Below are 115,343 nucleotides of genomic sequence, written 5' to 3'. Positions count from 1 at the left end.
TGGGGCCACCGGGAACGTTTATGACACAGGATGTCAATATTATCCAGAGTCAGATTGAACGTCTGCCCTGGATTAAGCAGGTGAGTGTCAGAAAACAGTGGCCAGATGAATTAAAGATTCATCTGGTTGAATATGTGCCTCTTGCGCGCTGGAATGATCAGCATATGGTAGACAAAGAGGGCAACGCTTTTACCATACCGGCCGAGCGTAACAATAAGACGGACTTACCGAAGCTCTATGGGCCAGAGGGAAGTGAAAACGAAGTATTACAAGGGTATCGTGACATGGGACAGGTGCTGACAAAAGAGAAACTGACGTTAAAAGTCGCAGCAATGACCGCTCGTCGCTCCTGGCAGTTGACGCTGAATAACGATATTAAGCTTAACCTCGGTCGGGGTGATACCATAAAACGGCTGCAGCGTTTTATTGAACTCTATCCGGTTTTTCAGCAGCAGGCACAAACAGATGGTAAACAGATAAGCTATGTTGATCTACGTTATGACTCTGGTGCGGCAGTAGGCTGGCTATCAGGTCCTGTAGAGGCGGTGGCTCAACAACCGAATCAGGTACAGGCAGAGCAATAATGATGAAGGCAACGGACAGAAAACTGGTAGTTGGGCTGGAGATTGGCACCGCAAAAGTTGCTGCATTAGTCGGAGAGGTTCTGCCCGATGGGATGATCAATATCATCGGCGTGGGAAGTTGTCCATCGCGGGGTATGGATAAAGGCGGCGTGAATGATCTTGAATCTGTGGTGAAATGCGTCCAGCGTGCTATTGACCAGGCTGAGCTGATGGCAGATTGCCAGATATCATCCGTTTATCTGGCGCTTTCGGGAAAACATATTAGTTGCCAGAATGAAATTGGTATGGTGTCGATTTCAGAAGAAGAGGTAACCCAGGAAGACGTCGAGAATGTCGTCCATACGGCCAAGTCAGTGCGGTTGCGTGATGAACATCGTATTTTACATGTTATTCCGCAAGAGTACGCGATTGACTACCAGGAGGGAATAAAAAACCCCGTGGGGTTATCTGGCGTACGTATGCATGCGAAAGTGCATCTGATTACCTGCCATAATGATATGGCGAAGAATATCGTTAAAGCAGTAGAACGTTGCGGTTTGAAAGTCGACCAGCTCATTTTTTCTGGTTTAGCGTCCAGCTATGCAGTATTAACGGAAGATGAGCGTGAGCTGGGGGTCTGCGTTGTCGATATTGGTGGTGGTACAATGGATATTGCCGTCTATACCGGCGGCGCTTTGCGTCATACGAAAGTTATTCCTTACGCAGGCAATGTCGTCACCAGTGATATCGCCTATGCTTTTGGTACACCACCGAGCGATGCAGAAGCGATTAAAGTACGTCATGGTTGCGCGCTGGGTTCTTTAGTCGGTAAAGATGAAAGTGTTGAAGTGCCGAGTGTGGGGGGACGTCCACCGCGTAGCCTGCAACGGCAAACCCTGGCGGAAGTGATTGAGCCGCGTTATATCGAACTGCTCAATCTGGTGAATGAAGAGATTTTGCAGGTGCAGGAACAACTTCGCCAACAGGGTGTCAAACATCACCTGGCAGCGGGCATTGTATTAACTGGTGGCGCGGCACAAATAGAAGGCCTGGCTGCGTGTGCGCAACGGGTATTTCATACCCAGGTACGTATTGGTGCGCCACTGAATATTACAGGATTAACGGATTATGCCCAGGAGCCCTATTACTCGACAGCTGTCGGATTGCTCCACTATGGCAAAGAGTCGCATCTTAATAGTGATGCAGAAATCGAAAAACATGTAACAATATCAGTTGGCTCGTGGATTAAGAGAATTAATAGCTGGCTGCGAAAAGAGTTTTAATTTTTTAAGAGAACGCGGAAAATTAGCATTCTCAGGCGACAGGCACAAAATGGAGAGAAATTATGTTTGAACCTATGGAACTGACCAATGACGCGGTGATTAAAGTCATCGGCGTCGGTGGTGGTGGTGGTAATGCTGTTGAACATATGGTGCGTGAGCACATTGAAGGCGTTGAGTTCTTTGCAGTCAATACTGATGCCCAGGCGTTGCGTAAAACGGCTGTTGGCCAGACCATTCAGATTGGTTGTGGTATCACCAAAGGTTTGGGTGCGGGTGCTAACCCGGAAGTAGGCCGCAATGCAGCGGATGAAGACCGTGATGCATTACGTGCTGCGCTTGAAGGTGCTGACATGGTATTTATCGCTGCCGGAATGGGGGGCGGTACTGGGACCGGCGCTGCACCGGTTGTCGCAGAAGTGGCGAAAGAGCTCGGCATCCTGACAGTGGCTGTCGTCACTAAGCCGTTTAATTTTGAAGGCAAAAAACGCATGGCGTTTGCCGAACAAGGCATTTCTGAGCTCTCTAAACATGTCGATTCACTGATCACCATTCCCAATGATAAATTATTGAAAGTTCTTGGGCGTGGTATTTCGTTACTGGATGCTTTTGGTGCGGCGAATGATGTGCTGAAAGGCGCTGTCCAGGGTATCGCTGAATTGATCACCCGTCCGGGATTAATGAATGTCGACTTCGCGGATGTGCGTACTGTGATGTCTGAAATGGGCTATGCCATGATGGGTTCTGGTGTAGCGGGTGGTGAAGATCGGGCAGAAGAAGCCGCTGAAATGGCAATCTCTTCACCGTTACTGGAAGATATTGATCTGTCTGGTGCGCGTGGCGTTCTGGTGAATATTACTGCTGGTTTCGATTTGCGTCTGGATGAGTTTGAAACGGTGGGGAATACGATCCGTGCTTTCGCTTCGGATAATGCGACAGTGGTTATCGGGACTTCTCTTGATCCGGAGATGAATGATGAACTGCGGGTCACCGTAGTGGCTACTGGCATTGGTGTCGATAAGCGCCCGGAGATCACACTGGTCACTAATAAATCAGCACAGCAGCCGATGATGGAGCGCTACCAGCATAATATGTCGCCAATGACTCAGGATCAGAAAACAGCGGCAAAAGTGGTGAATGATACTATATCGCCAGCGGCGAAAGAGCCGGATTATCTGGATATCCCGGCATTTTTACGCAAACAAGCTGATTAAGAATTGGCTGAAAACTGGATGTCTGCGCTTTTTGTGTTAAAATCTCCGCCCGGATATGTAATATACTCCGGCTGGATGAGTAATTTGGCGAGATGATATGATGATCAAACAACGGACTCTTAAACGTATTGTTCAGGCGACAGGTGTCGGTTTACATACCGGTAAAAAAGTCACACTGACGTTGCGCCCTGCGCCAGCCAATACCGGGGTCATCTATCGTCGCACAGACTTAAATCCACCGGTTGATTTTCCGGCTGATGCTAAATCCGTGCGTGATACAATGCTCTGTACCTGTCTGGTCAACGAACACGATGTTCGGATTTCGACGGTCGAGCACCTGAATGCTGCATTAGCAGGACTGGGTATCGACAACATCGTTATCGAGGTTGACGCACCAGAAGTTCCCATTATGGATGGCAGTGCTGCACCGTTTGTTTACCTCTTGCTGGATGCAGGAATTGACGAACTCAATTGTGCCAAGAAATTTGTGCGTATCAAAGAAACGGTTCGTGTTGAAGAGGGAGACAAATGGACCGAGTTCAGACCCTATAATGGTTTCTCTCTGGATTTCACGATTGATTTCCATCATCCTGCGATTGACGCCAGTAGTCAGCGTTATGTGCTGAACTTCTCTGCTGATGCCTTTGTGCGTCAGATTAGTCGCGCAAGAACTTTTGGCTTTATGCGTGATATTGAATACTTACAGTCTCGTGGTTTGTGTCTGGGTGGTAGCTTCGATTGTGCTATTGTTGTTGATGATTACCGCGTATTAAATGAAGATGGTCTGCGTTTTGACGATGAATTTGTCCGTCACAAAATGCTGGACGCCATCGGTGATCTGTTTATGTGTGGCCATAATATTATCGGTGCCTTTACCGCGTTTAAATCAGGTCATGCATTGAATAATAAACTCTTGCAGGCGGTTCTGGTAAAACAGGAAGCCTGGGAATATGTCACATTTGAAGATGAAACTGAACTGCCTGTTGCATTCCGTGCACCTTCGATGGTAATAGCATAAGTTTGTCTGCTCAGTAAAATCGACTGATAATCTGGCACTCTCTCCAGTCAGGATGTCAGTCTGGTTTTGTGTTTATTTTGCCAGAAGGCTAAAATAGAGCGTTTTCTGTCAGAGTGTTAGTAAAGGAAAACATCTGATACAGCGGAGCTATCAGATCAGAGTGACGACGGGGAAATGAGGCATTTCAGGCATGACTCTTTCCTGCACAGAAAAATTCCTGCATTTTTACTCCTCAAAAAAAGATAGCGATTCAGATTTATCGATGCTGATATTTGTGCTTATCGTCGCGCTAAGTCAGAATACAGACATTATTCCCCTGAATTTTTTCATCGTGCCGCATGACGGGGCCCGGAGGGGTGAGGCAGATTAGCATCAACTTCTTTTATGATTTTAATGTCGCCACAAGGTATTAATGATAATATTTGAGCGCAAAATATTTCCTCTGGTTATGGTAACGAAAGGTAAGGTAAGTGAAGGGATTACTGACGCACTGGCGATACTTTAGCCGACGGTATTTCTGGCCACATCTCCTGCTGGGAATGGTCGCGGCCAGTTTTGGTCTGCCTGCGTTAATTCAGGAACATGAGACGTTTTCACTGACTAAAATGGCAACCACCAGCAAGTCGGATCAGATAAAGGCTAAGGTCATTTTCTCCCGGCTGGCGTTGCGGGAAAGCGCTCGTCGCTCTGGTTTGGCTGTCGATGACTGGCAACTATATGCTATTCGTTCCGTCATGCGACATTTGTCATTTGCCGTGACACCACCACCTGCTTTATCGGTTGTGCTGGGAACTGTGGCGTTACAGACAGTACAGCACCTGATCCCAGGCGATATGCTCAGTGTACGGCTAACGCAGAAAAATCCGCTGCTGGTTAGCCTTCATCAGCCGCCGCATTTTGTGTTTTGTATTGCGGACTGGATGCGCCAGGCCATCGCGATACGCGCAGGGCCACAGCGTTTTAGCTAACTGAAACACAAATCATTCTTTTAGTATTTCCGCATAGTGGGGCGGTTGAGATTTTATTATGCTAATTAAATTATTAACTAAAGTTTTCGGTAGCCGTAATGATCGCACTTTGCGTCGTATGCGCAAAATTGTCGATATGATTAACGCCATGGAACCGGCGATGGAAGCGTTGTCTGATGAAGCGCTGAAAAACAAAACAGCGGAGTTCCGTGCGCGACTGAAAAAAGGTGAAAGCCTGGAAAGTCTGATCCCGGAGGCCTTTGCCGTCGTCCGTGAGGCCAGTAAACGGGTATTTGGGATGCGTCATTTTGACGTTCAGCTACTGGGTGGGATGGTACTTAATGACCGTTGTATTGCAGAAATGCGGACGGGTGAAGGTAAAACCCTGACGGCAACCCTGTCAGCCTATCTGAATGCATTACCGGAAAAGGGTGTTCACATCGTTACCGTTAATGATTATCTGGCACAACGTGATGCGGAAAATAACCGTCCACTGTTTGAATTTCTTGGCATGTCGGTTGGCATAAATATGTCAGGCCTGCCAGCGCAGGCTAAGCGTGAAGCGTACAACGCTGATATTACTTACGGAACTAACAATGAATATGGCTTTGACTATCTACGCGACAATATGGCATTTAGTCCGGAAGAGCGCGTCCAGCGTGAATTGCATTATGCGCTGGTGGATGAGGTCGATTCGATACTGATCGATGAAGCGCGGACGCCGTTGATTATTTCTGGCCCGGCGGAAGACAGTTCTGAATTATATAATAAAGTCAATAAAATCATCCCACATCTGATTCGTCAGGAAAAAGAAGATTCCGATACTTTTCAGGGCGAAGGCCACTTCTCTGTTGATGAGAAAAGCCGCCAGGTGAACCTGACGGAACGAGGGCTGATACTGATTGAACAACTGCTGGTGCAGGAAGGCATTATGAGCGAAGGGGAATCACTGTATTCGCCTTCGAATATTATGCTGATGCATCATGTGACCGCGGCACTGCGCGCGCACGTACTCTTTACCCGGGATGTTGACTATATCGTGAAAGATGGCCAGGTCATCATCGTTGATGAACACACCGGGCGTATCATGCAGGGGCGTCGCTGGTCAGATGGTTTGCATCAGGCTGTTGAAGCGAAAGAGGGCGTGGAGATTCAGAACGAGAATCAGACGCTGGCATCCATTACCTTCCAGAACTATTTCCGTTTATATGAAAAGCTGGCCGGGATGACCGGTACAGCAGATACCGAAGCCTTTGAATTCAGTTCTATTTACAAACTCGATACGGTTGTCATACCGACTAATAAACCGATGATCCGTAAAGATCTGGCGGATCAAGTATATATGACGGAACCTGAAAAAATTCAGGCGATTATCGAAGATATCAGAGCCCGAACAGCACAAGGACAGCCGGTACTGGTCGGGACAATTTCTATCGAAAAATCAGAAGTTATCTCCCATGAACTGACTAAGGCAGGTATTAAGCACAATGTACTGAATGCCAAATTTCACGCCAACGAAGCAGCGATTATCGCGCAGGCAGGTTATCCGGCTGCGGTCACCATCGCGACCAACATGGCTGGTCGTGGGACAGATATTGTGTTGGGTGGGAACTGGCAAGCGGAAGTCGCGGCACTGGAAGCGCCTGTGGAGGCGCAAATTGAGCAGATTAAAGCTGACTGGCAAAAGCGTCATGACGCTGTGCTGGCGGCCGGTGGTTTGCATATTATTGGTACTGAACGTCATGAATCTCGTCGTATCGATAATCAATTGCGTGGTCGTTCAGGCCGTCAGGGCGATGCGGGCTCTTCCCGTTTTTACTTATCGATGGACGATGCGCTGATGCGTATTTTTGCCGGTGATTTTGTCTCTGGCATGATGCGTCGAATCGTCACACAACCGGGAGAGGTGATTGAGCATCCCTTGATCACTAAAGTGATTGCCAATGCCCAACGAAAAGTAGAAAGCCGCAATTTCGATATTCGTAAACAGTTGCTGGAATATGATGATGTGGCGAATGATCAACGTCGGGCAATCTATGATCAGCGTAACGAATTGTTGGGTGTCTCTGATATCAGCGAGACCATAAATAGCATCCGCGAAGATATCTTTACCACCACAATTAACGCCTTTGTTCCCCCACAATCACTGGAAGAAATGTGGGATATCGATGGCTTACAGGCGCACCTGAAAAGTGATTTTGATCTCGATTTACCGTTGAAGGCGTGGCTGGATAAAGAGCCCGAATTACATGAAGAAACGCTGCGTGAACGTATTTTGCAAAATGCGATTGAAGCCTGTCAGCGTAAAGAAGAGGTGGTCGGTGCGGAAATGATGCGCCATTTCGAAAAAGGTGTCATGTTGCAGACCCTGGATTCTTTGTGGAAAGAGCATCTGGCCGCAATGGATTATCTGCGTCAGGGTATCCATCTGCGCGGCTATGCACAGAAAGATCCTAAGCAGGAGTACAAGCGGGAATCTTTCTCCATGTTTGCCGCTATGCTGGAAACACTAAAACATGAAGTGATTAGCACAATCAGCAAAGTTCAGGTACAAATGCCAGAAGAGATTACTGCACTGGAACAACGAAATCGTGCTGAAGCTGAACGGCTGACACAAATGCGCCAGCTTAGCCATCAGGACGATGATATTGCGGCTACTGCTGCTCTGGCGAAAGAGACAGGCGCACGAAAAGTGGGCCGTAATGATCCTTGCCCGTGTGGATCGGGTAAAAAATATAAACAGTGTCATGGTCGTCTGCATTAAACCAGAGACAGAGAATCGATAAGGCGCAGTGATCTGCGCCTTTTTATTGAGCTATCATGATGAAAAACTTACAAATATCGGCAGGGATTATTCGCAATTCGGCAGGGGAGATTTTTATTACCCAACGTGGGGCGGACGTCCATATGGCAAATAAATATGAGTTTCCTGGTGGTAAAATAGCCAGTGGGGAAACACCGGAACAAGCCCTGATACGAGAGCTTGATGAAGAAGTGGGTATTACAGTCACATCGTGCTGGCTGTTTGATAAATGCGAATATCGCTATTCTGATCGCCATATTACGTTGTGGTTCTGGCTGGTAGATGAGTGGATCGGGGAACCCTGGGGAAAAGAGGGACAACCTGGCCATTGGGTTACCCAACAGGCGCTGGAGGCTGCGTTATTTCCACCAGCGAATGAACCTGTTATCAAAAAATTAGCGCAATATCTATTCTGAACAGGTATCTCTTCGGATAGATAGCCCAGCCCGGAAAATATTACTCGCCTTCGCTCCAGTCATCAGTATCGGTCAAATCCCGGGTAGCAGGAATGCGTTTTTCCTCAGCCGCCCACTCACCAAGATCGATGAGCTGGCAACGCTTTGAGCAAAAAGGCCGGAATGGGCTAAGTTTGCTCCAGACTACGGTTTTACCGCAAATTGGGCAATTGACGATAGTTTCCTGTTCTTCAGACATCTCTACTCCTTAACAACAGGCTAGCTCAAAATCGAAACGTTCAGGAACGATCCCTGAGTCGCTATTCAGTGGCAGGAAGCGAATAGCAAAACGGCTTTTATGGCCGGAAATCTGCGGATAGATCTGACTGGCAATATTCAGGCGCAAACGTAGCAAGTCAGCATCTTCGCGATTATCCTGATAAAACCCGTTGAAACTGGTCTGTTTGCGAAAAGAAACACAATGACGAACCAGATCAAGAATAAGTTGCAGCGGCTGAAACAGGACATCAAGACTGGCTAGCCACTTTCTGACCTGCTCGTCACGGTATGCCTGCGGCATATGTAGCCATAAATGTAATGATGGTAAATCAAAATGACAACAACCACCAGGAATGCTTAGACGCTGGCGGACCAGTGAAATTAATCGATCTTCGCGCAGAAGCTGACCCATACGTGGTGCAGATATCAGAGTATCACTGTATTGCTGCAATTGTTGATATAACGTGGCAATACGTTGTTTATCAACCCCAGGAACTTCAGCCCACGACTGTAGTTTACGCTGCTGACGATCCGCTTCCTTTAACAATTCGCCACGGACTTCACAGCGATCCAGTACGTCAAGAAGGTCGGCTGCATTGCGGAAAAAATGAAGGGCATCCGCACAGGTAGTGATCGCGGGATGAACCGACATTTGCTGAAATAAAAATTCGATACGTAGCCAGGTACGTGTTTTTTCATTGAGTGGATGTTCAAACAGAACAGCGGTATGCATTACTTTTTTTCCTGTAAAGCCATTTGCGATGCCAGCATCAGATACTTTTCATGCAGTCGGCCAACATCCGCTGCAATGATATCCGGAGAGTAGGTATTTTCAATTACATCATCAGCAATCGCGAGGCGTTGTTCACGTGTTGCCTGGGCAGCAATAATGTGTTCAGCATGCTGGCGGCTTATCTTGTCGCGCAATATTGTGCGCGTAATTTGTATCTCCTCCGGAACATCAACCACCAGCACACGGTTAGCCATAGCCGTGAGACCATTTTCAACCAGTAACGGTATGACCCAGAGAAGATAAGGCGAATCGGCGATCTGCATCTGTTTATGCGTTTCCTGCTGAATGAGTGGATGCAGTAATGCGTTAAGCCATCTTTTCTCCCCAGGATGAGCAAAAATTTTTTCACGTAACGCACGACGGTTCAGAGAACCATCGTTATTCATTATCTGAGTACCAAAATGAGTGATGATAGCCAGTAATGCAGGTGTATCTGGCTCGACAACCTGACGGGCGATAACGTCGGCATCAATAACGTGAATGCCAAGATGAGCAAAGGCGTTAGCTACGGTGCTTTTACCACAGCCGATACCACCTGTTAATGCGACGGTATATCTCATAGATTTCGATCCTGCGCCGGATATATAAACAAATGGGTTGATCATTTTTTCTGGGGTGGCGCACGATAATATATGCCCAACTCATCATTTACAGAATAAATTTCTGATATTGTAGCGGAAAAAAAATAAAAATCGCATTATGACAAGAGGATAGCGTAGATGCATGTGAGCATATGACTGATATTTTTTACTCTGTTGTCATGGGGGAATGGTCAGAAAACGGCTCATGATGAATACCCCTGAAAACAGACGTGACATCGGTAGAGACACAGTTGATTCGCAGCGGAACAGACTGATCAGCAGTACCCTGTTGATTTGATATGCCGGACAAGGCAAGCAGATATTCACTCATCTGTCAGGCGTTGGCGGAGGGAATGAGGTCGGTGTTTATCCTCCCGGACCACTGATAGCATCTCCCAGATGAAAAACCGGCAGATACATGGCGACGACCAGGACGCCGATAATCGTACCGGTGATTAATAACAGCGCTGGCTCCAGTAAGGTTGCCAGGTTTTCGGCCTGGTAGTGAGTCTGTTCGCTATGGTGCTGAGCAAGATTTGCCAGCATCGTATCTAATGATCCTGAAGCCTCACCGGTACGAATTAACTGCAAACAGAGTGGCGTAAATCCTCCACAGTGAGCAAGGGCCTGCCAGACAGGGACACCATGAGTAATCTGAGTATAAGCCTGGTGAAGTCGCTGACGCCATAACGGGCAGCTCAGGGTTTGTTCGACACTTTCCAGACCTTGCAGGAAGCTGATGCCAGCATTTTGAGTGAGGGTAAGAATAGTAAAGATCTGACTGAGTAACTGACCACACATTAACTTGCCGATCATCGGCAGTGCATAAAGTATTTTTTGCCGCCGTAATAGCCAGCGCTGGCGACGCAGAATCAACTTATTCAGGATAAGCGCTAACGTTATCAATATTATCAGTATTGGCCAGTGGTTACCGAGCGCATTACTGGCACGGATAACATGGCGTGTCAGTAAGGGTAATGGCGTATTAAACGTCTGATAGATAGCCGCAAACTCTGGCAGCACGAAACATAACATCGCACTCACCACCAGCAGCGCCAGACTTAAAATAATCAGCGGGTAGCGTAGCGCTTTTTTTACTTTCGCCGTGAGCTGTAGTTGTTTCTGTTGCTGGCTGGCCAGTTGAAAGCAGCAGTAATCCAGCTTACCGGTCAGCTCGCCAGTGCGGATCATGGCTCGATAGAGCGGAGGAAAAGCCTGCGGCCATTTTTCCAGCGCAGCAGAAAGAGACATACCTTGTGTCAGATCCTGAGCCAGTAAAGATAACAGCGCCTGCCATTGTGCATGCGATTGTTGCTGAGCCAGTAGTGCCAGTCCTTCAGCGAGCGGGATCCCTGCTTGCAGCAGTGCTGCCAGCTGGCGGATTATCTGACCACTGTAGCGTGGGTGCCAGAGTGCCTTTTTAACGACGCAGCGGCGTAGTGTCAGTGGCATGATACGCAGGCTTTGCAGTTTCTCGAAAACCTGCAGTCGGTTATTTTCCCACAGTGCCCCCTGGCAGGCTTCCCCCTGATGATTGATACCTTGCCAGCGCCAGAGATGATTAATCATCTTCATGAGGGGCTCCTGACACGCGAATCAGCTCTTCAAAGCTGGTTATTCCCTGCTCCACCGCCAGGCAACCGTTTTCAAACAATGTTTTCATTCCGGCTTTACGTGCCAGAGATTCGATTTCCACCGCACTCAAACCATCAGTGATGGCTTTACGCAGTGAGCCATTCACCGACAGAAGTTCAAATAGCGCATGGCGACCATAATAGCCATGATAACAATGCTGACAGCCGGTCGCCTGCCAGAGAGGGAGTGAACGTGGCCATAATTTATGCGGTATCGCGATGGTTTTTCCGGTATTACGACGACAGTGAACACACAGCTTACGAACCAGACGCTGGGCAATTACCAGAGAGAGCGCGGAAGAGAGCATCCAGCCGGCTATCCCCATCTGTTGTAAGCGCGTCAGTGTTTCGCTGGTAGAATTAGTGTGTAATGTGGACAGGACAAGATGCCCTGTTTGCGCGGCTTTAATGGCAATTTCTGCCGTTTCAGTGTCGCGAATTTCGCCGACCATAACAATATCTGGATCCTGGCGGAGTAAGGCGCGCAGAACATTTTGAAAGGTTAACCCTGCGCGCGGGTTAATTTGCGTCTGGTTCATTCCGGCGAGGGGAATTTCCAGCGGGTCTTCGACGCTACAGATATTGACGGTATCCTGATTTCTGGCCTGTAGCGCACTGTAAAGCGTGACGGTCTTACCGCTACCGGTGGGGCCAGTGACCAGCAGCAAACCCTGGGGTTGCGCCAGTGCTGAGTGAAAAAGCGTCAGTTGTTCTGCTGTCAGACCCAGTGCTTCGAGTTCCAGCGCCTGTTCGGTCTGCTGCAATAAACGCAGGACAATTTTTTCTCCGTGACGGCAGGGAAGTGTGGCAATACGAAAAGAGATCTGACGCCCGGATAAAGTCAGCGTAAACTGTCCGTCTTGCGGCAGGCGATGCTCAGCAATATCCAGATGACCGAGGACTTTTAGTCGTGCAGTGACAGGAGCGGCGAGTTGTAAAGGCAGAGAGGATAACTGATGGAGAACGCCATCGATCCGCAGGCGAATACGGAGATGGTTTTCCTCTGGTTCAATATGGATATCGGAAGCTTTTTGATCCAGCGCCTGTTCCAGGATCTGGTTAACCTGACCAATAATATCAGGGGCTATATCATGGCTGGCAGGCTGTGATAGCGGGCTGGCCGTTTTTTGCCGCTTATTCATCTGTTCCTGGCTCCAGCACTCAATGTCGATCCGCTTTTGGGTCGCGAAGCGGAGTGCTTCCATAAGCTCTGGCGCCGGTGTATCAACGACAGCGATAGAGATAATGTGCTCATCGTTATGTAAAAGCAGGGCATGATAGCGCTGACAGAGCGTGATCAACTGATCGTTGTTCATGGTCGCCACCTTAGTGATTGCGGAAAACGTCTTCACAGGCCTGTTTAAGTGTATTGTCGCTGTCAACATGACATATGCGTTGCCAGCCAGTGATCCCGTTGGCATTATCCCAGACGGGCGTCATCGTAATCTTCAGACCAGAGAGGCTTTCCTGCCCATTGAGTGTGACAATACCTTTGCTGATACGCATACTGGCGACATAACGCGACGTGGATGTGGCGGGGATACCGTTGCTGCCGCTATCACAGTCGGTGATCCCGCCGTGATCAAGCGCACATAACTCAACCGCAGTGCGATAGGGCAGGAAGGTTTGCAGCATGTCGGTGAGTGCGGCTTTACGCAGGTAGTTTTGATAGGCAGGAATGCCAATGGCGCTCAGAATAGCGATGATGCCGATGACGACCATTAGCTCGATCAGAGTAAAACCGCGTTGTTTATCCATATCTCAGTGCTCCTGAATGTTGTTTTGAGCACTATGCCGAACCTGACAGACGGTGACGAATGATAATTCACAGCACGCGAAAGCGATTTCCACGTTTTTAGTTGTGATTACAGATAGTCCGCAAAAAGATGTGAGCGAACTCGCAAAAAATCCCCGGCGCTGGATCAGTAACACCGGGGCGATTTTTTCAGTGAAAAGAGAGGGTGATATCGAGCGCGTGGATATGTTTGGTGAGCGCACTGACAGAGATATAATCGACTCCGGTTTCGGCAAATTCGCGTATCGTCTTCGCGGTGATATTGCCGGAAACTTCCAGTGCCGCCTGACCATGCGTTATTTTGACCGCCTCCCGTACCCGATCAAGCGTGAAATTGTCGAGTATGATGATATCGGCGCCAGCATCCAGCGCTTCCTTCAGGCCATCCAGCGATTCCACTTCGACTTCTATCGGGACATCAGGATGCAGCCAGAAAGCCTTTTCAATCGCCTGACGGAGTGAACCTGAAGCCAGAATGTGGCTCTCTTTGAGGAAAAAGGCATCGAACAACCCTAAGCGATGATTAGCGCCACCACCGCACAACACCGCATATTTCAGCGCGGTTCCCAAACCAGGCAGCGTTTTACGGGTATCAAGAAGCTGGGTTTTGGTTCCTGCCAGTAGATCCACATAACGGCGAACTTCACTGGAAACACCAGACAATATCTGCACGAAATTCAGTACGGTACGCTCACTGGTCAACAACAGGCGGGAAGGGCCGTTCAGTTCGAAGAGCCGCTGATTGGCCTGAATGAGATCACCATCTTCTACATACCAGACAATATTGACACTATCTCCGGCCAGTTGAATAAATATCTCCTCTACCCAGCGCTGGCCACAAAATACCCCCGTTTCGTGGCTGATAGCCACGGCATGAGAATGCGCCTCTTTCGGGAACAGTTGTGCACTAATATCGTTACTGGCATTGATCTCGCCACCTAAATCTTCCCGTAATGATTGAGTGACAGCAGCGGTGATATCCTGGTTAATTCGATCCAGTAGCATGTCACGATGACGATCAGGATTATAGCGGCGAGATGACATGATAAGGCTCCGGATTGATAAGATTGAGCGGTAGAAACAGCATGCTAACCTGAACTGAGTTTCTACACCACATACACGACCATTTTTTAGTGTGTTTCTATTGTAGGGCTCCATTCAGGAAACGGAAAATATTGTGTGGCGGAGGATGAGTATGGCTGAGCTTTTGATGTTAATGGTACATGAGGTATTATCGGCAGAGACGGGTTTGAAGCGTTTCAGGGATCATTTTCCGATAATCTGGTGATTGACAGCTGAAGATTTCGCTTCAGCCCTGCCGGGCTGCTGGCGCGTCGTATCAAGGCCATAAGCCGCTTTTATGTGAATAGTTATCCCTTATAATGATTTTCTGTCTATTAAGGTGATCCTGCTATAGCAGGATGAAACATTTATCATATTGCCAGTAACGGCAGGGCTGGATTATGAAAAAAAACATCATTGCCTTAATGGGGATGGGGATCACTGGCATACGGGTATTGCCCTGATTTTGGCCTGGCCATATGTAAAGATGGCGTTTGCCAGTAGCGCTTATTATAGCGAGCAAGACAGACGAGCGTATGAATATTACACACCGCAGTTATTAAAAGATATGCCAAGAATATCAAATAATTATAAATTTGAATTTGGCAGAATTACCGGTACGGAAGCGTACGTTTTTACGGTGAAATTTTATGACGTTGTTGAAGCGCAGCCTATTCGTCACTACCTGCAAGCAGAGGGCTATCAACTTCAGGCAACGTGTGATGTCGCCGCTGAGTGCTGGAAAAGTCGTGTAACCGATGATGAAATTACGGTCGGCAATATTCACTCTCAAAAAGGGGTGTTTGTGCAGATATATCGGCGTTTGTATTTGAACTCTTTGTATGATGGCGCTATGGTCAATCACAGCGATGATCCGGTACAAAAAATCCCCCGATAGCTTCTGATCCGGGGGCCGGGGATTGTCAGGCATTCAAACCAATATAGCAGGTAGCGATTACTTTTTGTTATTGCGAACGATATAGTATATTTTCATGATGATATATGACAGTATTAATGAAACCAAAAGGGCTTCATAAAGAGGGGCTAATAATAATGGAGCGGATAAAAAATTTAACGATTCAATAACAATGATAAAATTTTCAATTGATAGTACCCTGAAGAGAATTTCCGGGATTACGATTGTAAGTGTTAAAGATAACGCAATGAAAATAAATGGTTTTTTTACTCTCATATAATCTCGCTATTTAAATAGAGTGTTAAATATAGCTCATCAGAATACTGAGTGCAGCGTTCAAAAGCAAATGAACAGTTTTGTGTTTTGCCTGGATATCAATATGTCTGTCATGAATTAATACACGAAGATAAGAGAATGGTATTGGCATTAAACGAATTATACAGAAGGTAAAATGTCATTTTTGATATGATTAAACTATATATTAATTATGTACTGGATGATAAATATAAAGATAACCCTAATGGCGCTGTTCGTAAAACTATTTCTAAAACACCGGACGTTCTGGTTAACTATACTTCTACGCAGGCAGCAAGATACGGCATTGCATATACGGTAGAAACCGCACTGGTATCATTGCTGCTCTTGCAGCAAGGTATTTGGAATCATTGGTTCCGACATTCTATTGGATATTATATGCAAATAAAATCGAAATGCTTTATTTTGTTATTGAGTCGGTTTTTGCTAAAATAATAATTGAAACTAAAGCTTACCCTAATCTTAAAGAGGAAGATTTAAGCAAGATTATGGGGAGTGTTATTAATGTTTAAATCTCTAATTTCGTTATTTCTTCTGGATATAGCTCTTCCATTGGTTATCATCATTTTAGCCGTACTATGCGTTAATCTTTTTCCGGACGATTATTATTTCGTGTTTTTATTATCTTTGTATGTTATTTATCGAATATTTTCTTATTTATTATCTAAAACAAACATGTGAGAAAGGTTCTCACATGTTTACCTGTTAAATAACTTCGTAAAATAATAGATCCTTTTGAGGGAACTCAGCCCGGATTGTGCGATCTGATCAATCGCCAGACATCACAAATCACCAACCGGACTGAGCGATGCCGATCATAGCAGCTATTTTTCCTGAAGAACGACGTTTTATGCGTAAAGAAGCACAGCAGACTCGCGATAAAAACGATGCACGGCAGCTAATCGCTATGCTTATGTTGCATCAGGGAATGACTGTTACCGATGTCGCCCGGCTGCTCTGTGCCGCCCGTTTATCCGCCCTCAGTATCAGGATAGTTTCCACCGTTGCACAAATGAAAGGAATATCCGAAGCTACCCTTTATAACTGGTGTAATCAGGCCAAATCAGAGGGGAAACCCGTGTCTGGAGCAGATTATTCAGTGGAAACAGGCCTTTTTACAGACTTCCGCACCGGAAGATAAAGCAGCTCTGAAACAGAGCCAGAAAGAGAATAAACAACTGAAGAGAGAGCAGGTCAGGAAGAACACGAAACTGACAGCCGGAAGGCGCGGTGACATTAAATCCGGAACGGGAAAAACAGGTCGCTTAAATTAACCACGGGTGATGTCTTGACACTTACCGTGCCGGTAATACGATGGTCAAAATTAAACACGATTCCGCCGGTAATTTCATCATAAAGACATCAGGCTATCTGGTGCCAGCCAGCGGATGGAACAGTGAATAAAAGGGAGGGTCCATTATGACTGCCAGGATGCCCGGAATCAGCTTTCCCGTCCCCGCGAATAAAAACGGTCATCCCTTTTCCTCAGCGGAAGAGCTGCTGGCGGTACTCGCCGGGGAAAGCTCAGGCCTGTATCTGGTGGGCTGTCAGGGGATGTGGCACGGGGGTATTCACATCACTGATGCGGCGGTGCCCTGGTGTGCCCTGAGCACGGACAGCGAAGAGGAGCGTAAATACTGCCGTGAGCTTTATAAGGGCGAGCAGTTTATTCGCTGTATGGCGGATGGTGAGATTGTTGCCTGGCGGATATGTGAGAGCTATGAACGTGCCGGGATTGACTGGCGTAATGAAAAACTGCTGCTTTCAGACTCCTTTGTGCTGATAAAACACTATCTCCAGCCGGGAGAGAGTACAGCAAGCGGGCTGACGTTTTACACACTGTATATGCACCTGGCACCGTACAGTGCTTATAAACAGCCGGGCGGCAGTTCAGACAGAAAAGTGGCGGGAGTCCAGCGTTATTACCTCAGTGCGGATGATGTGCAGGCAAAGCGGGTGGCGGGAAAACTGGAACAGGATACCCCTGTCACGCTGAGTGACAATACAGTGAGCCGCAGCAGGATCAGCGCCAGTTTAGCGAAGTGACGCTGAAAGCCGCGGTGAGAAATGCAGAAGGAGAGGAACTCCCGGCGGGAACCAGAGTCTGGACGGTGTCAGACCGGGGAAGTCTGAAAGCAATGGATTCTGTTCCTGTTCCGTCATGGTGGGCAAAATGCGCACCTGCCTGTACCGCTCAGCCGGAAGGTGTGGTGAACTGTACCTCACGGACGGACTGGGCATACTATCTGAGCCGTGATGATGTACTGCAGAATAACAAAGCGGGCAAACTGGCGGCAGGTTTTCCGCTCTCTTACGAACCTGGCAATACTGCACAGCAGGTTACCCGTCCGGGAAAAACAGCGAATGAAATGGCGCGGACATTCAGTCTGGTGACTCTCGGTCGCGATAAGGACAAACTGAAAAAGGGCGACCGGGTGTGGGTGGTATCAGACGGCGACAGCCTGACCCCGGTTGTGCCAGCGGCATCGGGTGGTGAACAGGGATTGAATACCGTGTGTGTACCACCGCAACCTGTCCCGGTCAGTGCCGGAGACGGTCTCGGGCATATGGGCTTTTATCAGCTTCCGGAAGAAAACGGCAAACTTTCGCGCTACCAGGTACATATCGAGTGCCTGAGCATGGATGATATGGAAAAGTTCCTCACTAACCCCGGCGGAGTGGGGGTGGATACGCCGGTGTATCTGACCTGGCAAAGAGAAGCGCCGCTGTATGAAAAGGGCGAGCAGGGAATGGCTGCGGGCAGCCGGAAAACCCGGACATCGGGCGTGGTGACCCTGACGAAAGTGCCGGGTGCCGATGCGCAGGGAAAGATACTGCCAGACAACCGGGATGCGGCTTATTTTCAGATACGTCAGGAAGGGGGCTGGCTGGCGGCGGCCAGTGTGCAGAAAGTGGCGCAGTATGCGCCGGGTGAACTGGGATTTGTGACGCTGAATCAGGCGCCGGAGAACTTTGACCTGATTGATGGCTTCAGGCGGCCGGATAATATGGTAAGGGGGATACTGGAGCATTTATATCAGGCAGCACAGGAGGAAACGCGCATCTCACACATCCTGAACAAGTACAACTACCGACGGCTGCTGGAAAGGATTGACAGTAACCGGGACGGTTATTATTCGGAGCAGGAATACCTTCAGGCGATACATAATATTTCCTACCGCGACCATCTGTACCGGATAATCGTCAGGCATGCCAGTGAATGGTATTACGACAAGGGTGACGCGCTGCGGAAAAATTATCTGGATACCTTAACCCGTGACGCCCCGTTGTGGAAAAAGTATCTGGAAACGTTTCTGGACAGGATGACGTAGATGAAGGCTTTGTCTGACAAGGGAGTGAGACTGGGGCCGGAAGTCTGGCATATGCATCCGGTGGTGTTTCTGGAGGCGCTTATGGGTCATGTATTCAACATATTGATCATGTTATATAATCGCTCTTTTTATCAGAGACACCAGATGGCTAAAATTGACGTAGCATGCCCGTTTTGTAAATAAACTGAACCCGTTAAAAAGCATGGCGTGGGTAAGTCCGGATTTCAGCGCTATCGTTGTCAGTCATGCTGTCGTACTTTCCAGACCGATTACGCTTATCGAGCCTGCCACCCCGGCATGAAAGAACAAATTGTTGACCTTGCTATGAATAATGCCGGTATCCGCGATACCGCACGGACTCTGCATATCAGCATTAATGCCGTTGTTCGCACTTTAAAAAACTCGCCCCACGATGTGTAACCACGTTTCCGCTGGATAATCAGCAAATCCAGCTTATCTGTGAAGTGGATGAGATGTGGTCTTTTGTCGGCAGTAAAAAGCAGCAACGCTGGCTGTGGTATGCGTGGGAGCCTCGTCTCAAACGTATTATTGCGCCTACTTTTGGGCGCAGGAGCAAAAAGACACTGCGCAGGTTACTGAAATTATTATCAGGTTTTCATGTTGCCTTCTGGTGTACAGATAACTTCAGCGCTTATGATCTGCTGCCGGATGAAAAACATATCAGGGGTAAGCTTTATACACAGCGGATTGAACGGGAAAACCTGAATCTGCGTAACCGCTTAAAGCGACTGAATCGTAAGACCCTGGGGTACTCAAAATCTGTTGAGATGCATGACAGGATCATCGGCACTTTTATTGAGCGCGAATATGATGTTTGAGACAATATAAACATATTGAATACATCACCGAAAATAGCAGACAGCAAAAGGAGAAAAACATGCAGTGGGATGGTGGCTGGTTGATGGGAGCACGGCGGGTGCCTTCTCCGCACTATGATTGTCGCCCGGATAATGAGATCCCCTCTTTATTAGTGGTACATAATATTAGTTTACCGCCAGGGGAGTTCGGTGGGCCGTGGATTGATGCCTTTTTTAGCGGTACACTTGATCCGCATGCCCATCCTTTTTTTGCGCAAATTGCGCAGCTGCGTGTTTCAGCGCACTGTCTGATCCGCCGTGATGGCGAAATTGTACAATATATTCCTTTTGATAAACGCGCGTGGCACGCCGGTGTTTCCTGTTATCATGGGCGCGAGCGGTGTAATGATTTTTCTATCGGTATCGAACTGGAAGGCACCGATACCTTGCCTTATACCGATAGACAATATCAACAACTGGCCGCCGTAACGCGGCAGTTGATTGCACGGTATCCCGCTATTGCCAGCAATATCACCGGCCATAGCGATATCGCGCCAGCGCGTAAAACCGATCCCGGCCCGGCGTTTGACTGGCTAAAATTTCGCAATCTGTTACTTGTGGCGCCCGATAATAAAAGCCCCTGAAATTAACCCATAGGGCTGAACCTGAGATCATCAACAACGCCAAAGGGTATGGCGTTGTTGATGTGACATACTATTTGCAGTGAGATATCACTTTATTTTTGCACGACAGATACTTTTTTGCTTGACCAGATACCCTACGCCCAGCGCAGCAAGCCATACCGGGATCAGATAGACAGAAATCGCCATGCCTGGCGTCATCAGCATAATTATCAGTATGGCACCCATCGCCAGCAGACAAATCCAGTTACTGAGCGGATAAAAAAGTGATGGGAAACGTGTGGTAATGCCTTGTTGCTGTTTAGCGCAGCGGAATTTTATATGCGCCAGGCTGATCATCGCCCAGTTGATCACCAGCGCCGAAACAACCAGTGCCATCAATAAATTAAACGCCGATTCGGGCACCAGATAGTTTATCAACACACATAATGCGGTCACGACGGCGGAGACCAGAATCGTAGTGACAGGAACACCACGCTTATCGACATTCAGCAGTATCCGGGGAGCATTACCTTGCTGTGCGAGGCCAAATAGCATACGACTATTGCAGTATACGCAACTGTTATAGACAGAGAGCGCTGCGGTTAACACCACAATATTCAGGGCATTGGCCACCAAAACATCACCCAGCTCGTGGAAAATCAGAACAAAGGGGCTGGTTTTGTCCGTAACCCGGGTCCACGGTAACAATGACAGCAGAATAGTCAGTGAGCCGATGTAGAAAATCAGCACGCGATAAATCACCTGATTAGTGGCTTTGGGAATGCTCTTTTCAGGATGACTGGCTTCCGCTGCGGTGATCCCCACCAGTTCCAGGCCGCCAAATGAGAACATAATAATCGTCATCACCATCACCAGGCCGCTGAAGCCATGTGGCAGAAATCCGCCCTGATCCCAGAGATTACGTATCGTTGCCTGTGGCCCCCCGTGACCACTGAGCAGTAGCCAGCAACCGAAAAGGATCATCGCGACCACGGCGACCACTTTTATGATGGCGAACCAGAACTCCATTTCACCGTACACTTTCACATTCGCCAGGTTAATAGCGTTGATGATGACAAAAAAGGAGGCGGCCGAAACCCACATGGGAACCTGTGGCCACCAGAAGTGGATATATTTTCCAACCACCGTCAGTTCTGTCATCCCGACCAGCACATACAGTACCCAGTAATTCCAGCCAGAAGAAAAACCGGCAAAATTCCCCCAGTATTTATAAGCAAAATAGCTGAATGAGCCTGCGACGGGCTCTTCGACAACCATCTCACCCAACTGACGCATAATCATGAAGGCGATAAAACCAGCGATGACATAACCGAGGATGATCCCGGGGCCAGCAGATTGAATCACCGACGCACTCCCCATAAATAAACCCGCTCCGATAGAGCCACCGAGTGCAATCAGCTGGATGTGGCGATTTTTTAGACTGCGTTTGAGTTTGTCGCCATGTTGTTGGCCTTCCATTATGGAACCTCATTATTAATAGACGTTGTCATTTGATATGCCTGTATTAAAAAAATGCCATCTCTGTATCGATTACTTTACGGATAACAAAAAATAAAATACTCAGAAAATCTTTCGGCTTACGCAGAATAGTGGTAAGCGCGAAAGAATGCACCTGCTTTATGCAGCGATAAAGTGGAAGCGAACAAAAAAAGACAATTGTAAATAAAATGACAAAACGACAAACTAGCATTTGAATTTTTATTTATATTAAATGAATAAAAATTGATTTTTTCAGAGTTGAATCGGTTCAGTTTGTATCTATTTTCGTATAATAAATGTTAAATTTATCTTCGGTCTCCTGCCGTTTTTATTTAAAAAATGTTATTTTTACTTGATATTATTTTTAATTTATTGTTAATTAAGACAATTTATCTGATCTCAATCAAAATCAGGATGGACATAAGGTGAATACTTTGTTATTTTAAAACGATGAATGATAAATTGGTCTTACCAATATCAGCGGATGAGTGGCAGAGGTAAGAATATGGCTTACAGCAAAATTCACCAGCCCAAATTATCTGATGTAATAGAGCAGCGACTCGAATGCTTAATCCTCGAAGGGACGCTGCGCCCAGGGGAAAAATTGCTGCCTGAACGTGAACTGGCGAAACAGTTTGACGTTTCTCGTCCCTCACTGCGTGAAGCAATTCAACGACTGGAAGTGAAAGGCCTGTTATTTCGTCGTCAGGGCGGCGGAACGTTTGTCCAGAATCATCTGTGGCAGAGCTTCAGCGATCCGCTGGTCACGCTGCTGACTGACCATCCTGAATCGCAACTTGACCTGCTGGAAACCCGTCACGCTCTGGAGGGTATCGCCGCCTATTATGCCGCCTTACGCGGTACGGATGAGGATAAAGCGCGTATTCGTGAACTTCATCATGCCATTGAGCTGGCACAACAGTCCGGCGACTCAGAAGCAGAATCTGAGGCGGTTCTCCGTTATCAAATCGCAGTGACTGAAGCTGCTCATAATGTTGTTTTGCTTCATCTTTTACATTGTATGGAACCCATGCTTGCGCAAAATATGCGCCATAATTTTGAGCTGTTGTATGCGCGCCGGGAAATGCTTTCCCTGGTCAGCGAGCATCGCCGTGATATTTTTGCGGCAATTATTGCCGGAAAGCCGGATCAGGCGCGTGAAGCGTCACATCGGCATCTGGCATTTATTGAGCAAATTTTGCTGGATCGTCACCGTGAGGAGAGTCGTCGGGAACGCTCACTGCGTCGTTTACAGCAACGAAAAGATGGGAACTTCGGTTCTTAAGCGCGGTTTTAAGTGCGCGATAAATCAACGCAGAACCTGTCTGGTTACGTTCTCTGGCAGAGCATAACAGGACTCGTTCCAGATTAACTAATGAATAGATAAAGAAGGAATCCGCCATGTCAGAACGTTTATTAAATGACGTGGATCCGATCGAAACTCGCGACTGGTTACAGGCGATCGAATCGGTTATCCGTGAAGAAGGTGTTGAGCGTGCTCAGTATCTGATTGATCAACTTCTTTCTGAAGCTCGCAAAGGCGGGGTGAAAGTCGCAGCCGGAAGCGCATCCGGCCATTACATCAATACGATTGCTGTGGAAGATGAGCCAGAATACCCAGGTAACCTGGAGCTGGAACGCCGTATTCGTGCCGCCATCCGCTGGAATGCGATAATGCTTGTACTGCGCGCCTCGAAAAAAGATCTGGAGTTAGGGGGCCATATGGCTTCTTACCAGTCTGCGGCGACCTTCTATGAAGTCTGCTTCAATCACTTCTTCCGGGCGCATACGGAGCAGGATGGCGGTGACCTGGTCTATTTCCAGGGGCATATCTCGCCGGGTATCTATTCACGTGCCTTTATCGAAGGGCGTTTAACCGAAGAGCAAATGAATAACTTCCGCCAGGAAGTGCATGGCCACGGTTTATCATCCTATCCACACCCGAAACTGATGCCGGATTTCTGGCAATTCCCGACCGTATCAATGGGGCTGGGGCCACTGGCCGCTATCTATCAGGCTAAATTCCTCAAGTACCTGCAACATCGCGGCCTGAAAAATACTTCCGCCCAGAAGGTTTACTCGTTCCTCGGCGATGGTGAAATGGATGAGCCGGAATCCAAAGGGGCTATCAACATCGCGACCCGTGAAAAGCTGGATAATCTGATCTTTGTGATTAACTGCAACTTGCAACGTCTCGATGGCCCGGTAACCGGTAATGGTAAAATCATTAACGAGCTGGAAGACATTTTTGCTGGCGCTGGCTGGGAAGTCATCAAAGTTATCTGGGGTGATCGCTGGGATGAGCTACTACGGAAAGACACCAGCGGCAAGCTGGTTCAGCTCATGAACGAAACTGTTGATGGCGACTACCAGACCTTCAAATCAAAAGATGGTGCTTATGTTCGTGAGCATTTCTTTGGTAAATATCCCGAAACTGCCGCGCTGGTTGCCGACTGGACTGATGAGCAGATCGGAGCACTGAATCGTGGTGGTCACGATCCGAAGAAAGTCTATGCCGCATTTAAAAAAGCGCAGGAAGTTCAGGGACGGCCAACGGTAATTCTGGCACATACCGTCAAAGGTTATGGTATGGGTGATGTGGCAGAAGCGAAGAATATCGCTCACCAGGTGAAGAAAATGAACATGGATGGCGTGCGTCATTTCCGTGATCGTTTCAATGTGCCGGTTGCCGATGCGGATCTCGAAAAACTGCCTTATATTACTTTCCCGCAGGGTTCTGAAGAGTACAACTACCTGCATGCTCAGCGTGAAAAGCTCAACGGTTATCTGCCTGCCCGCCGCCGTCAGTTTACTGAGAAGTTAGAACTGCCGACCCTGGCTGACTTTTCCGCCCTGCTGGAAGAGCAAAGCAAAGAGATCTCAACCACCATCGCTTTCGTGCGTGCGCTGAACGTCATGCTGAAGAACAAGTCGATCAAAGATCGTCTGGTGCCGATCATTGCTGATGAAGCGCGCACGTTCGGGATGGAAGGCTTGTTCCGCCAGATTGGTATCTACAGCCCTAACGGCCAGCAATATACCCCGCAGGATCGTGAACTGGTGGCTTACTATAAAGAAGATGAGAAAGGCCAGATATTGCAGGAAGGGATTAACGAACTGGGCGCGGGTGCCTCCTGGCTGGCAGCGGCGACTTCTTACAGCACCAACAATCTGCCGATGATCCCGTTCTATATCTACTACTCAATGTTTGGCTTCCAGCGCATTGGTGATCTGTGCTGGGCAGCGGGTGATCAGCAAGCGCGTGGCTTCCTGATCGGCGGTACCTCTGGCCGTACCACTCTGAATGGTGAAGGCCTGCAACATGAAGATGGCCATAGCCATATTCAGGCACTGACCATCCCTAACTGCGTCTCGTATGATCCTGCTTACGCTTATGAAGTGGTGGTGATCATGCATGATGGCCTCGAGCGGATGTATGGTGAGAAACAGGAAAATGTGTATTACTACATCACCACGCTGAACGAAAACTATCACATGCCAGCGATGCCGGAAGGGGCGGAAGAGGGGATCCGTAAAGGTATCTATAAACTCGAAACGCTCGCCGGTAATAAAGGTAAAGTTCAGTTACTGGGGTCAGGTTCGATGCTGCGCCATGTGCGTGAAGCCGCTCAGATTCTGGCGAAAGAGTATGGTATCGGTTCCGATGTTTACAGCGTGACCTCTTTCACTGAACTGGCCCGTGATGGTCAGGACTGCGAACGCTGGAATATGCTGCATCCTCTGGAAACACCGCGCGTTCCTTATATTGCGCAGGTGATGAACGATGCGCCAGCGGTGGCTTCAACAGACTATATGAAGCTGTTCGCTGAACAGGTACGTAATTACATTCCTGCCAGCGACTATCGTGTGCTGGGTACTGACGGATTTGGTCGCTCTGATAGCCGTGAAAATCTGCGTCATCATTTTGAAGTCGATGCGGATTATGTGGTTGTTGCAGCACTGGGTGAACTGGCTAAACGGGATGAAATCGATAAGAAAGTGGTGGCAGAAGCGATCGCCAGATTCAATATCGATGCAGATAAAGTTAACCCGCGTCTGGCGTAAGAGGTAAAAAAGAATGGCTATCGAAATAAAAGTACCAGATATCGGCACAGATGAAGTGGAAATCACCGAAATTCTGGTCAATGTCGGCGATAAAGTGGCAGCAGAACAGTCGCTGATTACCGTAGAAGGGGATAAAGCCTCTATGGAAGTCCCGTCTCCACAGGCGGGTGTGGTCAAAGAGATCAAAGTTGCGGTTGGCGATAAAACAGCGACCGGAAAGCTGATTATGCTGTTCGATTCGGCAGAGGATAGCGCAGCGGCAGCCCCGGCGACGGCAGAGAAAAAAGCGGCTGAACCGGTAGCGGCGCCTGCGGCAGCGGCAGCAAAAGATGTTCATGTCCCGGATATTGGCAATGATGAAGTTGAAGTAACGGAAATCATGGTCAATGTTGGCGACAAAATCGAAGCTGAGCAGTCACTGATTACCGTCGAAGGGGACAAAGCTTCTATGGAAGTCCCCGCACCGTTCGCGGGTACAGTGAAAGAGATCAAAGTACAGACCGGCGACAAAGTCTCGACAGGTTCGCTGATCATGGTATTTGAAGTGGCTGGTGCGGCACCGGTACAGGTATCTGCCCCCGCCGCTCCCGCACCGGCTGCGCCAGCGCCAGCCGCACCGGCAGCAAAAGCGCCCGCGCCGGTATCTGCTGTGGCTGATAAAACAGAGTTTGTCGAAAATGACGCTTATGTCCATGCTACGCCGTTGATTCGCCGTCTGGCGCGCGAGTTTGGCGTTAATCTGGCAAAAGTCAAAGGGACAGGGCGTAAAGACCGTATTCTGCGTGAAGATGTGCAGCGTTATGTGAAAGAAGCGGTCGCGCGCGCGGAAGCCGCACCTGCGGCCGGTGGTGGCCTGCCGGGGATGTTGCCGTGGCCGAAAGTAGACTTCAGCAAGTTTGGTGAAGTGGAAGAGGTAGAACTGGGACGTATCCAGAAAATCTCAGGGGCTAACTTAAGTCGTAACTGGGTTGTGATCCCGCATGTGACACACTTTGATAAAGCGGATATCACCGATCTCGAAGCTTTCCGTAAGCAGCAGAATGCGGAAGCCGAAAAGCGCAAACTGGACGTCAAATATACGCCGGTGGTCTTTATCATGAAAGCGGTCGCAACAGCGCTAAAACAGATGCCGCGCTTTAACAGCTCGCTGTCTGAAGATGCGCAGCGCCTGACGCTGAAGAAATACATCAATATCGGCGTCGCGGTAGACACCCCCAATGGTCTGGTGGTTCCGGTATTTAAGGATGTCGATAAAAAGAGCATCACCGAACTGTCGCGTGAGCTGACCACTATCTCTAAGAAAGCGCGTGACGGTAAATTGACGGCCGGTGAAATGCAGGGGGGATGCTTCACCATCTCCAGCATTGGTGGCCTGGGAACGACGCATTTTGCCCCCATTGTCAATGCGCCAGAAGTGGCGATCCTTGGGGTGTCCAAATCGGCGATGGAGCCGGTATGGAATGGTAAAGAGTTTATGCCGCGCCTGATGTTACCCATCTCTCTTTCGTTCGATCACCGGGTGATCGACGGTGCGGATGGTGCGCGCTTTATTACTATTATCAACAATATGCTAAGCGATATCCGTCGTCTGGTGATGTAAGTGAAGAACCGGCCTGGTGGTCGGTTTTTTCCTGGTAATCTCATTACAGAGGTCATGATGAGTACTGAAATGAAAACTCAGGTCGTGGTACTTGGGGCAGGCCCCGCAGGTTATTCTGCTGCTTTTCGTTGCGCAGACTTAGGTCTCGAGACGGTGATCGTAGAACGTTACAGCACCCTGGGCGGGGTGTGTCTGAATGTGGGTTGTATCCCTTCTAAAGCGTTACTGCATGTAGCGAAAGTGATTGAAGAGGCGAAAGCGCTGGCCGAGCACGGCATTGTGTTTGGTGAACCTAAAACTGACATTGACAAGATCCGTACCTGGAAAGAGAAGGTGATCACCCAGTTGACCGGTGGTCTGTCAGGGATGGCAAAAGGCCGTAAAGTGAAGGTGGTCAATGGTGTCGGTAAATTCACCGGCTCGCATACGCTTGAAGTAGAAGGCGAGAATGGCACCACCGTGATCAACTTTGACAATGTGATCATTGCGGCGGGTTCTCGTCCGATTCAGTTACCGTTTATTCCCCATGATGATCCACGTGTCTGGGACTCCACAGATGCCCTGGAACTGAAATATGTTCCTCAGCGCATGCTGATTATGGGGGGTGGGATCATTGGTCTGGAAATGGGGACGGTTTATCATGCCCTGGGGTCAGAAATCGATGTGGTTGAAATGTTCGATCAGGTGATCCCGGCCGCTGATAAAGATGTCGTGAAGGTATTCACTAAACAGATTAGCAAAAAATTCAATCTGTTACTGGAAACCAAAGTCACTGCCGTTGAAGCGAAAAAAGACGGCATCTATGTTTCGATGGAAGGCAAAAAAGCCCCGGCGGAAGCCCAGCGTTACGATGCGGTGCTGGTGGCGATTGGCCGTGTACCGAATGGCAAAAGTATCGATGCCGGTAAAGCGGGTGTGGAAGTGGACGAACGCGGGTTTATCCATGTTGATAAGCAGATGCGTACCAATGTACCTCACATCTTTGCTATCGGTGATATTGTTGGTCAGCCGATGCTGGCACATAAAGGGGTGCATGAAGGTCATGTCGCAGCAGAAGTTATCTCTGGTCTGAAACATTACTTCGATCCTAAAGTGATCCCTTCTATCGCTTATACTGAACCCGAGGTTGCCTGGGTCGGCATGACTGAAAAAGAGGCAAAAGAGAAGGGAATTAGCTATGAAACGGCTATTTTCCCGTGGGCGGCTTCCGGTCGGGCGATTGCTTCCGATTGCGCGGAAGGGATGACGAAACTGATCTTCGACAAAGAGAGCCATCGGATTATTGGTGGTGCGATTGTCGGTGTTAACGGCGGCGAGCTGTTAGGTGAAATTGGTCTGGCTATCGAAATGGGCTGTGACGCAGAAGATATTGCGCTGACGATTCATGCCCATCCGACGCTGTATGAATCCATTGGCCTGGCCGCTGAAGTTTACGAAGGCAGCATTACTGATTTACCGAATCCGAAAGCGAAGAAGAAGTAACTGTTTGCTGGCGAAGTCGCGCAAAATGCCTGACACAAGGGAGTGTGTCGGGCATTTTTGTATCCAGCACACTGTATTGGGTAAAAAGCAGGTAAGAAATATGGATTACGAATTTATGCGTGATATAACCGGTTTTGTCAGGGTTCGGATGTCGATGGGACACGAAGCGCTTGGCCACTGGTTTAATGAAGAAGTGAAAGATAACCTGGCCCTGCTGGATGAAGTCGAACAGGCGGCATGTAACCTCAAAGGCAGTGAACGCAGCTGGCAACATATCGGCCATGAATATACTTTATGGCTGGATGGTGAAGAGGTGATCGTCCGTGCCAACCAGCTGGCGTTTTCCGCTGATGAACCTGAAGAGGGCTTACATTATTACGATGAAGAGAGCCTGTCGTTATGTGGCCTGGAAGATTTTCTTCAGGTGGTGGCGGCGTACCGTGAATTTGCCCGGCAGTGTTGAATGCGCCTGACTCACCAGATGCAGCCAGACTGGCAGGTAAAATAGCCTGCCAGGACAGGCTCTAAGGATGGAGAACGGATCTCCATCATTGATTCAGATCTGGGGAATATTGCGGCCATAATAAATTTCCCGCATCTCTTTCCATAACAGGTCGGTAATGATCTGGCACGCTTCAGCGGTTAAATCTTCCGGGCGGGTATGGAACATATAGTGCTTAAGATCGAACTCTTTCAGTAACATTTTCGTATGGAAGATATTTTCCTGATAAACATTCACATCTACCATGTCATATAACGCTTTGATATCACTGGACATGAAATTCTGAATAGAGTTAATTTCATGATCGATAAACAGTTTCATACCATTAATATCACGGGTAAAACCGCGCACGCGATAATCAATGGTGACGATATCCGACTCCAGCTGGTGGATCAGATAATTTAACGCCTTAAGGGGTGAAATAACGCCACAGGTGGACACTTCGATATCCGCCCGGAAAGTACATAATCCGCCTTGCGGATGACTTTCAGGATAAGTATGGATACAGATATGGCTTTTATCGAGATGGGCGGCAACCGCTTCCGGCAAAGGTCCTGGATGCTCGGTTTTATCAATTAATCGTGGATCAACCGGTTCTTCACTGACCAGAATAGTGACGCTGGCACCTTGTGGCTCATAATCCTGGCGGGCGATATTCAGAATATTAGCGCCGATAATTGAGCAGGTTTCGGATAAAATTTCCGTCAGGCGGTTGGCGTTATACAGCTCATCAATATAAGCGATATAACCGTCACGCTCTTCGGCAGTATTGGCATAGCAAATATCGTAAATACAAAAACTCAGGCTTTTCGTCAGATTATTAAAGCCATGCAGTTTTACTTTTTTCAATTTAGCGTACCTCCTGTTGCGATTCACTGGCGAACAACGCATTTTGCAGATATTGTGGCAGAGAGAATGCCGCAGTATGAATCGCAGCATTGTAATAACGACATTGCAGTCCGGCTTTATGGAGGCGCGCCTGGATAATTTCACTGGACAGATGGCGTAACGCGATATTATCTGTCGCCCAGGCGAAGGTCATCACACCGCCATAATAAGTTGGAATAGCGGCCTGATAAAAACTGACATCGTTAAAATAGTGACTCAGTTTGCGGTAGCTATTAATCACTTCATCCTGCTGCAGAAAACAGACACCATTCTGTGCGACAAAAATACCGCCGTGATTCAGGCAGCGATGACAACCGGCATAAAACGCCGAAGTAAACAGGCTTTCACCAGGCCCAATCGGATCGGTACAATCGGAGATGATAACATCGAAGGTTTGGGTGGTCTGATTGACAAAATTAACCCCATCGTCAATCACCAGGGTAAAGCGCGGGTCATCATAGGCTCCCGCATGATGGTTAGGGAGATACTGGCGACAAAACGAAACCACCCCTGCATCGATCTCAACCATCGTGATGGTTTCAACAGTATTATGACGGCAGATTTCACGCAGTATCGCACCATCTCCGCCACCAATGATCAGTACATGTTTTGCCTGGCCGTGAGCCAGCAACGGAACATGGGTCATCATTTCATGGTAAATAAATTCATCCCGCTCGGTTGTTTGTACCACGCCATCCAGCGCCATCACACGTCCGAAAGCCGCATTCTCAAAAATAATTAAATCCTGATGGTGGGTCTTTTCATGATACAGCACATTATCTACCGTAAAATGTTGACCAAACTGATTATGCAGCGTTTCATGCCATAGGCGATTATCGGCCACGTGAAGACTCCTTTTTATTGTTCATATCAGAAAAGCGGGTATAGCCGCAAAAGTAACGCTCAATGAGAACTATTTTAGCAGTACATATGCCGACATGTGGAGGATCATCCTGCGTAGGGCAGCAGATACAGCGAATTACGCGCCAGTCCTTCGCACTTTTTATGGATCGGGATTTTGATATTACTGAGATCGTAATAACTATTTTCACCGCGTGCTCTCATATTGAATTGATTGTAGTTATTCAGATCCCACTTGTTCTGTGCGGCAAACAGCACGATAGCACGGCGAATCTGCTGGCTGGAAACGTCCTGGAAACCACAGTCGTTTTTCAGAAAGATAAATACCGCTGTTAAATCGGCGATGTTTTCAGCTTCAGATTCACTTAATGCGTAACTGCACGGAGAAAGCATCAGCAGGCTACTGAGCATGACCACTCTGAAAAATCGCTTCATTATGTTTATCATAAAATTAATGAGGTACAACGTTAGCATATTTCTTACTTTTCCGCAGTGCTTTGATGCCTGACCCATCAGGCTAATTGACTTGCCATTCTGGTCTTCAGCAGTGCTCCCTGTACGCTGCGGTTCCAGCGCGCTGCCGGGCCAGACGGCCTGCGTCACTAACCAGGTGGGCCAGGCTCTAAGAAGCCAGATCAAAACAGGGGGCTATAATACACCTTTTTTAAAGCAACATATATCTTCAGAAATAAGAAACAACGTTTATTTAGAGCCTATCCCATTAGGCTATTTTACTGGCCATTTTGTCCCTGGGCAGTGCTCGAAATCCTCACGTACTCCGTGTACGCTGCGGTTTCTCCGCGCTGTCCGTGTCCAAACTGGCTGCGCCAATAACGCCTAATGGGATAGGCTCTTAATTTATTATGATTATATGGGAAAGGTACGCTTTATTACGCAATAATATAACCGGAATATTTTTTTACTACATCCGATAAATATCCATATCCTTTTATATCATCTGATGTCTGTCGTGATGACTGCGAATAGATTAAGAGCCTGATCCATCAGGCTATTTTAGTTACCATTTTGGTCTGAGCTGAATAGGGCGAAAGATATTACCTGATTCCGTTGTTTATTCAAATAGCAGGGCGCGATGAGCTATCATAAGAAAACCCTCAAAACGACCTCAGTATCATGCGAGATAAATTTCACATTGATAAAAATATTTCGAAATCGTTAAGAGGGTATAGGCAGTAAGTTATTTATCAAGTGCTTTTTTAATTTTTTGATCGGTTTTGTACTGACTGAGTGAATAGACAGCCCAGATGGTTGCTGGTATCCAGCCAATCAGTGTGATTTGCAATATCAGACAAATAATCCCTGATATTGGCTTACCGATGGTAAAAAAAGTTAACCACGGAAGAAATAATGAAATAATTAATCTCATAGAATATCCCTTGTCAGTCGTTTCATTTGGTGTAAATATATTTTTTCTATAATGTTAAAAACATTTTAAAATTTATTTCAGCGGATGGTGTTGTTATCTGAATGCTAAAACCTGGTGGTAAGATTCATGTACGACATGCTATACAGACAGAAAAACACAGTTTTTCTGTCTGTATAGTTGGCAAGAAATAAAAATAGCATATTAATGTAGCGAATAAAATAAATTTTTCATCACTGCTGGAAATTATATGTTCGATTTACCCGTAGTGTCATTACGGCGGAAATAATAGCCCAGGAGAGTCAATGCTTATAAAAAGCAGCGAAGCCTGCTGGGCCAGGCTCTAAGCGTCCATGCTGTCAGAGCCCGACGGGCTCTGACAGTACATACCCTATTGTGTCATTTATCAATCAATAACATAGCAAGGAACCGGTTGATTATTGTTCGCTATCAGGCAACGCATAAGCAACAATGTAATCACCCATTTTGGTGCCAAAGGAACCGTGACCACCTGCTGAAATCACGACATACTGTTTGCCGTTGACTTCATAAGTCATGGGGGTAGCCTGGCCGCCTGCGGGCAGACGTGCCTGCCAGAGCTTTTCACCATTACTCATGTTATAGGCACGTAAATAGTTATCCGCAGTCGCGGCGATAAATAATACATTGCCAGCCGTGGAGATAGGGCCGCCCAGCATCGGCATACCGATATTAAAAAAAGGTAACGGCACGGGCATCGGGAAAGGCAGACTATCCTGAGGTGTACCAATCCGTTTTTTCCAGGCAACTTTGTTTGTTTTCAGATCCAGGCCAGAGATATAGCCCCAGGCAGGTTGTTTGCACGGCAGCCCCAGAGGTGACAGAAAAGGATTCAGCTTCACGCCAAAAGGGACACCATATTGTGGCTGGATCCCTGCTTCCGTACCGGCGCTTTGCGCTCCCTTCGGGGGTTCTATTGGATTACCGGGACCGCGCGGGATCAGTCTGGAGACAAACGGTAACGCCATAGGATTAGCGATGGCTACCTGACGGTAAGGATCGACAGAAATTCCCCCCCATTCAAACATGCCCAGATTACCGGGAAAGACCAGCGTGCCTTGTACCGAAGGTGGCGTAAAGATGCCTTCATAACGCAACTGATGAAAAATAATACGGCACATCAGTTGATCGAACGGCGTCGCGCCCCACATATCGGCTTCGCGCAATTTGTTATGAGGTCGGAAACTCAGATCCGAAAATGGCTGCGTTTTAGACACATGATCGCCGGGTGCCGCCCCCTGTGGGACAGGACGTTCTGGTGCCGGAACAATCAATTGCCCGTTACGGCGATCGAGCACGAAGATATTGCCGGTTTTGGCTGGCGCGTAGATCACCGGAATGATTTTCCCGTTAATCTCAATATCGGCCAGTGAAGGCTGAGCAGGCAGATCCATATCCCAGAGATCGTGATGGACGGTCTGATAACTCCAGACAGGTTTCCCGGTAGTGGCGTTCAGCGCCACAATAGAGCTGGCATAGCGCTCCTGTTCGGGCGTGCGATAACCGCCCCAGATATCAGGCGTCGTAACACCGGTGGGCAAATAGACCAGATCCAGCTTCGCATCATAAGCCGCTGGTGCCCAGGAGTTAGGCGAGTTCAGGGAGAAATGATGCCCATCCTTCGGAATGGCATTGGGATCTTTCGCACCGGGATCGAACGCCCACAATAATTTGCCGTTATTCACATCAAAACCGCGGATCACGCCAGAGGGTTCGCGGGTGGAAAAGTTATCGGTAACGGCACCGGCAATGATAATGGTTTTATCAGTAATGATCGGTGGGGAAGTGGGTTCGTACATTCCCGGCGTCGTCACCGGCATATCGGTTTGCAGGTTGAGCATCCCTTTATTGGCAAAAGAGTGGCACAGCGTACCGTTATCGGCATTGATAGCGAATAACCGGCCATCGTTCACAGGCAACAGGATGCGTCGCGGGCAATCACTGTTAGCCGCTTTTGTTTCATGATAGGAAACACCGCGACAGGTCACATGCTGAAAAGAGGGATTGGTATCCAGTTGTGGATCAAAATGCCATTTTTCTTTCCCGCTTGCTGCATCAAGCGCAAAAAGGCGCTGGTGGGCTGAACACAGATAGAGTGTGTCACCTATTTTAATCGGGGTAACCTCATTCGTGATCTCACCAGGATCATTGGGCTGTTTGAGATCGCCAGTACGGAATATCCAGACTTGTCGCAGGTTTTTGACATTATCAGCATTAATCTGTTTCAGCGGGGAATAACGCTGCCCTTCCTGGTTACGGCCATAGGCGGGCCAGTCACTATCAGCCACGACAGAAATCGGCTCGGTAACGGTGGTTTCAGTGCTCAGCACACCATTCACTTCCTGGGGATCATGGCAGGCTGCCCAGATCAGAATACCGCAACCAATCAGCAGGGCGATAGTCAGCGCAGTCACCGCACCATAAGAAGGAAATAATAGACGCTGCCAGACAAAAGGCAGGATCAGCCAGATCCCTAACAGCACCAGAAGATCACTGCGTGGTGCCAATGCCCAGAAGTCAAAACCGACTTCCCAGACGGCCCACATCATCGTTGTGAGCAACAGGATAGCGTAGAGCCAGAGAGCGGAACGCCTGCCACCCCATAACATGATGGTAACCACCAACATGATCAAACCGGCGATAAGATAGTACCAGGAACCGCCAAGGGTAATCAGCCATATTCCGCCAATGAACATATACAGACCACAAAATGCAGCAAACAATACGGTCAGCACCACCAGCAGTGGGGGACGTTGCGATTTTCTTTCTGCCATAGTCAGGACACTCATCTGTTAGTGAATTTTTTGAACGTCATTAATTATAGAAGTGAACAACTGGGACGCTGGCTGCAAAACCGAATTTATGATTCCCTGCATCGCTGGCTTTCTTTTACTGTTATACTGCCGCCTCTGTTACTCAGGGTGAGCCTGTCAATAACTGAAATGATCATTCATATTAAAAGTTAACTGGTTATGTTAATGAAACATTATGTAGAAGTGATGATTCCGCAAGAGAGGATCACAGCGCGTGTCGCTGAATTAGGTCGTCAGATTGACGAATTTTATCAGGATAGCGGCAATGAAATCGTGCTGGTTGGTTTACTGCGGGGGTCATTTATCTTTATGGCCGATTTATGCCGTGCGGTACAAGTCGCGCATGAGGTCGATTTTATCACCGTTTCCAGTTATGGCAGCGGCATGTCAACCACCCGTGATGTTAAAATCCTGAAAGATCTTGACGAAGATATTCGCGATAAAGATGTCCTGATCGTCGAGGACATCATCGATTCCGGCAATACCTTAGCGAAAGTACGCGAAATACTCAGCCTGCGGCAACCGAAATCACTGGCTATCTGCACACTGCTGGATAAACCAAGTCGCCGTGAAGTCAGTGTACCGGTAGAGTTTATTGGTTTTTCCATCGCCGATGATTTCGTTGTCGGTTATGGCATCGATTATGCTCAGCGTTATCGTCATCTGCCTTACATCGGTAAAGTTGTTTTACTGGATGAGTAGCCACACAGGCTGCCCCGGTGATGCGCTATACTGTCGCCGGGGCTGAAGACGATCAATCCATTATTTGCGATGGAGCAACTTACTCTTGAGGTTAGACATTCCCTGGCGGTAACGTTGCTCAAGGGTTTCTCGGCTGGTGGCGGTGACATCAAGATTACGCAGCAAACCATCATGGAGGCCATAAGTCCAGCCATGAACGGTTATTTTCTGTCCCCGTTTCCATGCCGATTGCAGAATCGTCGAATGACCGAGGTTATACACCTGTTCGATGACATTCAGCTCACATAAGGTATCAAGACGATGCTCTTCGGCGATCTCGCCCAGCAGAGTGCTATGTTTAAACCAGATATCGCGGATATGCAGCAACCAGTTATCGATCAGACCCAGCTCAGCGTTTTCTATAGCAGCATGAACGCCCCCACAGCCATAGTGACCGCAGATAATAACGTGCTCAACTTGCAGCACATCAACGGCATACTGCACCACCGACAGACAGTTGAGATCAGTATGTATCACCAGGTTCGCCACATTACGATGAACAAACAGCTCGCCAGAATCCAGTCCGGTTAAGTGTTCTGCCGGAACACGACTATCGGAACAGCCAATCCAGAGAAAACGTGGTTTCTGATGCTCAGATAATTTGGCGAAAAAGTCGGGATCTCCCTCCACCAGCATTTTCGACCACAACGCATTATTATTGATCAGTGTATCTATATTATTCATCAGGTTTTATAGGTTGTAATGAGATGAGTGTGTTGGGTTAATATACTAAAACAACTCATTACATGTCATGGCACAAGAAGAGATAGTTAATGACCATTGCTTTGCAACTAAAACAACTGACCAAAACTTACCCGGGCGGTGTACAGGCGCTACGCGGTATCGATCTACAGGTCAAGGCAGGCGATTTTTATGCCCTGCTTGGCCCTAATGGCGCGGGGAAATCGACCACGATAGGGATTATCAGTTCGCTGGTGAATAAAACCTCGGGTGAGGTCAGCGTGTTTGGCTACGATTTACAAAAGGAAGTGGTGAATGCGAAACGCCAGCTTGGCCTGGTGCCGCAGGAGTTCAACTTCAATCCATTTGAGACAGTCCAGCAAATCGTTATTAACCAGGCGGGCTATTATGGTGTTGAATATAAAGAAGCACTTGTCAGAAGCGAAAAATATTTAACACAGCTGAGCTTGTGGGAAAAACGTCATGAATCGGCGCGCATGTTGTCGGGTGGCATGAAACGTCGCCTGATGATCGCCCGCGCACTGATGCATGAACCTAAATTGCTGATCCTGGATGAACCAACAGCCGGGGTGGATATTGAACTTCGGCGTTCAATGTGGGGGTTCCTTAAAAATCTCAATGATCAAGGCACCACGATTATCCTGACCACCCACTATCTGGAAGAGGCAGAAATGCTGTGCCGTAACATCGGCATTATCCAGCATGGGGAGCTGGTGGAAAATACCTCAATGAAAGCGCTACTGGCGAAACTGCAATCAGAAACCTTTATTCTCGATCTGGCGGCGAACAGCCCGCTTCCGGCACTGGAAGGTTATCACTATCGCATGGTGGATAACTCGACCCTGGAGGTCGAAGTCTTGCGTGAACAGGGGATTAACAGTGTCTTTGCACAGTTAAATTCCCAGGGAGTACAGGTGTTAAGTATGCGTAATAAAGCCAACCGACTGGAAGAGTTGTTTGTCACATTATTGCAGGACAAGGAAGGAGAATCAGCATGATGCAACTTTACTGGGTGGCGCTGAAAAGTATCTGGAAAAAAGAGATCCACCGGTTTATGCGAATTTGGATCCAGACGCTGGTACCACCGGTTATTACCATGACGCTCTATTTTATTATTTTTGGTAATTTAATCGGTGCGCGGATTGGGGAAATGCACGGCTTTTCCTACATGCAGTTTATTGTTCCGGGGCTGATAATGATGGCGGTAATCACCAATGCTTACGCCAATGTCTCCTCCTCTTTCTTTAGCGCTAAATATCTCCGTAATATTGAAGAACTGCTGGTCGCGCCGGTGCCGACCGATGTCATTATTATCGGTTATGTCGGTGGTGGTGTAGTCCGTGGGCTTTGTGTTGGCATTCTGGTCACCGGCGTGTCGTTATTTTTTGTTCCATTCCAGGTACATTCCTGGCTGTTTGTCGGGCTGACCCTGGTCCTGACCGCGATACTCTTTTCACTGGCCGGATTACTGAACGCCATTTTTGCCAAAACATTTGACGATATCAGTTTGATTCCGACTTTTGTATTAACACCATTAACCTATCTTGGCGGGGTATTCTACTCTCTGACGTTATTACCACCGTTCTGGCAGACTCTGTCCCACCTCAACCCGATTGTCTATATGATAAGTGGTTTCCGTTACGGTTTTCTTGGTGTCGATGATGTGCCGCTGGCGACAACATTTGGTGTGTTAATTGTCTTTATCGTGATTTTCTATGCGTTGTGCTGGTACTGGATCAAGCAGGGGAGAGGATTACGGAGCTAAGCCACTGACGGTAGATTTAGATCCAGTGAGGCTATGGTGACGGATAACTGTATCCGCCACCATAGCAGATAGCCGATTCCGGGGTTATACGGTAAAGCCTGCCACGCGCGGTGGTAATTAAAAATGAATAATTGTTGCATTCCTCATTATTCAATCCGATAGCAATATATCGCCCCCTGTGGCAGACTCAGACCATCAAAATCCATCATCCTTGCTTATTAATCACCTCTTTGATCACAAGGAACGGCCATGAGAAAAGGCAACACCATCGAAAAACTGCAGTATGTGCTGCCGCCGCTCGGCACGGTCGATGGCGGCAGCGCTAATCCGCCGGTGAAGAACGACTGGTGAGCCGAATGGGGCGAGATGGTTCACAGCGGGCTCGATATCATCGGCGCGGTGCCGGTGGTGGGCATTCTGGCTGATGGGGTTAACGCGGTTATCTATACCGCCGAAGGGGAGTATGGTCAGGCAGCGCTGTCAGCCACTTCGGCAGTAGTCAACCTTGTTCCCGGCGCGGGCGGCATATTTAAAGCTGGCAAAATGGCCGCCCGGATTAATAAGGCGCTCGGTAAAACCAGTGCGGTGAAAGCGGTGGAGAAAACCGCACTCCAGGCAGAAAAGACGGCGGTAAAAGCTGAAAGCCGGGCAGCCGGAAAAAGTGCCAGTCATACCCTCAGCGCCAAAAAAGCAGGCAGTGAAAAGGGCGGCAGCCATCAGAGTCGCAACAGCCGCAAGAGCGAGCCCTGCAAAATCCCGGCAGAGCCACTGTCGCCACTGACTGGCCACCCGGTTAACGCGATTCTGGGCATCAAGGTGTTGTATGGCGATGAGGATAACGACTTTGACTTTCCGGCCGCGATACCCCTGACATGGCAGCGTTACTACTTCTCGGATGAAATCAGCAACGGCTGGCTGGGTCAGGGCTGGTTTCTGCCACTGTCGCTGAGTGTGCGTCAGCAGGATGATATGCTGATATTCACTGACGAACAGGGCTGGGATATCCGCTTCCCCTGTCCGCCACCCGGCGAACTGCCGGTGATGAATCGTTATGAACAGCTGAAGGTCAGCCGACCTGAGGAAGACACGGTCTGCATCTGCGCCGCCGATGAATCCCGCCACTGGCACTTCAGCCATCAGCCCCGGCCAGGCCACTGGCTGCTGTCCGCAATCACTGACCGCAATGAAAACCGCCTGACCATTGACTACAACAGCCGCAATCAGCCAGAGCAGATAACCGACAGCGCCGGGCGGCGCTTTTTGATTGAATTTTCCTCCCTGTCGCTGACGAATGGTGGCACTGTTGAGCGCATCACCGGGGTTAGCGTCTGCCACCCCTCCGACCCGCTCAGCGCCGACAGGCTGTGCCAGTATGACTACTCGTCAGAGGGCGACCTTATCGCGGTGCGCAATGGCCAGGGAGCAGTACTGCGCGAATTCCGCTACCAGCAGCATATGCTGACAGCTCACCGGCTGGCAGGCGAGCTGGCCTGTTTCTGACCAGGGCAACCTGACCCGGATTTGCGATGCCGCTTCCGGTATTCAGCGTCTCACTTACAACAGTGCCGGGCTGGTCACCCGTCACACTGACTGCAGTGGTCGCACCACCACGTATGACTATGACCGTCATGGCTGGCTGAGGAGCAGACTGACGCCGCAGGCAACCGCACGCAGATGCTTCATCGTCAGGATGGCCGGGTGGTGAAAATCACTCACCCTGACGGCGGCACGGAAACCTTCAGCTACGACCGCTGGCAAAGGCTCACCGCCTGGCGCGACCCGCAGGGCCAGGTCACACAGTGGCAGTATGCCGACGATGGCCAGATTGAAATCAGTACGCCACGTGACCGCGAAAATACCTTTGAACCTCAGCTTATTAAGAAGAACCAGACCCGTATCACACAGATGGACAGCCAGATTTTGTCCCGGTATGCCAGAGGCATGACCACACGTGAAATCGTTGATACATTTAAGGAAATATATGATGCGGATATGTCACCTACTCTGATATCTAAAGTCACTGATGCGGTGAAAGAACAGGTTATCGAATGGCAAAACCGCCCGCTGGATGCCCTGTATCCCATTGTTTACCTTGACTGTATTTTCGTAAAAGTCCGTCATAATGGCAGCGTGATTAACAAAGCCGTGTTCCTCGCGCTGGGTATTAATACCTCAGGTCATAAGGAACTGCCGGGTATGTGGCTGGCTGAAAACGAAGGGGCAAAATTCTGGCTCAGTGTCCTGACAGAGCTGAAAAACCGGGGACTTCAGGATATCCTGATTGCCTGTGTGGACGGCCTGAAGGGCTTTCCGGATGCCATCAACAGTGTTTACCCGCAGACCCATGTCCAGTTGTGCATCATTCACATGGTACGCAACAGTCTGAAATACGTATCGTGGAAGGACTACAAAGCCGTTACCGGTGCCCTGAAAGCGGTGTATCAGGCTGCCACAGAGGAAGCGGCACTGATGGCACTGGATAAGTTTGCCAGCGAATGGGATGAGAAATACCCACAAATCAGTAAGAGCTGGCGTGCGCACTGGGAAAATCTCAATACGTTCTTCGGTTATCCGCCCGATATCCGCAAAGTCATCTACACCACCAATGCCATTGAATTGCTGAACAGTGTGATCCGTCAGGCGATAAAGAAACGAAAGATGTTCCCGACAGACGACTCAGTACGGAAAGTGATTTATCTGGCAATCCAGTCAGCCTCAAAAAAATGGAGTATGCCGATCCAGAACTGGCGACTGGCAATGAGTCGTTTTATTATTGAGTTTGGTGATCGCCTGAGCGGGCACCTTTAATACGGTAATACGGTGGCAGTTACACAGAATGATTTACAGAGTCGTTTTCTTTGCTCTTCTCGGCATCACCTGTTTTCTGGCGTTATCCCTCTGTTTGTGATGTTTTGGTTGGCCCCGTTATGGGCGAAGATCAGATGTCGAAAAATTTTGCAATTATCTTCTTCGGAACCCCGCCGATGGCGATAGCGGGTGGGATTACTGGCTGGCGCACGGGCAGAAAGCTGTTAAAAAAGCGCGCGGTGAGCAAACGGTAACGCTATCACCGGAATATCCCGAGACACTGCCATTGGGTATTGGGAGAATATTATGACCGTGATTAAACTGGTTCTCTTTACACTTCTTAAAATGCTCACCACACTTTACCACGAGCAAGTCCATATGGCTATCGCGCCTAAGTTCTACTTGTTGCGTGAACTAAGAGGATACCAGATTGTACAAAAAATAGTTACGGGACCCACCCTAACATTTAACAAAAATCACAAGCTATTTGTTTTCCCCGATCCCGATCCGGATTTAATGTCACGCAGTCCGCCAAACATTGTTAAGCCGCGCCCTTCAGAGTTCTGCCCCTTACCCTAAACCTGCTCGGGTTACCTTTAGACAGCAGAAATCCGCGTGCTTTAGGGCGTGGAGGATGTCAAAATCAGGCCAGGTTTTATTTGATGAGAGCATGGCGTGATCCAGCCACGAGAAGGCTTTTTACTGACCCGTCACTGGCGCGATACCCCACAGGGTAGCGAGCTATCTTTCTGGCTGGCTACTGATGATGGCCCGCTACAGGTTATCCTGCCAGCACAGGAGTCGGTGATGTTTATTCCGCAAAATCAACGGCCACGGGTGGAGCGTCTGCTGCGGGGCGAAAGAAATCTGCGCTTCGCTGCACTTAGTTTACAGGATTTTCATCATCAGCCCGTTTTTGGCCTTTATTGCCGTACTCACCGTCAGTTAATGCATATCGAAAAAAAGCTGCGTGATAACGGCATCTGCGTGTATGAAGCCGACATCCGTCCCCCCGAACGCTATCTGATGGAGCGTTTTATTACTGCGCCAGTCTGGGTCGAGGGAGAGAAGCGTGGGTCGCAGCAACTGATCAATGCGAGGATGAAACCCCATCCCCACTACCGGCCTACGCTAAAGTGGGTCTCGCTGGATATTGAAACCAGCCGCCACGGTGAACTGTACTGCATAGGTCTGGAGGGGTGCGGGCAGCGGGTCGTCTATATGCTGGGGCCGCCGACCCCGCCCACGGTGACCGTCGATTTTCAGTTAGAGTACGTTGCCAGCCGTCCACAACTGCTGGAAAAACTGAATGCGTGGTTTGCGCTCCACGATCCGGATGTCCTGATTGGCTGGAATCTTATCCAGTTCGATTTACGCATTTTGCAGCAACATGCCGAACGTTATCGTATTCCGCTCCAGCTTGGCCGGGGAAATACGCCTCTGGAGTGGCGGGAGCACGGTTTCAAGCCTGGGGTGTTTTTCGCCCAGGCTCCGGGGCGGTTAATTATCGATGGTATCGAAGCATTGAAATCCGCATTCTGGCGCTTTTCCTCTTTTGCGCTCGAAGCGGTAGCGCGCGAGCTGCTTGGTGAAGGCAAAGCGATAGATAATCCGTGGCAACGACTGGATGAGATCGAGCGCCGTTTTCATGAGGATAAAACGGCGCTGGCCCGTTACAATCTCCAGGATTGTCAGCTGGTGACCCGTATCTTTCACACCACCGAAATCATGCCGTTTCTGCTGGAACGGGCAACGGTTAATGGTCTGCCTGTCGATCGCCACGGCGGTTCTGTCGCCGCGTTCAGTCATCTCTATTTTCCACGCATGCATCGCATGGGCTATGTGGCGCCCAATCCGGGGGAAGTGACGCCACAAGCCAGCCCCGGAGGTTACGTCATGGACTCACGCCCGGGCCTGTATGATTCTGTACTGGTACTGGATTATAAAAGCCTCTACCCCTCGATTATTCGTACCTTTTTGATCGACCCCATCGGGCTAATTGCAGGCATGGCCCAACCGGACAGTGACCACAGCGTGGCGGGGTTTCTGGGCGCGCATTTTTCCCGGCAACATCACTGTCTGCCAGCGATCATCAGCCAAATCTGGCACAGTCGCGACGAAGCGAAACGTCAGCATAATCAGCCGCTCGCCCAGGCGCTGAAAATCATCATGAATGCTTTTTATGGCGTACTCGGCACCCCGGCCTGTCGTTTTTTCGATCCCCGTCTGGCGTCATCGATTACGCTGCGCGGCCATGCGATTATGCGCCAGACCCAGGCGCTGATCGCCTCGCAAGGCTATGACGTTATCTATGGTGACACCGATTCCACTTTCGTCTGGCTCAAACGTCGTCATGATGAAGAAGAAGCTGCCCATATCGGCAACCAACTGGTCAGTTACGTTAATCAATGGTGGGCGACAGAGCTGGCGCGGGAGCAGCTTACCAGTGCGCTGGAACTGGAGTTTGAAACCCATTTTTGTCGCTTTTTTATGCCCACCATTCGCGGTGCCGATATTGGCAGCAAGAAACGCTATGCAGGGCTGATTCAGCAGGGCGATACCCAACGGATGGTCTTTAAAGGGCTGGAGACGGTGCGTACCGACTGGACGCCGCTGGCGCAACAATTTCAGCAGGCGCTCTACTGGCGTATTTTCCACAATCAACCCTATCAGGCCTATATTCGCCAGACTATCGCGCAACTGATGCGCGGGGAGCTGGATGATCAGCTTATCTACCGTAAGCGGCTGCGTCGTCCGCTGGCGGAGTATCAGCGCAATGTGCCGCCACACGTGCGCGCCGCCAGACTGGCCGATGAGCAAAATATCAGGCTGGGGCGTCCGCCACAATATCAACAACGTGGTAACATATGTTATGTCTGGACACTTAACGGCCCAGAACCGGTGGATTATCAGCAATCAGCGCTTGATTATAACCACTATCTGGAAAAACAATTGCAGCCGATTGCTGAAGGAATACTTCCCCTGCTCAATGATGATTTTGCTACAATAGCAACAGGTCAGTTAGGGTTATTTTGACAGGTGACTATCACTTCAGCATTCAGTACCATAGCGCCCTTTTCGCCCCAGAAATCCATCATTATCCCTCTGGTGTGAATAACCTTTGCCCCATTTCAGAATTCAAGAGTCGAATAGATATGCCTTTTAAACCTGGTCAACGCTGGATTAGTGATACCGAGAGCGAACTGGGGCTGGGAACGGTCGTTGCACTGGACTCACGTACCGTGACCCTGCTTTTCCCGGCCATCGGCGAAAATCGCCTGTACGCGCGTCATGACTCCCCCATCACCCGTGTGATGTTTAATCCCGGAGATATCATCACCAGCCATGAGGGCTGGCAACTGCGGGTTGATGACATTAGTGAACAAGAGGGATTGCTGACCTACATCGGGACGCGGCTGGATACCGAAGAGACTCACATCGCGTTACGTGAAGTGTTACTGGATAGCAAGCTGGTATTCAGTAAACCCCAGGATCGCTTATTTGCCGGGCAGATTGATCGCATGGATCGGTTTGCGCTGCGCTATCGCGCACGCAAACATCAAAGTGAGCAATACCGGATGCCGTGGAGTGGCCTGCGCGGGCAACGCACCAGCCTGATCCCACATCAGCTGCACATCGCGCATGATGTCGGTCGCCGCCATGCGCCGCGTGTCCTGCTGGCGGATGAAGTCGGCCTCGGCAAGACTATCGAAGCCGGGATGATCCTCCATCAACAGTTGCTCTCCGGCGCGGCCACCCGCGTGCTGATCATCGTGCCTGAGACCCTGCAACATCAATGGCTGGTGGAGATGTTGCGTCGTTTCAATCTCCGCTTCTCACTGTTCGATGATGAGCGCTACACCGAAGCCAGCAACGATATTGACAATCCCTTCGAAAGCGAGCAACTGGTTATCTGTTCCCTGAATTTCGCCTGTCGCAACAAAGCACGCCTTGCACAGCTGACCGACGCCCAATGGGATCTAATGATCGTCGACGAAGCGCATCATCTGACATGGAGTGAAGCGGCACCGGGTCGCGAATATCAGGCGATTGAGCAACTGGCCGAACAGATCCCCGGCGTGCTGCTATTAACCGCCACGCCGGAGCAGCTGGGCATGGAGAGCCACTTTGCCCGTCTGCGTCTGCTCGACCCCAGCCGTTTCCACGATTTTAATCAGTTTGTCCAGGAGCAACAAAATTATCGTCCGGTCGCTGATGCGGTCGCCCTGTTACTGGAAGGCAAAAAACTCAATAATGACGAACTCAATACCCTGAGCGATCTGGTGGGCGAACAGGATATTGAACCGTTACTCCAGGCAGCGAACAGCGATCATGATGACGCCCATCTCGCACGCCAGCAACTGATCACGCTGTTAATGGATCGCCACGGCACCAGTCGTGTTCTGTTCCGCAACACCCGTCATGGTGTTAAAGGCTTCCCGCAGCGTGAATTGCATACCATTCGCTTACCGCTGCCCCCCCAGTATCAAACAGCGATGAAAGTCGCGACGCTGATGAGTGCAGGTAAAATCACCGAGCAACGTGCCCATGATATGCTCTATCCGGAACAAATTTATCAGGCATTTGAAGGCGATAGTGGCACATGGTGGAATTTCGACCCCCGTGTCACATGGCTGAGGGATTATCTGACCAGCCATCGTTCGCAAAAAGTGCTGGTGATTTGCGCACACGCCGCCACTGCGCTGCAACTGGAACAGGTTCTGCGCGAGCGTGAAGGTATCCGCGCAACGGTCTTTCATGAAGAGATGTCGATCATTGAACGTGATCGGGCTGCAGCATGGTTTGCCGAGGAGGATACCGGTGCGCAAGTGCTGTTGTGCTCAGAAATTGGCTCCGAAGGGCGTAACTTTCAGTTTGCCAGCCAACTGGTGATGTTCGATCTGCCGTTCAATCCGGATCTCCTTGAGCAGCGTATCGGTCGTCTTGACCGTATTGGCCAGGTACATGATATCCAAATCTATGTGCCGTATCTGGACAATACCGCACAATCGGTGCTGGTGCGCTGGTATCACGAAGGGCTGGATGCGTTTGAACATACCTGTCCCGTTGGCCGCACCATTTACGAACAGGTGCATCACTCACTGATAAACTATCTCGCCTCCCCGGAAAATGACGACGGTTTCGCTGAGCTGATTAAATCCTGTCGCCAGCAATACGATGTTCTGAAAGCCCAACTTGAGCAGGGACGTGATCGTTTACTGGAGATCCACTCTAACGGTGGTGAGCAAGCGCAGGCGCTGGCGCAGACGATTGCCGCCCAGGATGACGATGTCGCGCTGATCACTTTTGCCATGAGTCTGTTTGATATTATTGGTATTAACCAGGATGATCGCGGTGACAATCTGATTGTCCTGACACCGTCTGATCATATGCTGGTGCCCGACTTCCCTGGCCTGCCTGAAGATGGCTGTACCATCACCTTTGATCGTAACATTGCGCTGTCCCGTGAAGATGCCCAGTTTATCACCTGGGAACATCCGCTGATCCTCAACGGCCTCGATCTGATCCTTTCCGGCGATACCGGCAGCAGCACTATCGCGCTACTGAAAAACAAAGCGTTACCGGTAGGCACACTGTTACTGGAGCTGATTTATGTGGTTGAAGCGCAGGCACCGAAACAGTTGCAGCTTAATCGCTTCCTGCCCGCCACCCCGGTACGGATCTTACTGGATAAAAATGGCAATAACCTCGCCAGTCAGGTGGAGTTTGAAAGCTTTAACCGTCAGTTAAGCGCCGTCAACCGCCATACCGGCAGTAAGCTCATCAATGCGGTACAAGCCGAAACGCATGCGCTGTTACAGTCCGGTGATGCACAAATGGCAGATATCGCCCAGACGCTGATCAGTGCCGCGCGTCAGGAAGCGGATGATAAACTGTCGGCAGAGCTGTCCCGTCTGGAAGCGCTGAAAACCATTAATCCGAACATTCGTGATGATGAACTGTCTGCCATCGAAGACAACCGCCAGCAGGTGATGGCGGCGCTGGCGGAGGCCAGCTGGCGTCTTGATGCCTTGCGGTTAATTGTCGTCACTCACCAGTAACGGAACAGCAAGATGGCGATGGAAAACTACAATCCCCCCCAGCTTCCCTGGCTGGTTATCCTCTACCAGGATGCAGATATTATGGTCGTCAACAAGCCTGCGGGCTTGTTGTCAGTGCCGGGACGACAGGCGGAGCATAGAGACAGCGTTATAACGCGCATCCAGCGCGATTTTCCACAGGCAGAGTCCGTCCATCGCCTCGATATGGCAACCAGCGGCGTGATGGTGGTCGCCTTAAGCAAACAGGCGGAACGCGAACTCAAACGCCAGTTTCGCCAGCGTGAACCGCAGAAACAGTATGTTGCCTGTGTCTGGGGCCACCCGCAGAAAGCTTCCGGGCGGGTGGATCTGCCGCTGATCTGCGACTGGCCGAACCGACCGAAACAAAAAGTCTGCCATGAGACCGGCAAAGCGGCGCAGACAGAATATGAGGTTCTGGCGTATCACGATGATAACAGTGCGCGTCTGCAACTGAAGCCCATCACCGGGCGCTCACACCAGCTACGGGTGCATATGCTGGCGATCGGTCACCCTATTCTCGGTGACCGCTTTTATGCGCCACCGCCAGCACTGGCACGCGCTCCCCGGCTGCTGTTACACGCTGAACAATTGATCATCACTCATCCGCTATCCGGCAATCGGATGACTTTTCACGCCGCCGCTGATTTCTGAGACATTCGGCTACCGCCAGAAGCCTGAACATGAGAAAAATCATGGTAATAGTGCAATAGCCATGACACTATGCCTGCGGATGACGAATAAAAAAGGGAAGCGTATGGCCATTGCACAATGTCCTGCATCATGTGGTGAACTTATCCAGGGCTGGATTTCGGGGAGTGAAAAACTTATCTCCTGTCCAGTGGGATGGTACAGCACCGTTGAAATCAGTTCAGGCACGCCCTGTGTTAATGAACGCCCGCTTTCCCGCGCGATGGTCAACCAACTACTCCACCACTGGCACTATCCCCAACAATTAAGTCAGGCGATTCGTATCGATATCACTTCGACCATTCCGCTGGCGAAAGGTATGGCCAGCAGTACCGCCGATATCGCTGCGACCGCAGTAGCAACAGCCCACTATCTGGGAGAAAAGCTGGATGAGCGCACGCTGGCCGCACTGTGTGTCTCACTCGAACCCACTGACAGTACCATTTTTCACCAGTTAACGCTGTTTGATCACCATCATGCTACGACGCAATTGCCCTGTGGCACCCCGCCACCACTTGATTTGTTGATTCTTGAAAGTCCACAGACACTGCGTACCGCTGATTATCACCGTCTGCCCCGGCAGGCAGAATTATATGCCGCAGCTCCCACACTGCAGCAAGCATGGGAAAAGTTACAGCAAGCCTGCATTCAGCAGAGTCCCTCTCTGATGGGCGAAGCCACCACGCTGAGCGCTATCGCCAGCCAGAAACTGTTACCTAAACCGGGCTTTACCCGGCTGTTATCGATCGTTGAATCATGTGATTTATACGGCCTTAATGTGGCGCACAGTGGCAGCGTGGTTGGTTTGCTGGTTAACAGAGAGGTGCATGATCTTGAGCGTGTACAGTGGCTGTTAAATCAGCAACAACTGACGCGATTCTGGCCACAACAGCATCTGCTAAGAATGGTGCCGGGCGGCGTAACATTACTCTAACATTATCATTAGTCGCAGGTTGACAAGTTTTTTATTTTCGAAAATAAAATTCACTATCAACCTGTTTTATCAGTGATATATGACATCCTGTTATTCAAAAAATCAGGAATACGCGGTATGCCTGCTGAACCAGGCAACCGTTAGCATTAGAGCCTATCCCATTAGGCTATTTTACTTGCCATTTGCAGATGATGTATTACCTGATTGCTACTGCCACGCCAGATGAGTGCGGGATCTTTTAAATCCTGGATAAATTTGCCATCTACCAGTACATTGATCAGACTGATCACTTCATTTTGCGCCGGATTAAGTTCCGCCAGTTTATAACCTGTCCACATCCAGATATCTTTCGCCGGACATTCAGCGCGAATGCGCTTTATCAGCATAAGCATATCCGGCAGATTATGGGGGTGCAGAGGATCACCACCAGAAAAAGAGATCCCCTGACGTTTGATGCGGGTATCGTTCAGGTCAGTGATGATCTGATCGGCCAGTTCCGCCGTGAAGGGCCTGCCGGAATCCACCCGCCAGGTACTCTGGTTATAGCAACCGGGACATTGATGAACACAGCCAGCGACAAACAGGGTACAACGTGTACCCGGCCCGTTAACGATATCCACCGGATAATACTGGTGATAATTCATATTAATTCAGCGCAGATTAACCGAGGTGTCCACTGGAGAGATGTTTGACCCGCCGTTTGACTTCTTCCTGCTTACCGGCATTAAATGGCCGTGCATCCGGGCTGCCGAGGTAACCACACACCCGCCGGGTAACCGAAACTCTGGCGGCGTCATGATTGCCACATTTCGGACAGGTAAATCCTTTACTGGTGCAGGAAAATTCACCGCTAAAGCCACACTCATAGCATTCGTCGATGGGGGTATTGGTGCCATAATAGGGCACATGCTGATAGCTATAATCCCAGACATCCTCCAGTGCTTTCAGGTTATGCTGGATATTGGGATATTCGCCATAGCAAATGAATCCCCCGTTGGCGAGAGGGGGATAAGGGGCTTCGAAATCAATCTTATCGTAGGGATTGACCTTTTTCTCGACATCCAGATGGAAACTATTGGTATAGTAACCTTTGTCGGTCACGCCTTTAATCACCCCAAATTCCGCCATATCAAGACGACAGAAACGATCACAGAGATTTTCGCTCGGTGTGCTGTATAGGCTGAAGCCATAGCCGGTTTCGTTTTTCCAGCGTTCAACCGCATCACGCAGATACTGAACAATCGCGATCCCTTTTTGCCGTAGTATTTCATGATCATAAATATGCTGGTTGCCAGACAGCGCGTTAATCGTTTCGTGGATGCCGATATAACCGAGCGAAATAGAAGCCCGACCATTTTTAAAGATCTCCGCGATATTATCATCCGCTTTCAGACGCACACCGCAGGCACCTTCCATATAGAGAATCGGCGCGACACGGGCTTTGACGCCCTCAAGGCGCGCGATACGTGTCATGAGGGCTTTACGCGCCAGTATCAGACGGCTATCCAGCAGCTTCCAGAAAGCGTTTTCGTCACCTTTTGCTTCGAGGGCAATACGTGGCAGATTGAGGCTGATAACACCAAGGTTATTGCGGCCATCGTGAATTTTCTCACCCTGTTCATTTTCCCATACCCCCAGGAAACTACGACAGCCCATCGGGGTTTTAAAGGAACCGGTAATCTTTACCACCTGATCGTAGTTCAGGATATCCGGATACATACGTTTACTCGCACACGCCAGCGCCAGTTGCTTTATATCATAGTTGGCATCGCCAGCTTTGTGGTTCAGGCCATCGCGGATGGTGAATACCAGTTTTGGGAATACCGCCGTCTTGCGATTTTTCCCCAGTCCAGCCAGACGATTCTGCAAAATGGATTGCTGAATCAGACGAGATTGCCAGCTTGTGCCAAGACCAAAACCAAAGGTGACAAAGGGCGTCTGACCATTGGCGGTATGCAGGGTATTAACTTCATATTCCAGCGACTGGAAAGCGTCATAGCACTCTTTTTCGGTGCGAGAACGCGCATAGCCTTCGGCGTCGGGAATTTGCCACTCTTCTGCTATTTTACGATGCTTATCAAAACTTTTACTGACAAAGGGAGCCAGCACTTCATCAATACGATTAATCGTCGTACCACCATAAATATGGCTGGCCACCTGAGCGATAATCTGTGCGGTAACGGCGGTGGCGGTAGAGATCGATTTCGGCGTTTCAATTTCAGCGTTCCCCATTTTAAAACCGTGGGTCAGCATACCGTTAATATCGATCAACATGCAGTTGAACATCGGGAAGAAAGGCGCATAGTCCAGATCATGGTAATGGATCTCTCCCCGTTCATGGGCCTGTACAACATCCTGTGGTAGCAGATGCTGACGGGCATAGTGTTTAGCCACAATACCGGCCAGTAAATCACGCTGCGTCGGGATAACTTTGCTATCTTTGTTGGCATTTTCATTGAGCAAAGAGGCGTTGGTCTGTTCGACCAGGCCGCGAATTTCCTGATTCAGGCGGCTGCGCTTTTCGCGAGCGATATCGCGATCATGACGGTATTCGATATAGGCGCGCGCCAGTTGTTTGTAAGGCCCGGCCATCAACTGATTCTCAACCGCAGTCTGGATATCGTTGATATCAACGTGCTGATGTGCCTGCATTTGCTGGCTGACCGCGTCTGCCACGCTGGCACAATAATCCGCATCATCAACGCCTGATGCCTGCGCGGCTCGCAGAACCGCTTCTTTAATCCGTTCAGATTTAAACGGGACTTTACAACCATCACGTTTTATCACATGCGGTGTCATGATTACTCCAGTCTTTTAGAGAGCGAGTTATGTACAGAGGCAGAAAGTTATTCGCGATGATGCCATGCTTTTTACTGTCATTGCCGCTCAACCTGCCTTTGTGATCCCGATGCCATCAGCGTCCAGCGCGCGTCCGGCGAGGATGTTATTATGACGCATTAATACAATATATGGTGCTTATTTTTATTTTAATCTCCATATATAGTATCTGCATTCGGGATGTTTGCCATTTTATTGACCTGGCGCAAAGTAAAAAAGGGAATGTACAGCTCTCGGCCACTCCGGCGAACAAAAACTATGTCGGCGACGAGGGTGAGATGCTCCGCACCGTCAACGATGTGATTTTCTACAACCTTCAGAACGGAGTCTGACGCCTTCTGCGATTTCCTGCTGGTGATGTTGCTAAGTGATCGGGGTGCATAACTATGCGCATCCTCTGAAACTCTCCTGGTGAGATTCAGGCGTTTTTCGTGTAGGATAGAGGTGTTTTATAAGGCTCAGGGCTAAAAACAGCCCTGAGAACGTTTCTGTCGGTGCGCGCAACGGGTGTTATGGTAAATTATTCCTGCGCCTCAATCGCTGCGTAATAGCGAGAGAAAGGAACATAAAAACGATGTTTATCACCAGCGACAGAAGCAGGACTATCGACATAAACCAGTTATCCCATACGTTTTCTTCTATGAAAATGTCGTAGCGTTCCCGAATGAAAAAATAGACTTCTCTCTCCGGAAACAATGCAAACACCAGCACAAAAAAGACGATGTAGGAAATGGCAAATAGCGCCCACAACAACACGAATTTAGACACTTTCATCAGTACACCTGTACAGTGCCATAAGCCACTAATGACGGGCTTACATGAAACGTGGCTGTGTGCATCAGTGCTTGATAAATAATCTCATAATGTGACCTGCCCGGAAAGGTTATGCAGCCCTCTGAAATTCCTGCATAGCCCGCTGGGTGTAGGCGGAAATTGCCACGTTTCACACCCTCGATGAACGTGTGATCGTTTATATCGCCATCGTCTTTATACAGAGCAAACCATACATCACGATCCGAACCGCTGATAACGGACGACACAAAATCGCGCAGCCCCGGAAAGCTACCGCCTGTAGGTCTACTCACAATATAATAACGGCCTGTAGGTAGTGGCCCGACCTCCGGCTTTGCTATGTCATTGGGGTTGTTTCGAGTAGAACCAGCATATCCCGAATAAGCAGGGAAAAAACCCACGCCAGGACAACTGAAAGTAGACATATTCTGACCGTTTAGCCTGAATGTGCATCTAATCATCTGTCATTCCACGAGTCAGTGAAAATAATGTTCCCGTCGTTGTGCTTCTATGTGATTTTTTCGTAACTCAACGATACAGACTCAAGGTGATTATGCTTTTCTGTCGCCGGGTTTTTGCAGTCGTACATAAGTGGGCAAACCGCAACCACTTTCACGCCTTCTAGCAGCATGTTGAAGTATTCGACTTCCTGACCTGCATGGTCGATTTTGTACCATTTGAATTCTGCTGATTGCAGAGTCTGACCTGTTGAGACAGCTTTATAGAGGTACGGGCTAGAGCTGTCGAACTCCTTTTCAAAAGTAATCGGGCTGTGCTTGCGTGTGCCAGTCACTTTCCCTGTCGATGAGTCTGTAGGCAAAAATATACCGTGTCCAAACCCCAGAATTTCTATGCTGCCGTCTCGGTTCTGAACATCGACAGAGCCCATTACCTGGGAACCCCATCATCTTTGAGCCATAAATAAGCTGGAATTGCCATTCGAAATAATCCTTTTATCCGTATGAAGGGAGTGGATTTTCTTCTATAAGTGGCTATAAATCAAATATTCAGGCAAAAAAAACTAATGCCCCCATGGTAGGTACACCAGAAAACAGGGGCGGAGCGACCAGCATCAGGTTGATCTTTTTGGATTTTGATTGTGTGGGGGTTGTGCCAGAACCTGGCGATCGCACTTCACCGCTACTGCTGCCTTGAAACTCACTTTATCAGGTGCCAGTCATCGTACTGCGGTAAATGTCAAGACAGTTGTCACCCCTGTTTAATTTAAGCTGCCTGTTTTTCCCGTTCCGGATTCAGCGTTACCGGGCCCTCCGGCTGCCAGTTTCTTGTCTTCCCTGACCCGCGCTCCGAATGCGCTTTCTGTGCCTGACGATACCCAGGATTTGCCTGTGCTGACCCTACCCTCATCCTGTGCGCCTTCACCGCTTTCGGCTGACAGTTTCGGATTGAGCCGCACCACTCGCTCCTGCGGTTAATCTGTGGCGACGTTGTCCCTGAGGCTTTGCACCCTGGGATTACTCTCAACGCGCAGTCGGGTAGGGAACCGCGGGTAAGACAGCGGGTTTCTTTGCGCCTCTTACTCCATACGGGCTGAAACAATCACAGAAGCAGCCTCGTACCGCACCACAGAATTTCTGACACTCTCCTTAATGACGTATATCGTCCCCATCTCCGTTATCATCATCCTGATGATCATCTTCTCCATGGGGATCTTCATAGTAAGTCCCCCAGCCGTCATACATGACATCGAATTTTTCTACCAGATCCAGTAGCTGCTCAACCTGGGTATCGATCAGATCGACATGCAGCGCGCTTTCACGAACGATATCACAACAGATAACCACCTGATCTTCTTCAATCTCCAGTTCTTCAGGTTCGGTCACTTCGTAACCCAGGCGGAATGCTTCGAGAGCCACTTTCTCTAATGTTTCTAAATCATCAGCGGAAAGATGGTGCTCAATGGTATATAAAGCGTCTGGATCACTCCCGTCCGCCAGCAATTCTTCAATAATTAAGCGGGTCTCTTCACGCTGCTCTTTCAGTTGATCTGAGTTTGCCATGGTTCGTTCCTCATAATAATTCTCATGTACGACAGAGTAGCATCTATTGTCACACACCACTGTGATTGCCTCTACTCTTGAATAAAATATTTCTACACCAGGCTTGAAAATGAATATTAATTTACTTAAAGTGAATTTAAATTCATTTAACAGCCTGAGCTATGCGAGGAAATTATGCCTGATTTTCATCACCAGCATTTTCTGAAATTACTTGATTTTACCCCCGCAGATATCACCATTCTGCTGGAGCTAGCGGCTAAATTGAAAAATAACAAGAAAAACGGGAAAGAGACCCCCTGTCTGATGGGTAAAAACATTGCGCTGATCTTTGAAAAAGATTCGACCCGTACACGTTGCGCTTTCGAAGTTGCGGCCGCTGATCAGGGGGCGCACACCACTTATCTTGGTTCGGGGGGGAATCAGATTGGTCATAAAGAGTCCATTAAGGATACCGCTCGTGTGCTGGGACGCATGTATGATGCGATTCAATATCGTGGTTATGGACAGGATGTTGTTGAGACACTCGCGCGTTATTCCGGTGTGCCGGTGTGGAATGGCCTGACGGATGAATACCATCCGACGCAATTGCTGGCTGATTTACTGACGATGCAGGAACATTTACCGGCCAAAGCATTGAACGAAATGATTCTGGTCTATGTCGGCGATGCCCGCAACAATATGGGAAACTCCATGCTGGAAGCGGCGGCGCTCACCGGATTAGATTTACGCCTGGTCGCACCGAAAGCCTGCTGGCCAGAGGCCGAGCTGGTGATGAAATGCCAGGCGCTGGCCCGGAAAAACGGCGGTGATATCACCCTGACAGAAGATATTGCCAGTGGCGTAAAGAGCGCTGATTTTATCTATACCGATGTCTGGGTTTCGATGGGAGAAGCAAAAGAAAAATGGGCTGAACGTGTGGCATTGTTGCGTGACTATCAGGTCAACAGTGACATGATGGCATTAACCGGTAATCCCCAGGTGAAATTTCTCCATTGTTTACCCGCGTTTCACGATGAAAAGACCACCCTTGGTAAAAAGATAGCAGAGGAGTTCGGTTTACAGGGAGGCATGGAAGTGACGGATGAAGTGTTCGAATCACCAGCCAGTATTGTTTTTGATCAAGCAGAAAACCGGCTGCATACCATCAAAGCGGTCATGGTTGCTACCCTGGGAAAGTCAGAGTGAATATTAATCACTTGAATAAATAGTTAATCTGCGTATAATCCCGCCCGATTTTCCGGGAGGTAATATGGTTTACAGAGCACGACATTTTATACTGCTACGCCTGAAAACAGGCATCGGTATTGCGTTCTCTTCTGCGTTATCTCACCCATTTCAGGTAGCCCCTTTTTGAAGGGGCTTTTTTTTGCCTTGATATCAGGAGATAAAGATGGTTAATCCGCTATATCAAAAGCATATCATTTCCATAAACGATCTTAGTCGTACCGATCTTGAGCGGGTGCTGATGACAGCGGCAAAACTGAAAGCCACGCCACAGCCAGAATTACTCAGACATAAAGTGGTGGCCAGCTGTTTCTTTGAAGCCTCAACCCGTACCCGTTTGTCATTCGAAACGGCCATACATCGCCTCGGCGCCAGTGTGGTGGGCTTTTCTGATAGTCACAACACATCGCTGGGAAAAAAGGGGGAAACCCTGGCGGATACCATTTCGGTCATCAGTACCTATGTCGACGCGATTGTCATGCGCCACCCACAAGAAGGCGCCGCGCGGCTGGCAACCGAATTTTCCCGTGGTATTCCGGTACTTAATGCAGGTGACGGCGCGAATCAGCATCCGACCCAGACATTGCTCGATCTGTTCACGATTCAGGAAACACAAGGACGACTGGAACATCTTAATATCGCGATGGTCGGCGATCTCAAATATGGTCGTACTGTACACTCGCTGGCACAAGCGCTGGCGAAATTTACAGGCAACCGTTTCTATTTTATCGCCCCTGATGCCCTGGCGATGCCACACTCTATTTGCACCATGCTGGACGAGAGAGGGATCACATGGAGTCGGCATAATGCCATCGATGAAGTGATCGAAGATGTTGATATTCTGTATATGACCCGGGTACAGAAAGAGCGCCTTGATCCCTCGGAATATGCCAATGTCAAAGCACAGTTTGTGCTGCATGCCGCCGATCTGAACGCGGCGCGTCATACCATGAAGGTGCTGCATCCACTGCCACGGGTTGACGAAATCGCTACCGATGTCGATAAAACACCTTATGCCTGGTATTTCCAGCAGGCCGGTAATGGTATTTTTGCTCGCCAGGCGTTACTGGCGCTGGTACTTAACAGAGAGCTGGAGCTATGAGAGGAACCACGATGAGGCACGATAATAAATTGCAGGTAGAAGCGATAAAATGTGGCACCGTTATTGATCATATTCCGGCACAGATGGGGGTTAAATTACTGACTCTCTTCCGGCTGGCGGAAACCGATCAGCGTATCACCATTGGTCTGAATCTGCCGTCAGACGAAATGGGGCGCAAGGATCTGGTGAAAATAGAAAATACGTTCCTGACTAACGACCAGGTTAATCAGCTCGCGCTGTATGCGCCGCAGGCGACGGTGAATCATATCGACAACTATCAGGTGACCGAAAAATTCCATCCTGTTCTGCCGGAGCGGATCGATAATGTGCTGAACTGCCCGAACAGTAACTGTATCAGCCATGCTGAACCGGTCTTTTCCTGCTTTGCGGTGAAAAAACGTCAAGATGATATTGCACTGAAGTGTAAATACTGTGAAAAAGAGTTTTCATATTATGTGGTTCTGGCCGGTTGACTAATGATTTCCGGGCTCGCTGATTCTATAATAATCAGCGAAAACACGCTTTTATTATCTAAATTAAGGAGAAATTATGTCTCAGATTATCACCACGGAAAATGCGCCTGCCGCGATTGGCCCTTACGTGCAGGGTGTTGACCTGGGTAGCATGATCATCACTTCTGGTCAGATCCCGGTTGATCCGAAAACCGGTAGCGTGGCCAGTGATATTGCGGCCCAGACCCGACAATCGCTGGAAAACGTCAAAGCTATTGTCGAAGCGGCTGGACTGAAAACCGGTGATATTGTGAAAACGACGGTATTTGTTAAAGATTTGCAGGATTTTGCTATCGTCAACGCCACTTACGAAGCCTTCTTCACGGAACATCACGCGGCTTTTCCGGCGCGTTCCTGTGTCGAAGTGGCTCGCTTGCCGAAAGATGTGAAAATTGAAATTGAAGCGATCGCAGTACGTCGCTAATTCCCGCCTTTCCCCGGCTCATGCTGAGAACCGGGGAAAGCTATTTATTACTGCCAGCCATAGCGGCGGCTGTAAATCCCCTTCACCAGTTGCGTCAGCGTCATATAGCCCACCAGAATGGCGATCAGCCACGGGAAATAGCTCAGTGGCAGTGCCTGTAACTGCAGATAAGGCGCCAGTGGTGAGAATGGCAGCGCAATACCGATGGCCATCACCAATAATGTCATGACGAACAAAGGCCATGCCGCGCGGCTTTGAATAAAAGGGATATGCCTGGTACGGATCATATGGACAATCAGTGTCTGTGACAGTAGCCCCTCGACAAACCAGCCTGACTGAAAAAGAGTTTGCATTTGTGGCGTGTCCGCATGAAAAACCCACCACATCAGACAGAAAGTCAGAATATCAAAGATGGAGCTTATCGGGCCAAAGAAGATCATGAAACGCCCCAGTTCTGCCGGGTCCCAGCGTTGTGGGCGACGAATTTGCTCATCATCGACATTATCAAACGGGATCGCCACCTGAGAGATATCATACAGCAGATTCTGGATCAGCAAGTGCAATGGCAGCATGGGCAGGAAGGGCAAAAAGGCGCTGGCCACCAGCACGCTAAAGACATTGCCAAAATTCGAACTGGCGGTCATTTTGATGTACTTCAGCATGTTGCTAAAAGTACGCCGTCCTTCAATCACCCCCTCTTCCAGCACCATCAGGTTCTTTTCCAGCAGAATGATATCCGCCGCTTCACGCGCAATATCGACGGCACCATCAACCGAAATACCAATGTCCGCCGCGCGAAGTGCCGGGGCATCGTTAATACCATCTCCCATGAAGCCCACGACATGGCCTTCACGTTTGAGCAGTGTCACAATACGCTCTTTATGTAACGGCGTGAGGCGCGCAAACAATATGGTGCCTTTTGCCAGCGTCGCCAGCTCATCATCATTAAGTGTGTCAATCTGGCTACCTGTTATCACCTCACCCGGTTCGAGCCCCACTTCGCGGCAAACTTTCGCCGCTACCAGTTCACTGTCTCCGGTCAGAATTTTTACCGTGATCCCGCTGGCTTTCAGCGCTTTCAGCGCTGGCGCGGTGGTCTCTTTTGGCGGATCGAGGAAAGCAATATAGCCTTCCAGGGTCAGATCTGACTCATCGGCCCGCTGATAATCACCCGTCCGGGCGGGTAAAGTACGGGTCGCGACGGCCACCACACGCAGCCCCTGACGGTTGAGAGTATTGGTCACGGTCTTGATCCGGCGCAACATCGTATCGTCTAACGGTACGATTTCACCGTTATAACGTACCCAGGCGGAAGCATTGAGGATCTCCTGCAGTGCCCCTTTACAGATAAGCTGATGAACGTCCTCCTGTTCACTGACCACCACTGACATGCGGCGGCGCTCAAAGTCAAACGGGATCTCATCCACTTTCTGCCAGCGTTCGGCGAGCTGACGTGCCGTCTCCAGCTCCACACCTTCCAGCACAGCGGTATCAAGCAGGTTTTTCAGCCCGGTCTGATAGTGGCTGTTCAGCCAGGCGTTATGCAGCACGCGATCACTCGTCTTGCCGGAGATATCAATATGATTTTCCAGTACGATTTTATCCTGGGTCAGCGTGCCGGTTTTGTCGGTACACAGAATATCCATCGCCCCAAAGTTCTGAATCGCATCAAGATGCTTAACAATCACTTTCTGCTTCGACAATTTGACGGCCCCACGCGCCAGGGTGGAGGTCACGATCATCGGCAACATTTCTGGCGTCAGCCCCACGGCGACGGAAAGCGAAAATAGGGCCGCCTCCCACCAGTCACCTTTGGTGTAGCCATTAATCAGCAAGACCACAGGTGCCATAACCAGCATAAAACGGATCAGCAACATACTGACCCGGCTAATGCCTTTCTGAAAGGCATTCGGTTCACTCCCCTGGGCGCTGACTCGCCCAGCCAGTTGCCCGAACCAGGTATTGCCACCGGTGGCAAATACCAGTGCCTGGGCGGTGCCGCTGACGACATTCGTGCCCATAAAACATAAGGTATCGCACTCCAGCGGATTGTTCTGTTGTGGATCGCGACAGTAAGCCACTTTTTCGACCGGTAATGATTCGCCGGTGAGCGACGCCTGGGCGACAAACAGATCTCTGGCTTTGAAAATACGCAGATCGGCCGGGATCATGTCTCCGGCTGAGAGTTTAACAATGTCGCCAGGCACCAGCTGATCTATCGGCAACTCCTGCCAGCGACTTTCACCTTGTTCATTAATGACCCGCAGGACGGTCGCAGTATTGCTGACCATCGCTTTCAGGGCATCAGCTGCTTTTGTTGATCGTGATTCCTGAATAAAGTTAAGCAGCGTGGAAATGGCGACCATTAAGGCGATCACCCCTGCGGCAAACAGATCTTCTGTTGCATAGGAAATAATGCCCAGCACAGTCAGCAACAAATTAAACGGATTGCGGTAGCAGATCCATAAATGTACCCACCACGGTGCCGGTTTCTGTGCCGGAATTTGATTGCTGCCGTAGTGCGCCAGTTTATCTGCGACTTCGCTTTGATTAAGCCCTTCCGGATGACTGGCAAAGGTATGCCAGAGTTGATTTTCATCCATGGCAGCGACTTTCAGGCATTGTGTGCTTAACGAATCCGGGATCGGGACACTGACCAGATGGCGGGTATCCGGTAGTGGATCGCGCTGAACCAGTCGGCGCGGTAAGTGGCGATGAAATTGTGCAAATAACTGGCGGGTGATATTTTTCAGCATTATTATCCCTCCACGCCTGGCGCGGCGCGGTACAACAGACAGGGACGAAAAAACGTGACCTGTTCGCTATGTTTATTTTATGGCTGGGACGTCAGAACGTCGCAGCTTTACGTTTCCGGTAAAGCAGCGCGATACCGGAAGGAAGATAGTTCTCTTGTCGATAAGAAGTGGGATCAGGGTCCATAGCACCTCCGGTAGATGAGTAAAAAATACCCGGCAGCATCAGGACTGTTTTACTGGCCATTTGGCTGCAGAACCGTAGCAGAAATTTTCACACCGTATTTTACGGCGATAACTTTTCTGCACTGTCGGTGATCAGACTGATAGCATCCATCGCACCTGATGAACGCTTATGCCCGGGGATCTATTTGTAACAGTTATAGATATAATAATCATGTCTGGCTAAACCGTAGCTCAACCAGATTTTGCTTAGGGTATCCCGCAATAGGATAAGTACTGGCTTGCGAAGGCAGGTACAGGAGGCTCTGCGGCGCGGTGAGATGATCGCTGGCAAGGCCAGTCGGGCCCTGGCTGATAAAGCGGCCGCACTCCGGATCGTAGTAGCGAAAACGATTATAGTGTAATCCTGTTTCTTCGTCATGGTATTGTCCCTGATAACGCAGCGGCTGGTGGATTTCATCTTCGTTGCAGGCTCTCACCTGTGCAGTGCGGCCCCAGCCGTGGTAGTCGGCCCACCAGACGATATTACCTTCTGCGTCAGTCAGTTCGCGCGGCAGACCGGAGGCGTCATTGTGATACCAGTATATCCGTGCCTCTTTTTTGTCCTCGCCCGTCCGGTGGGTGATTTGCGCCAGCGAGGCGAAGCCGTGCTCGTCTTCATAAATCCATAAGTGGCTGCGCTGGTCGCTGATTTCGTTCAGCAGCCGGTCGCTATCCCAGATAAAGACCGTGACCCTGCTGGCATCCTGTTTCCACATTTGGCGGCTAAAACCGTCATAGCCGTAGCGGCTGCGCTGAGTTTTGCCGTTGCGGGTGCTGATGACTGCCACCAGCTAATATTTCGCTGACTGAGGTTAACCTGAATGCTATGACCGCCTGAGCGCTCATCTTTAATATGGTGGTAGTTACACAGAATGATTTACAGAGTCCTGGCGTATTTCATCTTCTTTGAAGTGTAGAGGTATAGCTATAGCTTGAAGTGCTTCAATTCTAAACGGACCGGATGCTTCTACTAAATGGCATACCATTAGCTACAAGCTCGCCCAAAACCAGATTCGGGATGATAGGGGCATTGGTGCATATGTTATGCGTGTTTTTGAGCTTCGGTGATAGTGGGGGCATTATTGGGGGCATGTGATTATTCTAAGCGTGAAATATTCATCTTTATCAGTAAGTTGTGAGTTTGGTTTCATTCCTATTATCGCACCATAAAATCAATAAGTTATAAAAATCCCCTCATAAAACATGTTAGCACTAAAACACTTCTCAATAAGCCTGGTTTGAAGAGAAGGCGGCCGGTAAGTGTCAAGACAGTTGTCACCCCTGGTTAATTTAAACTGCCTGTTTTTCCCGTTCCGGATTTAATGTTACCGGGCCCTCCGGCTGCCAGTTTCTTGTCCTCCCTGACCCGCGCTCCGGATGCGCTTTCTGTGCCTGACGATACAGTTCATCACGCTGTTTCAGCAGGGCCTTGTCTTCACCACGATGCCGTTCTGCTGGCGTGACATAGCGTATTCCACTGTGACGGTGCTCTTCGTTATACCACCGGGTAAATTTCTCCACCCAGGTACGGGCATCCTCCAGCGTCCTGAACCCTGATGACGGCCACTGCGGCACATACTTCAGCGTCCGGAACAGCGATTCCACATACGCATTATCATTGCTCACCCGTGGCCGGCTGTGGGATGGCGTGATATTCAGCTCATGCAGTTTCACCTGCAGCGTCTGCGATTTCATCGCCGGACCGTTATCGGCGTGCAGAACCAGTGGCTGTCGCCAGCAGCCTTCCCGCATCACACTGCGCTGCATCAGGGCGGCTGCCTGTTCACCGCTTTCTGTCTCATGCACTTCGTAACCCGTGATTTTTCGGCTGTACAGGTCGGTTATCAGATACAGATAATACCAGCGGCCACTCACCACAGAGGGCAGCCAGGTGATGTCCCATGTCCACACCTGGCAGGGACCTGTCGCCGTAAAGGTCGTCGGGGCGGCCACCTTCTGCCGCCGGGCCTGACGTCCCCGCCGGTGAACCTCGCCGGAACGACGCAGTATGCGGTAAAAGGTCGATTCACTCGCCAGATAAACGCCTTTGTCTGCCAGACGCGGCACGATTTGCGACGGCGGCAGACTGGCATATTCAGGCTGATGACAGGCCTCCCGTATCTGCTGCTCTTCCTCAGGACTCAGGCGGTTAACCGGCACCGGTCTGACGGCCATCTTCCGGACTTTTTTGCCATCTTCTCCATGTCCGCAGACTCAGACTGACCTCCCGGCAGGCAACCCTGCGCCGGGCTCCGGCCGCGACAGTCTCATTAATCCACCGGATGAGCTGCTGGCGCTCATCCGCAGGCGTCAGTCGTCCCCGTCCGTTTCCCCGTAGTAATCCCTGAGCTTTTTTCGCAGTACCAGTATCGCTGCCGCCTCCGCCAGAGCTTTCTCCTTACGCACCAGCTCTCTCTTCAGTTGTTTAATCTCTTTCTGGCTCTGCTTCAGGGCCGCTTTATCTTCCAGCGCAGACGCCTGTAAAAAAGCCTGCTTCCACTGAATAATCTGTTCCGGATAAAGGCCATTTTTACGGCAGTATTCTGCCACTTCAGCCTCACTGAGTGTGGCGGTTTCGACTATCACGGCGAAGCGTGCTTCTGCTGACCACTGGTCGGTTGTTTTCTCTGCGCCGGGCACGGGCTTCCCCTCTGATTTGGCCTGATTACGCCAGTTACAGAGGGTAGCTTCGGATATTCCTTCCATTTGTGCAACAGTGGAAACCGTCATGTTGTAAGGAGGCAATAATTTAGCCAGTATCGCTGCTTTACGTTCAGGGGAAATACGTTTCATTTGTCACTCCATGCCCTCAGACTGATTTTTCAGAGGGGGTGACAACTATCCTGACACTGAGGGCAAAATTGCGCCTGCAATTTTGTGACGTCATCACCCCATAGCCCAGGATATGCATCCCATAATGCAGCAAAATTGAGTGCCATAAATTATCTCCAATATTCTGCTGGAACAGTTTTAGAGCCTATCCCATTAGGCTATTTTACTTGCCATTTTGTCCCTGGGCAGTGCTCGAAATCCTCACGTACTCCGTGTACGCTGCGGTTTCTCCGCGCTGTCCGTGTCCAAACTGGCTGCGCCAATAACGCCTGGTGGGATAGGCTCTTAATACCTTTTAAATTTTCAGAAATCAATTACGATAATTTGCTAATAACGAAAATGCATAACCAGTATTTTTTTATATAAAAAATACAACTCATTTTCTTTAATCTCTGCCGGTATTATGAAAAAAAGAGACAGGCAGGTACAGAAGAATATGGGACGGCGCTAAATATTATGAACTAAGCGCCTGGCCCATTAGGCTCTTAGTTAATTAATGGCGAGCAAGCGGATATTAATCCACAAAAAACCCGCATGATAGCGCGGTTGATCAGGTCCGTTTTTTGCTGCCTCGGGTCGCCGGGGTATGGGCAGGATCGTCTGGCCAGAAGTGTTTCGGATAACGGCCTTTCATCTCTTTTTGCACTTCGCGATAGGCACCGTGCCAGAAAGCGTTCAGATCACGGGTGATCTGCAACGGGCGGCGAGCAGGGGACAACAGTTCCAGGATCAGCGTAATCCGTCCGCTGGCGATGGTCGGTGTGCTGGCTTCGCCAAATATCTCCTGCATCCGTACTGCCAGTACCGGCGGATCGTCTGGCTGATAACGAAGGGCAATCCGGCTGCCGGTGGGGACGGTATAATGGGTCGGCAGTTCACTATCCAGCTTTTGCCGTAACGGCCACGGTAGCCAGTTCAGTAGCGCCTGATGAATATCCACCGCGTTCAGCGCACGCCAGCTGTCTACGCCACTCATATACGGTAGCAACCACGTTTCCAGCGCTGCCAGCAGTGAATCATCATCGACAGCAGGCCATTGTGCTTCCGTCAGCCATTGGGCGGCACAATGCAGACGCAGGCGTAACTGTTGCGCTTCCGTTGTCCAGTTGAGCACCGCCAGCCCCTTTCCACGAATGCCATTGAGCATCGCCTGATGCAGCACCGCTTCTGACGGTTTGGTCAGTGGCTGCGATTTTATGATCAGTTGCCCGATACGCTGTTGTCGCCAGGCCTTCAGCGTGCCGTGGGTTTCATGCCACTCCACCGTATCGGTGGTCTGCACCAGCGAGGGACATTGTTTGATCAACTCGTCGATATCGACAGGCAATGCCAGTAAAATCCGGGCATCCGCTGCCGTATTTCCCTGTAAGAGAAGTGGCGCAATCAGCCATTCGTGACGACACAGCGTATCGTCGGCATCCAGCATCGCGCCCATGCCATTGGCTAACTGGTAACGTCCCTCCTGACCACGGCGACGGGCAATACGATCAGCAAATGCCGGTGCCAGCAGGGGAGCCAGACGGCTAACATCAGGGAAACCACTGCGGCCGGCACAACGGCGTAATATTTGCTGCGTCCGTTGCCGCCAGTGATGTTGTTGATGGCTAAAGAGTGTGCTCAGATCGCGGCTTCCGGTGCGAGGCGGTTCTTCGAGGATGGCCATCAGTTGCGCGGCAGTCGCCAGATCATCAGGGTTATCGGCCACAGACAGCAACGCCCCCAGACGCGGTTCCAGCCCCAGCGTGGCCATTTTACGCCCGCGTGCTGACAAGCGGCCACCATCCAGCGCGGACAGCGTGGTTAATAAACGCTGTGCCGCCGCAAGACTGATGGCCGGAGGCAGATCCAGCCACTTCAGTTGGCCAGGATCGTGGCATCCCCACTGTAAAAGCTCCAGCAGTAAGGCCGAGAGATCGCTGCGTAATATTTCCGCTTCGCTCTGTCCGGCGGCACGTTCCGCCTGCTCTTTGCTGATCAGATGCAGGCAAACCCCGGCTTCCAGGCGTCCGGCACGCCCCGCACGCTGCACCATCGACGCCTGACTGATGCGCTGGGTGACCAATCGGGTCAGGCCACTACGGGCATTGAAGCGCGCCACCCGTTCGACAGCGCTATCCACCACCAGCCGAATGCCCTCAATCGTCAGGCTGCTTTCGGCGATATTGGTCGCCAGCACCACTTTGCGTTGGCCTGGCGGCGGTGGAAGGATCGCTTTACGCTGCTCACTGAGCGGCAGGGCACCGTACAGCGGACAGAGCAGTACATCGTCCGCGACGCGGTTGGCCAGTTGGGTTTGTACCCGCTGGATCTCGGCGACGCCAGGAAGAAACAGCAGTAACGATCCCGGCTCCTGACGCAGCAGTTCTGCCGTCACGCTGGCAACCGCTTCCTCAAAACGCTGATGTGTCGCCAGCGGCTGGAAACGGGTGGTGACCGGCCAGCCGCGTCCGGCAGAAACCACAACCGGTGCCGCCGGTAACCAGCGTTGTAGCCGGGGATTGTCCAGTGTCGCTGACATAATCAATAGTTTCAGATCGTCACGCAGCCCTTGCTGAATATCGAGCAGCAGTGCCAGCGCCAGATCCGCCTGTAAACTGCGCTCATGGAACTCATCGATAATCACCAGCCCGACGCCGTTAAGTTCAGGATCGTGCTGAATCATCCGTGTCAGGATACCTTCGGTGATCACCTCAAGGCGCGTGTCCGGCCCGATGCAGCTTTCTGCACGCATCCGGTAGCCGATCGTTTCGCCGGGTTGTTGATCGAGCAGTTCAGCCAGACGTTGCGCGACATTGCGTGCGGCGAGACGGCGTGGCTCCAGCATGAGAATGCGCCCATTAATCGCGCCGGAAGCCAGAATCTGTAATGGTAGCCAGGTCGATTTTCCGGCCCCTGTCGGCGCATTGAGCAGCACCTGGGGTGACTGGCGGAGTGCATCAAGGAGTTCAGCAAGAATAGCGGCAACCGGTAAGGATGAGGACACGAAAGACTCCGGAAATTAACAGGGACGACAGACATTGTAACATTCTGATCGTTTCATGAGTGGAGTCTGTTTTTTGCGATCGCGATCCGCGAGAATAGATCAGCCTATAACCCTGACGATAATAAAGGAAAGCAGATGCAGTTCGATCCTCCCTTACATTCCGCCCGTTTACTGAAACGTTATAAACGTTTTCTGGCGGATGTCGTCACCGACGATGGCCAGACGCTGACATTACACTGTCCGAATACCGGTGCAATGACGGGCTGCGCTACCCCCGGCGATATCGTCTGGTACTCCACCTCCAGCAATCCCCGTCGGCAATATCCCTGTAGCTGGGAACTGACGCAAACCCAGGGCGGGGCGCTTATCTGCGTTAATACGCTACGGGCGAACACGCTGGCAAAAGAGGCGATTCTGGCCGGGAATATCCCGCCGCTTTCAGGCTATAACAGATTGAAAACGGAAGTGAAATATGGCGAGGAACAGAGCCGTATCGATCTTTTATTGCAAGGTGATGATCGGCAAAATTGTTATGTTGAAGTAAAATCGGTCACCCTGGCCGAAGCGGGGCACGGTTATTTCCCCGATGCGGTCAGTGAGCGTGGCCAGAAGCATTTGCGTGAGCTTATGCATATCGTGGCAACAGGTCAGCGGGCGGTGATGTTATTCGTGGTGCTGCATTCGGCGATTGATCGTTTTTCACCCGCACATCATATCGATGCTCGCTATGGGCGGCTGTTAATGGAAGCGCAAAGTAAAGGTGTAGAAATTCTCGCTTATAAAGCGCAACTTTCTACTACAATGATGACGCTAAATAAGCCGCTTATTGTCGCATTAACTCATGGTCAATAGCCGACAGCGTAGTCAATATCTGCCTGTTTTACGGCACAAGATGATTTTCTGTGATGTTGAGAGAATTGCTATCCGCAAACGCATCTGTTATTTATAGCGGCCTGTTTTTTTCCCCCGACTATGGGGGTCGATTGTGCGTGTTAAGGAGAAACAACATGCAAGAAGGGCAAAACCGTAAAACATCGTCCCTGAGTATTCTCGCCATCGCTGGGGTGGAGCCGTATCAAGAGAAACCCGGTGAAGAGTATATGAACGAAGCCCAGCTAGCGCACTTCAAACGTATTCTTGAAGCCTGGCGCAATCAGCTCAGGGATGAAGTTAATCGTACTGTCACACATATGCAGGATGAGGCTGCTAACTTTCCGGACCCGGTAGACCGTGCCGCGCAGGAAGAGGAGTTCAGTCTCGAACTGCGTAATCGTGACCGCGAACGTAAATTAATCAAGAAAATTGAAAAAACACTGAAGAAAGTCGAGGACGAAGATTTCGGTTTCTGTGAATCCTGCGGTATCGAAATTGGTATTCGTCGCCTTGAAGCACGCCCCACTGCGGATCTGTGCATCGACTGCAAAACGCTGGCGGAAATTCGCGAAAAACAGATGGCCGGTTAATCTGTTGCGCGATCCGCGCTCTGGCGGGAGTCTCTCCCGCCAGTCTGGCTGAAACTTTATGAATGACGCACGCTATACAGGCCGTTTTGCCCCTTCTCCCTCGGGCGAACTTCACTTTGGTTCCTTAATTTCCGCGCTCGGTAGCTATCTCCAGGCGCGTGCTCATCATGGCATCTGGCGGGTGAGAATCGAGGATATCGATCCCCCGCGCGAGGTGGCGGGCGCGGCCAGTACTATTTTGCATCAGTTAGAACATTATGGTTTACACTGGGATGGTGAAGTATTGTGGCAATCACAGCGTCATGATGCCTACCGTGAGCGGCTCGCCTGGCTACAACAACAGGGATTGTGCTATCGCTGTGACTGTTCCCGTGCCCGGATTCAGGCTATCGGTGGTATTTATGATGGTCATTGTCGCGACTTACCACCGCTGAACCGTCCTGGGGCCTGGCGTTTGCGTCAGACACAGCCGGTTGACCATTTTTATGACCAGTTGCGCGGCACGCAACGCGTCAGTGAGTCGCAGGCGGCGGAAGATTTCATTATTCATCGCCGTGATGGCCTGTTTGCTTATAATCTGGCGGTAGTGACAGATGATCATTTTCAGGGGATAACCGAAGTGATGCGTGGCGCTGATCTGATCTCCGCCACCGTGCGACAGATCGCGCTGTATCATCATTTTGGCTGGCAGGCGCCTGCTTATCTTCATTTGCCGCTGGCGCGCGATGAGCAGGGGAATAAACTCTCGAAACAAAATCATGCGCCAGCACTCGCCACCGGTGATCCGCGTCCGGATCTGGTTCGCGCGCTCGCCTTTCTTAATCAGACGATCGTCGCAGAGTGGCAAGCGCTAACGGTTGAGCAGTTACTTGCCAGTGCGGTAGCGAACTGGAGTGTCGAAAAAATCCGTCATTCTCAAATCATGCTTGCTGAGCTATGATGAGGCGCTATTTTTTGTCCCGATGTCGGTTTGATACATATTGATGAGGTGCACCATTTTTACCCGAGTCGCTAACTTTTGCCGTAAGGTGTTAAGCCGTGATGAGCGAGAAAAAGAAACCTTTTCTGAACAATCATCTATAACGGTTATCCCGCGCGAACAGCATACTATTTCGCGTAAAGATATCAGTGATAACGCGCTCAAAGTGCTCTATCGATTGAATAAGGCAGGTTATGAAGCCTATCTCGTGGGCGGTGGGGTGCGCGATCTGCTGATCGGCAAAAAACCAAAAGATTTCGACGTGACAACCAATGCCACTCCCGATCAAATACGTCAGCTCTTCCGGAACTGTCGACTGGTCGGACGCCGCTTTCGCCTGGCGCATATTATGTTTGGCCCGGAAATTATCGAAGTCGCCACCTTTCGTGGTCATCACGAAGGTCATACTAATGATCGCGCGACATCACAGCGCGGCCAGAGCGGTATGCTGCTGCGTGACAATATTTTCGGCTCCATTGAAGAGGATGCCCAGCGGCGCGATTTTACTATTAATAGCCTCTATTATAGTATCGCCGACTTTACGGTTCGCGATTACATCGGCGGAATAAAAGATCTCGAAGCGGGCATTATCCGGCTGATCGGCGATCCGGAAACCCGCTATCGTGAAGATCCGGTACGTATGTTACGTGCGGTGCGCTTCGCCGCGAAACTGGGGATGCGTATCAGCCCGGAAACCTCACAGCCTGTGCCGCGCCTGGCGGGATTACTCCATGATGTGCCACCCGCCCGTCTGTTTGAAGAGGTGCTGAAACTGCTGCAGACCGGTTATGGCTATGAAACCTATCTGCTGTTGCGTCAGTATCATCTGTTCGCACCGCTGTTTCCCCTGCTGAGCCGCTATTTTACCGAGCAGGGCGATAGCCCGATGGAGCGCATTATCAGTCAGGTGTTACAGAATACCGATAAACGTATCCACAATGATATGCGCGTTAATCCGGCGTTTCTGTTCGCAGCTCTGTTCTGGTATCCGTTACTGGAGATAGCACAAAAATATGCCCAGGAGAGTGGCCTGACCTACCATGACGCTTTCGCACTGGCGATCAATGACGTGCTCGATGAAGCCTGCCGGACGCTGGCGATTCCGAAACGGATAACCACCCTGACCCGCGATATCTGGCAGCTACAATTCCGCTTATCGCGCCGTCAGGGGAAACGTGCCTGGAAACTGCTGGAGCATCCGAAATTCCGCGCCGCCTATGATCTGCTTGAACTGCGAGCCAGTGCGGAAAAAAACAGTGAACTGTTGCGACTGGCCCAATGGTGGGGTGAGTTCCAGGTTGCCGCACCGCCGGAGCAGAAAGCGATGATCCAGACCCTGGATCATGACGCGCCTCCCCAGCGCCGCTATCGTCGTCCGCGTAAGCGCACACCACGCCAGGGGAGCGTATGACCCGCGCTTTCATTGCGATAGGCAGTAATCTGGCCTCACCGCGAGATCAGGTCAACGCGGCGATAACCGCACTGACGGCCATCCCGCAAAGCCGGATGATCGCCGTCTCCTCCTTTTATCGCACACCGCCACTGGGGCCACAGAATCAGCCCGATTATCTCAATGCGGTGGTGGCGCTGGAAACGGAACTGCGCGCTGAAATATTGCTGGATAATACCCAGCGGATTGAGCAACAACAGGGGCGCGAACGCAAAGCCGAACGCTGGGGGCCGCGCACCCTTGATCTCGATATTCTGTTGTTTGGCGATGAGGTCATTAACAGTGCCCGTCTGACTGTGCCCCATTATGATATGAAAAACCGGGGATTTATGTTGTGGCCACTGTTCGAAATCGCCCCTGAGCTTCATTTTCCGGATGGAACAGCCTTACGGACGGTGCTGGCCCGGCTGGCAACCCCGAAACCGGCGCTCTGGTAACGGCTGTTACCCTTTTTAATTTCATCATCAGGATAGCTTATGCAAGCCACCACTATCGCTGTACTACAAAAATATAAACAGGAAAAGAAACGTTTTGCCGCCATCACGGCCTATGACTACAGTTTTGCCAGACTGTTTGCCGATGAAGGTATTAACGTGATGCTGGTCGGTGACTCTCTGGGGATGACCATTCAGGGGCATGACTCCACTTTGCCGGTGACCGTCGAGGATATCGTCTATCACACCCGGGCAGTACGCCGTGGTGCGCCTTATTGTCTGTTACTCGCCGATCTCCCGTTTATGGCTTATGCCACCCCGGAAGAGAGCTTTCATCATGCCGCGGCGGTAATGCGTGCGGGTGCCAATATGGTTAAGCTGGAGGGTGGCGCATGGCTGACCAGCACGGTGAAAAAGCTGGTCGAACGGGCGGTGCCTGTCTGCGGTCATCTTGGCCTGACGCCTCAGTCGGTCAATGTGTTAGGCGGCTATAAGGTACAGGGGCGAGGTGAAGCGGCACAGGGGCTGCTGGATGACGCACTGGCGCTGGAAGCGGCGGGGGTCTGCATGCTGGTACTGGAGTGCGTGCCGCGGGCACTGGCGAAGCGTATTAGCGAAGCGCTCTCTATTCCGGTTATCGGTATTGGTGCCGGTAATGTCACTGATGGTCAGATCCTTGTCATGCATGATGCTTTTGGCATCACGGGCGGCCATGTTCCTAAATTTGCCAAAAATTTCCTGGCTGAAGCGGGTGATATCCGTGCTGCGGTGCGGCAATATATCGCTGAGGTCGAATCAGGGTGTTATCCAGGTGAAGAACATAGTTTTCATTAAGGAGCTTGATGGTGTTGATTATTGAATCCCAGCCGCTGTTGCGGCAGCATATCCGGCGTTTACGCCTGGAGGGCAAGCGTATTGCGCTGGTTCCGACGATGGGAAATCTGCATGATGGCCACATGCAGCTGGTTAACACAGCCAAAGCCAGTGCCGATGTGGTAGTCGTGTCAATCTTCGTTAATCCGATGCAATTTGATCGTCCTGAAGATTTAGCGCGTTACCCCCATACCTTGCAGCAGGATTATGAACTACTCAGCAAGCGCAAAGTGGATATCGTTTTTGCGCCTGCCGCAGCGGAAATTTATCCGCATGGCATGAAAGATCACACCGCGGTTGATGTGCCCGGACTGTCAACCCTGCTGGAGGGGGCCTGCCGTCCAGGTCACTTCCGTGGCGTCACCACTATCGTAAGCAAGCTGTTTAATCTGGTACAACCCGATGTCGCTTGTTTTGGCGAGAAGGATTTTCAGCAGCTGGCGCTGATCCGTAAAATGGTTGCCGATATGGGTTATGATATTGACATCATCGGTGTCCCCATTGTTCGCGCGAAAGATGGTCTGGCGCTCAGCTCACGAAATGGTTATCTGACCAGCGAACAGCGTAAAATCGCCCCAGAGTTGTATAAAGTGCTGAGCGATGCCGCCGTCCGTTTTGCGAAGGGGGAGCAGCATCCCGATGAGATAATCGCCCATGCTGAACAGGCACTCAATGACAAAGGTTTCCGTGCTGACGATATTCAGATCCGCGATGCCGACACACTTCAGGCGCTCAACGAAAACAGCCGGCGTGCGGTGATCCTGATGGCGGCGTGGTTAGGGCAGGCACGTTTAATCGATAATAAGCTTGTTGAGCTGAACTAACGCATTATTGGGCCAGGCTCTCAGCGCCTGGCCTGTTAGGCTATTTGACTTGCCATTTTGGCCCTGGGCAGTGCTCGAAATCTGTGTAGGCTGGATTCTAAGTGATATTAAAGCTGACAGCCGGACATAAAATTAAGTGGGTAAAATATACGATTTGATATTAATAGTTATGATGGCAATAATAATAATAATGATTATTATTGCTAAATCCATTATTTTTTGACTATCTATATGAATAGCATGCCTGTAAAGTTATTTTTAAAGTGACTTTAATTGTTTTTATCATTGTCTCTAATTGGTTAAATCTATCGCTGCAAGGTAATTTAATGTAATGTTTGGTCATTGAATGTGTTATATTACTATTACGATCATGCCACAGAAAAATATAAGGATATTTATTGAATAGCTATCAAAACTATTCATATGAAGAAAAATTAATACACTTATATCAAACACACAAGATAATGTTGCGACGAATTTAATTGTTATTACCATTCAATTCCGCCGCCAGGAATGAGCGCCAGCAGATAATCTAATAGCCTGATGTGCTAGGCTCTAAGGAAACTATTCGCTTAGCAAGCGCTAGCAGTCATTCTGAAAACATATATAAAATTATTTATTAAATGACTTATAAGTTAACTTCCGGGGTATTTAGATGAACAAGGTTTATAAAGTTATCTGGAACGCGGCTAATCAATGTAGTGTCGTGGTCTCAGAGCTTAGAAAAAATAAATCATGCACCAGTATGAAAAGTACTGCACTGGCTGCCGCAGTTTTATTGCTGCCCTTGCCGGCGCTTGCGGTGATAAATGTTAACAATCCGGTAAATATTACCACCGATAAGCAGACTGATCAGGAAGTCAGAATTAATCATGGAGGCCATGTCAATATTTCTAATGGCGCAAATGTCTCTGTGATTGTCCCGAATATCAGTAAACGATTCTGGTTATATGGTGCAAGCGGATTGACCGTGTCGGGCACCGGTACCTATTTTTATCTTAACAATAGTATAGATATGCGTAAGCAAGGCAGTGCTGCTCCCACTTTGACGGTCGATGATGGTGCAATTATTGATGCTTATCGGATATTAAGCGATGCTGAGTCAACAATAAAAATCAGCAATCATTCTCAGGTCATTGCCAGAGATAGTGATCTTGCCCGTGGTGATATTACCGTTTCCAGCGGCAGTAAGCTTTATACCAAATATTACATTATGAATGACGATAAAGCAAAATTAACCATCACCGGCAACGACAGCGAATTAAAGATCGATGCCGGGGAAGATATTCGTCTGGGATATGCCTCTGGTGCCGCCAACGCGACCCTCGCTGATCATGGACAGATGACGACAGATATCGGCGTATATCTTAATTATTTTGGTACTGTCGCTGATCAGAAAAATGTCACGCTGACGATTGGCGGCGGAAGTCATATTGCTCCCGGGGTGGTCAATGCGCCCTGGGTCTGGTTTGGCTCACCAGATCACCAGAATACCACCGATACCAGACTGATATTCAATCACTCTGCTACGGATTATGCTTTTGCCCCGGACTTAAAAGGCAAAGGGCATCTGCAGTTCATTAATGGTATCACTCAGCTTAGTGGCGATAGTCACGACTTCTCCGGTGTGGTGGATATCGATAACAATGGCGTTGCCACGGTAACCAGCAACAATAGCCTCGGCAGCGCAGTGATTAATCACGATGGTACTTTGCAGTTTGCGATGGATGGCACATCCTCGTTTGATAATCAAGTGGTGGGTAGCGGCAAAACGAATGCACTCAGCGGTACCACGCTCCTGAACTGGGATAATAGTCTATACGACGGTACTCTTGAAATCGCGGCACCTGCACGGGTTAATATTCCTGATGAGAGTAAACTCGCTAACAGCATGGTTATCAATCATGGCACGCTGGGGATACAAAGCCAGGCTGATATGGCATTCCATACCAACCTTAATGGCAACGGTTTTCTCAATGTTGACACCTACGGCCATGCCTTTACTTTTGATACCAATACGCGGGTTGATAATACACTGGCGCTGTATAACAGCACCTTTGATCTCAACAGCGCGCATAGCCGTGTTCTCAGTCATGGTGGTTTGCAGGCGGGAAGGGGCAGTGTGATCACTGTCAGTGGTGGCACTCAGACCATTGACCGGCTCTCTTTTGATGGTGGCACCATCAATTTTGGAACGGTGCTGCCCAGCCAGCATCACAGCGATAACATGATCCATGTGACCGGCGATCTGGATCTCAGTGGTGACGGTATCGTGCAGGTTGATGTCTCCGGCAGCATACAGGCCCTGCCACATAATGTGAATACGGCCGTTTCCCTGATGGAGCAGGATGATGAAAATGCGTCCATTCAGCTGGTTTCTGTCACCGGTGGCAATGTGGTCGCCACGGGGGGAGCCCTGAAGCTACAGAACCATACAGGACAACTTATTACCGACAAGGTGTATCATGATGTTCTGCAATACGGGCAACAAGTGGCCGAAGCAACGTATGACTACCGTTTAACTTCGGGCGAAAATGACGATGGTCTGTATATCGGTTATGGATTAACCCAGGTTGAGCTGCTGGAGAACGGTGCCAATGCCCTTATCCTGAATGCAGCGGGTAAAACCGGCAGCGGTGCCGAGCTTAGCGCCCTGCTTACCGGAACCGGCGATCTGGCCATTAGCAGCGCACAGGGTGAGACGGTGACGCTCTCCAACCATAATAATGACTATACCGGTATCACTGATATTCGTAGTGGTGACCTGCAAATGGACGACCATAACGTACTTGGTAAAACCAGTGAAGTGCGTCTGAATGCGCTGAGCGGGCTGGATATGAATGGTCACAGCCAGACAATCGGTAAACTGACGGCAGCTGCAGATTCACGGCTGAATCTGAATGGGGGTGCCCTGACCCTGACGCATGGCGGTACAGCAGAGGGGCAGTTAAGTGGCGGCGGTAAACTGAATGTCAATGGCGGCATCCTCGAAATCTCGGGTGCTAACAGTAACCTGACGGCCAATACCACGATTGCAGATCAGGCAACAGTACAGCTTAATAATATACTCGGTCTCGGCACGGGTGGCATTAATAATGGCGGAACACTGGCGATGAATCATATTTCCGGCATCCTCGATAATGCACTGAGTGGTGGTGGTGTTGTCACCCTGACGGGCAGCAATGCCGTCCTGACCGGTAATAATCGTCACTTTTCTGGTCAATTCAACGTGGACAATAGTTCTGCGATGACCGTATCAGAGGGTGACAACCTGGGTAAAGGCAGTGTCTATAATCAGGGTACACTGGTATTGAACAGTGATACCGACTGGCAGCTTGATAATGCGATCACCGGTAACGGTACTGTGCGTAAAACCGGGGCCGGGGTGCTGACCGTTGACCATCAGGCGGCATGGAACGGAGAGACCCATATCGAGCAAGGCACCCTGAAGCTGGGCAGTGAGGATTCTCCGGTGATGCTCTCCAGCTCACAGGTGAATATCGCGGCTCAGGGCACGCTGACAGGCTTTGGTGGTGTCGCGGGCAACCTGAAAAACAGCGGAACCATTGTGACCAGTAAAGTACAGCCGATCTCTGGTGGTGGCGTGGCTGGCCGGGGAGCGACACATCAGTATTCCGGTAATCAGCTGGTGGTGATGGGTAACTATATCGGTGATAATGGTCATCTGGTCATGAACGCCACGCTGGATGGAAATAATACCGTCACAGATAAACTGATTGTCCACGGCAACACCAGCGGTAAGACGTTTGTCAGCGTCAATCATATGGGGGGCACTGGTAAACCGTCGCTCAATGGGATCGAGCTGGTGTATGTTAATGGTCTGTCGAACGGAGAGTTTATCCAGAATGGTCGTATTACTGCTGGCGCGTATGACTATACTCTCCAGCGTGGTCTGGGAGCAAACCATAATCACTGGTATCTGAACAGTGGTCAACATATCACGGTGCCAGGCACAGGTGGTACCGATGGCATAAGCGGTGGTGGCACTGGTGGTACAGGCGGCATAAGTGGCGACGGTACAGGTGGTACCGGCGGCGTAAGCGGTGGTGGCGCTGGTGGTACTGGCGGTACAGGTGGTACAGGCGGCGTAAGCGGTGGCGGAACAGGCGGTGCCAGCGATAGTACCGGTGGATCGTCCGCTCAGGTTCCGGCAGGCAGTAGCCAGAATAATAATATACGTCCGGAAGCAGGCAACTATAATGCTAACCTCGCGGCAGCGAATACCCTGTTTGTCACTCGTCTGGATGATCGTGGTGGTAAAACGCGCTATACCGATGCGATCAGCGGTCAACAGAAAGAAACCAGCCTGTGGATGCGTCACTCAGGCGGACATACGCACTGGAAGGATGGCAACAGCCAGATAAAAAACCAGAGTAATCGCTATGTTGTGCAGCTGGGCGGCGATCTCCTGCAGGGGAGCAGCAACGGTACCGATGGCTGGCATTTTGGTGTGATGGGTGGTTATGGCACCGAACACAGCCATGCTGAGTCATCGCGGACGGGCTATCGGGCAAAAGGCAGCGTCCGTGGCTACAACACGGGTGTCAATGCGAGCTGGTATGCGGATGAGGCCACGCGCCGTGGTGCCTATGTCGATAGCTGGGTACAGTACAGCTGGTTTGATAACTCGGTGAAAGGCGATGGCTTACAGGGTGAGTCTTATCACTCCAAAGGAATGACGGCGTCAGTCGAAACCGGTTACAGTGTACAGGCAGGAAGCTTTACCGGCAGTCACGGTGGTATCAATGAATGGTACATTCAGCCACAGGCACAAGCGGTGTGGATGGGCGTAAAAGCAGATGATCATCGTGAGCAAAACGGCACTCGGATTAAAGGGCAGGGTGATGGCAATATCCGCACTCGTCTGGGGGTAAAAAGCTGGATTAGCAGCCAGCATCAGACAGAAGCCGGAACCACGCAAGAGTTCAAACCCTTTGTGGAAGTGAACTGGCTGCATAATACCCGGAGCTTCAGTACCCGTATGGATAACGTATCGATCAGGCAGCAGGGAACCCGTGACAGCGGAGAGATCAGAACCGGTGTCGAAGGACAGGTAACTTCCCGGCTGAATGTTTCGGGTAATGTCGGCGTGCAGATAGGTGATAAAGGCTATAACGACACCGCTGCTATGCTGAATGTGAAATACAGTTTCTGAAGTAAGTCGCAGTAATACAAAGAGCAGGCCCGGAAGGTGCCTGCTTTTTTTTATAACCGTTATCATTGCCGGATGGTTACGACGGTGACGCTGATGCCACCGCTGAACAACGGTGTCAGAGGATGATTTAGCGGGATGACTTCTGTTTAGCGCGTTCGAAGGAGGCCATAATTTCAGCTTTTGCTTTTTCGGCATTATCCCAGCCGTCAACTTTTACCCATTTACCTTTTTCCAGATCTTTGTAGTGCTCGAAAAAGTGGGTGATTTGCGCTTTAAGCAGTTCAGGCAGATCGTTGACATCGTTAATGTGATCGTATTCTTTGCTCAGTTTGCTGTGTGGCACTGCGACCAGTTTGGCATCCTCGCCTGACTCATCGGTCATTTTCAGCACCCCCACCGGGCGGCAGCGGATCACGGAACCGGGAGCGAGGGGATAAGGGGTTGGCACCAGCACATCAACCGGATCACCATCCAGAGAGAGGGTGTGGTTGATATAACCGTAATTGCATGGATAGAACATCGCTGTGGACATAAAGCGATCAACGAACAGCGTACCGCTGTCTTTGTCGACTTCGTATTTGATCGGATCAGCGTTCGCAGGGATCTCGATCACCACGTAGATATCTTCTGGCAGCTCTTTACCTGCCGGGACGTTGAGTAAGCTCATATCTGTGTCCTTGAAAACAGATGGAAAACAGGAGACGGCTATTATAGCCAACCCGGACTGAATGTCTCCGCTTCTTTTTCTGCCCGTAAAAGCGAGGCATCTCATCTTCCACGGGCTGAAAATTTCTCTCCGGGTTTGCCAGAGAGAAAAATGGCGCTTTATTTATCGGGGAATGTTTTCAGAAAACGTTCAACATCAGCCACCATATGATTATTGCCAACGAAGAATGAACGGCGTTGATGCAGATGCGCGGGCATGATATCCAGAATACGCATTTCACCGTCGCTGGCCTTGCCACCGGCTTGTTCTGCCAGAAAGGCCATCGGATTGCATTCATACAGCAAGCGTAATTTGCCTTCGGGATGGCTGGCTGTGCCCGGATAGAGGTAGATCCCACCTTTTAACAGATTGCGGTGAAAATCGGCCACCAGCGAGCCGGTATAGCGCGAGATATAAGGGCGTTGCGTCGCTGCGTCCGCCTCCTGGCAGAATTTGATGTATTTCTTCACCCCCTGAGGGAACTTGATGTAATTGCCTTCATTGATCGAATAGGTATGTCCTTTTTCCGGGAATTGCATCCGTTCCTGAGAGAGACAAAAAACACCGAGTGAAGGATCGTAAGTAAAGGCATGGACACCACAACCGGTGGTATAGACCAGCATGGTGGAGGATCCGTAAACCACATAGCCTGCGGCAACCTGTTTATTGCCGGGTTGCAGGAAATCTTCCAGCGTCACTGAGGTTCCGACAGGGGTGACACGACGATAGATAGAGAAGATCGTGCCGACGGTAATATTGACATCAATGTTCGAGGAGCCGTCCAGCGGGTCCATCAGCACGACGTACTTGGCGTCTTTACAATCATCAAAAATGACAATCTCGTTTTCTTCTTCAGAGGCGATGCCAGCGACGATACCGCGTGCGCGGAGAGCGGCTTTTAATTTTTCATTGGCAAAAATATCAAGCTTTTGTTGCTCCTCGCCCTGAACATTCTCATTACCGCTGGTTCCCAGGATGTCGACCAGGCCCGCTTTATTGATATCGCGATGGATAATCTTGGCACCTAACTTTATCGCTGATAACAACGCTGTCAGTTCTCCGGTGGCATGCGCGAACTCAGATTGCTTCTCAACAATAAATTCACCTAACGTTTTCATAACTATATCCCTGCATATACAATATTAAGATGGAACCAATCCGCCCATCCTAACAAAGAATAAAAAAAATGCGCATAGTGAATCGTGACAGCAAGACAAGTATTAATCTGAAATATGATTCTCTGATAACGCAGATGTGGGTAAAATGTGTACCAGAATAAAGAGGAATAAATTCATGCACATTCATATTTTAGGTATCTGTGGTACGTTTATGGGCGGGCTGGCGCTCCTGGCTCGCGCCCTTGGGCATCAGGTCACGGGGTCGGATGCGAATGTCTATCCCCCCATGAGCACCATGCTGGAAAAACAGGGCATTCATTTGATTCAGGGGTATGATGTCAGCCAGCTAACGCCAGCGCCCGATCTGGTGATCATCGGCAATGCGATGACCCGTGGTAATCCGTGTGTCGAAATGGTGCTGGAAAATAACCTTCCTTATATGTCAGGCCCGCAATGGCTACATGATTTTATCCTGCGTGATCGCTGGGTGCTGGCGGTTGCCGGTACGCATGGCAAAACCACCACCGCCGGGATGGTGACATGGATCCTTGAAGTTTGTGGTTATCAACCTGGATTTATTATCGGTGGTGTCCCCGGTAATTTTTCCGTCTCTGCGCGTCAGGGTAACAGTCCGTTTTTTGTGATTGAAGCCGATGAGTATGATTGTGCCTTCTTTGATAAGCGCTCGAAATTTGTCCACTATTGCCCGCGAACTCTGATCCTGAATAATCTTGAGTTTGACCATGCCGATATTTTTGACGATTTGCGTGCTATTCAGAAACAGTTTCATCATCTGGTACGTATTGTGCCCGGTCAGGGAAAAATTATCCTGCCGGAGCATGATCTCAATCTGAAACAGGTGATGGCGATGGGCTGCTGGAGCGAACAGGAACTGGTGGGAGAACAAGGGCGCTGGCAGGCCAGGAAACAGAATGCTGACGCTTCGCAATGGGAAGTGTGGCACGATGGCGAAAAGGTGGGAGAAGTGAACTGGCAGCTGGTCGGCGAACATAATATGCATAATGGCCTGATGGCTATCGCTGCCGCCCATCATGTTGGCGTGATGCCAGCAGATGCCAGCCATGCGCTGGGCAGCTTTATTAATGCTCATCGCCGCCTTGAGTTACGTGGCGAGGCGAATGGTGTTGCGGTCTATGATGATTTTGCCCATCATCCGACAGCGATCCTCGCGACATTAAAAGCACTACGGGGTAAAGTGGGCGGAACAGCCCGTATTCTGGCGGTGCTGGAGCCGCGCTCTAACACCATGAAAACGGGGGTATGTAAGGATGATCTCGCCCCCTCTCTTGGGCGTGCCGATGAAGTGTTTCTGTTACAGCCGCAACATATTCCGTGGCAGGTGGCCGAAGTTGCCGAGGCGTGTGTCCAGCCAGCACACTGGAGTGCCGATATTGACACACTGGTCGATATGATCATCAAAACCGCCCGTCCCGGCGATAACATTCTGATCATGAGCAATGGCAGCTTCAGTGGTATTCATCAGAAGTTGCTCGATAAGCTGGCGAGTCAGGCGACCGTCACTGAATAATTGACCGGGCATGTCATATGCCCGATCACGGTTGCTCGGTTGTGCTGATCACTCATGGGCAATCGGAGTATTACTCTGCTGGACAGGTTTATCTCCCTGAATAGTGGCAATTCTTTTCTCGATGTCGGCAACCTGCTGGCGATTGTACAACAGGGTATAGGTGAGGTCGAATTGCGTACTGGCACCGGGCTGAAGCTGTTTGACCCGTTTTTGTTGCCGTTCAATGGTGACCGGATAGGCATAACTGGTTCCCGGTTCCATTCCGGTGACGTAACCCTGTTTTTCGGTATCAGTATTTTTCCATAACGTCAACAATGGCAACTGGCGGATATCGAACTGAATGGCGGCGCCTTTATCTCCGGCTCTATTGATCACTGCCGCGACGGTTTGCTGATTTTCATCGGCCAGGGGTTGCAGATTAAAGACCATTTCATCAAAGTTTTTCTGCGGGCCAGTATAGTTGCGCCAGGTAGTCATTCCGGCTTTTGCGTAGTCGTTAAACGGGCTGACACGGGTAATGGGGGCGAGGAAACGTGCCCCCTCTTCCAGAATAGGGTGGCCAAAATTGCTGTGGTAGATAATTTGATAATCATGCGGGTAGTCAGCATGGTTGGTTAACACATCATGCAGACTAAAACTATTGCTGCCAGGTACATAGCGCAATTCGGTCAGGGTTTGTAAATCCACTTTCTTAAACGCACTCTCTTTCACCAGCCCACGGATACGAATTTCATACGGTGCGCTATCACTGACCTCCACTTCTACCCGTGAGGCGGGGGTGTTTCCCGCTCTGCCATGCAGGGTGTAAATCTGGCCATTAACCGTGGTCGGGTGGCCGGTCCATTCATAGCCACAACGTACCATCATCTCATTGAAGCCTTCCAGCCAGCCGACGCCATTACGGCTTTCGAGGTTGATAAAGGCCGGATTGACCACCTCTTTTACCGGCGAGTCCCAGCCCATTTTGCTGCCAAAGCCTTCCGCTTTCAGTAAATTCATACCGCGTGTCGGGCTCAGTGTGATTGTCAGGCCATCTTGATTATTGATCACCAGAATCTTGCTGCCCTCTTGTTTCCCGCCATGCAATACTTTTTGCGCGATACTGAACGTATGATCCTTGATCTTCAGTTGATCGCTGGTAATTTGCCAGTCTCCTTGTTCAATGCTCTCTTCGGCACTGGTCAGTACCCATGTTTGTGCTGCGACAGGAGCGGATATAAGCATAGCGCTAGCTACCAGCGTGAGTGTCTTTTTCATGTTGTGACCTTTTTGGCTGAATCGATTGTGTTACCGGTGAATAAAATCTAGCCATAAAGCCTGGCAGGAAATGTGAGATATCTCACTGGATAAGCAAATATCCTCTTTATAAAGCAGATTGACCCGACAGACCTCACAATTTAGCTGTAACGCATTACCGTTTTTGCGTTCAGTTTGTGATTTCGAACAGTCAGCGTTTTAACGATTCAGCTGCGCTGTTTCCGGGCTATTGCGGCGGATAGCGTTTGTCAGCCCGGAATGATGCACAGGAAAATGCAGGCAGAAGAGGGTAATTATTGTTGATTTTCAGCTAATTCACGCAGGTACTGAAAGATCAGGCGTGATGACTTTGGCGGCTTGTTGCTCTCTTTCTCTTTTTGGGCATTGCGGATAAGTGAACGTAGCTGTTGACGATCGGCATCGGGCCACAGATTGAGCACTTCCGCTATCGCATTATCACCTTCCTCTATTAAACGATCGCGGATGGTTTCCAGTTTATGAAACAGAGAGGTTTGTTGGTTGTGACGATTTTTCAGCTTATCCAGTGCCTGACGAATAGGCGCGACATCACGACTGCGTAGCATTTTGCCAATCAGCTGTAGCTGACGGCGGCGTCCCTCCATTTTGATACGCTGGGCAAGATCAATGGCATCACGCAGATCGTTATCCAGTGGTATCTTCTCAAGGGCATTTTTCCCCAGCCCGACGATCTCTGCGCCAAGACGTTTCAGTTCTTCCGCATCACGTTTAATTTCACTTTTACTGACCCAGATAATTTCATCATCGTGATCGGCGAGGTCATCAGCGGGAACATCGCTGGGCCAGTCATTAGGCTTCTTGGTCATCTCAGGCTCCTGAAAAAAGAGGCTCATGTTATCAGTTAAGATGCACACTGAAAAACAGTTCTCTGTTAGACTGCATGCAACACTTTTCTGTATTCATTATGGCATTAGCGATGAAAGTTATTTCTCAGGTTGCGCAGCAGCGTAAAGCGCTGGAAGAAGCTGTCACCACCGCACTGGCGCTGGCAGCAGGAAAATCAGACGCGGCAGAAGTATCCGTGGGAAAAACCACCGGTATTAGCGTCAGTACCCGTTATGGCGAGGCAGAGAATGTCGAATTTAATAGCGATGGGGCATTAGGCATCACGGTCTACCATCAAAATCGCAAGGGCAGTGCCTCTTCGACCGATCTGAGCCCACAGGCGATCGCCCGTACCGTACAGGCCGCGCTGGATATTGCCAGCTACACATCGCCCGATCCCTGCGCCGGGATCGCCGATAAAGACCTTCTGGCCTTCGATGCGCCGGATCTCGACCTTTTTCATCCGGCAGAAGTGACGGCCGATCAGGCCCTTGAGCTGGCCACTGAAGCTGAAAACACGGCGTTACAAGCGGATAAACGCATTACCAATACCGAAGGTGGCAGTTTTAATAGTCGTTATGGGATTAAAGTATTCGGTAACAGCCACGGCATGTTACAGAGCTATTGCTCCACCCGTTACTCACTCTCCAGTTGCGTTATTGCCGAAGAGAACGGCGATATGGAACGCGATTATGCCTACACCGTGAGCCGCGAGCTGAGCGGATTACAGTCCGCCGAGTGGGTGGGCAATGAGTGCGCGCGTCGTACCTTGTCACGCCTGGCTCCGCGCAAACTCCCGACCATAAAAGCGCCGGTTATTTTTGCCAGCGAAGTCGCCACGGGTTTGTTTGGTCATCTGATCGGCGCGATTGCCGGTGGCGCAGTATACCGCAAATCGACATTTTTGCTCGATGCGCTGGGTAAACCGGTTTTTCCGCAATGGCTGACCATTGAAGAGCATCCGCACTGGCAAAAAGGGCTGGCCTCCGCCGCGTTTGATAGCGAAGGGGTGCGTACCGAACGTTGCGACATCATTAAAGAGGGCATATTAACGCAGTGGTTACTGAGCAGCTATTCAGCGCGCAAACTGGGGCTGAAGAGCAATGGGCATGCCGGAGGGATCTATAACTGGCGCATAAACGGTCATACGCTGAGTTTTGCGCAGTTGCTGAAAGAGATGGGGCGCGGGCTGATTGTCACGGAGTTAATGGGGCAGGGGGTCAGTGGCGTCACCGGGGATTATTCGCGCGGTGCCAGTGGCTTCTGGGTTGAGAATGGTGAAATTCAGTATCCAGTCAGCGAAATCACAATTGCTGGCAATTTACGGGAAATGTGGCGCGATATTGTCGCTATCGGTGATGATATCGAAACGCGCAGCCATATTCAGTGTGGCTCTGTCTTGTTGCCAGAGATGAAAATCGCCGGGCAATAATGCCAGTCACGTCATCGCCCCCGGTTCCCACTCAGCCGGGGGATTTTCCCTCTGCCCGCTATTTTGACTGATTCGCGCTGGTGTCGTTTTTGTCACTTCTCTGCCGTTGTAACCAGATTTTTGTCTCCTGATGATGCCACAGACGCCGGATATTGCTGTGATGGCGTAACAGGATCAGACCAGAGAGCATCGATACCGGCAAGATATATTGTGGTGTCAGCCACCAGGCATACAGCGGTGCCATCAGGGCGCTGACGATCGCCGCCAGTGACGAGTAACCGCTTAGTAGCAGGGTCACAAGCCAGGTTGTCGCCAGCACCATCGCCAAATCTCTGCCGCAGGGGACAATAGCGCCAAATGCCGTCGCCACTCCTTTACCGCCATGAAAATGGAAGAACACTGGCCAGATATGCCCGACACAGGCCGCTATAGCCACCAGGCCCAGCCAGAACGGTGTCAGACCGAATGCCAGTCCGCCCCACACTGGCAACATGCCTTTGAGCAGATCAAAAATAAGCACTGTGCTGGCCGCGCCTTTACCGGCAATACGTAATACATTGGTTGCCCCGGCATTACCTGAGCGACACTGGCGTGGATCGGGAAACCCTGCGAAACGGCATACCAGAATGGCACTGGAAACGGAGCCGCAAAGATAGGCGATAATAACCATTCCCGCTGCGATAACACTCATAAGCGGCTCCATTCTGACAAGATTACTGTTCCCGTCACTGCGCGTGGTTGCGGCAAGACGAATTCGTTAGGGAGTTGCTTTGTATCTATGGATAATACGCATCATTTGCCAGCAGTGATAGGCAGTTTTAGCCGAAACAGGAGGATCATGATGGATATTGTTTTTATCGAACAACTGGAGGTTATCACTACGATTGGTGCTTACGAATGGGAGCAAACCATCAAACAGAAGCTGGTATTCGATATCGAAATGGCATGGGGTAACCGTCAGGCGGCCAGCAGCGATCAGCTTGGCGATTGTCTCAATTATGCTGAGATCAGCGAGCGGATCACTGATTATGTCGAAAGCGGGCGCTTTATGTTGGTAGAACGTGTCGCTGAAGAGGTTGCGACACTGTTACTGGAAAATTATCCCTCGCCGTGGGTGCGTATTAAAGTCAGCAAACCCGGGGCGGTGGCCAGAGCCAGGCGTGTTGGCGTGGTGATTGAGCGCTCCCGCGCCCCGGATATCCCGTCAGCCTGAAACGCGATGCTCTCTGCGGCGGGTTTGCCGCGGTGAGAAGCCGCTCCTCAGCCTGCGGACTGAGGAAAGCGTGCTTTCTGCCACTGCTCAATAGCCGCAATTCTTCTTCTGGTCAGTTCATGGCGGATCGCCATGCCTTTAAAGCCCTGTGCCAGCACCGCCTGGGTGGGGATCGATTGGGCGATTTGCCAGGCTTCGCGCAACAGACGCCCCTGAGGATAATCGCGTGTTTCAAATCCCGCGCGGCCACGCATATCCGCTTCACTGGTGAGCGCGATCTGCTCTACCCGTTGCGGCTTCCGCCACGCATCGATTCGATCGAACAACTGGATCAGGGTGCTGGCCGACAGATCAGGCAAGGTATGGATCAGATCGTGAAATTCGGCCACACAGCGAGCCAGATCACGTATTTCATTCGGCACATGCAGGCGGTGACAGATATTCTCAATCAGCCGGATACCGGCCGGGCCATGACCGTGATGATGGGGCCACTGTGCTTTCGGCGTCAGTCCTTTACCCAGATCGTGACACAGTGCGGCGAAGCGCACATCGATTTCCGGCGACAGCATTGTCGCTATGGTCAGCGTCATCAGGGTATGCAAACCGGTGTCAATTTCCGGATGCCACTGCGCCGGGGCGGGTACACCGAACAGCGCATCCAGTTCCGGAAACAGGATCCTGAGTGCCTGACAATCGCGTAGCGTCTGGAAAAAAACCTGTGGATTATGGCTGGCAAGGGCACTGGCGGTCTCTTTCCAGACCCGTTCCGGGGTCAGTTGTGACAGCTCACCGCTGGTCGCCATATGACGCATCAGAGCCAGTGTTTCATCTGCAATACGAAATCCCAGATGGGCATAACGGGCGGCAAAACGCGCTACCCGCAAGACGCGCAGTGGATCTTCACTGAAGGCCGGTGAGACATGGCGCAGCAAGCCTGCGTGTAAATCGGCCAGGCCATGATAGGGGTCAATAATCTGGCCATTGTCATCCTGCGCCAGCGCATTGATGGTTAAATCACGGCGTTGCAGATCCTGCTCCAGGGTGACATCGGCGGCGGCATAACAGATAAAACCGGTGTAACCGGAACCAGATTTACGTTCCGTGCGTGCCAGTGCATACTCTTCCCGGCTTTCCGGGTGTAGAAAGACGGGAAAATCGCGCCCAACCTGCTGATAACCCGCCACAAGCAACTGTGCAGGTGTCGCACCGACGACCACCCAATCCCTGTCTTTCACCGGGAGGCCCAATAACGCATCGCGGACAGCACCGCCAACCAGATAACATTTCACCGTTGACTCCTTACATCTCTGTGACAATCAGAATGATACGTGAGTCTGACAAAGAAAACGAATCGGAGTCTATCCCATCAGGCTAATTGGCTTGCTATTTTGTCTCCCGGCAGTGCCTGAAATCGTCACGTACTCCCTGTACACGGTGGGTTCCCGGCACTGTCGGTGTCAGACAGGTTCTTAGTTCATCCATCGATCTTTGCGTCGGCGTCGTGGGATCAGATAGGGGAGTATCAAACCGAGCAACAGACCCATACCCAGCACACCGCCACCGTAGATAAACCATTGCATGATAATGAGGCGTTGTTTGTCATCCAGTTGCAGATTGGCAAGATCGACCTTTTTACGGGCAATAATAAGTTCATTTTTCAGCTTCTGGTTTTCTTCCTGCAGGGTGTTAATGGTGTCATCGCTACTGGCGACCTTTGCCTGCATTTCTGCGGTGCGCTGATTCCAGGTATTATCAATATTATTGAGTTTACTGGTCAGGGTTTTTACCTGATTTTCCAGATCAGGGACTCGGGTACGTAAACTGGGTTCGGTGCTCAGATATTTCTGTGGTAACCAGGCGGTACGACCATTGCTGTCGCGGATTTGCGCGTAACCGTTGCTGTCATTGGTTTGCAGTAAAGAAACCGCGTCTCCGGCATTGATGGTGCCCTGCAGGCGGTACTCATCACCGGGGCCCGTGCGTAGCCAGGTATTCAGCTCATCGGAAATATAACGTTGTTCTTCCGCATGGGTTGCTGCTATGGCGGTCAGCGCCAGTACACCCCACAGGATAAAGCGTAATTTTAGCATCGGCTCATTATTGAATGATAAAAAGTGGAACGACAATTATGGCATCGCCATAACGCTGTAAAGTTTTCTGTCACCATCGGAAAAAACAGGCGGATAGCCTGACAAAATGCACATTGCATCGCGCATTATCGCCAAATACTATTTATTGACAAGAGATTCAGGGCTTAGTTCGCTCCTGATGGCCGGATACAAAAAAGCGGTGGAATAATTTATTTATGGCGCAAGAAATAGAATTAAAATTCATCATAATGGATAACGGCGTAGAAAATTTGCGTCACTATCTTAATACTCTCGATGCACAACATACTGCGGCGAGCTCATTGCAGAATATTTATTACGACACCGCAGAGGGCTGGCTGCGTAGCCATGATATTGGATTGCGGATTCGCGGCGAACGCGGGCAGTATGAAATGACATTGAAAACGGCAGGCCATATGACAGGCGGCTTGCATCAGCGTCCGGAATACAATATCCCCCTGCAACAACCTGAACTGGCACTGGATCGCCTTCCTGCTGACGTCTGGCCACAAGGTCAGTTACCTGCCACGCTGGCGCAAAATATACGGCCATTATTCAGTACCGATTTTAGCCGCGAAAAATGGCAGATTAATGAAGGGGCAAGCACGATTGAAATCGCCCTCGATCGCGGTGCGGTCAAAACGGCGGATCGCCAGCAGGCGATTTGTGAACTGGAACTGGAGTTGCTCTCTGGTCATTTACCGGATGTGCTGACCCTTGCCCGTCGCCTGTTGAGCGTTGGCGTCCTGCGTCAGGGGGGGCTGAGTAAAGCCGCACGCGGTTACCATCTGATACAAGATAAGACGAAATCTCTGCCGAAATCGCTCGGTATTTTGCGCCTGCCCGCCAAAGCCACCCTTGAACAAGGGCTGGTGGCGGCGCTGGAAAGTGCGCTGACGCACTGGCTGTATCATGATGAAGTCTGGGCGCAGGGCTATTCGGCGGCAAAAACAGAGATCCTGCAGGCCATTGCGCGGGTACGCTATACCCTGACGCTGTTTGGCGGGGTTGTGCCCCGTAAGGCGACGGCGGCGATCCGTGAACAGCTCAATGCGGCAGAGGCGGTGCTGGCGGCGGCGGACACCACATCTGCCGCCCTGTTCAGTACCGTCACCGTCGGCGCGAAGCTCACGCTGACAGCATGGCTGGCGAATCGGGAGTGGCGCTCATTTTTAGACCCGCAAGCGCAAAAGCAGATCAGCGGCTCTTTTAAACGTTTTGCTGATATTCATCTGTCGCAGGCACTGGCGAATTTAAAAAAGGCTTTTCAGCCGAATTCAGCCAGCCATTATCATGATCAGTTGCCGCATCTGGCGCGTGAAATCGGCTGTATCCAGCTACTGGCAAGCGCTTATGCCGATGCCGCCACGCCGTGGCTGGCCCGCTGGCAGGCGCTTTATCGCGCTATTGAACACAAAAATATCCCGCTGATTGCTGATTTTTGTCATCAGGTACTGGCCGCCGAACCCTTCTGGTTGCATAGTGGCAAACGATAATAACCCTCAGGAGGAGGCCAATATGTCGCTCTCTTTGCCCTTACAGCAGCACTGGCGAACCATCATCAACCAGTTGCCAGCGGATTTTCCCTCATCAGCGCTCACGCCACAGCTACAGGCCGTGATAACATTCAGCGATTTTGTCCGCCAGAATCTGATTGCGCACCCGCAGTGGTTGCTGGAGTTGACCGCCTCACCGCCAGTGGCGCAGGAGTGGCGTGATTACCGCGTCTGGCTACAGACTGCGCTGGCCAATGTTGATGATGAAGCGGCACTGATGCGCGAGTTACGTCTGTTTCGCCGCCGGATCATGGTACGGATCGCCTGGGCGCAGACTCTGGCGCTGGTCAGTGAAGAGGAGAGTTTACAGCAACTCAGTGTGCTGGCAGAGACATTGATCGTGGCCGCCCGCGACTGGCTGTATCGCGCTTGTTGTCGTGAATGGGGCACCCCGACTAACGCACAAGGCAAAGCGCAACCGCTGTTGATCCTCGGGATGGGTAAACTCGGTGGCGGTGAACTGAACTTCTCCTCCGATATCGATCTTATTTTTGTCTGGCCGGAGAAGGGGACGACCCAGGGCGGACGCCGTGAACAGGATAATGCCCAGTTTTTTACCCGCCTGGGTCAGCGGCTGATTAAGGTTCTCGATCAGCCGACCGACGCGGGGATCGTCTATCGTGTGGATATGCGCCTGCGCCCTTTTGGTGACAGCGGGCCGCTGGTGTTAAGTTTCGCGGCGCTGGAAGATTACTATCAGGAGCAGGGACGTGACTGGGAGCGCTATGCGATGGTCAAAGCGCGGATTATGGGGGAGAATAACAGCGATTACGCCAGTGAACTGCACGCGATGCTGCGACCTTTTGTTTTTCGCCGCTATATTGACTTTAGCGTCATACAGTCACTGCGTAATATGAAAGGAATGATCGCTCGTGAAGTGCGTCGTCGTGGTTTGCGCGATAACATTAAGCTGGGTGCGGGCGGGATCCGTGAAATTGAGTTTATTGTTCAGGTCTTCCAGCTTATTCGTGGTGGCCGCGAGCCAGCACTGCAATCACGATCCTTACTGACCGCGCTGGCGGCTATCGCAGAACGGCGTCTGTTGCCGGAAGAGGATGCCAGCCAGCTACGCGATGCTTACCTGTTCTTACGCCGACTGGAGAATCTGCTACAAAGCATCGATGATCAGCAGACACAGACGCTGCCCGCCGATGATCTTAATCGTGCCCGGCTGGCATGGGCGATGGGCGCCGCCGACTGGCCAGCACTGGAGGCGAGTCTGACCGCCAGAATGGCTCAGGTTCGACGCATCTTTAATGTATTGATTGGCGATGATTCTCCCGCTTCCGCTGACGATCAGCTGGAAGCATACTGGCATGAACTGTGGCAGGATGCGCTGGCGGAAGATGAGACTACCCCGGCAATCGCCCACCTTGCTGATGATGCTCGCCGAGTGGTACTGACGCTGATCACCGATTTTCGCCATGATCTGGATAAACGCCCGGTGGGTCCGCGTGGTCGTCTGGTGCTCGATCAGCTGATGCCACATTTACTGCGTGAAGTATGCCTGTGCACCGATGCCCCGCTCGCCCTGGCGCGCATTATGCCGCTATTAACCAGTATCATCACCCGGACGACCTATCTTGAACTGCTCAGTGAATACCCTGGGGTGTTGCAACATTTAATCAGACTCTGTGTCGCTTCACCGATGGTCGCCAGTCAGTTAGCGCGTTATCCCCTGCTGTTAGATGAACTCCTCAATCCGGATACGCTGTATCAACCCTCGGCGAACAGTGCCTATGGCGATGAATTACGCCAGTATCTGTTACGGGTGCCAGAAGAGGATGACGAGCAAAAGCTGGAAGCGCTGTGTCAATTCAAACAGGCGCAATTATTGCGTATTGCCGCGAGCGATATTGCCGGGACACTACCGGTCATGAAAGTGAGTGATCACTTAACCTGGCTGGCGGAGGCGATAATTGCCGCGGTGGTACAGCAAGCATGGCGGCAAATGGTCACGCGCTATGGTTATCCTGCTCATTTACAGCATTCGACCGAGCAGGGTTTCGCTGTCGTCGGTTATGGTAAGCTGGGGGGACGTGAGCTGGGGTATAACTCTGATCTCGATCTGGTGTTTCTGCATAATTGTCCGGCGGATGTGATGACCAACGGGGCGCGCGAAATCGAGGGTCGTCAGTTCTATCTGCGCCTGGCCCAGCGTATTATGCACCTGTTCAGCACCCGCACCGCACTGGGGATCCTCTATGATGTCGATGTTCGTTTACGTCCCTCCGGAGCGGCGGGAATGCTGGTCACCACCCTTGAGGCGTTCGCTGATTATCAACAACATGAAGCCTGGACATGGGAACATCAGGCGCTGGTACGTGCCCGTGTTGTGTATGGCGATCCGCCATTACAGACGCATTTTGAGGCTATCCGTCACGCGATTCTCTGTACACCTCGTGATGGTTCGACGCTACAGACTGAGGTGCGTGAAATGCGGGAAAAAATGCGTACTCACCATGGCAATAAATGTAGCGATCGCTTTGATATCAAAGCGGGTATCGGTGGCATTACCGATATTGAATTTATTGCCCAGTATCTGGTTCTGCGCTATGCGCACGCGCAACCATCATTAACGCACTGGTCGGATAATGTACGCATCCTTCAGTTACTGGCGCAAAATGGCATTATGGATAATGACGAGGCGCAAAGGTTGACACAGGCCTACATCAGGTTACGCGATGCCCTGCATCACCTGGCGTTGCAGGAACAGCCGGGACATATGGCTGCCGATGCCTTTAGCGAGGCGCGTGAGCAGGTTAATTCGAGCTGGCAGAAGTGGCTGCTGGCTTAGCGCCTGGCCCATCAGGCTATTTTACTTGCCATTTTGGCTCTGGGCAGTGCTCGAAATCCTCAGGTATGACCTGTACGCTGCGGTTTCTTCGCGCTGTCCGTGTCTAAACTGGCTGCGCCAATAACGCCTGGTGGGCCAGGCTCTTAACTAAAAAACAGGGTGTGCTATTATCGCGCGCCACGAAAGTGAGTATTTTGCAGGAGAGAATATGAAAGTCACGCTGCCGAAATTTGAACGCGCCGGAGTCCTGGTGGTGGGCGATGTGATGCTGGATCGTTACTGGTATGGCCCCACTCATCGAATCTCCCCGGAAGCCCCGGTTCCTGTGGTGAAAGTCGACAGTATTGAAGAGCGTCCTGGTGGTGCGGCAAACGTGGCGATGAATATCGCTTCGCTGGGCGCTGCGGTGCGCCTGGTGGGCTTGACCGGGATTGACGATGCGGCGCGTGCGCTCAGTCAGGCGCTGGCCGATGTGAATGTAAAGTGCGATTTTGTCTCTGTGCCCACTCATCCCACCATTACGAAACTGCGGGTATTATCGCGTAATCAACAGCTGATCCGGCTTGATTTCGAAGAGGGTTTCTCAGGGGTTGATCCGCAGCCTATCCATGAGCGTATCCAGCTGGCAATGGGCGCGACAGGCGCGCTGGTACTTTCTGACTATGCCAAAGGTGCACTGGACAGCATTCAGACAATGATCCAGCTGGCTCGCGATGCAGGTATCCCGGTGCTAATCGATCCGAAAGGCACTGATTTTGCGCGTTATCGCGGCGCAACATTGCTGACCCCGAATCTCGCCGAATTTGAAGCCGTGGCCGGTAAATGTTACGACGAAGCAGAACTGGTTGCCCGTGGCCTGAAAATTATTGCTGATTTCGGCTTATCGGCATTGCTGGTGACGCGCTCTGAGCAGGGGATGACGCTATTACAGCCAGGGCGTCCTCCGCTGCATATGCCCGCCCAGGCGCAGGAGGTATATGACGTCACCGGTGCGGGCGATACCGTTATTGGCGTGCTGGCGGCGACGCTGGCGTCTGGCGGCAGCCTGGAAGAAGCCTGCTACTTTGCCAATGCTGCAGCCGGTGTGGTGGTTGGTAAACTCGGCACCTCCACCGTCTCGCCAGTCGAGCTGGAAAACGCGGTGCGCGGGCGTGCGGATACCGGTTTTGGCATCATGAGTGAAGATGAGTTACAGCAGGCGGTGATGGCCGCGCATCAGCGTGGCGAGAAAGTGGTGATGACCAATGGCGTGTTTGACATCCTCCACGCCGGGCATGTTTCTTATCTGGCCAATGCGCGTAAATTGGGGGATCGCCTGATTGTCGCGGTGAATAGCGATGCGTCAACCAAACGGCTGAAAGGGGAGTCACGTCCGGTAAACCCGCTGGAACAGCGCATGATCGTACTCAGTGCGTTAGAAGCGGTGGACTGGGTGGTCTCTTTTGACGAGGACACACCACAACGCCTGATTGCCCGTATCCTGCCCGATCTACTGGTAAAAGGCGGTGACTATAAAGCGGAGGAGATCGCCGGAAGCAAAGAAGTATGGGCGAATGGTGGTGATGTCCAGGTGCTTAATTTTGAGGATGGCTGTTCTACCAGCAATATCATCAAAAAAATTCAGCAGTCTGATCAAAAGAGGTGATCCCGATCATTAGAGGGATTCGGTTATTAGGGGGATTTAGCGCCTGGCTACTTCCCCGGACAATGTCAGAAACCCGCTATCATCAGCAAGATAGTGGGGTACTGGTGCTGTCGGTGGATCATTAAATAAAATTTGATAATGTTTTGCTATCTCACAAGGCTACCTGAGTATCTTCTTTAATCATTCCGGGATATCTGAAAATACGGTCATGTATTCAACGTGTTTATCATGTTGTATAATCACTCTTTTTAACCGGTGCGCCAGATGGCTAAAATTGATGTAACATGCCCGTTTTGTCAACAAACTGAACCCGTTAAAAAGCATGGTCTGGGCAAAGCTGGATTTTAGCGCTATCGCTGTCAGTCATGCTGCCGTACTTTCCAGGTCGATTACGCTTACCGTGCCTGCCAGCCCGGCATGAAAGAACAAATTGTTGACCTTGCCATGAATAATGCCGGTATCCGCGATACCGCAAGGACTCTGCATATCAGCATTAATGCCGTTGTCCGCACTTTAAAAAACTCGCCCCACGATGTGTAACCACGTTTCCGCTGGATAATCAGCAAATCCAGCTTATCTGTGAAGTGGATGAGATGTGGTCTTTTGCTGGCAGTAAAAAGCAGCAACGCTGGCTGTGGTATGCGTGGGAGCCTCGTCTCAAACGTATTATTGCGCCTACTTTTGGGCGCAGAAGCAAAAAGACACTGCGCAGGTTACTGAAATTATTGTCAGGTTTTAATGTTGCCTTCTGGTGTACAGATAACTTCAGTGCTTATGATCTGCTGCCGGATGAAAAACATATCAGGGGTAAGCTTTATACACAGCGGATTGAACGGGAAAACCTGAATTTGCGTAACCGATTAAAGCGACTGAATCGTAAGACTCTGGGGTACTCAAAATCTTTTGAAATGCATGACAGGATCATTGGTACTTTTATTGAGCGCGAATATTATGTTTGAGACGAAATCCAGCCGGGGATTTCCGGGTTGATATCATCGGTCTGAACCCGGTCGTCACCGATGAAAACGTTGGATGACCCTTCGCTGATGGTGGCACTGCAGCTCAGCCTGTCACCGACCCGGGCGACAGGATAGCCATTGATAAACACATTGCTGGAACCTTCCGCCACCACCTGCAACCCGGGACCATGCTCATCGCAGTCACCAGCAGAGAGGTGGGCGATAATCGCCAGTTTGCCGTTAATAAAGACATTGGGCGAGCCCTTCACTAGCACCCCGGCTTTATGGCTGGGTGCCCAGGACATGGAGCCGGGCACTTCGCCCAGTCCGGCACCTCCGGCAGCACCGGCACCGACAGTGGCGGCAACGACAATAGCACTCATTCCCCCGGTGGCGACAACCGCCGCTGCTCCGAGCAATGCGCCACCGACCGCACCGGCAATCAGCCAACCCTGTGAGGCAGTATGTTCGATCGCGTCCCCTTCACGGGCGGCAGCAAATGTATCGTGACTCATTCCTGGTTCTGTCACTCACTGATAAATTTGTTGTCAACAATATCAGAAAGACCGGAGAAGTATGATGGATCAAAAGTGTCGTCGATCACAAAAATCAGCTAACGTAATCGCTGCGAAAAAGTTGCCTGTTTATCGGTGGTCTTTTCCCGGCTTCCACACAGGCTAAAAGCCTGGTTCATTAGGCTATTTTACTTGCTATTCTGGCTTTGGGCAGTGCTCGAAATCCTCTCGTACTATTTTCTCCGCGCTGTCCGTGTCCAAACTGGCTGCGTCAATAACCAGGTGGGCCAGGCTCTAAAGCAGAAAACCTGAACATTAACCCTGGGCGGCAAAAAAATGGCGCGCCAGCAGGGCAGCGGTGAAATTTTTTTTCAGATAAAAGCCACGTGGCAGGGTAAGAATAGGTTCACCATGAATACCAATGGCTTGCGTTAATGCTTTACTGTTGGCCGCCTTTGGCCGAAGCTGTAAAACTTCGCCATGACGCGCGGTAATGCGCTCCACCTGCCCCAGTACAATCAGATCCATCAGTTCTTCCCAGTCCATCCGTAATTGTCGCTCTTCTTCCTCGCTGGGGCTCCATAGCAGCGGTGTCCCGACACGACGTTGTGCCAGCGGAATGCTGCGTTCTCCTTCGACAGGCACCCACAGAACTCGCCGGAGTTTATAACGGACATGACAACTCTCCCAGCTGACACCACTGTTGCCAGTGAGTGGCGCGACGCAAACAAAGGTGGTTTCCAGGGGGCGTCCCCGGCGATCGACCGGAATCGTTTTTAACTCAATGCCTAATGCGGCGAAATCCTGTTGCGGTTTACTGCCGGCACTGGCACCCAGCCACTTTTCCAGCAGGATACCGGTCCATCCTTTATCTCGTGTTAAATCACGCGGGATAGCAATGTCAGCCAGTGCGGCGAGTTCACCCAGCGTATAGCCTGCCAGCCGTTGTCCGTGGCTCAGAAGTTGTTGTTCGCTGAGGGGCGGGGAGAGTAATGGTGCGATGGGGAACATACAAACAAGCCTCTGGCTAAAAAGCAATCAACCCTCGACCATGCGGCCGACAGGATGTGTCTTTTCCGCTGTTGATATGACAAAGTAATGATTTATATAAATTTTTACTTCATCAGGATCATGCTGAAAATGACAGAATCAGTTTGTTCAGAACTGGTCACCGACAATGAACAGGATCTTACACTATGTTATCCACAGAAAAATAGGATAACCAGCAAAAAAACGGACTACTGGTTCCATTTACAGCCCTTTCAGCCGATGAAGCATCCGTTTTTAGCGAAATTATCCGCAATAGCCTATGATAAACTGTGGATAAAATTACTGGTGCCTGATCTTTCATCAGCCACAGAAACAGGGCAGTAATGAAATTAATTTCATCCTGTGACTGTCGGTATTATAGTATGATAATGTGATGAATATCATGTTGTTATAAAAAAATAAGCCATCCGGTGTTTCAGTTGATAGTGGGGTTTTCCCTTGTTAATTCCATGCTTTTTCACAACTCTATCCACAGAAAAAGTGCATAAAACAGGGTGGAAAAGGTTTATGTTGTTTATAACTCGGTTCGCGACTGTGAGTTATTCAAATGTTATTCGTTAAACGGGGTGTCACAGAATGGTTTACCGTTTCCGGCGAGTATGAAACAATCGTTGATATTAAAGATGATATTGAGGTAGTCCGGTGATTGATGACGATGGCTACCGCCCAAATGTCGGTATTGTAATTTGTAATCGCCAGGGGCAGGTGGTGTGGGCCAGGCGCTATGGCCAGCACTCATGGCAGTTTCCGCAGGGGGGCATAAACCCGGGAGAGTCAGCCGAGCAGGCGATGTATCGGGAATTGTTCGAAGAGGTGGGATTAAGCCGTAAAGATGTACGCATCCTCGCCGTTACCCGTAACTGGCTGCGTTACAAATTGCCGAAACGTTTGGTGCGTTGGGATACCCGGCCAGTGTGTATTGGCCAGAAACAGAAATGGTTTCTGTTGCAGTTAATCAGCAGTGATACCACAATCAATATGCAAGCCAGCAGCATACCAGAGTTTGATGGCTGGCGTTGGGTCAGTTACTGGTATCCGGTACGCCAGGTGGTGTCGTTTAAACGCGATGTGTATCGTCGGGTAATGAAAGAGTTCGCCAGCGTGGCGATGTCGCTGACGGAACCCCCCTCTAAACCGCAGCATCTGTCTGCTTATCGCCGGAAAAGAGGCTAAAAAGCAGGCAGGCAGCATATACACGGAGGAGATAAGGATTCAGAACCCTGCCAGGGGATAAATAGCAGCCACCATCATTCTGAATCGCGTACATTATGCTCACCCGGTTACGAGAAATCGTTGAGAAGGTTGCCAGTGCGCCACGATTAAATGTGGCGCTCAATATTCTGGTCAGCGAGGTTTGCCAGGCGATGGCAACAGAAGCCTGTTCAGTCTATCTGGCTGATCATGATCGGCGTTGCTATTACCTGATGGCGACTCGTGGATTGAAAAAACCACGCGACCATACCGTCACTTTCGCTTTTGATGAAGGGCTGGTGGGGCGTGTCGGACGTCTGGCACAACCGATTAATCTTGCTGATGCCCAAACGCATCCCGGTTTTAAATTTATTCCGGCGGTTAAGGAAGCGCGTTATCGCGCTTTTCTTGGCGTGCCGATTATTCAGCGGCGTCAGTTATGGGGGTATTGGTTGTCCAGCAGCGTGAGCAGCGCCAGTTTAATAAAAACGAAGAATCTTTTCTTGTCACCCTGGCAACGCAAATAGCGGCCATTCTTTTTCAGTCACAACTGGCGTTGCTATTTGGTCAGTATCGTCAGATCCGGATCGGTGCGTTGCCAGCCTCTCCCGGCATCGCGGTTGCACAAGGCTGGGCCGATACCCGCATGCCGCTCATGGAACAGGTGCATGAGGCTTCCTCACTGGACACGGCAGCGGAAAGTGAACGTCTGACTGATGCCCTGGAAAAGGCAGCCACTGAATTTCGCCGTTACAGTAAACGCTATGTAGCAGGCGCACAAAAAGAGACGGCGGCCATTTTTGATCTCTATGCCCATCTGTTGTCTGATACCCGTCTGCGCCAGGCGTTATTCACGGAAGTAAATCAGGGGGCGGTGGCGCAATGGGCGGTAAAAAAAGTCATCGAAAAATTTGCCGGTCAGTTTGCTGCTCTAAAGGATAGCTACCTGCAGGAGCGCGCAGGCGATCTACGCTTACTGGGACAGCGCCTTCTGTTTTATCTTAATGACACCCATCAGCCTCCGGATAGCTGGCCGCTGCATATGATACTGGTTGCCGATGAACTTTCTGCAACAACACTGGCAGAAGTGCCGCAGGAGAAGCTGGCAGGTGTGGTTGTACGCGATGGGGCGGCCAATTCTCATGCGGCTATCATGGTGCGGGCGCTCGGTATTCCGATGGTGATGGGGGTGGATATTCAGCCGTCACTTTTACACGGTCATATGCTGGTTATTGATGGCTATCGTGGGGAATTACTCATCGATCCTGAATCTGCCCTCCTGCAGGAATACCAGCGTCTGAGCCGTGAAGAACAGCAACTCAGCCAGTTACTGACCGCGGATCTAACACAGCCAGCGACACTGAAGAGTGGTGAACGGATACAGCTGATGCTGAATGCGGGGCTCAGCCTTGAGCCTGAAGAAAAAACCGCCCACTTTATCGATGGTATCGGTCTGTACCGCTCTGAGATTGCGTTTATGTTACAGCGTGGTTTCCCGTCAGAAGCGCAGCAGATCACACAATATCAGCAGATACTACAAATGTTCGGTGATAAACCGGTGACCCTGCGCACCCTCGATATCGGTGCCGATAAACCACTACCATATATGCCGATCAGCGAAGAGAACCCGGCTCTTGGCTGGCGTGGTATTCGCATTACCCTTGACCAGCCGGAAATATTTCTGATCCAGGTGCGGGCGATGTTGCGTGCTAATGTTGCCACAGGCAATCTCAGCATTTTACTGCCAATGGTGACCACCCTCGATGAAATAGAGGAAGCGCGTCGTTTGATTGTCCGTGCCAGCCAGCAAGTTGAAGCGATGATCGGCAGGGCGATCCCCCCGCTACCGGTTGGGATGATGCTGGAAGTGCCAGCGATGGTATTTATGTTGCCACAACTGGCGAGTCATATCGATTTTATCTCGGTGGGCAGCAATGATCTCACTCAGTATCTGTTAGCGGTGGATCGCAACAATACCCGGGTAGCGGCAATGTATGACAGCCTGCATCCCGCTGTATTGCGGGTGCTGGCGATGATCGCCCGTGATGCGCAGCGCGCAGCGATAGACTTGCGTATCTGTGGCGAAATGGCCGGTGATCCGATGTCTGTGGCGATCCTGATGGGACTCGGATATCGTCATCTGTCGATGAATGCCCACGCAGTGGCAAAGATAAAATACCTGCTACACCATATTGATATCGACCAGGCGCAGGCGCTGGCAAGCCGCAGCCTGGCCGCACAGACAGCGGCTGAGGTTCGTCATCAGGTCATGACCTTTATGGCGCAGTGCGGGATCGGCAGTCTGGTACGCGGAGGGGCTCCACGTGCCCGTGGCAATATCTAACCACTTGGGCCATCAGTCTATTTTCCCTTCTATTCTGGCTCTGGTCAGTGGCCGAAATCCTCACCGGTTACCTGTACGTTGCGGTTTCTCCGTGCTGTCGATGCCAGGACTGGTTGCGCCTGGTGGGATGGACGCTCAATGATGCGATGGATCCGCATTTCAGCAGATGACACTGGCGACGGATATCAGTGGCAATACGGCATCTTTTATCATAACCATACCGCCAGCGAATTAGCCTTATGTTATGATTCGCCTCCTGGATGCGCCGTATCGGATCAGCGTGTACGCTAAGCGCGGTCTGTTTTAGGTCAAATAACAAGTCTTTATGGTGACAGATGAATAGTGGCTACCTGCATTTTCCGGATATTGATCCGGTGATCTTTTCCATCGGCCCGGTGGCTCTCCACTGGTATGGCTTGATGTATCTGGTGGGGTTTGTTTTCGCGATGTGGCTGGCAACCCGTCGTGCGAATCGCCCCGGCAGTGGCTGGAGCAAAAATGACGTTGAAAATCTGTTATATGCAGGATTTCTGGGCGTATTTCTCGGCGGCCGTATCGGTTATGTTCTGTTCTATAACCTGCCTGCCTTTTTACATGATCCCCTCTATCTGTTCCGGGTCTGGGAAGGGGGAATGTCATTCCATGGCGGGCTGATTGGCGTCATCATCGTGATGATGATTTTTGCCCGGCGCACCGGACGTACCTTCTTTCAGGTCTCTGACTTCATCGCTCCGCTAATCCCATTCGGTCTCGGGGCTGGGCGACTGGGGAATTTTATTAATGGTGAATTGTGGGGACGTGTCGATCCTGGCTTCCACTATGCGATGATTTTTCCTGCTTCACGGCAAGAAGATCTGGCATTGATACCTTCCCATCCGCAATGGCAGTCCTTGCTGGATACTTACGGGGCGTTGCCACGTCACCCGTCACAGTTATATGAACTGCTGCTGGAAGGGGTAGTCTTATTTGTGATCCTGAATGTGTTTATCCGTAAACCCCGCCCGGCTGGTTCGGTATCGGGTTTATTCTTAATTGGTTATGGCGTCTTGCGTATTATTGCCGAGTTCTTCCGCCAGCCCGATCAACAGTTTACCGGAGCATGGGTTCAGTACATCACGATGGGACAGATCCTTTCGATCCCGATGGTGCTTGCCGGTATCATAATGATGGCCTGGGCGTATCGTCATCGCCCGGACAATAAACGTTCTGAGGAAATATGAAACAGTATCTTGCTTTGATGCAGAAAGTGCTTACCGAAGGTACGGCTAAAAATGATCGCACCGGTACGGGCACGATCTCTCTTTTCGGCCATCAGATGCGTTTTAACCTGCAGGAAGGCTTTCCGCTGGTGACCACCAAGCGCTGTCATTTGCGCTCTATTATTCATGAGTTGCTGTGGTTTCTTCGTGGTGACACCAACATCAGCTGGCTGCAGCAAAATCATGTCACCATCTGGGATGAGTGGGCAGATGACAAGGGTGACCTGGGCCCGGTATATGGTCAGCAATGGCGCGCCTGGCCTGCGCCAGATGGCCGCCATATCGACCAGATTGCCACCGTTGTCGAACAGCTAAAGCATGATCCTGACTCCCGGCGGATTATTGTTTCGGCGTGGAATGTCGGTGAACTGGATAAAATGGTACTGGCACCCTGTCATGCCTTTTTCCAGTTTTATGTCGCCAATGGCAAACTTTCCTGCCAGCTCTATCAGCGCTCGTGTGATGTATTCCTCGGTTTACCGTTTAATATTGCCAGCTATGCCCTGCTGGTGCATATGCTGGCGCAACAGTGTCAGCTGAGGGTAGGGGATTTTGTCTGGACTGGTGGCGATACTCACCTGTACAGTAACCATCTTGAGCAGGCGCGCTTACAGCTGAGTCGTGAGCCGCGTTCACTGCCGCAATTAGTGATTAAACGTCAACCTGCCTCGATCTTCGATTATCAGTATGAAGATTTTGAGATCACCGGTTATGATCCCCATCCTGGAATTAAAGCACCGGTGGCGATTTAAGTGCCTGCGTAGTCGTGCATGATCAGTATCAGTAGCATCCTGTTGATCAGGGTGCTTTTTTATTCTCCTGAACTCAGCCCGTGACCTTATTGCTGACCGGACTGGAACGAACCCATCTACTCTCATCTCGCCCCTTATGGCCGTCATATTGACGCGCTGCTGAAACAAAAAATACCCCGGATATGACGCTTCCGCTGAAAAATCAGATCACGCTTCACAATATCGCTTAACGTACTGCAACGCCTGATATCTCTTATCGACGGAAGATCCAGGTCTGCCCTTTGCTCATCGTCATCATTATGCGCTTGCTGCATACTCACGCCATGAACAGACAACATGGCTACACCCTGATTGAAACCTTAGTCACCCTGACACTGCTGCTGATCCTCAGCGCAGGCGGGATATATAGCTGGCAACGCTGGCAACAGCAGCAGCGTTTATGGCAAACCGCCAGCCAGGTGCGTGACTATTTGCTGCTGCTGCGTGATGACGCCAACTGGCATAATCGCAACCGCCCGGTATGGGGGGAACGGACGGCAGAGGGCTGGTGCCTGACCAGCGCTGAGCCACCGACGGGCTGTGATGTCACGGTGCCTTTTACTTTACGCCCTCACTGGTCGGAAGTGACGCTCAGTCATATCACGCCGGGATTAGGCTTTTATGGTCTGCGCAACAGTGCATGGGCCGGGCACATCCGGCTGCAAAGTGGGGAAGAGAGCTGGAACATTATTGTCTCTCACTGGGGGCGCGTGCGTCTGTGCCGTAATGAGGAAAGCGTATCATGTCAGTAATAGCGCGGGGTTTTTCGTTAGCTGAAACACTTGTTGCGATGGCGGTGAGTTCTGTTTTATTGATCAGTGCCGCACGCTTTCTGCCTGCTCTGCAACGGCAGGTATTACGCCAGAATTATCAGCAAGCCCTCGATAACGAACTGTGGCAGCGTTTGTATACGATTGCAAAACATCTGCAACGTGCCGGATATTGTCATGGCAACTGCATAGGGCAACCTTTGCTGATCACCCGTGGTGGGCGCTGTGTCATCGTGCGCTGGGATAGCAACAGTAATGGCATCTGGGAACGGGCACCGCAGACGGAGTCTGACGTCACCGGTTTCCGTCTGCATCAAGGGGCGCTGGAAACCCAGCGTGGAGTGACGAGTTGTTATGGTGGCAGATGGGAAAAAATGACCAATCCACAGGCGATTGTTGTCACCCATTTTCAGATCACCCGTCACGATGTTTCTGGTTTTTCGCCGGAATTTACCCTGATCCTCGCGGCACATTCGCTGACAGACCCGACGGTGACGGCCAGGGCAGAGCATCGGGTAACGGGATATAACTTATGAACCATCAACATGGATTTTCATCGTTGTTAATGGTGCTATTACTTCTGGCGCTGGGCAGTATATTGTTGCAGGGCAGTGATCAACGGCAACGATCACTGATGGCGCAAACGGCGAATGAAGTTCAGGCGATCCGCGATACAGCCAGGGTACATTCCGCGTTACAGTGGGGAAAACGTCAACCGTGGCAGCTCCAGCCAGCGCTGGCTTGTCAGTATGTACCTGAAAAGGCCTGGCGTGTCTGTTTGCGTATTTTCAATGATGTCTCTGTACTGCTTATTGCCCGCAGCGGAAGTGTTTTATTATGGCAGTCGGGGCAGATTATAAAGGGAAAGGTGCTGTTTTCTCCCCACGGCTGGAGTGATTTCTGCCCACTCAATGAGGTGAGCCTGTGTCAGATACCTTAAGCCGTGAGAAGGGTTTTAGCCTGACCGAAACGTTGCTGGCGATGATGCTGTTGATGATGGTCATCATCACCCTTGCAGGCTATCAGCGTGGTCTGGCTAATGGCTTCATACAACTCAGCCACTATCGTCAGGGGTGGCGTGATGCCTGGCGTTATAGTCAACTTCATCCGCCGGATATTCCTGGTAATGGGCGTGTCAGCCGCCGACAGACATCGGCAGCAGAATGTGTCAGCATCACCGTCACGATCACCATACCCGTTGATAAACGGGTGCAGATGACCCGGTTACATTGTCCGGTCAGCCAACAGGCAGGAGAAAAGCGTCAATATGTTAAGGGTGTACCACTCAAACCGTCTGGATGTTCTGGAAACATTGATGGCATACATTGTTGAAAACCAGCGGCTGGATGATCCTTTCAGTAGCGAAAAAGTGCTGGTACAAAGCAGCGGAATGGCACAATGGCTGCAGATAGCGCTGGCCAGCCATTTTGGTATTGCCGCAAATATTGAATTTCCCTTACCGGCAAGTTTCATCTGGCAGATGTTTACCCGCGTATTGCCGGATATCCCCGCTGAAAATGCGTTCAGTCAGCAGAGCATGAGCTGGAAATTGATGGCGCTTTTACCTCAGCATCTGGACGATGACGACTTTACTTCATTACGTCACTATCTGAATGATGATCGTGATCAGCGTAAACTTTTTCAGCTCGCGACCCGAATTGCCGACCTCTATGATCAGTACCTGGTTTATCGCCCGGAATGGCTGCTGCGCTGGCAGGCGGGTGAACGTGTGGCCGGGCTGGGAGACGCTCAGCGCTGGCAGGCACCATTATGGCAGTCACTGGTTGAATACAGTACCGACTCTGGGCAACCATGCTGGCATCGTGCTAATTTATACCAGCGTTTTATTCATACTCTTCAGGTGACCGATGCGCCACCACCAGGATTACCCGCACGGATCTTTGTTTGCGGTATTTCGGCGCTGCCCCCCCTTTACCTTCAGGTATTGCAGGCGTTGGGTAAGCATATTGATGTTTATATTTTATTGACCAATCCCTGTCGCTATTACTGGGGAGATATTAAAGATCCCGCTTTTCTGGCCAGATTGCTATCCCGTCAGCGTCGCCATCATCGTGAATCACGGGAAATCCCGCTGTTTCGTGATCTCAGCCAGGCCGCCGGGCTATTTAATGATGCCGGAGAACAGGAGATCGGCAATCCACTGCTGGCTTCGTGGGGTAAACCGGGGCGTGATTATATTTATCTGTTAGCCGGGCTGGAACACTATGAAGAGCTGGATGCCTTTGTCGATATCACGCCAGATAATCTGTTGCACACTTTGCAGGCAGATATTCTGGAACTGCGTAATGCCGCAGTAGCCGGGCGTAGTGCGGAAGAGTTTGCTCACAGTCGTCATAAACGCCCGCTGGCACCGGATGACCGTAGCCTGACCTTTCACGCCTGTCATAGTCCGCAACGTGAAGTTGAAGTATTACATGATCGACTATTGACGATCCTGGCGGAAAATCCTGAACTGACGCCGCGCGATATTATCGTCATGGTGGCGGATATTGATAGTTACAGCCCCTGTATTCAGGCGGTTTTCGGTAGCGCCCGTGGTGAACGCTGGCTACCGTGGACAATCTCTGACCGCCGCGCCAGTGAATCGCACCCGGTATTACAGACATTTATCACCCTGCTGGCGTTACCTGACAGTCGTTTTACCAGTGAGGACGTATTAGCACTGCTGGATATTCCGGCACTGGCGGCACGTTTTAACATTGATGAAGTCGGCTTGCGCTATCTGCGCCAGTGGGTCAATGAGTCCGGCATTCGCTGGGGAATGGATGATGATAATGTTCGGGAATGGGATCTTCCTGTCACCGGGCAACATACCTGGCGCTTTGGTCTGACACGGATGTTGCTGGGCTATGCGATGGACAGTCATCAGGGCGTGTGGCAATCGGTATTACCCTATGATGAATCCTGTGGGTTGATTGCTGAGCTGGCGGGCAATCTGGCGACATTATTGATGCAACTTAATATCTGGCGTCGTCAACTGTCAGCGGCGCGTCCACTGGCAGAATGGTTACCGGTATGTCGGGATTTACTCAATACTTTTTTTCTCCCTGATAGTGACACCGAAGCGGTACTGGCGCTTATCGAACAACAATGGCAGTCACTCATCGGTGAAGGTATCGAAGCACGATATCATCAGCCGATTGCGCTCTCTTTATTACGCGACGAACTGAACCAACGACTCAATCAGCAACGTATCAGTCCGCGTTTTTTCGCCGGACCAGTCAATATCTGTACCCTGATGCCGATGCGTTCTATTCCCTTCAAAGTCGTGTGTCTGTTAGGCATGAATGATGGCGTCTACCCACGTACGCAGTCGCCGCTGGGGTTTGATCTCATGAGCCACCAGCCACAGCGCGGTGATCGTAGCCGACGTGATGATGATCGCTATCTGTTCCTCGAAGCCCTGATGTCTGCTGAACAGCAACTCTATATCAGCTATATTGGTCGCTCAATTCAGGACAACAGCGAACGTTACCCCTCTGTGCTGGTACAGGAGTTGATGGATTATATTGGGCAGAGCTGTTATCTGAGCGGTGATGAAGCACTGGATTGTGATGCCAGTGAACAGCGGGTCAAGGCACATCTCACCCATCTGCATAGCCGAATGCCTTTCGATGCAGTCAATTTCCGTCACGATGAACACCAGAGTTACGCCAAAGAGTGGCTGCCCGCCGCCAGGCAGCAAGGAGAAGCCTGCCGTAATTTTATTCAGCCATTACCGGCACCGGTGATCGACACCTTACCACTGACACAACTATTGCGTTTCTGGCAACACCCGGTACGGGCCTTTTTTCAGCAGCGTTTACGGGTTAATTTTCTCGCTGATGGCGACGATATTCCCGATGATGAACCTTTTATCCTCGAAGGACTGAGTCGCTATAGGCTGAATCAACAATTACTGAATACTCTGATCGAACAACAGGATGCAGATTTAATGTATCGCCATTTCCGGGCGGCGGGAGCGTTGCCTTACGGTGCTTTTGGTGAACTGGCCTGGGAGGGGCAATATCAGGAAATGCAGGGGCTGGCTGAGCGGGTTATCGCCTGTCGTCAGCCCGCACAGAATCTGGAAATTGATCTGCAATGTCATGGTGTTAACATCACCGGCTGGCTACAACAGGTACAGGCTGATGGTCTGTTACGCTGGCAGCCTTCCCTGATCAAAGTCGCACAAGGAATCCAGTTATGGCTGGAGCATCTTATCTATTGCGCCAGTGGTGGCTGTGGCGAAAGTCGTCTGTTATTGCGTAACGAGGGAATATGGCGTTTCCCGTCACTGGCACAGGACCAGGCGCAAGAATATCTTGATCAGCTTGTCGCAGGCTATCTGCAGGGCATGTCCCGACCGCTATTATTTCTTCCTGAAAGTGGGGGCGCATGGCTCAAGGTGTGTTATGACGCTGAAAAAAAGAGCGTGTTAATGGATGAAGAAATACAACAAAAAGCGCGCAGTAAATTTCTTCAGGTGTATGAAGGCAATAAAATAGTCAGTGGTGAAGGGGATGATATCTGGTATCAACGCCTGTGGCGTACTCTGGAGCCTGATTATTATGATGAAATTATTGCACAAACACAGCATTACCTGTTACCGCTGTTTCGTTGTCAGCCAATGGAATAACAACCCGAACCACTGAAAATGAGTGACCCGGGCAGTTCGCTAACAGTATGAACAGAAAAGTATAAAAACAGGCTGTATTTCACCGCTGAAGAGGTATCGTGATCGTTAAGCTAACACGGTGAGCGCAACGTTGATTAATGATGAGGTTGGGGAATGTTTCGCAGTTTTTGCTTTAAAGTGATTGTCATCCTGGTGGTACTCTGGACACCACTGTGTCAGGCGATGACAGGATGGCAACCGATGCAGGAAACGATCCGTAAAAGCGATCGTGATCCCCGGCAGTATCAGGCTATTCGTCTGGATAATCAGATGGTGGTTCTGCTGGTGAGTGATCCTCAGGCGATAAAATCACTCTCCGCGCTGGCCGTTCCCGCAGGCTCATTACAGGACCCCCCTGAGCATCCTGGACTGGCGCATTTTCTCGAACATATGACGCTGATGGGCTCGCAACGGTATCCGCAGCCTGACAATCTGGCTGAATTTCTGAAGATGCATGGTGGTAGTTACAATGCCAGTACAGCACTGACCCGAACCGCATACTATCTGGAAGTTGAAAATGACGCGCTTAATGGCGCCGTTGACCGGCTGGCAGATGCCATTGCAGCCCCGTTGCTGGATAAAAAATATGTTGATTGTGAGCGTAACGCCGTCAATGCTGAGTTAACCATGGCACGTAGCCGTGATGGTATGCGTATGGCGCAGATCAGCGCCGAAACCATTAATCCCGCCCACCCGGCCGCGCATTTCGCTGGCGGAAACATCGAAACGCTGAGCGATAAACCCGGAATAACGCTGCTCGACGCCCTACATACCTTCCGCGATAACAGATACTCGGCGAATTTGATGAAAGCGGTCATTTACAGCAATAAACCATTGCCTGAACTGGCGGATATCGCGGCCAGCACCTATGGGCGAATCGTGAACCATCATCGCCGCACTGTACCCATTAGCACCCCCGTCGTAACGGAGGCGCAAAAAGGCATCATCATTCATTACGTACCGGTACTGCCCCGAAAAGCACTGCGTATTGAATTTCGGATTGCCAATAATAGTGCCGGTTTTCGCAGTAAGAGCGATGAGCTGGTAACTTATATGATCACTAACCGCACACCAGGCACCCTGGCGGACTGGTTGCAACAACAAGGACTGATTGAGGGACTGAGTGCTGACTCCGATCCCGATGTGACCGGTAACAGCGGGGTGCTGACCATTGCAGCCAGCCTTACCGATAAAGGAATGGCACAGCGCGATGACGTGGTTGCGGCGATCTTCGGTTATCTGGATATGTTGCGTGATCAGGGGATCGACAAACGCTATTTTGATGAACTCTCTCATGTGCTGGCGCTTGATTTTCGCTACCCATCGATCAACCGCAATATGAACTATGTTGAATGGCTGGCCGATACCCTGTTGCGTGTACCGGTAGAACATGTGCTGGATGTGGTGAATATTGCTGATCACTACGATCCGCAGGCGGTGACAGCACGGCTGGCGATGATGACCGCGCAAAATGCCCGCATCTGGTTTATCAGCCCTGATGAGCCACATAATAAAAAGGCTTATTTTGTCAATGCGCCCTATCAGGTTGATAAAATAAGTTCGCAGCGCTTTGCCGACTGGCAGCGTAAAGCACAGGCGGTACGGCTGACACTACCGCGACTGAATCCCTATATTCCTGATGATTTTTCTCTCGTTAACCAGCAAACCGCTGCTTCGTCCTCCCTTCCACGACTGATTGTCGATGAACCGACACTGCGGGTGGGTTACGCGCCGAGCCGCTGGTTTGCTCAGGAACCCAAAGCGAATATTTTGCTGTACCTGCATGATACCCAGGCGATGAACAGCGCCCGCCATCAGGTACTGTTCGCCCTGAATGATTATCTGGCTGGTCTCGCACTGGATCAGCTCGCCAGCCAGGCAGCGGTAGGGGGGATCAGCTTCTCAACCGCAGGCGATAACGGGCTGATAGTGAATGCCAGTGGTTACTCTCAGCGATTATCATCGCTGTTAATCGAAATGCTCAGGGCGTATTTCAGTTATACGCCGACAGAAGCGCAACTGGAGCAGGCTAAATCCTGGTATGCACGGATGCTGGATTCAGTGGATAACATCAAACCCTACGAACAGGCGATCAGGCCGGTTCAGTTGTTGTCACAGATACCTTATTTCCCGCGTCAGGCACGTCGTGAAGTGTTGTCATCTATTAGCCTGCAGGAGGTCATGACTTATCGTGAGCAGTTAAAAACCAGGGGACGCCCGGAATTGCTGGTGACCGGCAATCTGAGCGCACAGCAAGCCATCGCGCTTGGGCAGCAAATTCGCCAGCAATTCGCGACGGCGGGCAGCAATGCCGGTTATCGCGAGCGCGTCGTAATTGACCATAAACAACGGGCAATATTTGAAAAAACTGTCAACAGTACCGATTCAGCACTGGCTGCGGTGTTTGTTCCGCCAGGGGGGGATGAATTCAGCAGTGCTGCCGCCAGCGCCCTGCTTGGGCAGATAGTCCAGCCGTGGTTTTATAATCAGTTGCGCACCGAAGAACAGTTAGGCTACGCCGTCTTTTCTTTTCCGGTGAGTATCGGTGACCAGTGGGGGCTGGGGTTTGTGCTGCAAAGCAGTGATAAACAGCCAGCACAACTCTGGCCACGTTTTCAGGCTTTTTTCCCGACTGCTGAGGCGCGGTTACGGGCGATCAGTCCGGCGGCGTTTACGCAAATTCAGCAGGCAGTGATAAGCCAGATAATGCAGGCACCACAAACCCTCAACGAGGAAGCATCGCGATTTAGCAAAGACTTTTATCGGGGAAATATGCGTTTTGATTCACGCGATAAAATCGTGGCCCAAATCAGGCAACTGACAGTACAGAAACTGGCCGATATCTTTCATCAGATGGTGGTCGATCCACAAGGGATGACACTATTGTCACAGGTAGCGGGCAGTCAGCCGGATAAAGCGGCGTTTGTCGATGATCCGGCAGGCAAAACCTGGCAAACGATCAGCGCATTGCAACAATCTTTACCACGGGTACGAGAAAACAATGAGTGAAATCGCCAGAATACTGGAGCCGTTGCGTCTGCCCTTATCCGGTGAGTGCCTGATAGAAGCGTCAGCGGGGACGGGAAAAACGTTTACTATCGCTGCGCTCTATCTGCGGTTATTGCTGGGGTTAGGGGGGAATGCCGCTTTTTGCCGCATCGTCAATGTCGAAGAACTGCTGGTGGTGACTTTCACCGAAGCGGCGAAAGAAGAACTGCGTGGGCGTATTCGTAGCAATATTCATCAGTTACGGATTGCCTGCCTGCGGGGAGCGTCCAGTGATCCACTCTATACCGCGTTATTAGCTGAAGCGGGCGATAAAGATCAGGCGGCGGAAAGACTATTACTGGCAGAAAGGCAGATGGACGAAGCGGCAATATTGACGATCCACGGTTTCTGCCAGCGAATGCTGAACCTGAATGCCTTTGAATCGGGCATGTTGTTTGAGCAGCAACTTATTGAGGACGAATCCCGCCTGCGCTATCAGGCTTGTGCTGACTTCTGGCGTCGCCATTGCTATCCTCTGCCGCGTGAAATGGCAGCGGAAATCAACGCAGTATGGAAAGGCCCGCGCGATCTGCAAAAAACACTCGATCGCTGGCTGCAGGGTGAAATGCCACAGTTCAGAACCGCCCCTGATGAGGAGACCCTGGAGCAACGGCATCAGCGCATTATCGCCAGCATTGATACCCTCAAGGCGCAGTGGCGGCAACAGGTGGCAGACATTATTCCGGTGCTGGAAAATTCCGCCCTTGATCGAAGGAAATTTAATCGTGGTCATCAGGGAAAGTGGATTGATAAAATTAATCTCTGGGCCGGGGAGGAGACCCTGAGCTATCAGCTGCCGGAAGCACTGGAGAAATTTTCTCAGACTTTTTTATCCCAGCGCACCAAACCAGGCGGTGATGCGCCAGTGCATCCGTTATTCAGTGCGATAGAACAGCTGCTGGCATCCCCACTCACACTGACGGATCTGGTGATCGCTAAAGCACTGGTGGAAATTCGCGCGACGGTGGCAGAGGAGAAACGTCGCCGGGGTGAACTGGGGTTTGATGATATGCTCAGTCGGCTGGATCATGCGCTGCATAGCGAGCGTGGTGAGGCGCTGGCCGAGGCGATACGCCAGCGTTTCCCGGTAGCGATGATCGATGAATTTCAGGATACCGACCCGCAACAATACCGTATTTTTCGCCGCATCTGGCGACAACAGCCAGATACCGCACTGTTGCTGATTGGTGATCCCAAGCAGGCTATCTACGCTTTTCGTGGCGCAGATATCTTTACGTATATGAAAGCACGTAGTGATGTGCCCGCGCGCTATACCCTGGATACTAACTGGCGTTCAGCACCGGGCGTGGTGGCCAGTGTTAATCGTCTGTTTAGTCTCAGTGACAAGGCATTTATATTCGAGGAAATCCCTTTTTTGCCTGTCAAATCGGCGGCGAAAAATCAGGGGCTACGTTTTACGCTCCAGGGGCAGCCTGTCGCAGCGATGAAGATCGCCCTGATGCCCGGTGAGAGCGTGAGTGACCGGGAGTATCAGACGGTGATGGCGCAGTGGTGTGCGGCACAAATTCGCGACTGGCTCCGCGCCGGGCAACAGGGCACGGCACTGCTCTGGCGAGACGAACACGCCAGCCCGCTGCAGGCTTCTGATATCACTGTGCTGGTGCGTAACCGTCAGGAAGCGTCGCTGATCCGCGATGCGTTACGGGCACTGGCGATCCCATCGGTCTACCTCTCTGACCGCGATAGCGTATTTACGACTGCAGAAGCCCAGGAGATATTATGGTTACTCCAGGCGGTTCTGGCACCTGAGCGCGAAAATACGCTGCGCTGCGCGCTGGCGACCGCAATGCTGGGACTGAATGCCGGAGATATAGAACAGATCAATCAGGATGAACTGGCGTGGGAAGCACAGGTTGAGGCGTTCACCCGTTACCGGCAAATCTGGCAGCGGCGTGGTGTGATGCCGATGTTACGTACATTGCTCAGTGAGCGGCATATCGCGGAAAATTTGCTGGCGACAGCGGGAGGAGAGCGCCGCTTGACCGATATTTTGCATATCAGTGAATTATTACAGCAAGCGGCCAGCCAGCTTGAGAGTGAGCATGCGCTGGTGCGCTGGTTGTCACAACATATCGCTGAACCTGACAGTAACGCCGCCAGCCAGCAAATGCGTCTGGAGAGTGATAAACATCTGGTACAGATTGTGACGGTACATAAAGCGAAAGGACTGGAATACCCCTTAGTCTGGCTGCCGTTTATCGCTCGTTTTCGTCAGCAGGATCAGGCGTTTTATCATGATCGTCACTCGTTTGCCGCTACCCTTGACCTGAGCGAACAGCCTGATAGCCTGGCGCTGGCAGAGGCGGAACGGCTGGCAGAAGATCTACGTTTATTGTATGTCGCCCTGACCCGTGCTGTCTGGCACTGTAGCCTTGCTATCGCGCCGTTGAGCAAGCGGCGTAGTGATAAATCGACGGTGAGTGATTTTCATCACAGTGCGCTGGGGTATCTGCTCCAGAAAGGGGAAGCGCTGGATGCAGCCGGGCTGGCAGCCTGCATACAGGCGCTCTGTGACGATGATATTGCGCTGGAATCCCCGGCGATAACTGAAAAGACACCGTGGCAACCACCTCAGGAGGCATTACCCTCACTGAGTGCGCGGGTTCTGACCCGTCCGGTTGCCGATAGCTGGCGCGTCACCAGTTATTCCGGATTGCAACGTCGCAGCCATAGCCTGGCGCAGGATCTGTTACCGCATCTTGATCTTGATGCGACGGGTGTCGGCCCGGCAGAGGATAACCCACAGCTTACGCCACATCAGTTTCCCCGTGGTGCCTCGCCGGGCACGTTCCTCCATAGCCTGCTGGAAAGGCTTGATTTCAGCCAGCCACTGTCTACGGAGTGGGTAAGAGAACAACTCCAGGCTGCGGGCTTCTCTGCACAATGGGACACGGTATTGACACAATGGCTGAGCGATATATTACACACCCCATTACCGGGAGCAGGGATAGCGCTTCATCAACTGGCAGCGGGGGATAAACAATCGGAGATGGCTTTCTATTTGCCTGTTGATCAGCGACTGGAGCCGCAATGTCTGGATGCATTGACGCATCGCTACGATCCGCTGTCGTCTGCCTGTCCGGCGCTCGATTTTCACGACGTACACGGGATGCTAAAAGGGTTTATCGACCTTGTTTTTCGTTATGATGGCCGTTACTACCTGCTGGATTATAAATCAAACTGGCTGGGAGAGAGTCATGATGACTATAGCCAGCAGGCGATGGCTCAGGCGATGCGCACCCATCGCTATGATCTGCAATATCAGCTTTATAGCCTGGCGCTACATCGTTATCTGCGCCAGCGGATCGCTGACTATGATTATGAGCGTCATTTCGGTGGCGTGATTTATCTCTTTTTGCGCGGTATCGACGGTCAGAATGATGGTCATGGGATCTTTACGACACGTCCCGCTCAGGCATTAATCGATGGCCTGGATGGACTGTTTGCCGGGCAACAACAGGAACCGCACTTATGACGCTCGATGGATTATTATTTGAAGCGGTGAGCCAGCATATGTTACGTCCGTTAGACGTGCAGTTTGCGCTGATGGTCGCGCGCGATGGTCATCCGGCGGTCAAACTGGCGGCAGCGATACTGAGCCGTGATACCGGTGACGGTCACGTCTGTTTACCCCTTGCCCGTCTGTGCCGTACCGGGATGTCAGGCGAACCGTTGTATCAGCAAATGTGGCAGCAGGCGGGCGGTGTGGTGGAGTGGTCTGCGATATTGCTCTCTTCGCCCGCAGTCAGTAACGGGGAACGACCGACGCCGATGATCCTGCGGGCTGAACGGCTCTATCTGAATCGTATGTGGCGGCATGAGCTGGCGGTGGCGCACTTTTTTAATCAGCATAATCAGGCGCTGGCGATCGATGAAGCGCGTTTATCGGCGATCCTCGACCGGTTATTTCCTGCGGCGGAGGAAACTGACTGGCAAAAGGTTGCCGCTGCCGTCGCGCTGACCCAGCGGATTTCAGTCATCTCCGGTGGCCCCGGAACAGGGAAAACCACCACGGTTGCGCGATTGCTGGCGGCATGGCTTCAGTTAACCCCGGATAGTCGCTGCCGTATCCGCCTCGCAGCACCGACCGGCAAAGCAGCAGCAAGGCTGAGTGCTTCACTGGGTGAGGCATTGCATCATCTGTCATTAAGTGAGGCGCAAAAGGCACTGTTTCCCACCGAAGCCAGCACCCTGCATCGTTTACTGGGCGTGCAGCCGGGGAGCCAGCATGCGCGTTATCACTCTGCTAATCCGTTGCACCTCGATATGCTGGTGGTGGATGAAGCCTCGATGATTGATCTGCCGATGATGGCACGCTTGATTG

General features: G+C 50.7%; 86 protein-coding genes and 10 pseudogenes (2 of these 96 cut by a window edge). 61 read left to right on the top strand and 35 right to left on the bottom strand.

Translation table 11 applies throughout. From position 1 onward, the window contains the following. The 7 genes from ftsQ to mutT form a co-directional block, all read left to right on the top strand. Positions 1-584, top strand: partial view of a cell division protein FtsQ gene (gene ftsQ, locus PT300_14475; GenBank protein ID MDF7681721.1) — the 3' portion only. 247 nt of this gene lie to the left of the window's left edge; only the last 584 of its 831 coding nucleotides appear in the window; its start codon lies off the left edge, out of view; it ends in the stop codon at positions 582-584. After that, positions 584-1,846, top strand: coding sequence for a cell division protein FtsA (gene ftsA / locus PT300_14470; GenBank protein ID MDF7681720.1), 1,263 nt, complete (start codon positions 584-586; stop codon positions 1,844-1,846). The genes ftsQ and ftsA overlap by 1 nt, the downstream gene beginning before the upstream one ends. 62 nt (positions 1,847-1,908) lie before the next feature. Then, entirely contained in the window at positions 1,909-3,057 is a 1,149-nt protein-coding gene (gene ftsZ / locus PT300_14465; GenBank protein MDF7681719.1) for a cell division protein FtsZ, read from the top strand. 100 nt (positions 3,058-3,157) lie between these two features. Beyond that, entirely contained in the window at positions 3,158-4,075 is a 918-nt protein-coding gene (gene lpxC / locus PT300_14460; protein ID MDF7681718.1) for a UDP-3-O-acyl-N-acetylglucosamine deacetylase, read from the top strand. A gap of 470 nt (positions 4,076-4,545) precedes the next feature. Continuing rightward, on the top strand, positions 4,546-5,043 hold the full coding sequence (secM, locus tag PT300_14455) for a secA translation cis-regulator SecM (GenBank protein ID MDF7681717.1): 498 nt from the start codon (positions 4,546-4,548) through the stop codon (positions 5,041-5,043). Between the two features lie 58 nt (positions 5,044-5,101). Then, on the top strand, positions 5,102-7,807 hold the full coding sequence (gene secA, locus PT300_14450; protein ID MDF7681716.1) for a preprotein translocase subunit SecA: 2,706 nt from the start codon (positions 5,102-5,104) through the stop codon (positions 7,805-7,807). Positions 7,808-7,866: 59 nt separating this feature from the next. Continuing rightward, on the top strand, positions 7,867-8,262 hold the full coding sequence (mutT, locus tag PT300_14445; GenBank protein ID MDF7681715.1) for an 8-oxo-dGTP diphosphatase MutT: 396 nt from the start codon (positions 7,867-7,869) through the stop codon (positions 8,260-8,262). Between the two features lie 40 nt (positions 8,263-8,302). On the opposite strand, the gene yacG is transcribed toward mutT, so the two are convergent. The 7 genes from yacG to nadC form a co-directional block, all read right to left on the bottom strand. After that, positions 8,303-8,500: a DNA gyrase inhibitor YacG gene (gene yacG / locus PT300_14440; protein ID MDF7681714.1), complete on the bottom strand. Its 198-nt coding sequence runs from the start codon at positions 8,498-8,500 to the stop codon at positions 8,303-8,305. Between the two features lie 9 nt (positions 8,501-8,509). Further along, on the bottom strand, positions 8,510-9,253 hold the full coding sequence (zapD, locus tag PT300_14435; GenBank protein MDF7681713.1) for a cell division protein ZapD: 744 nt from the start codon (positions 9,251-9,253) through the stop codon (positions 8,510-8,512). After that, positions 9,253-9,873 (bottom strand): dephospho-CoA kinase, encoded by a 621-nt coding sequence (gene coaE / locus PT300_14430; GenBank protein ID MDF7681712.1) that lies wholly within the window; start codon positions 9,871-9,873, stop codon positions 9,253-9,255. The genes zapD and coaE overlap by 1 nt, the downstream gene beginning before the upstream one ends. Positions 9,874-10,260: 387 nt before the next feature. Then, positions 10,261-11,463, bottom strand: coding sequence for a protein transport protein HofC (hofC, locus tag PT300_14425; GenBank protein MDF7681711.1), 1,203 nt, complete (start codon positions 11,461-11,463; stop codon positions 10,261-10,263). After that, a complete protein-coding gene (gspE, locus tag PT300_14420; protein MDF7681710.1) occupies positions 11,456-12,844 on the bottom strand; it encodes a type II secretion system protein GspE in 1,389 nt (462 codons plus the stop codon). Before gspE ends, hofC begins: the two co-directional genes overlap by 8 nt. A 10-nt stretch (positions 12,845-12,854) precedes the next feature. Next, positions 12,855-13,286 (bottom strand): prepilin peptidase-dependent pilin, encoded by a 432-nt coding sequence (gene ppdD, locus PT300_14415; protein ID MDF7681709.1) that lies wholly within the window; start codon positions 13,284-13,286, stop codon positions 12,855-12,857. A gap of 187 nt (positions 13,287-13,473) precedes the next feature. Next, positions 13,474-14,367 (bottom strand): carboxylating nicotinate-nucleotide diphosphorylase, encoded by an 894-nt coding sequence (gene nadC, locus PT300_14410; GenBank protein MDF7681708.1) that lies wholly within the window; start codon positions 14,365-14,367, stop codon positions 13,474-13,476. A 394-nt stretch (positions 14,368-14,761) separates the two neighbouring features. Here nadC and PT300_14405 point away from each other — a divergent pair, with 394 nt between their 5' ends. From PT300_14405 to ampD, 6 genes and pseudogenes are all read left to right on the top strand, one after another. After that, positions 14,762-15,283: a hypothetical protein gene (locus PT300_14405; protein MDF7681707.1), complete on the top strand. Its 522-nt coding sequence runs from the start codon at positions 14,762-14,764 to the stop codon at positions 15,281-15,283. Between the two features lie 1,141 nt (positions 15,284-16,424). Further along, positions 16,425-16,592 (top strand): annotated as a pseudogene (locus tag PT300_14400) (IS630 family transposase). A gap of 443 nt (positions 16,593-17,035) precedes the next feature. Next, on the top strand, positions 17,036-17,662 hold the full coding sequence (locus PT300_14395) for a hypothetical protein (protein ID MDF7681706.1): 627 nt from the start codon (positions 17,036-17,038) through the stop codon (positions 17,660-17,662). Positions 17,663-17,676: 14 nt separating this feature from the next. Next, a complete protein-coding gene (locus PT300_14390; GenBank protein ID MDF7681705.1) occupies positions 17,677-18,948 on the top strand; it encodes a hypothetical protein in 1,272 nt (423 codons plus the stop codon). Between the two features lie 144 nt (positions 18,949-19,092). Further along, positions 19,093-19,787: pseudogene (locus PT300_14385) on the top strand (IS1 family transposase). Positions 19,788-19,846: 59 nt separating this feature from the next. Further along, the gene (gene ampD / locus PT300_14380; GenBank protein MDF7681704.1) at positions 19,847-20,410 is read left to right on the top strand and encodes a 1,6-anhydro-N-acetylmuramyl-L-alanine amidase AmpD; all 564 of its coding nucleotides are present in this window, start codon (positions 19,847-19,849) and stop codon (positions 20,408-20,410) included. Positions 20,411-20,497: 87 nt separating this feature from the next. On the opposite strand, the gene aroP is transcribed toward ampD, so the two are convergent. Continuing rightward, positions 20,498-21,868: an aromatic amino acid transporter AroP gene (gene aroP / locus PT300_14375; protein ID MDF7681703.1), complete on the bottom strand. Its 1,371-nt coding sequence runs from the start codon at positions 21,866-21,868 to the stop codon at positions 20,498-20,500. 526 nt (positions 21,869-22,394) lie between these two features. On the opposite strand from aroP, the gene pdhR reads away from it, so the two are divergent. The 5 genes from pdhR (at position 22,395) to yacL (ending at position 29,499) form a co-directional block, all read left to right on the top strand. Further along, the gene (pdhR, locus tag PT300_14370) at positions 22,395-23,174 is read left to right on the top strand and encodes a pyruvate dehydrogenase complex transcriptional repressor PdhR (protein MDF7681702.1); all 780 of its coding nucleotides are present in this window, start codon (positions 22,395-22,397) and stop codon (positions 23,172-23,174) included. A 116-nt stretch (positions 23,175-23,290) separates the two neighbouring features. Further along, a complete protein-coding gene (gene aceE, locus PT300_14365; protein ID MDF7681701.1) occupies positions 23,291-25,954 on the top strand; it encodes a pyruvate dehydrogenase (acetyl-transferring), homodimeric type in 2,664 nt (887 codons plus the stop codon). 13 nt (positions 25,955-25,967) lie between these two features. Beyond that, positions 25,968-27,554, top strand: a complete 1,587-nt coding sequence (aceF, locus tag PT300_14360) for a pyruvate dehydrogenase complex dihydrolipoyllysine-residue acetyltransferase (GenBank protein MDF7681700.1) — start codon at positions 25,968-25,970, stop codon at positions 27,552-27,554. Positions 27,555-27,611: 57 nt separating this feature from the next. Continuing rightward, positions 27,612-29,036, top strand: a complete 1,425-nt coding sequence (gene lpdA / locus PT300_14355) for a dihydrolipoyl dehydrogenase (GenBank protein ID MDF7681699.1) — start codon at positions 27,612-27,614, stop codon at positions 29,034-29,036. A 100-nt stretch (positions 29,037-29,136) separates the two neighbouring features. Further along, on the top strand, positions 29,137-29,499 hold the full coding sequence (gene yacL / locus PT300_14350) for a protein YacL (protein ID MDF7681698.1): 363 nt from the start codon (positions 29,137-29,139) through the stop codon (positions 29,497-29,499). Positions 29,500-29,592: 93 nt separating this feature from the next. Here the strand turns inward: yacL and speD are convergent, their stop codons facing one another. The 5 genes from speD to PT300_14325 form a co-directional block, all read right to left on the bottom strand. Further along, a complete protein-coding gene (gene speD, locus PT300_14345) occupies positions 29,593-30,387 on the bottom strand; it encodes an adenosylmethionine decarboxylase (GenBank protein ID MDF7681697.1) in 795 nt (264 codons plus the stop codon). 1 nt (position 30,388) lies between these two features. Beyond that, entirely contained in the window at positions 30,389-31,270 is an 882-nt protein-coding gene (gene speE / locus PT300_14340) for a polyamine aminopropyltransferase (GenBank protein MDF7681696.1), read from the bottom strand. Between the two features lie 104 nt (positions 31,271-31,374). Beyond that, positions 31,375-31,722, bottom strand: coding sequence for a YacC family pilotin-like protein (locus tag PT300_14335; GenBank protein MDF7681695.1), 348 nt, complete (start codon positions 31,720-31,722; stop codon positions 31,375-31,377). Between the two features lie 763 nt (positions 31,723-32,485). Further along, positions 32,486-32,674 carry a YqaE/Pmp3 family membrane protein gene (locus PT300_14330; GenBank protein MDF7681694.1) on the bottom strand — a complete coding sequence of 63 codons (189 nt, stop codon included), beginning with the start codon at positions 32,672-32,674 and terminating at the stop codon, positions 32,486-32,488. Between the two features lie 434 nt (positions 32,675-33,108). Continuing rightward, on the bottom strand, positions 33,109-35,484 hold the full coding sequence (locus PT300_14325; GenBank protein ID MDF7681693.1) for a glucose/quinate/shikimate family membrane-bound PQQ-dependent dehydrogenase: 2,376 nt from the start codon (positions 35,482-35,484) through the stop codon (positions 33,109-33,111). A gap of 204 nt (positions 35,485-35,688) precedes the next feature. Here PT300_14325 and hpt point away from each other — a divergent pair, with 204 nt between their 5' ends. Beyond that, entirely contained in the window at positions 35,689-36,225 is a 537-nt protein-coding gene (hpt, locus tag PT300_14320) for a hypoxanthine phosphoribosyltransferase (GenBank protein MDF7681692.1), read from the top strand. 60 nt (positions 36,226-36,285) lie between these two features. Here hpt and can read toward each other — a convergent pair whose 3' ends face one another. Continuing rightward, positions 36,286-36,948: a carbonate dehydratase gene (gene can, locus PT300_14315; protein ID MDF7681691.1), complete on the bottom strand. Its 663-nt coding sequence runs from the start codon at positions 36,946-36,948 to the stop codon at positions 36,286-36,288. Positions 36,949-37,037: 89 nt separating this feature from the next. Here can and PT300_14310 point away from each other — a divergent pair, with 89 nt between their 5' ends. The 9 genes and pseudogenes from PT300_14310 to PT300_14270 all read left to right on the top strand — a co-directional run bounded on the left by PT300_14310 (position 37,038) and on the right by PT300_14270 (position 49,243). Beyond that, the gene (locus PT300_14310) at positions 37,038-37,964 is read left to right on the top strand and encodes an ABC transporter ATP-binding protein (protein ID MDF7681690.1); all 927 of its coding nucleotides are present in this window, start codon (positions 37,038-37,040) and stop codon (positions 37,962-37,964) included. Continuing rightward, positions 37,961-38,731, top strand: coding sequence for an ABC transporter permease (locus PT300_14305; protein MDF7681689.1), 771 nt, complete (start codon positions 37,961-37,963; stop codon positions 38,729-38,731). The genes PT300_14310 and PT300_14305 overlap by 4 nt, the downstream gene beginning before the upstream one ends. 366 nt (positions 38,732-39,097) lie before the next feature. After that, positions 39,098-40,231, top strand: a complete 1,134-nt coding sequence (locus tag PT300_14300; protein MDF7681688.1) for a DUF6531 domain-containing protein — start codon at positions 39,098-39,100, stop codon at positions 40,229-40,231. 174 nt (positions 40,232-40,405) lie between these two features. Then, a pseudogene (locus PT300_14295) lies at positions 40,406-40,522 on the top strand (RHS repeat protein). A 24-nt stretch (positions 40,523-40,546) separates the two neighbouring features. Next, positions 40,547-41,539, top strand: a pseudogene (locus tag PT300_14290) (IS256 family transposase). Positions 41,540-42,214: 675 nt separating this feature from the next. Then, complete coding sequence (polB, locus tag PT300_14285; GenBank protein MDF7681687.1) at positions 42,215-44,575, top strand: DNA polymerase II; 2,361 nt, start codon at positions 42,215-42,217, stop codon at positions 44,573-44,575. A gap of 119 nt (positions 44,576-44,694) precedes the next feature. Then, positions 44,695-47,601 (top strand): RNA polymerase-associated protein RapA, encoded by a 2,907-nt coding sequence (gene rapA / locus PT300_14280; GenBank protein MDF7681686.1) that lies wholly within the window; start codon positions 44,695-44,697, stop codon positions 47,599-47,601. Between the two features lie 12 nt (positions 47,602-47,613). After that, the gene (gene rluA / locus PT300_14275; protein ID MDF7681685.1) at positions 47,614-48,273 is read left to right on the top strand and encodes a bifunctional tRNA pseudouridine(32) synthase/23S rRNA pseudouridine(746) synthase RluA; all 660 of its coding nucleotides are present in this window, start codon (positions 47,614-47,616) and stop codon (positions 48,271-48,273) included. Positions 48,274-48,376: 103 nt separating this feature from the next. After that, entirely contained in the window at positions 48,377-49,243 is an 867-nt protein-coding gene (locus PT300_14270) for an L-threonine kinase (protein ID MDF7681684.1), read from the top strand. Between the two features lie 161 nt (positions 49,244-49,404). Here PT300_14270 and nrdG read toward each other — a convergent pair whose 3' ends face one another. From nrdG to rraB, 7 genes and pseudogenes are all read right to left on the bottom strand, one after another. Next, positions 49,405-49,887, bottom strand: coding sequence for an anaerobic ribonucleoside-triphosphate reductase-activating protein (gene nrdG / locus PT300_14265; protein ID MDF7681683.1), 483 nt, complete (start codon positions 49,885-49,887; stop codon positions 49,405-49,407). Positions 49,888-49,903: 16 nt separating this feature from the next. Beyond that, positions 49,904-52,042, bottom strand: a complete 2,139-nt coding sequence (nrdD, locus tag PT300_14260) for an anaerobic ribonucleoside-triphosphate reductase (protein MDF7681682.1) — start codon at positions 52,040-52,042, stop codon at positions 49,904-49,906. Positions 52,043-52,591: 549 nt separating this feature from the next. Beyond that, a complete protein-coding gene (locus PT300_14255; GenBank protein MDF7681681.1) occupies positions 52,592-52,855 on the bottom strand; it encodes a hypothetical protein in 264 nt (87 codons plus the stop codon). Further along, complete coding sequence (locus PT300_14250; protein ID MDF7681680.1) at positions 52,855-53,334, bottom strand: DUF2778 domain-containing protein; 480 nt, start codon at positions 53,332-53,334, stop codon at positions 52,855-52,857. Before PT300_14250 ends, PT300_14255 begins: the two co-directional genes overlap by 1 nt. A gap of 47 nt (positions 53,335-53,381) precedes the next feature. Continuing rightward, positions 53,382-53,812: pseudogene (tssD, locus tag PT300_14245) on the bottom strand (type VI secretion system tube protein TssD). A gap of 285 nt (positions 53,813-54,097) precedes the next feature. After that, on the bottom strand, positions 54,098-54,241 hold the full coding sequence (locus tag PT300_14240) for a hypothetical protein (GenBank protein ID MDF7681679.1): 144 nt from the start codon (positions 54,239-54,241) through the stop codon (positions 54,098-54,100). Positions 54,242-54,480: 239 nt separating this feature from the next. Further along, on the bottom strand, positions 54,481-54,894 hold the full coding sequence (rraB, locus tag PT300_14235; GenBank protein ID MDF7681678.1) for a ribonuclease E inhibitor RraB: 414 nt from the start codon (positions 54,892-54,894) through the stop codon (positions 54,481-54,483). A gap of 174 nt (positions 54,895-55,068) precedes the next feature. Between rraB and argF the strand changes: the two genes are divergently transcribed. The 4 genes from argF (at position 55,069) to ridA (ending at position 58,156) form a co-directional block, all read left to right on the top strand. After that, positions 55,069-56,079: an ornithine carbamoyltransferase gene (gene argF / locus PT300_14230; GenBank protein ID MDF7681677.1), complete on the top strand. Its 1,011-nt coding sequence runs from the start codon at positions 55,069-55,071 to the stop codon at positions 56,077-56,079. A gap of 205 nt (positions 56,080-56,284) precedes the next feature. Continuing rightward, positions 56,285-57,220, top strand: coding sequence for an aspartate carbamoyltransferase (gene pyrB, locus PT300_14225; GenBank protein ID MDF7681676.1), 936 nt, complete (start codon positions 56,285-56,287; stop codon positions 57,218-57,220). An 11-nt stretch (positions 57,221-57,231) separates the two neighbouring features. Beyond that, complete coding sequence (pyrI, locus tag PT300_14220; protein ID MDF7681675.1) at positions 57,232-57,693, top strand: aspartate carbamoyltransferase regulatory subunit; 462 nt, start codon at positions 57,232-57,234, stop codon at positions 57,691-57,693. Positions 57,694-57,769: 76 nt separating this feature from the next. Then, positions 57,770-58,156 (top strand): 2-iminobutanoate/2-iminopropanoate deaminase, encoded by a 387-nt coding sequence (gene ridA, locus PT300_14215; GenBank protein ID MDF7681674.1) that lies wholly within the window; start codon positions 57,770-57,772, stop codon positions 58,154-58,156. Between the two features lie 47 nt (positions 58,157-58,203). On the opposite strand, the gene mgtA is transcribed toward ridA, so the two are convergent. From mgtA to hrpB, 5 genes and pseudogenes are all read right to left on the bottom strand, one after another. Then, a complete protein-coding gene (mgtA, locus tag PT300_14210) occupies positions 58,204-60,912 on the bottom strand; it encodes a magnesium-translocating P-type ATPase (protein ID MDF7681673.1) in 2,709 nt (902 codons plus the stop codon). A 392-nt stretch (positions 60,913-61,304) separates the two neighbouring features. Continuing rightward, on the bottom strand, positions 61,305-61,922 hold the full coding sequence (locus tag PT300_14205) for an RHS domain-containing protein (GenBank protein ID MDF7681672.1): 618 nt from the start codon (positions 61,920-61,922) through the stop codon (positions 61,305-61,307). Positions 61,923-62,424: 502 nt separating this feature from the next. Further along, positions 62,425-63,324, bottom strand: a pseudogene (locus PT300_14200) (IS3 family transposase). A gap of 120 nt (positions 63,325-63,444) precedes the next feature. Then, positions 63,445-63,927: a transposase gene (locus PT300_14195; protein MDF7681671.1), complete on the bottom strand. Its 483-nt coding sequence runs from the start codon at positions 63,925-63,927 to the stop codon at positions 63,445-63,447. Positions 63,928-64,516: 589 nt separating this feature from the next. Beyond that, a complete protein-coding gene (hrpB, locus tag PT300_14190; GenBank protein MDF7681670.1) occupies positions 64,517-66,949 on the bottom strand; it encodes an ATP-dependent helicase HrpB in 2,433 nt (810 codons plus the stop codon). A 135-nt stretch (positions 66,950-67,084) separates the two neighbouring features. Between hrpB and sfsA the strand changes: the two genes are divergently transcribed. From sfsA to PT300_14150, 8 genes are all read left to right on the top strand, one after another. Next, positions 67,085-67,801, top strand: coding sequence for a DNA/RNA nuclease SfsA (gene sfsA, locus PT300_14185; protein MDF7681669.1), 717 nt, complete (start codon positions 67,085-67,087; stop codon positions 67,799-67,801). A gap of 155 nt (positions 67,802-67,956) precedes the next feature. Further along, positions 67,957-68,412, top strand: a complete 456-nt coding sequence (dksA, locus tag PT300_14180; GenBank protein MDF7681668.1) for an RNA polymerase-binding protein DksA — start codon at positions 67,957-67,959, stop codon at positions 68,410-68,412. A 58-nt stretch (positions 68,413-68,470) separates the two neighbouring features. Continuing rightward, entirely contained in the window at positions 68,471-69,352 is an 882-nt protein-coding gene (gene gluQRS / locus PT300_14175; GenBank protein ID MDF7681667.1) for a tRNA glutamyl-Q(34) synthetase GluQRS, read from the top strand. A gap of 55 nt (positions 69,353-69,407) precedes the next feature. Next, a complete protein-coding gene (gene pcnB / locus PT300_14170; GenBank protein MDF7681666.1) occupies positions 69,408-70,802 on the top strand; it encodes a polynucleotide adenylyltransferase PcnB in 1,395 nt (464 codons plus the stop codon). Further along, on the top strand, positions 70,799-71,278 hold the full coding sequence (gene folK / locus PT300_14165; protein MDF7681665.1) for a 2-amino-4-hydroxy-6-hydroxymethyldihydropteridine diphosphokinase: 480 nt from the start codon (positions 70,799-70,801) through the stop codon (positions 71,276-71,278). Before pcnB ends, folK begins: the two co-directional genes overlap by 4 nt. 39 nt (positions 71,279-71,317) lie before the next feature. Further along, the gene (gene panB / locus PT300_14160) at positions 71,318-72,109 is read left to right on the top strand and encodes a 3-methyl-2-oxobutanoate hydroxymethyltransferase (protein ID MDF7681664.1); all 792 of its coding nucleotides are present in this window, start codon (positions 71,318-71,320) and stop codon (positions 72,107-72,109) included. Between the two features lie 11 nt (positions 72,110-72,120). Then, complete coding sequence (gene panC / locus PT300_14155) at positions 72,121-72,972, top strand: pantoate--beta-alanine ligase (GenBank protein ID MDF7681663.1); 852 nt, start codon at positions 72,121-72,123, stop codon at positions 72,970-72,972. 655 nt (positions 72,973-73,627) lie between these two features. Further along, the gene (locus tag PT300_14150; GenBank protein MDF7681662.1) at positions 73,628-78,148 is read left to right on the top strand and encodes an autotransporter outer membrane beta-barrel domain-containing protein; all 4,521 of its coding nucleotides are present in this window, start codon (positions 73,628-73,630) and stop codon (positions 78,146-78,148) included. Between the two features lie 127 nt (positions 78,149-78,275). Here the strand turns inward: PT300_14150 and ppa are convergent, their stop codons facing one another. Together ppa and fbp are read right to left on the bottom strand one after the other, a co-directional pair. After that, on the bottom strand, positions 78,276-78,815 hold the full coding sequence (gene ppa, locus PT300_14145; protein ID MDF7681661.1) for an inorganic diphosphatase: 540 nt from the start codon (positions 78,813-78,815) through the stop codon (positions 78,276-78,278). A gap of 158 nt (positions 78,816-78,973) precedes the next feature. Beyond that, positions 78,974-79,972 carry a class 1 fructose-bisphosphatase gene (gene fbp, locus PT300_14140; GenBank protein MDF7681660.1) on the bottom strand — a complete coding sequence of 333 codons (999 nt, stop codon included), beginning with the start codon at positions 79,970-79,972 and terminating at the stop codon, positions 78,974-78,976. A gap of 175 nt (positions 79,973-80,147) precedes the next feature. On the opposite strand from fbp, the gene mpl reads away from it, so the two are divergent. Further along, positions 80,148-81,521: a UDP-N-acetylmuramate:L-alanyl-gamma-D-glutamyl-meso-diaminopimelate ligase gene (gene mpl / locus PT300_14135; GenBank protein MDF7681659.1), complete on the top strand. Its 1,374-nt coding sequence runs from the start codon at positions 80,148-80,150 to the stop codon at positions 81,519-81,521. A gap of 48 nt (positions 81,522-81,569) precedes the next feature. Here mpl and PT300_14130 read toward each other — a convergent pair whose 3' ends face one another. Together PT300_14130 and yjgA are read right to left on the bottom strand one after the other, a co-directional pair. Next, positions 81,570-82,778 carry an aldose 1-epimerase family protein gene (locus PT300_14130; GenBank protein ID MDF7681658.1) on the bottom strand — a complete coding sequence of 403 codons (1,209 nt, stop codon included), beginning with the start codon at positions 82,776-82,778 and terminating at the stop codon, positions 81,570-81,572. A gap of 293 nt (positions 82,779-83,071) precedes the next feature. Continuing rightward, positions 83,072-83,623 (bottom strand): ribosome biogenesis factor YjgA, encoded by a 552-nt coding sequence (gene yjgA / locus PT300_14125; protein ID MDF7681657.1) that lies wholly within the window; start codon positions 83,621-83,623, stop codon positions 83,072-83,074. Between the two features lie 98 nt (positions 83,624-83,721). Here yjgA and pmbA point away from each other — a divergent pair, with 98 nt between their 5' ends. Beyond that, positions 83,722-85,074, top strand: coding sequence for a metalloprotease PmbA (gene pmbA / locus PT300_14120; protein ID MDF7681656.1), 1,353 nt, complete (start codon positions 83,722-83,724; stop codon positions 85,072-85,074). 58 nt (positions 85,075-85,132) lie between these two features. Here pmbA and plsY read toward each other — a convergent pair whose 3' ends face one another. After that, the gene (plsY, locus tag PT300_14115; GenBank protein MDF7681655.1) at positions 85,133-85,765 is read right to left on the bottom strand and encodes a glycerol-3-phosphate 1-O-acyltransferase PlsY; all 633 of its coding nucleotides are present in this window, start codon (positions 85,763-85,765) and stop codon (positions 85,133-85,135) included. Between the two features lie 150 nt (positions 85,766-85,915). On the opposite strand from plsY, the gene folB reads away from it, so the two are divergent. Further along, positions 85,916-86,287, top strand: a complete 372-nt coding sequence (folB, locus tag PT300_14110; protein ID MDF7681654.1) for a bifunctional dihydroneopterin aldolase/7,8-dihydroneopterin epimerase — start codon at positions 85,916-85,918, stop codon at positions 86,285-86,287. Positions 86,288-86,334: 47 nt separating this feature from the next. Here the strand turns inward: folB and PT300_14105 are convergent, their stop codons facing one another. Next, complete coding sequence (locus tag PT300_14105; GenBank protein MDF7681653.1) at positions 86,335-87,576, bottom strand: multifunctional CCA addition/repair protein; 1,242 nt, start codon at positions 87,574-87,576, stop codon at positions 86,335-86,337. 180 nt (positions 87,577-87,756) lie between these two features. Then, positions 87,757-88,377, bottom strand: coding sequence for a TIGR04211 family SH3 domain-containing protein (locus PT300_14100; protein ID MDF7681652.1), 621 nt, complete (start codon positions 88,375-88,377; stop codon positions 87,757-87,759). 215 nt (positions 88,378-88,592) lie between these two features. On the opposite strand from PT300_14100, the gene PT300_14095 reads away from it, so the two are divergent. The 5 genes and pseudogenes from PT300_14095 (at position 88,593) to PT300_14075 (ending at position 95,352) form a co-directional block, all read left to right on the top strand. Next, on the top strand, positions 88,593-89,891 hold the full coding sequence (locus PT300_14095; protein MDF7681651.1) for an inorganic triphosphatase: 1,299 nt from the start codon (positions 88,593-88,595) through the stop codon (positions 89,889-89,891). 22 nt (positions 89,892-89,913) lie between these two features. Further along, entirely contained in the window at positions 89,914-92,748 is a 2,835-nt protein-coding gene (gene glnE / locus PT300_14090; GenBank protein ID MDF7681650.1) for a bifunctional [glutamate--ammonia ligase]-adenylyl-L-tyrosine phosphorylase/[glutamate--ammonia-ligase] adenylyltransferase, read from the top strand. A gap of 208 nt (positions 92,749-92,956) precedes the next feature. Beyond that, a complete protein-coding gene (gene hldE, locus PT300_14085; protein MDF7681649.1) occupies positions 92,957-94,393 on the top strand; it encodes a bifunctional D-glycero-beta-D-manno-heptose-7-phosphate kinase/D-glycero-beta-D-manno-heptose 1-phosphate adenylyltransferase HldE in 1,437 nt (478 codons plus the stop codon). Further along, complete coding sequence (locus PT300_14080; protein ID MDF7681648.1) at positions 94,390-94,518, top strand: hypothetical protein; 129 nt, start codon at positions 94,390-94,392, stop codon at positions 94,516-94,518. The genes hldE and PT300_14080 overlap by 4 nt, the downstream gene beginning before the upstream one ends. A gap of 139 nt (positions 94,519-94,657) precedes the next feature. Continuing rightward, positions 94,658-95,352: pseudogene (locus tag PT300_14075) on the top strand (IS1 family transposase). Between the two features lie 5 nt (positions 95,353-95,357). Here PT300_14075 and PT300_14070 read toward each other — a convergent pair. Beyond that, a pseudogene (locus PT300_14070) lies at positions 95,358-95,867 on the bottom strand (PAAR domain-containing protein). 315 nt (positions 95,868-96,182) lie between these two features. Next, a complete protein-coding gene (mutH, locus tag PT300_14065; GenBank protein MDF7681647.1) occupies positions 96,183-96,878 on the bottom strand; it encodes a DNA mismatch repair endonuclease MutH in 696 nt (231 codons plus the stop codon). 129 nt (positions 96,879-97,007) lie between these two features. Between mutH and PT300_14060 the strand changes: the two genes are divergently transcribed. The 13 genes and pseudogenes from PT300_14060 to recD all read left to right on the top strand — a co-directional run. Then, complete coding sequence (locus PT300_14060) at positions 97,008-97,241, top strand: hypothetical protein (protein ID MDF7681646.1); 234 nt, start codon at positions 97,008-97,010, stop codon at positions 97,239-97,241. A gap of 318 nt (positions 97,242-97,559) precedes the next feature. Continuing rightward, on the top strand, positions 97,560-98,090 hold the full coding sequence (gene rppH / locus PT300_14055) for an RNA pyrophosphohydrolase (GenBank protein ID MDF7681645.1): 531 nt from the start codon (positions 97,560-97,562) through the stop codon (positions 98,088-98,090). A 95-nt stretch (positions 98,091-98,185) separates the two neighbouring features. Continuing rightward, a pseudogene (ptsP, locus tag PT300_14050) lies at positions 98,186-100,452 on the top strand (phosphoenolpyruvate--protein phosphotransferase). Between the two features lie 335 nt (positions 100,453-100,787). Beyond that, the gene (gene lgt / locus PT300_14045) at positions 100,788-101,672 is read left to right on the top strand and encodes a prolipoprotein diacylglyceryl transferase (protein MDF7681644.1); all 885 of its coding nucleotides are present in this window, start codon (positions 100,788-100,790) and stop codon (positions 101,670-101,672) included. After that, the gene (thyA, locus tag PT300_14040; protein MDF7681643.1) at positions 101,669-102,463 is read left to right on the top strand and encodes a thymidylate synthase; all 795 of its coding nucleotides are present in this window, start codon (positions 101,669-101,671) and stop codon (positions 102,461-102,463) included. The genes lgt and thyA overlap by 4 nt, the downstream gene beginning before the upstream one ends. Positions 102,464-102,762: 299 nt before the next feature. Then, entirely contained in the window at positions 102,763-103,254 is a 492-nt protein-coding gene (locus PT300_14035; protein MDF7681642.1) for a prepilin peptidase-dependent protein, read from the top strand. Next, positions 103,245-103,808 carry a prepilin peptidase-dependent protein gene (locus PT300_14030; protein ID MDF7681641.1) on the top strand — a complete coding sequence of 188 codons (564 nt, stop codon included), beginning with the start codon at positions 103,245-103,247 and terminating at the stop codon, positions 103,806-103,808. The genes PT300_14035 and PT300_14030 overlap by 10 nt, the downstream gene beginning before the upstream one ends. After that, positions 103,805-104,212, top strand: coding sequence for a DUF2509 family protein (locus PT300_14025; GenBank protein MDF7681640.1), 408 nt, complete (start codon positions 103,805-103,807; stop codon positions 104,210-104,212). Before PT300_14030 ends, PT300_14025 begins: the two co-directional genes overlap by 4 nt. Next, positions 104,197-104,517: pseudogene (locus PT300_14020) on the top strand (prepilin-type N-terminal cleavage/methylation domain-containing protein). The gene PT300_14025 and the pseudogene PT300_14020 overlap by 16 nt, the downstream one beginning before the upstream one ends. 22 nt (positions 104,518-104,539) lie before the next feature. Continuing rightward, complete coding sequence (gene recC, locus PT300_14015) at positions 104,540-107,911, top strand: exodeoxyribonuclease V subunit gamma (GenBank protein MDF7681639.1); 3,372 nt, start codon at positions 104,540-104,542, stop codon at positions 107,909-107,911. A gap of 153 nt (positions 107,912-108,064) precedes the next feature. Further along, positions 108,065-110,959 (top strand): pitrilysin, encoded by a 2,895-nt coding sequence (ptrA, locus tag PT300_14010; protein ID MDF7681638.1) that lies wholly within the window; start codon positions 108,065-108,067, stop codon positions 110,957-110,959. Then, positions 110,952-114,494 carry an exodeoxyribonuclease V subunit beta gene (recB, locus tag PT300_14005; protein MDF7681637.1) on the top strand — a complete coding sequence of 1,181 codons (3,543 nt, stop codon included), beginning with the start codon at positions 110,952-110,954 and terminating at the stop codon, positions 114,492-114,494. The genes ptrA and recB overlap by 8 nt, the downstream gene beginning before the upstream one ends. Beyond that, positions 114,491-115,343 carry the beginning of an exodeoxyribonuclease V subunit alpha gene (recD, locus tag PT300_14000; protein MDF7681636.1) on the top strand. Its footprint extends 980 nt past the window's final position, so only the first 853 of its 1,833 coding nucleotides appear in the window; the start codon lies at positions 114,491-114,493; the stop codon falls past the right edge of the window. Before recB ends, recD begins: the two co-directional genes overlap by 4 nt.

Source organism: Enterobacteriaceae bacterium ESL0689, assembly GCA_029433525.1.
GTDB lineage: Bacteria > Pseudomonadota > Gammaproteobacteria > Enterobacterales > Enterobacteriaceae > JAQTIF01.
This window is presented reverse-complemented; position numbering and strand designations above follow the sequence as displayed.

What these genes read in the sequence shown, in the direction of transcription:
- ftsA (MDF7681720.1), top strand. Translation starts at nt 584, where the DNA reads ATGATGAAGGCAACGGACAGAAAACTGGTAGTTGGGCTGGAGATTGGC.
- ftsZ (MDF7681719.1), top strand. Translation starts at nt 1,909, where the DNA reads ATGTTTGAACCTATGGAACTGACCAATGACGCGGTGATTAAAGTCATC.
- lpxC (MDF7681718.1), top strand. Translation starts at nt 3,158, where the DNA reads ATGATCAAACAACGGACTCTTAAACGTATTGTTCAGGCGACAGGTGTC.
- secA (MDF7681716.1), top strand. Translation starts at nt 5,102, where the DNA reads ATGCTAATTAAATTATTAACTAAAGTTTTCGGTAGCCGTAATGATCGC.
- mutT (MDF7681715.1), top strand. Translation starts at nt 7,867, where the DNA reads ATGAAAAACTTACAAATATCGGCAGGGATTATTCGCAATTCGGCAGGG.
- yacG (MDF7681714.1), bottom strand. Translation starts at nt 8,500, where the DNA reads ATGTCTGAAGAACAGGAAACTATCGTCAATTGCCCAATTTGCGGTAAA.
- zapD (MDF7681713.1), bottom strand. Translation starts at nt 9,253, where the DNA reads ATGCATACCGCTGTTCTGTTTGAACATCCACTCAATGAAAAAACACGT.
- coaE (MDF7681712.1), bottom strand. Translation starts at nt 9,873, where the DNA reads ATGAGATATACCGTCGCATTAACAGGTGGTATCGGCTGTGGTAAAAGC.
- hofC (MDF7681711.1), bottom strand. Translation starts at nt 11,463, where the DNA reads ATGATTAATCATCTCTGGCGCTGGCAAGGTATCAATCATCAGGGGGAA.
- gspE (MDF7681710.1), bottom strand. Translation starts at nt 12,844, where the DNA reads ATGAACAACGATCAGTTGATCACGCTCTGTCAGCGCTATCATGCCCTG.
- ppdD (MDF7681709.1), bottom strand. Translation starts at nt 13,286, where the DNA reads ATGGATAAACAACGCGGTTTTACTCTGATCGAGCTAATGGTCGTCATC.
- nadC (MDF7681708.1), bottom strand. Translation starts at nt 14,367, where the DNA reads ATGTCATCTCGCCGCTATAATCCTGATCGTCATCGTGACATGCTACTG.
- PT300_14395 (MDF7681706.1), top strand. Translation starts at nt 17,036, where the DNA reads ATGACTGCCAGGATGCCCGGAATCAGCTTTCCCGTCCCCGCGAATAAA.
- ampD (MDF7681704.1), top strand. Translation starts at nt 19,847, where the DNA reads ATGCAGTGGGATGGTGGCTGGTTGATGGGAGCACGGCGGGTGCCTTCT.
- aroP (MDF7681703.1), bottom strand. Translation starts at nt 21,868, where the DNA reads ATGGAAGGCCAACAACATGGCGACAAACTCAAACGCAGTCTAAAAAAT.
- pdhR (MDF7681702.1), top strand. Translation starts at nt 22,395, where the DNA reads ATGGCTTACAGCAAAATTCACCAGCCCAAATTATCTGATGTAATAGAG.
- aceE (MDF7681701.1), top strand. Translation starts at nt 23,291, where the DNA reads ATGTCAGAACGTTTATTAAATGACGTGGATCCGATCGAAACTCGCGAC.
- aceF (MDF7681700.1), top strand. Translation starts at nt 25,968, where the DNA reads ATGGCTATCGAAATAAAAGTACCAGATATCGGCACAGATGAAGTGGAA.
- lpdA (MDF7681699.1), top strand. Translation starts at nt 27,612, where the DNA reads ATGAGTACTGAAATGAAAACTCAGGTCGTGGTACTTGGGGCAGGCCCC.
- yacL (MDF7681698.1), top strand. Translation starts at nt 29,137, where the DNA reads ATGGATTACGAATTTATGCGTGATATAACCGGTTTTGTCAGGGTTCGG.
- PT300_14335 (MDF7681695.1), bottom strand. Translation starts at nt 31,722, where the DNA reads ATGAAGCGATTTTTCAGAGTGGTCATGCTCAGTAGCCTGCTGATGCTT.
- PT300_14330 (MDF7681694.1), bottom strand. Translation starts at nt 32,674, where the DNA reads ATGAGATTAATTATTTCATTATTTCTTCCGTGGTTAACTTTTTTTACC.
- PT300_14325 (MDF7681693.1), bottom strand. Translation starts at nt 35,484, where the DNA reads ATGGCAGAAAGAAAATCGCAACGTCCCCCACTGCTGGTGGTGCTGACC.
- hpt (MDF7681692.1), top strand. Translation starts at nt 35,689, where the DNA reads ATGAAACATTATGTAGAAGTGATGATTCCGCAAGAGAGGATCACAGCG.
- can (MDF7681691.1), bottom strand. Translation starts at nt 36,948, where the DNA reads ATGAATAATATAGATACACTGATCAATAATAATGCGTTGTGGTCGAAA.
- PT300_14310 (MDF7681690.1), top strand. Translation starts at nt 37,038, where the DNA reads ATGACCATTGCTTTGCAACTAAAACAACTGACCAAAACTTACCCGGGC.
- PT300_14305 (MDF7681689.1), top strand. Translation starts at nt 37,961, where the DNA reads ATGATGCAACTTTACTGGGTGGCGCTGAAAAGTATCTGGAAAAAAGAG.
- PT300_14300 (MDF7681688.1), top strand. Translation starts at nt 39,098, where the DNA reads ATGGTTCACAGCGGGCTCGATATCATCGGCGCGGTGCCGGTGGTGGGC.
- rapA (MDF7681686.1), top strand. Translation starts at nt 44,695, where the DNA reads ATGCCTTTTAAACCTGGTCAACGCTGGATTAGTGATACCGAGAGCGAA.
- rluA (MDF7681685.1), top strand. Translation starts at nt 47,614, where the DNA reads ATGGCGATGGAAAACTACAATCCCCCCCAGCTTCCCTGGCTGGTTATC.
- PT300_14270 (MDF7681684.1), top strand. Translation starts at nt 48,377, where the DNA reads ATGGCCATTGCACAATGTCCTGCATCATGTGGTGAACTTATCCAGGGC.
- nrdG (MDF7681683.1), bottom strand. Translation starts at nt 49,887, where the DNA reads ATGAATTATCACCAGTATTATCCGGTGGATATCGTTAACGGGCCGGGT.
- nrdD (MDF7681682.1), bottom strand. Translation starts at nt 52,042, where the DNA reads ATGACACCGCATGTGATAAAACGTGATGGTTGTAAAGTCCCGTTTAAA.
- PT300_14255 (MDF7681681.1), bottom strand. Translation starts at nt 52,855, where the DNA reads ATGAAAGTGTCTAAATTCGTGTTGTTGTGGGCGCTATTTGCCATTTCC.
- PT300_14250 (MDF7681680.1), bottom strand. Translation starts at nt 53,334, where the DNA reads ATGATTAGATGCACATTCAGGCTAAACGGTCAGAATATGTCTACTTTC.
- PT300_14240 (MDF7681679.1), bottom strand. Translation starts at nt 54,241, where the DNA reads ATGAGGGTAGGGTCAGCACAGGCAAATCCTGGGTATCGTCAGGCACAG.
- rraB (MDF7681678.1), bottom strand. Translation starts at nt 54,894, where the DNA reads ATGGCAAACTCAGATCAACTGAAAGAGCAGCGTGAAGAGACCCGCTTA.
- argF (MDF7681677.1), top strand. Translation starts at nt 55,069, where the DNA reads ATGCCTGATTTTCATCACCAGCATTTTCTGAAATTACTTGATTTTACC.
- pyrB (MDF7681676.1), top strand. Translation starts at nt 56,285, where the DNA reads ATGGTTAATCCGCTATATCAAAAGCATATCATTTCCATAAACGATCTT.
- pyrI (MDF7681675.1), top strand. Translation starts at nt 57,232, where the DNA reads ATGAGGCACGATAATAAATTGCAGGTAGAAGCGATAAAATGTGGCACC.
- ridA (MDF7681674.1), top strand. Translation starts at nt 57,770, where the DNA reads ATGTCTCAGATTATCACCACGGAAAATGCGCCTGCCGCGATTGGCCCT.
- mgtA (MDF7681673.1), bottom strand. Translation starts at nt 60,912, where the DNA reads ATGCTGAAAAATATCACCCGCCAGTTATTTGCACAATTTCATCGCCAC.
- PT300_14195 (MDF7681671.1), bottom strand. Translation starts at nt 63,927, where the DNA reads ATGAAACGTATTTCCCCTGAACGTAAAGCAGCGATACTGGCTAAATTA.
- sfsA (MDF7681669.1), top strand. Translation starts at nt 67,085, where the DNA reads ATGCAGTTCGATCCTCCCTTACATTCCGCCCGTTTACTGAAACGTTAT.
- dksA (MDF7681668.1), top strand. Translation starts at nt 67,957, where the DNA reads ATGCAAGAAGGGCAAAACCGTAAAACATCGTCCCTGAGTATTCTCGCC.
- gluQRS (MDF7681667.1), top strand. Translation starts at nt 68,471, where the DNA reads ATGAATGACGCACGCTATACAGGCCGTTTTGCCCCTTCTCCCTCGGGC.
- folK (MDF7681665.1), top strand. Translation starts at nt 70,799, where the DNA reads ATGACCCGCGCTTTCATTGCGATAGGCAGTAATCTGGCCTCACCGCGA.
- panB (MDF7681664.1), top strand. Translation starts at nt 71,318, where the DNA reads ATGCAAGCCACCACTATCGCTGTACTACAAAAATATAAACAGGAAAAG.
- PT300_14150 (MDF7681662.1), top strand. Translation starts at nt 73,628, where the DNA reads ATGAACAAGGTTTATAAAGTTATCTGGAACGCGGCTAATCAATGTAGT.
- ppa (MDF7681661.1), bottom strand. Translation starts at nt 78,815, where the DNA reads ATGAGCTTACTCAACGTCCCGGCAGGTAAAGAGCTGCCAGAAGATATC.
- fbp (MDF7681660.1), bottom strand. Translation starts at nt 79,972, where the DNA reads ATGAAAACGTTAGGTGAATTTATTGTTGAGAAGCAATCTGAGTTCGCG.
- mpl (MDF7681659.1), top strand. Translation starts at nt 80,148, where the DNA reads ATGCACATTCATATTTTAGGTATCTGTGGTACGTTTATGGGCGGGCTG.
- PT300_14130 (MDF7681658.1), bottom strand. Translation starts at nt 82,778, where the DNA reads ATGAAAAAGACACTCACGCTGGTAGCTAGCGCTATGCTTATATCCGCT.
- yjgA (MDF7681657.1), bottom strand. Translation starts at nt 83,623, where the DNA reads ATGACCAAGAAGCCTAATGACTGGCCCAGCGATGTTCCCGCTGATGAC.
- pmbA (MDF7681656.1), top strand. Translation starts at nt 83,722, where the DNA reads ATGGCATTAGCGATGAAAGTTATTTCTCAGGTTGCGCAGCAGCGTAAA.
- plsY (MDF7681655.1), bottom strand. Translation starts at nt 85,765, where the DNA reads ATGAGTGTTATCGCAGCGGGAATGGTTATTATCGCCTATCTTTGCGGC.
- folB (MDF7681654.1), top strand. Translation starts at nt 85,916, where the DNA reads ATGGATATTGTTTTTATCGAACAACTGGAGGTTATCACTACGATTGGT.
- PT300_14100 (MDF7681652.1), bottom strand. Translation starts at nt 88,377, where the DNA reads ATGCTAAAATTACGCTTTATCCTGTGGGGTGTACTGGCGCTGACCGCC.
- PT300_14095 (MDF7681651.1), top strand. Translation starts at nt 88,593, where the DNA reads ATGGCGCAAGAAATAGAATTAAAATTCATCATAATGGATAACGGCGTA.
- glnE (MDF7681650.1), top strand. Translation starts at nt 89,914, where the DNA reads ATGTCGCTCTCTTTGCCCTTACAGCAGCACTGGCGAACCATCATCAAC.
- hldE (MDF7681649.1), top strand. Translation starts at nt 92,957, where the DNA reads ATGAAAGTCACGCTGCCGAAATTTGAACGCGCCGGAGTCCTGGTGGTG.
- mutH (MDF7681647.1), bottom strand. Translation starts at nt 96,878, where the DNA reads ATGTTCCCCATCGCACCATTACTCTCCCCGCCCCTCAGCGAACAACAA.
- PT300_14060 (MDF7681646.1), top strand. Translation starts at nt 97,008, where the DNA reads ATGACAGAATCAGTTTGTTCAGAACTGGTCACCGACAATGAACAGGAT.
- lgt (MDF7681644.1), top strand. Translation starts at nt 100,788, where the DNA reads ATGAATAGTGGCTACCTGCATTTTCCGGATATTGATCCGGTGATCTTT.
- thyA (MDF7681643.1), top strand. Translation starts at nt 101,669, where the DNA reads ATGAAACAGTATCTTGCTTTGATGCAGAAAGTGCTTACCGAAGGTACG.
- PT300_14035 (MDF7681642.1), top strand. Translation starts at nt 102,763, where the DNA reads ATGCGCTTGCTGCATACTCACGCCATGAACAGACAACATGGCTACACC.
- PT300_14030 (MDF7681641.1), top strand. Translation starts at nt 103,245, where the DNA reads ATGTCAGTAATAGCGCGGGGTTTTTCGTTAGCTGAAACACTTGTTGCG.
- PT300_14025 (MDF7681640.1), top strand. Translation starts at nt 103,805, where the DNA reads ATGAACCATCAACATGGATTTTCATCGTTGTTAATGGTGCTATTACTT.
- recC (MDF7681639.1), top strand. Translation starts at nt 104,540, where the DNA reads ATGTTAAGGGTGTACCACTCAAACCGTCTGGATGTTCTGGAAACATTG.
- ptrA (MDF7681638.1), top strand. Translation starts at nt 108,065, where the DNA reads ATGTTTCGCAGTTTTTGCTTTAAAGTGATTGTCATCCTGGTGGTACTC.
- recB (MDF7681637.1), top strand. Translation starts at nt 110,952, where the DNA reads ATGAGTGAAATCGCCAGAATACTGGAGCCGTTGCGTCTGCCCTTATCC.